The 115,343-nt window shown below is 57.5% G+C and carries 106 protein-coding genes and 1 other RNA gene (1 of these 107 cut by a window edge); 16 read left to right on the top strand and 91 right to left on the bottom strand.

What is annotated here, in order from left to right:
* The 5 genes from carB to pyrR form a co-directional block, all read right to left on the bottom strand.
* Positions 1 to 2,277, bottom strand: the 5' portion of a protein-coding gene (gene carB, locus ABD796_RS10740; protein ID WP_344907176.1) for a carbamoyl-phosphate synthase large subunit. Its footprint begins 948 nt before the window's first position; 2,277 of the gene's 3,225 nt are visible here — the first part of the coding sequence; the start codon lies at positions 2,275 to 2,277; its stop codon lies off the left edge, out of view.
* The gene (locus ABD796_RS10735) at positions 2,264 to 3,430 is read right to left on the bottom strand and encodes a carbamoyl phosphate synthase small subunit (RefSeq protein ID WP_344907173.1); all 1,167 of its coding nucleotides are present in this window, start codon (positions 3,428 to 3,430) and stop codon (positions 2,264 to 2,266) included. Before ABD796_RS10735 ends, carB begins: the two co-directional genes overlap by 14 nt.
* 118 nt (positions 3,431 to 3,548) lie before the next feature.
* Positions 3,549 to 4,835, bottom strand: coding sequence for a dihydroorotase (locus ABD796_RS10730; protein WP_344907170.1), 1,287 nt, complete (start codon positions 4,833 to 4,835; stop codon positions 3,549 to 3,551).
* Positions 4,836 to 4,859: 24 nt separating this feature from the next.
* On the bottom strand, positions 4,860 to 5,768 hold the full coding sequence (locus tag ABD796_RS10725) for an aspartate carbamoyltransferase catalytic subunit (protein ID WP_344907167.1): 909 nt from the start codon (positions 5,766 to 5,768) through the stop codon (positions 4,860 to 4,862).
* A gap of 5 nt (positions 5,769 to 5,773) precedes the next feature.
* Positions 5,774 to 6,316 carry a bifunctional pyr operon transcriptional regulator/uracil phosphoribosyltransferase PyrR gene (gene pyrR / locus ABD796_RS10720; RefSeq protein WP_344907164.1) on the bottom strand — a complete coding sequence of 181 codons (543 nt, stop codon included), beginning with the start codon at positions 6,314 to 6,316 and terminating at the stop codon, positions 5,774 to 5,776.
* Between the two features lie 414 nt (positions 6,317 to 6,730).
* Between pyrR and dapD the strand changes: the two genes are divergently transcribed.
* The 3 genes from dapD to ABD796_RS10705 all read left to right on the top strand — a co-directional run bounded on the left by dapD (position 6,731) and on the right by ABD796_RS10705 (position 9,450).
* Positions 6,731 to 7,441, top strand: coding sequence for a 2,3,4,5-tetrahydropyridine-2,6-dicarboxylate N-acetyltransferase (dapD, locus tag ABD796_RS10715; protein ID WP_344907161.1), 711 nt, complete (start codon positions 6,731 to 6,733; stop codon positions 7,439 to 7,441).
* Between the two features lie 84 nt (positions 7,442 to 7,525).
* Entirely contained in the window at positions 7,526 to 8,683 is a 1,158-nt protein-coding gene (locus ABD796_RS10710; RefSeq protein WP_344907157.1) for an N-acetyldiaminopimelate deacetylase, read from the top strand.
* Entirely contained in the window at positions 8,680 to 9,450 is a 771-nt protein-coding gene (locus ABD796_RS10705; protein ID WP_344907155.1) for a WecB/TagA/CpsF family glycosyltransferase, read from the top strand. The genes ABD796_RS10710 and ABD796_RS10705 overlap by 4 nt, the downstream gene beginning before the upstream one ends.
* Positions 9,451 to 9,546: 96 nt before the next feature.
* Here ABD796_RS10705 and ABD796_RS10700 read toward each other — a convergent pair whose 3' ends face one another.
* Both ABD796_RS10700 and ABD796_RS10695 read right to left on the bottom strand, forming a co-directional pair.
* Complete coding sequence (locus ABD796_RS10700) at positions 9,547 to 11,577, bottom strand: hypothetical protein (protein ID WP_344907151.1); 2,031 nt, start codon at positions 11,575 to 11,577, stop codon at positions 9,547 to 9,549.
* A 244-nt stretch (positions 11,578 to 11,821) separates the two neighbouring features.
* Positions 11,822 to 12,637 carry a peptidylprolyl isomerase gene (locus ABD796_RS10695; protein ID WP_344907148.1) on the bottom strand — a complete coding sequence of 272 codons (816 nt, stop codon included), beginning with the start codon at positions 12,635 to 12,637 and terminating at the stop codon, positions 11,822 to 11,824.
* 384 nt (positions 12,638 to 13,021) lie between these two features.
* On the opposite strand from ABD796_RS10695, the gene ABD796_RS10690 reads away from it, so the two are divergent.
* Positions 13,022 to 13,888: a P-loop NTPase family protein gene (locus ABD796_RS10690; protein ID WP_344907145.1), complete on the top strand. Its 867-nt coding sequence runs from the start codon at positions 13,022 to 13,024 to the stop codon at positions 13,886 to 13,888.
* Positions 13,889 to 13,989: 101 nt separating this feature from the next.
* Here ABD796_RS10690 and ABD796_RS10685 read toward each other — a convergent pair whose 3' ends face one another.
* From ABD796_RS10685 to lspA, 4 genes are all read right to left on the bottom strand, one after another.
* Positions 13,990 to 14,757: an SIMPL domain-containing protein gene (locus tag ABD796_RS10685; protein WP_344907142.1), complete on the bottom strand. Its 768-nt coding sequence runs from the start codon at positions 14,755 to 14,757 to the stop codon at positions 13,990 to 13,992.
* Between the two features lie 101 nt (positions 14,758 to 14,858).
* A complete protein-coding gene (locus ABD796_RS10680; RefSeq protein WP_344907139.1) occupies positions 14,859 to 16,016 on the bottom strand; it encodes an aminotransferase A in 1,158 nt (385 codons plus the stop codon).
* A 16-nt stretch (positions 16,017 to 16,032) separates the two neighbouring features.
* Positions 16,033 to 17,034 (bottom strand): RluA family pseudouridine synthase, encoded by a 1,002-nt coding sequence (locus ABD796_RS10675; RefSeq protein ID WP_344907136.1) that lies wholly within the window; start codon positions 17,032 to 17,034, stop codon positions 16,033 to 16,035.
* Positions 17,015 to 17,530: a signal peptidase II gene (gene lspA, locus ABD796_RS10670; protein WP_344907133.1), complete on the bottom strand. Its 516-nt coding sequence runs from the start codon at positions 17,528 to 17,530 to the stop codon at positions 17,015 to 17,017. The genes ABD796_RS10675 and lspA overlap by 20 nt, the downstream gene beginning before the upstream one ends.
* Positions 17,531 to 17,748: 218 nt before the next feature.
* Between lspA and ABD796_RS10665 the strand changes: the two genes are divergently transcribed.
* The gene (locus ABD796_RS10665; protein ID WP_344907130.1) at positions 17,749 to 18,492 is read left to right on the top strand and encodes a TraR/DksA C4-type zinc finger protein; all 744 of its coding nucleotides are present in this window, start codon (positions 17,749 to 17,751) and stop codon (positions 18,490 to 18,492) included.
* Positions 18,493 to 18,500: 8 nt separating this feature from the next.
* On the opposite strand, the gene ABD796_RS10660 is transcribed toward ABD796_RS10665, so the two are convergent.
* The 27 genes from ABD796_RS10660 to mraZ form a co-directional block, all read right to left on the bottom strand.
* On the bottom strand, positions 18,501 to 18,818 hold the full coding sequence (locus ABD796_RS10660) for a DUF5665 domain-containing protein (protein WP_344907128.1): 318 nt from the start codon (positions 18,816 to 18,818) through the stop codon (positions 18,501 to 18,503).
* A gap of 173 nt (positions 18,819 to 18,991) precedes the next feature.
* Positions 18,992 to 19,468 (bottom strand): DivIVA domain-containing protein, encoded by a 477-nt coding sequence (locus ABD796_RS10655; RefSeq protein WP_344907125.1) that lies wholly within the window; start codon positions 19,466 to 19,468, stop codon positions 18,992 to 18,994.
* Positions 19,469 to 19,561: 93 nt separating this feature from the next.
* On the bottom strand, positions 19,562 to 20,341 hold the full coding sequence (locus tag ABD796_RS10650; protein WP_344907122.1) for a YlmH family RNA-binding protein: 780 nt from the start codon (positions 20,339 to 20,341) through the stop codon (positions 19,562 to 19,564).
* Positions 20,342 to 20,348: 7 nt separating this feature from the next.
* The gene (locus ABD796_RS10645) at positions 20,349 to 20,642 is read right to left on the bottom strand and encodes a YggT family protein (protein WP_344907119.1); all 294 of its coding nucleotides are present in this window, start codon (positions 20,640 to 20,642) and stop codon (positions 20,349 to 20,351) included.
* 11 nt (positions 20,643 to 20,653) lie between these two features.
* The gene (locus tag ABD796_RS10640) at positions 20,654 to 21,094 is read right to left on the bottom strand and encodes a cell division protein SepF (RefSeq protein ID WP_344907116.1); all 441 of its coding nucleotides are present in this window, start codon (positions 21,092 to 21,094) and stop codon (positions 20,654 to 20,656) included.
* A 47-nt stretch (positions 21,095 to 21,141) separates the two neighbouring features.
* Positions 21,142 to 21,828, bottom strand: a complete 687-nt coding sequence (locus tag ABD796_RS10635; RefSeq protein WP_344907113.1) for a YggS family pyridoxal phosphate-dependent enzyme — start codon at positions 21,826 to 21,828, stop codon at positions 21,142 to 21,144.
* 66 nt (positions 21,829 to 21,894) lie between these two features.
* A complete protein-coding gene (gene pgeF / locus ABD796_RS10630) occupies positions 21,895 to 22,743 on the bottom strand; it encodes a peptidoglycan editing factor PgeF (RefSeq protein ID WP_344907110.1) in 849 nt (282 codons plus the stop codon).
* 184 nt (positions 22,744 to 22,927) lie between these two features.
* Complete coding sequence (locus tag ABD796_RS10625) at positions 22,928 to 23,236, bottom strand: YlmC/YmxH family sporulation protein (protein WP_344907107.1); 309 nt, start codon at positions 23,234 to 23,236, stop codon at positions 22,928 to 22,930.
* Between the two features lie 332 nt (positions 23,237 to 23,568).
* Positions 23,569 to 24,351, bottom strand: a complete 783-nt coding sequence (gene sigG / locus ABD796_RS10620) for an RNA polymerase sporulation sigma factor SigG (protein ID WP_344907104.1) — start codon at positions 24,349 to 24,351, stop codon at positions 23,569 to 23,571.
* A 227-nt stretch (positions 24,352 to 24,578) separates the two neighbouring features.
* On the bottom strand, positions 24,579 to 25,301 hold the full coding sequence (gene sigE, locus ABD796_RS10615) for an RNA polymerase sporulation sigma factor SigE (RefSeq protein ID WP_344907101.1): 723 nt from the start codon (positions 25,299 to 25,301) through the stop codon (positions 24,579 to 24,581).
* Between the two features lie 136 nt (positions 25,302 to 25,437).
* Positions 25,438 to 26,361, bottom strand: coding sequence for a sigma-E processing peptidase SpoIIGA (spoIIGA, locus tag ABD796_RS10610; protein WP_344907098.1), 924 nt, complete (start codon positions 26,359 to 26,361; stop codon positions 25,438 to 25,440).
* Positions 26,362 to 26,607: 246 nt separating this feature from the next.
* A complete protein-coding gene (gene ftsZ / locus ABD796_RS10605; protein WP_344907095.1) occupies positions 26,608 to 27,744 on the bottom strand; it encodes a cell division protein FtsZ in 1,137 nt (378 codons plus the stop codon).
* A gap of 46 nt (positions 27,745 to 27,790) precedes the next feature.
* A complete protein-coding gene (gene ftsA / locus ABD796_RS10600; protein ID WP_344907090.1) occupies positions 27,791 to 29,035 on the bottom strand; it encodes a cell division protein FtsA in 1,245 nt (414 codons plus the stop codon).
* A 349-nt stretch (positions 29,036 to 29,384) separates the two neighbouring features.
* Positions 29,385 to 30,200, bottom strand: coding sequence for a cell division protein FtsQ/DivIB (locus ABD796_RS10595; RefSeq protein WP_344907087.1), 816 nt, complete (start codon positions 30,198 to 30,200; stop codon positions 29,385 to 29,387).
* A gap of 98 nt (positions 30,201 to 30,298) precedes the next feature.
* Positions 30,299 to 31,576: a UDP-N-acetylglucosamine 1-carboxyvinyltransferase gene (gene murA, locus ABD796_RS10590; protein ID WP_344907084.1), complete on the bottom strand. Its 1,278-nt coding sequence runs from the start codon at positions 31,574 to 31,576 to the stop codon at positions 30,299 to 30,301.
* A 52-nt stretch (positions 31,577 to 31,628) separates the two neighbouring features.
* Positions 31,629 to 32,534 (bottom strand): UDP-N-acetylmuramate dehydrogenase, encoded by a 906-nt coding sequence (gene murB, locus ABD796_RS10585; protein WP_344907079.1) that lies wholly within the window; start codon positions 32,532 to 32,534, stop codon positions 31,629 to 31,631.
* Between the two features lie 288 nt (positions 32,535 to 32,822).
* Positions 32,823 to 33,887: an undecaprenyldiphospho-muramoylpentapeptide beta-N-acetylglucosaminyltransferase gene (locus tag ABD796_RS10580; protein WP_344907075.1), complete on the bottom strand. Its 1,065-nt coding sequence runs from the start codon at positions 33,885 to 33,887 to the stop codon at positions 32,823 to 32,825.
* A 5-nt stretch (positions 33,888 to 33,892) separates the two neighbouring features.
* Positions 33,893 to 34,990 carry a stage V sporulation protein E gene (gene spoVE, locus ABD796_RS10575; protein ID WP_344907072.1) on the bottom strand — a complete coding sequence of 366 codons (1,098 nt, stop codon included), beginning with the start codon at positions 34,988 to 34,990 and terminating at the stop codon, positions 33,893 to 33,895.
* Between the two features lie 259 nt (positions 34,991 to 35,249).
* Positions 35,250 to 36,674 (bottom strand): UDP-N-acetylmuramoyl-L-alanine--D-glutamate ligase, encoded by a 1,425-nt coding sequence (gene murD / locus ABD796_RS10570; RefSeq protein ID WP_344907069.1) that lies wholly within the window; start codon positions 36,672 to 36,674, stop codon positions 35,250 to 35,252.
* 24 nt (positions 36,675 to 36,698) lie between these two features.
* A complete protein-coding gene (gene mraY / locus ABD796_RS10565) occupies positions 36,699 to 37,655 on the bottom strand; it encodes a phospho-N-acetylmuramoyl-pentapeptide-transferase (RefSeq protein WP_344907066.1) in 957 nt (318 codons plus the stop codon).
* 96 nt (positions 37,656 to 37,751) lie between these two features.
* Positions 37,752 to 39,143 carry a UDP-N-acetylmuramoyl-tripeptide--D-alanyl-D-alanine ligase gene (locus tag ABD796_RS10560; protein ID WP_344907063.1) on the bottom strand — a complete coding sequence of 464 codons (1,392 nt, stop codon included), beginning with the start codon at positions 39,141 to 39,143 and terminating at the stop codon, positions 37,752 to 37,754.
* Positions 39,140 to 40,627, bottom strand: coding sequence for a UDP-N-acetylmuramoyl-L-alanyl-D-glutamate--2,6-diaminopimelate ligase (locus ABD796_RS10555; RefSeq protein WP_344907060.1), 1,488 nt, complete (start codon positions 40,625 to 40,627; stop codon positions 39,140 to 39,142). The genes ABD796_RS10560 and ABD796_RS10555 overlap by 4 nt, the downstream gene beginning before the upstream one ends.
* A gap of 62 nt (positions 40,628 to 40,689) precedes the next feature.
* Positions 40,690 to 42,615 carry a stage V sporulation protein D gene (locus ABD796_RS10550; protein ID WP_344907057.1) on the bottom strand — a complete coding sequence of 642 codons (1,926 nt, stop codon included), beginning with the start codon at positions 42,613 to 42,615 and terminating at the stop codon, positions 40,690 to 40,692.
* Positions 42,616 to 42,698: 83 nt separating this feature from the next.
* The gene (locus ABD796_RS10545) at positions 42,699 to 44,984 is read right to left on the bottom strand and encodes a penicillin-binding transpeptidase domain-containing protein (RefSeq protein WP_344907054.1); all 2,286 of its coding nucleotides are present in this window, start codon (positions 44,982 to 44,984) and stop codon (positions 42,699 to 42,701) included.
* Between the two features lie 44 nt (positions 44,985 to 45,028).
* Positions 45,029 to 45,430 carry a cell division protein FtsL gene (ftsL, locus tag ABD796_RS10540; protein WP_344907051.1) on the bottom strand — a complete coding sequence of 134 codons (402 nt, stop codon included), beginning with the start codon at positions 45,428 to 45,430 and terminating at the stop codon, positions 45,029 to 45,031.
* A gap of 46 nt (positions 45,431 to 45,476) precedes the next feature.
* A complete protein-coding gene (gene rsmH / locus ABD796_RS10535) occupies positions 45,477 to 46,436 on the bottom strand; it encodes a 16S rRNA (cytosine(1402)-N(4))-methyltransferase RsmH (RefSeq protein WP_344907439.1) in 960 nt (319 codons plus the stop codon).
* A gap of 57 nt (positions 46,437 to 46,493) precedes the next feature.
* Complete coding sequence (gene mraZ, locus ABD796_RS10530) at positions 46,494 to 46,931, bottom strand: division/cell wall cluster transcriptional repressor MraZ (RefSeq protein WP_344907048.1); 438 nt, start codon at positions 46,929 to 46,931, stop codon at positions 46,494 to 46,496.
* 283 nt (positions 46,932 to 47,214) lie between these two features.
* Here mraZ and ABD796_RS10525 point away from each other — a divergent pair, with 283 nt between their 5' ends.
* Both ABD796_RS10525 and ABD796_RS10520 read left to right on the top strand, forming a co-directional pair.
* Positions 47,215 to 49,146: an alpha-amylase family protein gene (locus tag ABD796_RS10525; protein ID WP_344907045.1), complete on the top strand. Its 1,932-nt coding sequence runs from the start codon at positions 47,215 to 47,217 to the stop codon at positions 49,144 to 49,146.
* A gap of 80 nt (positions 49,147 to 49,226) precedes the next feature.
* Positions 49,227 to 49,928, top strand: coding sequence for a GntR family transcriptional regulator (locus ABD796_RS10520; RefSeq protein WP_344907042.1), 702 nt, complete (start codon positions 49,227 to 49,229; stop codon positions 49,926 to 49,928).
* A 145-nt stretch (positions 49,929 to 50,073) separates the two neighbouring features.
* Here ABD796_RS10520 and ABD796_RS10515 read toward each other — a convergent pair whose 3' ends face one another.
* Entirely contained in the window at positions 50,074 to 52,020 is a 1,947-nt protein-coding gene (locus tag ABD796_RS10515) for a beta-galactosidase trimerization domain-containing protein (RefSeq protein WP_344907039.1), read from the bottom strand.
* A 226-nt stretch (positions 52,021 to 52,246) separates the two neighbouring features.
* Between ABD796_RS10515 and ABD796_RS10510 the strand changes: the two genes are divergently transcribed.
* Positions 52,247 to 52,465 carry a hypothetical protein gene (locus ABD796_RS10510; protein ID WP_344907036.1) on the top strand — a complete coding sequence of 73 codons (219 nt, stop codon included), beginning with the start codon at positions 52,247 to 52,249 and terminating at the stop codon, positions 52,463 to 52,465.
* A gap of 20 nt (positions 52,466 to 52,485) precedes the next feature.
* Complete coding sequence (locus tag ABD796_RS10505) at positions 52,486 to 52,821, top strand: hydrolase (RefSeq protein WP_344907033.1); 336 nt, start codon at positions 52,486 to 52,488, stop codon at positions 52,819 to 52,821.
* A gap of 130 nt (positions 52,822 to 52,951) precedes the next feature.
* Here ABD796_RS10505 and ABD796_RS10500 read toward each other — a convergent pair whose 3' ends face one another.
* The 5 genes from ABD796_RS10500 to ABD796_RS10480 all read right to left on the bottom strand — a co-directional run bounded on the left by ABD796_RS10500 (position 52,952) and on the right by ABD796_RS10480 (position 58,398).
* Positions 52,952 to 54,220 (bottom strand): adenosylhomocysteinase, encoded by a 1,269-nt coding sequence (locus tag ABD796_RS10500; protein ID WP_344907030.1) that lies wholly within the window; start codon positions 54,218 to 54,220, stop codon positions 52,952 to 52,954.
* Between the two features lie 29 nt (positions 54,221 to 54,249).
* Positions 54,250 to 55,881 (bottom strand): bacillithiol biosynthesis cysteine-adding enzyme BshC, encoded by a 1,632-nt coding sequence (gene bshC / locus ABD796_RS10495; RefSeq protein WP_344907027.1) that lies wholly within the window; start codon positions 55,879 to 55,881, stop codon positions 54,250 to 54,252.
* A 242-nt stretch (positions 55,882 to 56,123) separates the two neighbouring features.
* A complete protein-coding gene (locus tag ABD796_RS10490; protein ID WP_344907024.1) occupies positions 56,124 to 56,531 on the bottom strand; it encodes a DUF3397 domain-containing protein in 408 nt (135 codons plus the stop codon).
* 40 nt (positions 56,532 to 56,571) lie between these two features.
* Positions 56,572 to 57,570, bottom strand: coding sequence for a ketopantoate reductase family protein (locus ABD796_RS10485; protein ID WP_344907021.1), 999 nt, complete (start codon positions 57,568 to 57,570; stop codon positions 56,572 to 56,574).
* A gap of 174 nt (positions 57,571 to 57,744) precedes the next feature.
* Positions 57,745 to 58,398, bottom strand: a complete 654-nt coding sequence (locus tag ABD796_RS10480; protein WP_344907018.1) for an RsfA family transcriptional regulator — start codon at positions 58,396 to 58,398, stop codon at positions 57,745 to 57,747.
* A 267-nt stretch (positions 58,399 to 58,665) separates the two neighbouring features.
* On the opposite strand from ABD796_RS10480, the gene ABD796_RS10475 reads away from it, so the two are divergent.
* The gene (locus ABD796_RS10475) at positions 58,666 to 58,896 is read left to right on the top strand and encodes a DUF2626 domain-containing protein (protein ID WP_344907015.1); all 231 of its coding nucleotides are present in this window, start codon (positions 58,666 to 58,668) and stop codon (positions 58,894 to 58,896) included.
* Between the two features lie 73 nt (positions 58,897 to 58,969).
* Here the strand turns inward: ABD796_RS10475 and ABD796_RS10470 are convergent, their stop codons facing one another.
* Positions 58,970 to 60,097, bottom strand: coding sequence for a class I SAM-dependent methyltransferase (locus ABD796_RS10470; RefSeq protein ID WP_344907012.1), 1,128 nt, complete (start codon positions 60,095 to 60,097; stop codon positions 58,970 to 58,972).
* Positions 60,098 to 60,368: 271 nt separating this feature from the next.
* On the opposite strand from ABD796_RS10470, the gene ABD796_RS10465 reads away from it, so the two are divergent.
* Positions 60,369 to 61,448, top strand: coding sequence for a coiled-coil domain-containing protein (locus tag ABD796_RS10465; protein WP_344907008.1), 1,080 nt, complete (start codon positions 60,369 to 60,371; stop codon positions 61,446 to 61,448).
* Positions 61,449 to 61,465: 17 nt separating this feature from the next.
* Here the strand turns inward: ABD796_RS10465 and ABD796_RS10460 are convergent, their stop codons facing one another.
* Positions 61,466 to 62,815, bottom strand: coding sequence for an extracellular solute-binding protein (locus ABD796_RS10460; protein WP_344907005.1), 1,350 nt, complete (start codon positions 62,813 to 62,815; stop codon positions 61,466 to 61,468).
* Between the two features lie 286 nt (positions 62,816 to 63,101).
* Between ABD796_RS10460 and ABD796_RS10455 the strand changes: the two genes are divergently transcribed.
* Positions 63,102 to 63,578, top strand: coding sequence for a hypothetical protein (locus tag ABD796_RS10455; protein ID WP_344907002.1), 477 nt, complete (start codon positions 63,102 to 63,104; stop codon positions 63,576 to 63,578).
* 10 nt (positions 63,579 to 63,588) lie between these two features.
* On the opposite strand, the gene ABD796_RS10450 is transcribed toward ABD796_RS10455, so the two are convergent.
* The gene (locus ABD796_RS10450) at positions 63,589 to 64,452 is read right to left on the bottom strand and encodes an AraC family transcriptional regulator (protein ID WP_344906999.1); all 864 of its coding nucleotides are present in this window, start codon (positions 64,450 to 64,452) and stop codon (positions 63,589 to 63,591) included.
* A gap of 210 nt (positions 64,453 to 64,662) precedes the next feature.
* Between ABD796_RS10450 and melA the strand changes: the two genes are divergently transcribed.
* Positions 64,663 to 65,961 carry an alpha-glucosidase/alpha-galactosidase gene (gene melA, locus ABD796_RS10445; protein WP_344906996.1) on the top strand — a complete coding sequence of 433 codons (1,299 nt, stop codon included), beginning with the start codon at positions 64,663 to 64,665 and terminating at the stop codon, positions 65,959 to 65,961.
* A 103-nt stretch (positions 65,962 to 66,064) separates the two neighbouring features.
* On the opposite strand, the gene ABD796_RS10440 is transcribed toward melA, so the two are convergent.
* The 4 genes from ABD796_RS10440 to ABD796_RS10425 form a co-directional block, all read right to left on the bottom strand.
* A complete protein-coding gene (locus ABD796_RS10440) occupies positions 66,065 to 66,898 on the bottom strand; it encodes a carbohydrate ABC transporter permease (RefSeq protein WP_344906993.1) in 834 nt (277 codons plus the stop codon).
* A gap of 33 nt (positions 66,899 to 66,931) precedes the next feature.
* Positions 66,932 to 67,885 carry a carbohydrate ABC transporter permease gene (locus ABD796_RS10435; RefSeq protein WP_344906990.1) on the bottom strand — a complete coding sequence of 318 codons (954 nt, stop codon included), beginning with the start codon at positions 67,883 to 67,885 and terminating at the stop codon, positions 66,932 to 66,934.
* 18 nt (positions 67,886 to 67,903) lie between these two features.
* Entirely contained in the window at positions 67,904 to 69,196 is a 1,293-nt protein-coding gene (locus ABD796_RS10430; RefSeq protein WP_344906988.1) for an ABC transporter substrate-binding protein, read from the bottom strand.
* A gap of 362 nt (positions 69,197 to 69,558) precedes the next feature.
* A complete protein-coding gene (locus ABD796_RS10425; RefSeq protein ID WP_344906984.1) occupies positions 69,559 to 70,890 on the bottom strand; it encodes a PhoH family protein in 1,332 nt (443 codons plus the stop codon).
* 106 nt (positions 70,891 to 70,996) lie between these two features.
* On the opposite strand from ABD796_RS10425, the gene ABD796_RS10420 reads away from it, so the two are divergent.
* Entirely contained in the window at positions 70,997 to 71,545 is a 549-nt protein-coding gene (locus ABD796_RS10420) for a YhcN/YlaJ family sporulation lipoprotein (protein ID WP_344906981.1), read from the top strand.
* A gap of 55 nt (positions 71,546 to 71,600) precedes the next feature.
* On the opposite strand, the gene ABD796_RS10415 is transcribed toward ABD796_RS10420, so the two are convergent.
* From ABD796_RS10415 to ABD796_RS10325, 19 genes are all read right to left on the bottom strand, one after another.
* Complete coding sequence (locus tag ABD796_RS10415; RefSeq protein ID WP_344906976.1) at positions 71,601 to 72,053, bottom strand: pyridoxamine 5'-phosphate oxidase family protein; 453 nt, start codon at positions 72,051 to 72,053, stop codon at positions 71,601 to 71,603.
* Between the two features lie 106 nt (positions 72,054 to 72,159).
* A complete protein-coding gene (locus ABD796_RS10410) occupies positions 72,160 to 73,131 on the bottom strand; it encodes an LCP family glycopolymer transferase (RefSeq protein ID WP_344906973.1) in 972 nt (323 codons plus the stop codon).
* Positions 73,132 to 73,146: 15 nt separating this feature from the next.
* A complete protein-coding gene (locus ABD796_RS10405; protein WP_344906970.1) occupies positions 73,147 to 73,419 on the bottom strand; it encodes a hypothetical protein in 273 nt (90 codons plus the stop codon).
* Positions 73,416 to 73,880, bottom strand: coding sequence for a hypothetical protein (locus tag ABD796_RS10400; protein ID WP_344906967.1), 465 nt, complete (start codon positions 73,878 to 73,880; stop codon positions 73,416 to 73,418). The genes ABD796_RS10405 and ABD796_RS10400 overlap by 4 nt, the downstream gene beginning before the upstream one ends.
* A 28-nt stretch (positions 73,881 to 73,908) precedes the next feature.
* A complete protein-coding gene (locus ABD796_RS10395; RefSeq protein ID WP_344906964.1) occupies positions 73,909 to 74,253 on the bottom strand; it encodes a YlaH-like family protein in 345 nt (114 codons plus the stop codon).
* Between the two features lie 47 nt (positions 74,254 to 74,300).
* Positions 74,301 to 76,142 (bottom strand): translational GTPase TypA, encoded by a 1,842-nt coding sequence (gene typA, locus ABD796_RS10390; protein ID WP_344906961.1) that lies wholly within the window; start codon positions 76,140 to 76,142, stop codon positions 74,301 to 74,303.
* Positions 76,143 to 76,327: 185 nt separating this feature from the next.
* The gene (locus ABD796_RS10385; protein ID WP_344906958.1) at positions 76,328 to 76,810 is read right to left on the bottom strand and encodes a hypothetical protein; all 483 of its coding nucleotides are present in this window, start codon (positions 76,808 to 76,810) and stop codon (positions 76,328 to 76,330) included.
* A 151-nt stretch (positions 76,811 to 76,961) separates the two neighbouring features.
* Entirely contained in the window at positions 76,962 to 79,910 is a 2,949-nt protein-coding gene (locus tag ABD796_RS10380; protein ID WP_344906954.1) for a VWA domain-containing protein, read from the bottom strand.
* Positions 79,894 to 81,843: a VWA domain-containing protein gene (locus ABD796_RS10375; RefSeq protein ID WP_344906950.1), complete on the bottom strand. Its 1,950-nt coding sequence runs from the start codon at positions 81,841 to 81,843 to the stop codon at positions 79,894 to 79,896. Before ABD796_RS10375 ends, ABD796_RS10380 begins: the two co-directional genes overlap by 17 nt.
* Before the next feature lie 105 nt (positions 81,844 to 81,948).
* Positions 81,949 to 82,857 (bottom strand): DUF58 domain-containing protein, encoded by a 909-nt coding sequence (locus ABD796_RS10370; RefSeq protein WP_344906947.1) that lies wholly within the window; start codon positions 82,855 to 82,857, stop codon positions 81,949 to 81,951.
* Complete coding sequence (locus ABD796_RS10365; RefSeq protein WP_344906945.1) at positions 82,854 to 83,843, bottom strand: AAA family ATPase; 990 nt, start codon at positions 83,841 to 83,843, stop codon at positions 82,854 to 82,856. The genes ABD796_RS10370 and ABD796_RS10365 overlap by 4 nt, the downstream gene beginning before the upstream one ends.
* A gap of 119 nt (positions 83,844 to 83,962) precedes the next feature.
* The gene (locus ABD796_RS10360; RefSeq protein WP_344906942.1) at positions 83,963 to 85,687 is read right to left on the bottom strand and encodes a hypothetical protein; all 1,725 of its coding nucleotides are present in this window, start codon (positions 85,685 to 85,687) and stop codon (positions 83,963 to 83,965) included.
* 132 nt (positions 85,688 to 85,819) lie between these two features.
* The gene (locus ABD796_RS10355; RefSeq protein ID WP_344906939.1) at positions 85,820 to 86,680 is read right to left on the bottom strand and encodes an ABC transporter permease; all 861 of its coding nucleotides are present in this window, start codon (positions 86,678 to 86,680) and stop codon (positions 85,820 to 85,822) included.
* A complete protein-coding gene (locus tag ABD796_RS10350; protein ID WP_344906935.1) occupies positions 86,677 to 87,603 on the bottom strand; it encodes an ABC transporter ATP-binding protein in 927 nt (308 codons plus the stop codon). Before ABD796_RS10350 ends, ABD796_RS10355 begins: the two co-directional genes overlap by 4 nt.
* Complete coding sequence (locus ABD796_RS10345) at positions 87,600 to 89,996, bottom strand: DUF7408 domain-containing protein (protein WP_344906932.1); 2,397 nt, start codon at positions 89,994 to 89,996, stop codon at positions 87,600 to 87,602. The genes ABD796_RS10350 and ABD796_RS10345 overlap by 4 nt, the downstream gene beginning before the upstream one ends.
* A 181-nt stretch (positions 89,997 to 90,177) precedes the next feature.
* The gene (locus ABD796_RS10340) at positions 90,178 to 90,849 is read right to left on the bottom strand and encodes a TerC family protein (RefSeq protein WP_344906929.1); all 672 of its coding nucleotides are present in this window, start codon (positions 90,847 to 90,849) and stop codon (positions 90,178 to 90,180) included.
* 125 nt (positions 90,850 to 90,974) lie between these two features.
* Complete coding sequence (gene thiI / locus ABD796_RS10335; RefSeq protein WP_344906926.1) at positions 90,975 to 92,180, bottom strand: tRNA uracil 4-sulfurtransferase ThiI; 1,206 nt, start codon at positions 92,178 to 92,180, stop codon at positions 90,975 to 90,977.
* Positions 92,177 to 93,322 (bottom strand): cysteine desulfurase family protein, encoded by a 1,146-nt coding sequence (locus ABD796_RS10330; RefSeq protein ID WP_344906923.1) that lies wholly within the window; start codon positions 93,320 to 93,322, stop codon positions 92,177 to 92,179. The genes thiI and ABD796_RS10330 overlap by 4 nt, the downstream gene beginning before the upstream one ends.
* A gap of 206 nt (positions 93,323 to 93,528) precedes the next feature.
* Entirely contained in the window at positions 93,529 to 94,221 is a 693-nt protein-coding gene (locus ABD796_RS10325) for a lytic transglycosylase domain-containing protein (protein ID WP_344906920.1), read from the bottom strand.
* Between the two features lie 209 nt (positions 94,222 to 94,430).
* On the opposite strand from ABD796_RS10325, the gene ABD796_RS10320 reads away from it, so the two are divergent.
* On the top strand, positions 94,431 to 94,634 hold the full coding sequence (locus ABD796_RS10320; protein WP_344906917.1) for a hypothetical protein: 204 nt from the start codon (positions 94,431 to 94,433) through the stop codon (positions 94,632 to 94,634).
* Between the two features lie 72 nt (positions 94,635 to 94,706).
* Here ABD796_RS10320 and ABD796_RS10315 read toward each other — a convergent pair whose 3' ends face one another.
* The 3 genes from ABD796_RS10315 to ABD796_RS10305 all read right to left on the bottom strand — a co-directional run bounded on the left by ABD796_RS10315 (position 94,707) and on the right by ABD796_RS10305 (position 96,039).
* Positions 94,707 to 95,141, bottom strand: a complete 435-nt coding sequence (locus ABD796_RS10315; RefSeq protein WP_344906914.1) for a hypothetical protein — start codon at positions 95,139 to 95,141, stop codon at positions 94,707 to 94,709.
* A 55-nt stretch (positions 95,142 to 95,196) separates the two neighbouring features.
* Positions 95,197 to 95,412, bottom strand: coding sequence for a DUF1540 domain-containing protein (locus ABD796_RS10310; RefSeq protein ID WP_344906911.1), 216 nt, complete (start codon positions 95,410 to 95,412; stop codon positions 95,197 to 95,199).
* Between the two features lie 126 nt (positions 95,413 to 95,538).
* Positions 95,539 to 96,039 (bottom strand): YpuI family protein, encoded by a 501-nt coding sequence (locus ABD796_RS10305; RefSeq protein ID WP_344906908.1) that lies wholly within the window; start codon positions 96,037 to 96,039, stop codon positions 95,539 to 95,541.
* Between the two features lie 213 nt (positions 96,040 to 96,252).
* Here ABD796_RS10305 and ABD796_RS10300 point away from each other — a divergent pair, with 213 nt between their 5' ends.
* Positions 96,253 to 98,085, top strand: a complete 1,833-nt coding sequence (locus tag ABD796_RS10300) for a S8 family peptidase (protein ID WP_344906905.1) — start codon at positions 96,253 to 96,255, stop codon at positions 98,083 to 98,085.
* A 559-nt stretch (positions 98,086 to 98,644) separates the two neighbouring features.
* Here ABD796_RS10300 and rnpB read toward each other — a convergent pair.
* From rnpB to yqfC, 18 genes are all read right to left on the bottom strand, one after another.
* Positions 98,645 to 99,057, bottom strand: an RNA gene (gene rnpB / locus ABD796_RS10295) — RNase P RNA component class A.
* Positions 99,058 to 99,197: 140 nt separating this feature from the next.
* Entirely contained in the window at positions 99,198 to 100,313 is a 1,116-nt protein-coding gene (locus ABD796_RS10290) for a Nif3-like dinuclear metal center hexameric protein (RefSeq protein ID WP_344906902.1), read from the bottom strand.
* Positions 100,289 to 101,050 (bottom strand): tRNA (adenine(22)-N(1))-methyltransferase, encoded by a 762-nt coding sequence (locus ABD796_RS10285; protein ID WP_344906899.1) that lies wholly within the window; start codon positions 101,048 to 101,050, stop codon positions 100,289 to 100,291. Before ABD796_RS10285 ends, ABD796_RS10290 begins: the two co-directional genes overlap by 25 nt.
* Before the next feature lies 1 nt (position 101,051).
* A complete protein-coding gene (locus tag ABD796_RS10280) occupies positions 101,052 to 101,876 on the bottom strand; it encodes a hypothetical protein (protein ID WP_344906896.1) in 825 nt (274 codons plus the stop codon).
* A 103-nt stretch (positions 101,877 to 101,979) separates the two neighbouring features.
* A complete protein-coding gene (rpoD, locus tag ABD796_RS10275; RefSeq protein WP_344906893.1) occupies positions 101,980 to 103,095 on the bottom strand; it encodes an RNA polymerase sigma factor RpoD in 1,116 nt (371 codons plus the stop codon).
* A gap of 85 nt (positions 103,096 to 103,180) precedes the next feature.
* Positions 103,181 to 105,022 carry a DNA primase gene (dnaG, locus tag ABD796_RS10270; RefSeq protein WP_344906890.1) on the bottom strand — a complete coding sequence of 614 codons (1,842 nt, stop codon included), beginning with the start codon at positions 105,020 to 105,022 and terminating at the stop codon, positions 103,181 to 103,183.
* A 39-nt stretch (positions 105,023 to 105,061) separates the two neighbouring features.
* The gene (locus ABD796_RS10265; protein WP_344907436.1) at positions 105,062 to 105,523 is read right to left on the bottom strand and encodes a YaiI/YqxD family protein; all 462 of its coding nucleotides are present in this window, start codon (positions 105,521 to 105,523) and stop codon (positions 105,062 to 105,064) included.
* Between the two features lie 144 nt (positions 105,524 to 105,667).
* Complete coding sequence (locus ABD796_RS10260) at positions 105,668 to 106,492, bottom strand: pyruvate, water dikinase regulatory protein (protein WP_344906887.1); 825 nt, start codon at positions 106,490 to 106,492, stop codon at positions 105,668 to 105,670.
* 51 nt (positions 106,493 to 106,543) lie between these two features.
* Entirely contained in the window at positions 106,544 to 107,293 is a 750-nt protein-coding gene (gene recO / locus ABD796_RS10255) for a DNA repair protein RecO (RefSeq protein ID WP_344906883.1), read from the bottom strand.
* 112 nt (positions 107,294 to 107,405) lie between these two features.
* Positions 107,406 to 107,549 (bottom strand): YqzL family protein, encoded by a 144-nt coding sequence (locus tag ABD796_RS10250; RefSeq protein WP_344906880.1) that lies wholly within the window; start codon positions 107,547 to 107,549, stop codon positions 107,406 to 107,408.
* Positions 107,550 to 107,647: 98 nt separating this feature from the next.
* The gene (gene era / locus ABD796_RS10245) at positions 107,648 to 108,541 is read right to left on the bottom strand and encodes a GTPase Era (RefSeq protein WP_344906877.1); all 894 of its coding nucleotides are present in this window, start codon (positions 108,539 to 108,541) and stop codon (positions 107,648 to 107,650) included.
* Between the two features lie 52 nt (positions 108,542 to 108,593).
* Entirely contained in the window at positions 108,594 to 109,028 is a 435-nt protein-coding gene (cdd, locus tag ABD796_RS10240) for a cytidine deaminase (protein ID WP_344906873.1), read from the bottom strand.
* A gap of 62 nt (positions 109,029 to 109,090) precedes the next feature.
* Complete coding sequence (locus ABD796_RS10235; protein WP_344906870.1) at positions 109,091 to 109,792, bottom strand: diacylglycerol kinase family protein; 702 nt, start codon at positions 109,790 to 109,792, stop codon at positions 109,091 to 109,093.
* Positions 109,789 to 110,328 (bottom strand): rRNA maturation RNase YbeY, encoded by a 540-nt coding sequence (gene ybeY, locus ABD796_RS10230; protein WP_344906867.1) that lies wholly within the window; start codon positions 110,326 to 110,328, stop codon positions 109,789 to 109,791. The genes ABD796_RS10235 and ybeY overlap by 4 nt, the downstream gene beginning before the upstream one ends.
* Positions 110,329 to 110,342: 14 nt before the next feature.
* A complete protein-coding gene (locus ABD796_RS10225; protein ID WP_344906864.1) occupies positions 110,343 to 112,586 on the bottom strand; it encodes an HD family phosphohydrolase in 2,244 nt (747 codons plus the stop codon).
* Between the two features lie 36 nt (positions 112,587 to 112,622).
* Positions 112,623 to 113,591 (bottom strand): PhoH family protein, encoded by a 969-nt coding sequence (locus ABD796_RS10220; RefSeq protein ID WP_344907433.1) that lies wholly within the window; start codon positions 113,589 to 113,591, stop codon positions 112,623 to 112,625.
* A gap of 171 nt (positions 113,592 to 113,762) precedes the next feature.
* The gene (gene yqfD, locus ABD796_RS10215) at positions 113,763 to 114,947 is read right to left on the bottom strand and encodes a sporulation protein YqfD (RefSeq protein ID WP_344906862.1); all 1,185 of its coding nucleotides are present in this window, start codon (positions 114,945 to 114,947) and stop codon (positions 113,763 to 113,765) included.
* A 64-nt stretch (positions 114,948 to 115,011) separates the two neighbouring features.
* Positions 115,012 to 115,290, bottom strand: a complete 279-nt coding sequence (gene yqfC, locus ABD796_RS10210) for a sporulation protein YqfC (protein ID WP_344906859.1) — start codon at positions 115,288 to 115,290, stop codon at positions 115,012 to 115,014.
* Between the last annotated feature and the right edge of the window lie 53 nt (positions 115,291 to 115,343).

The following is a 115,343-nucleotide window of genomic DNA, read 5'->3' as shown; positions in this document are numbered from 1 at the left end:
CACTTCCTTGCCAAGCATGTAGCGGTCGATCAGCACCGGATGCTCCGGATTGATCTTCACGGCGTATTCCATGTAGCTGAGCAGCTCCGCATCGGAATAGACAATTTCCATCGCGCGGCCGCCGAGTACGTACGACGGACGGACGAGCACCGGATAGCCGAATTGCGAAGCCGTTCCGACCGCTTGGTCGACGGAGGTAACCGTGCCGCCCGGAGGCTGGGCCACGTCCAGACTGCGCAGGAGCGCTTCGAACTTCTTGCGGTCTTCCGCGGCGTCGATGCTTTCCAGACTGCTGCCGAGAATGCGTACGCCGGCTTTGGTCAACGGAGCCGCCAGATTGATCGCTGTCTGGCCGCCGAACTGCACGATGACCCCGATCGGCTTCTCGCGCTCGATGACGTTCATGACGTCCTCGAAGAACAGCGGCTCGAAGTACAGACGGTCGGACGTGCTGAAGTCGGTCGATACCGTCTCAGGGTTGTTGTTAATAATAACCGCTTCGTAGCCGGCCGCCTGAATGGCCCATACGGCATGCACGGTCGAGTAGTCGAATTCGATCCCTTGGCCGATCCGGATCGGACCGGAGCCGAGGACGACGACCTTCTCCTTGCTTGTCTCCAGCACTTCGTCTTCGGTTTCATAGGTCGAGTAGTAGTACGGCGTCGTCGCTTCGAACTCGGCTGCGCACGTGTCGACCATTTTGTATACCGGCTTGATCTTGCGTTCCAGTCGGTGAATGCGAATGTCCGCTTCCTTGATCAGCGAGTCCGCTCCGGCCAGCGTACGAATTTCGGCGATGGCGCGGTCGGTGAAGCCTTTGCGCTTCGCTTCGAGCAGCAGCTCGTCCGTCAGCTCGCCGCCCAGCTGCGATTCGAAAAGCAGCAGCCCTTCCAGCTTGCCGAGGAACCACCAGTCGATTTGGGTCAAATCCTGGATTTGCTGCAGCGTGTAGCCTCTGCGGTACGCTTCGGCGATCAGGAACAGACGCTCGTCGTCCGGCTTCCGCAGACGGTTCTCCAACGTCTCGGTGTCAAGCTCGTCCGTGCCTTTGAGGAACAGACGGTGCACGCCGATTTCCAGCGAGCGGATCGCCTTTTGGATCGATTCCTCGAACGTCCGGCCGATCGCCATGACTTCGCCTGTGGCTTTCATCTGTGTGCCGAGCTTGCGGTTGGCGCTCGTAAACTTGTCGAACGGCCAGCGCGGAATTTTCGATACGATGTAGTCCAAGGTCGGTTCGAAGCAGGCATAGGTTTGTCCGGTAACCGGATTGACCAGTTCGTCGAGCGTGTAGCCGACGGCAATCTTCGCCGCCATCTTGGCGATCGGGTAGCCCGTAGCCTTGGAAGCAAGCGCCGACGACCGGCTGACGCGCGGGTTAACCTCAATAACGTAGTATTGGAAGCTGTGCGGATCGAGCGCGAATTGCACGTTGCAGCCGCCCTCGATGTTCAGCGCGCGAATGATCTTGAGCGAAGCGGAGCGAAGCATTTGGTACTCGCGGTCGGACAGCGTCTGGCTAGGCGCCACGACGATGCTGTCGCCCGTATGGACGCCGACCGGGTCGAAGTTTTCCATGTTGCAGACGACGATACAGTTGTCGTTGGCATCGCGCATAACTTCGTATTCGACTTCCTTCATGCCGGCGATGCTGCGCTCGACGAGGCATTGCCCGATCGGGCTGTACCGGAGGCCGGACGCGACGATTTCCACCAATTCTTCCTCGGTGTTGCAAATGCCCCCGCCCGTGCCGCCCAGCGTATAGGCCGGACGCACGATGATCGGATAGCCGATCTCGTTGGCGAAATCGACGGCTTGTGGAACCGTCGTCACGATGACGCTGGCCGGCACCGGCTGATCCAGCTCGCGCATCAGATCGCGGAACAGATCACGGTCTTCGGCTTTCTCGATCGAGTTGAGCTGCGTGCCGAGCAGCTTCACATTTTCGCTCTCCAGCACGCCGGCTTTGGCCAGCGCAACCGCCATGTTCAGACCGGTCTGGCCGCCAAGCGTGGGCAGCAGGCCGTCCGGTTTTTCCTGACGGATAATTTGGGATACGAATTCCAGCGTAATCGGCTCGATGTATACTTTGTCGGCCATGTTCGTATCGGTCATGATGGTGGCCGGGTTGCTGTTGATCAGCACGACCTCCAAGCCTTCTTCCTTCAACGCCTCGCACGCTTGCGTACCGGCATAGTCGAACTCGGCGGCCTGACCGATGACGATCGGACCGGAGCCAATAACGAGTATTTTTTTCAGCGATTTATTTTTTGGCATATGCGAGTTCCCCTCTCCGTTGCGCTGCGGATGCGCCGTGCGCAGCCACGATTTCCGCCTGTCTCGGCGCGCGTGGATGCTGTTCCTTGAAGCTGTGGATCATCGTTAGAAAATCGTCGAACAGGTAGCTCGAATCGAACGGCCCCGGAGCGGCTTCCGGATGGTATTGCACCGAGAAAGCCGGGTGGGTTTTGTGCTTCAAGCCTTCGACCGTTTTGTCGTTGTTGTTAATATGGGTGACGATCAGATCGGTGCCGGCGATGGAATCTTCCTTGACCGTGTAACCGTGATTTTGCGATGTAATGTAGCAGCGGCCGGATATGAGTTCCTTGACCGGGTGGTTGCCTCCGCGGTGGCCGAATTTCAACTTCTCCGTATCGGCTCCGCAAGCGAGCGCGAACAACTGGTGGCCCAAGCAGATGCCGAAGATCGGCACTTCGCCGAGCAGCTCGGCGATCATCGCGACTGCGTGAGGAACGTCCTTCGGATCACCGGGGCCGTTCGACAGAAGCACGCCGTCCGGTTTCAGCCGGCGGATTTGGTCGGCGGTCGCATCCTGGGGCACGACGACGACGTCGCAGCCGCGCTTGGTCAAGTCGCGGATAATGCCGCTCTTGGCGCCGAAATCCACCAAGACGATGCGCTCCTTCGTGCCCGGGCAGCCGAATACGCTCTTCGTGGAGACGCGGGATACTTGATCCGTAATGAGCCGAGTCGCCTTCAATTGCTCCAGCATGTCTTCTACGGACCGGTTCGATGTGGTCAGCATGCCCTTCATGACGCCGTGATGGCGGATGATGCGGGTCAGCATCCGGGTGTCGATGCCGCTGATGCCCACGATGCCGTATTCCTTCAACAAGCTGTCAAGCGTATAATCCGTGCGCCAGTTGCTCGGCACTTCTTCATGCTCGCGCACGACGAACCCGTGAATGAATGGGCGGATCGACTCGAAGTCGTCGCGGGTAATCCCGTAGTTGCCGATAAGCGGGTACGTCATCGTGACGATTTGTCCACAGTACGAAGGGTCGGACAATACTTCCTGATAGCCGGTCATCCCGGTATTGAATACGACTTCGCCCGTCGACTCGCCTTCGCTGCCGAACGCTTTGCCCGTAAAGAGCGTGCCGTCTTCCAACAATAATCTTGCTTGCATCGTTTCATTCCTCCAGTCGAATCGCTGCCGTTCATAGCGGTCATGATGTATTCGTTGCGTTTAGTGTTTCCAAGCCGCCCCAATATTCCGCGGCATAACGGTCATCTATGTCGTTATTTTACTCGCTCCAAACGGTCTTTCCGGCAACCATCGTCAGCGTCGGCCAGCCGTACAGCTTCCAGCCGGTGAACGGAGTGTTGCGACCTTTGCTCAAAAATTGCTCCGGATCGACCACACGCTCGGTGTCCAGATCGACCAGCGTCAGGTCCGCCTCGCGGCCGACTTCCAGCACACCCCAAGGCAGTCCGAATAGTTCGGCCGGCTTGGACGTCATCCGGTCCAGCAAAAACTCCAGCGTCCAGCGCCCGGTGCGAACGAATTTCGTATAGAGCAGCGGGAACGCGGTTTCGAAGCCGACGATGCCGAACGGCGCCAGCTGCATGCCGCGCGCCTTCTCTTCCTGGCTGTGCGGCGCATGGTCGGTGACGATAATGTCGATCGTGCCGTCCTCAAGCCCTGCGATCACCGCTTCGACGTCCTTAGGCGTGCGCAGCGGCGGGTTCATTTTCCAGTCGGCGTCCATGCCGGGAATATCTTCGTCCGACAGCAGCAGATGATGCGGGCATACTTCCGAGGTCACCTTGACGCCGAACTGCTTGCCATGGCGAATGAGCCGCACCGACTGCTCCGCGCTGACGTGACAGACGTGGTAGTGGACGCCGGTCGCTTCCGCCAGCAAAATGTCCCGTCCGACATGAATCGCTTCGGACTCGTTCGGAATGCCCTTCATGCCGTTGCGGCGGGCGAATTCGCCCTCGGTTACCGCACCGCCCTCGACGAGCGTATTGTCCTCGCAGTGGGCGATGACCGGCATATCGAGCGAGGCGGCCAGCGCCATCGCGTCCTTCATCATTTGCGCGCTTTGCACGCCTACTCCGTCGTCCGTAAAGCCGACTACGCCCGCTTCCTTCAGTCCGGCGAAATCGGTCAGCTCCCGGCCGAGCTGGTTTTTGGAAATGCAGCCGTACGGCAGCACGCGGACGATTCCTTCCGTCTCGGCTTTGTCCAGTACGTAGTTGACCGTCTCGACTTTATCGATGACCGGGCGCGTATTCGGCATGCAGGCGATCGCCGTATAGCCCCCTCGCGCAGCGGAACGCGTTCCGCTGGCGATCGTTTCCTTGTATTCGAAGCCCGGCTCGCGCAGGTGGACGTGCATATCGATGAATCCCGCCGATACAAGCTTGCCCGCAGCGTCGATCGTCTCGTGCCCGTTCGTGTTCGGCGCGCCTTCCGACGCATCCCGAATCGCCGCGATTTTGCCGTCCTCGATGAACAGGTGTAAGCTTTTCAGCTCGTTGCGGCCGCGTGCCGGCACGCTTCCGTTTATAATCCAGGTTCCCATGGTTCGCCTCCTGATCCGTATTCGTTAAGCAAGAGCCCGTTCGATGACCGCCATGCGGATCGGTACGCCATGGCTCATTTGCGTGAAAATTTTCGATTTCTCGTGCTCCACCAGCTCGTCGTCGATCTCGACGCCGCGGTTGACCGGGGCCGGATGCATGATGATGGCGTGCGGCTGCATCGCCGCAGCCCGTTCCACCGTCAGGCCGTAATGCTCCCGATATTCTTCCGCCGAGCGGATAAAGCCCTTGTCGTGCCGCTCCAACTGCACGCGCAGCGCCATGACGACGTCCGCCTGCAGCGCTTCTTCCAGGCCGACGTACGGAGCGTATTCGCTCAGGTCCGGAGCCTGCATATTGTCCGGCGCGCAAAACTTCACGTTGGCGCCGAGCTTGTGCAGTCCCCACAGATTGGAGCGCGCCACCCGGCTATGCAGGATATCACCGATGATCGAAACGGTCAAGCCTTTGATCTCTCCGAACGTCTTGCGCATCGTATATAAATCGAGCAGAGCCTGCGTCGGATGCTCGTTGTTGCCGTCTCCCGCGTTGATCAGCGGCACCTTGATTTTGTCCGCCAGCTCGGCCAGCAGACCGATCGGCTTCATCCGGATGACGCCCGCGTCGATTCCCATCGACTCCAGCGTGCGTACCGTGTCATAGATCGACTCGCCCTTCTCCACGCTCGACGCCGCAGCCGAGAAGTTGAGCACTTGAGCGCCGAGCCGCTTCTCCGCCACTTCGAACGAGAACCGGGTGCGCGTGCTGTTCTCGAAAAACATGTTGGCGACGAATTTGCCCTCCAAGACCGGATTCACCTTGTTCGTTTGCCGTTCCCAGTGGGCGGCTCGGTCGAGAATGCCGACGATCTCCTCCTTGCCGAGCTGCCTGAGTCCGAGCAAATGCCTTTCGCTGGCAATATTCGTTTGCGTCATACCCGTTATCCCCTTTGCTGAATGATGACGACTTCGTCCTTGCGGTCCACTTCGTTCAATCGGACCTCGATCTGCTCCAGTTTGGAGGTCGGTACGTTCTTCCCTACGTAATCCGGGCGGATCGGCAGCTCGCGGTGCCCGCGGTCGACCAGCACGGCCAGTTGGATCATACGCGGCCTGCCGAGGTCGATCAGCGCGTCCATCGCCGCCCGCACCGTCCGTCCCGTGTACAGCACGTCGTCGCACAGGATAACCCGCTTGTCCTCGATGTCCGGCGCCTTCAGCGTCTGGGTGTCGCCCGTACCTTGCGCGCGCACCCTGTCGTCGCGGTACGACGTAATGTCGAGCTCCCCTACCGGCACCGGCACGCCTTCGATCTCGCGAATGCGCTCCGCAATCCGGTTCGCAAAGTAAATGCCGCGCGTACGTATGCCGATCATGATGCTGTCGCCAACGCCTTTATTTTTTTCCAAAATTTCGTGCGCGATGCGCGTCAAGGCGCGGCGAATAGCTGTCTCGTCCATGATGACGAGCTTCTCCGGATTCATGTCGGGAGCCCTCCTTTTGTTGCCCCAGTCTCATCGGCGAAACGCAAGTCGATGGCTGCGGTCCATGGCAGCCGCTTCTTTGGGCCCCATGGCGCAAAAAAAGCTCCTTGCCTGGAGGCAAGGAGCTGGACTTACGAATCGGAGCGCACGAAGCCAATCCGCCGGAATCGGGGCATAACCCACCCAACCCGCAGACAGCTCTCCACTGTGCATGTCCGTCACGTTACTCGCGACTTTCTTCGTCGACCACCTTGCCAGCCTCACGGGACCAGCTTAAAGGCACTATTCAGTTCCCGAGTATTATCTCACGTTCGACAAATGATGTCAATGCCGACCCGACATTGCTTGCCCCATTCTTTTATGCTATAAAAGGTTTATACGTTATTCCAGAGTTGAAAAGGAGAATGTAACCTCATGTCGGAAATGAACACAATGGAAATTATCAATTTTATTAAAAACAGCACGAAAAAAACGCCTGTTAAGGCTTATGTGAAAGGCAATCTCGAACAAGCCGTATTCGGCGAAGGCGTCCGCGCTTTCGTATCCGGAACAAGCGGCGTGCTGTTCGGCGAAGGAGCCGCCATCGCCGAGGCGCTGGAAGCAAACCAAGCGCTGATCGAAGATTTCGAGATCGAGAACGACCGCCGCAACTCGGCCATTCCGCTGCTCGACCTGAAATCGATCAACGCCCGCATCGAGCCGGGAGCGATTATTCGCGATAAAGTGAGAATCGGCGACAACGCCGTCATTATGATGAACTCGACGATCAATATCGGCGCTTCGATCGGCGCCGGCACGATGATCGACATGAACGTCGTCGTCGGGGGCCGCGCGCAGATCGGCAGCATGTGTCACATCGGCGCCGGCTCGGTCGTCGCGGGCGTCATCGAACCGCCTTCGGCGCAGCCGGTCGTGATCGAAGACGACGTGCTCGTCGGCGCCAACGCAGTTATTCTCGAAGGCGTGCGCATCGGCAAAGGCTCCGTCGTCGCCGCAGGCGCGGTCGTTACCCAGGACGTGCCGGAATATACGGTCGTGGCGGGTACGCCGGCCCGGGAGATCAAGAAGGTCGACGCCAAGACGAAGTCCAAAACGGAAATTATGCAAGAGCTGCGCCAGCTGTAAACCGATTCGACCAATCCGACGAGCCAGGGGTTTCCCCTGGCTTGACTTGGTATTAAGGCGTAGTTACGCAGGTCAGGAGGAACCATGAGTACGGAAATTCAAACGTTCGTCGAGTTTCGCCGCCAGCTCCACCTTATCCCAGAGCCCGGCTTTGCGGAATTCAAAACCCAGCGCTTTCTGCTCGACCGCCTCGCGGAGCTGCCTGCCGACCGGATCGAAATCCGGACGTGGCGCACCGGCATCCTCGTGAAGGTCAAGGGCACCGCCCCACAGCGCACCTTCGGCTACCGCGCCGATATGGACGGCCTGCCGATCGAAGAGGATACCTCCTATCCGTTCCGCTCCGTTCATCCCGGTTACATGCATGCTTGCGGCCACGATATGCATATGGCGATCGGCCTTGGCGTACTGACCCGCTTCGTGGAGCAGCCGATGGCGGACGACCTGGTCGTCATCTTCCAGCCCGCCGAGGAAGGGCCGGGCGGCGCGAAGCCGATGCTGGACAGCGCCGAGCTGCGCGACTGGCTGCCCGATCTGATCGTCGCCCTGCACGTGGCGCCGGAATATGAGGTCGGCACGATCGCCACGCGTCCGGGCATCTTGTTCGCCAATACGTCAGAGCTGTTTATCGATCTGACCGGCAAGGGCGGCCACGCTGCCTACCCGCACCGGGCCAACGATATGGTCGTCGCCGCCGCCCATTTGCTCGTGCAGCTGCAGTCGATCGTAGCCCGCAACGTCAATCCGCTCGATTCGGCGGTCGTCACCGTCGGCAAAATCGAAGGCGGCACCAAGCAAAACATTATTGCCGAGAAAGCACGGCTCGAAGGGACGATCCGGACGCTGTCCGCCGAGACGATGACGCTCGTCAAAAAGCGGATCGAAGCGCTCGTAGCCGGCGCGGAAACGGCATTCGAATGCACGGCGTCGATCGACTACGGGTCCAACTACCGGCAAGTGTACAACGACGAGACGATCACCCGCGAGTTTATGGAATGGCTGGAAGGCTCCGGTGGCGCGAAGCTGATCGAGTGTACGGAAGCGATGACCGGGGAAGATTTCGGCTATTTTCTGGAGCGTATACCGGGCTTGATGTTTTGGCTCGGCGTCGATACCCCTTACGGCCTCCACCATGCGAAGCTGGAGCCGGACGAGCGGGCTATGCCCGTGGCGATCGACACCGTTACCGGCTATATTCGCTGGAAGTCGGAGCAACCGCTCCGCGAAGGGGGCAAGCCATGAGCGAGGCAGCAGCCAAGCGTGCCGGAGCCCCCGGGAACAAAGTGAATATTATGGGCGTCCCGTTCACAAGAATGACGCTGGACGAAACGATCGGCCATCTTAGCTCCATCGCAAACGGCCCCGCGAAGCCCGTCTGCCATGTCGTGACCGCTAACCCGGAAATCGTCATGTCCGCGGGAAAAGATCCGCAGCTGATGCGCATTCTTCAAGAGGCCGGGCTTATTACGCCAGACGGGATCGGGATCGTGATGGCGGCCAAGTGGAAGGGCGATCCCGTTTCGGGCCGGGTAACCGGCTACGATATGCTGCTGCGGCTGCTCGAACTGGGGGACCGTCACCGCTGGTCGTTTTATTTCCTCGGCACCGATGAGGAAACGAGCGTCAAAGCCGTCGACACGATCGCCGCCCGCTACCCGAACGTGCGCATCGCCGGACGCCACAACGGCTATTTCGGAGCGGACCGGGAGCCTGCGGTCGTCGAGGAGATTGCCGCCGCCCAGCCCGATTTTCTGATCGTGGCGATGGGCGCCCCTCATGCCGAACGTTGGATTTACCGCAACAAGCCGAAGCTTCCGGTCAAGATCGCCATGGGCGTAGGGGGAAGTTTGGACATCCTCGCAGGCAAAGTCAAACGCGCCCCCGAGTTCTGGATCCGCTTGAACATCGAGTGGCTGTACCGGCTGCTATCGAACCCGGCCCGCTGGCGGCGGCAGCTTGTCCTGCCCGTCTTCGCCGTCAAGGCGTTCATGCGCAGGAAGGAACGATAATTGGCCACCCGCTAACCGCCGTCATCGGCAAAAACAACAAGCAGCGCTCGCGCGCGTATGGCGCGCAAGTGCTGCTTATTGCTGTTCCCCGGCGTATTACCAGGCGTCGGTCGACACTTTCATTTTGATCGTGTCGATATGGGCCGTCCCGTTCGTCACGGCCGGATTGTCGTTCGTGATGTAGGTGCGAACGACGTGTGAGGTGCTCGACGGCGACGTAAACGTCATCGTTTTCGGCGTCCAGCTCGTGTCGTTGAACGACAACGAGGCGAGGATCGTCCCGGCCGTCTCGTCCTTCACGTACACTTTGCCGCCGGCGCCGCTGCCGTCCGTTTTACCGACAAACGACATCGTATAGGAGGTCGAAGGCAGCCAGTGCGTCCACGTCTGGTTCACTTGTTGGTCGGTTCCTCCGGCCGCCTTGATCGTCAGCCCGTTTTTACCTTCGTAGGCGTTGGCGCTGTCCAAATAAGCGGTGGCCGCGGTCGAGCCGAAGCGATTCCATTGGGCAGGCTGGGTCGTATCGGTAGATGTCGTCATTTCAAAGCTTTGGTTGACAATCTTGGAGCGATCCCACTTCATAATGCGCGAAAGCGTCAGCAGGTAGGCCGTATTGTTCGGCGTAAATCCGCGGTACTGCTCGGCGGCGACCGGATACAGCGACATGCTGAACTGGGCCAGCTCCGTCCATTGCGACATATATTTGCTGAAATCGGTCGCTCCGGTGCCGTTGACGTAATGCGTCAGCGTCGGCGCGGTCGTCGAGCCGTTCCACATGACCGACATGAGCGTGTTCATAAACCGGTCCATATCCGTACCGGTGAACAGTTGTCCGTTGCGGTACATGTCCAGCACGAAGCCGAGGTCGACGTTCGCGTGCGAGGCGTCCTCCGGCGTCGAGGCGTAGTAGGCGTAATTCCACTTGTAGGCCGAGCCGCTCAGCGTCAGCGCGTTTTTGAAATATTGCCCGGTCCGCTTCGCCCGGTCCAAGTAAGTCGCATTGCCGTTCGATTCATAGAGCAAAATCAGCATATTGGCATAGGCAAGCGCTTGATTGTAAGGCAAATACGTCCAGGTCGAGCCGTGCGAGAAGGCGTCGAATTTGGCCGATTGCTTGTACATCCCGGTTGTGGAGTTGATCGACGACCACGTATTGCCGATATAGCTGCTGTTTTCCCAGCGCGGCACGATATTGTGTTCGAGGAAGTCGAGATAGCCGTTCGCTTTGCTCAAATAAGCGGTATGGAGTGCGGCATTGTCGCGAACCAGCTTGATAAACCGGGCGATCGGCGTGCCGATGACGCCGTCGTGCACCATAAACGGCAGCTTGGCGTTCACCTTGACGTTATCGTAAAAAGCCGATCCGCCCGGAACGGTATAAGTCTGGTGGCCCAGCCATACTTCCAGCACATGTCCGCTCGCCGCCGGTGTGCGGCATTCGGCCGTCTTGTATTCCCAGCTCGTATTTTCGAACGGAACCGAGCACATAACCGTATTCGTCGTTTTGTCGCGCAAGTAAGCGTGCCCTTTGGCCGCCGAACCGTTCGTCTTGCCGTAAAATTGCAGCACGTACAGCGTATCGGGCTCGTAATCGTTCAATTGCTGGTACAAGCTTTGCCATTTCGTGCCCGTCGATTCGGTCCGCACCTCGACCCCGTAGCTGCCGCCGACGTGCTCGGTCGTACGCCGCGCCGTCGAGCTGGTTGACTGGAAGCGGACCCAGTTGGCCGGAAGCGTACTGTCGGAGCTGGAGGCGGTTTCAAAATCCCAGTTGTTAACCTCCACGGGCGTATAACGGTAGCTGCTCCAACCCAGATAGCCGTCGTTGTCGTTATCGTCGGCGTTTGCGATCATCGTGTCGGTATGGAGCACGAACTTGTCCAGCCAGCTTGTGTCCTTCGTCAGCCCGTATAGATCCAGATAGCTTTCCGACACATAGCTTTCGCCCCAGGCGAGAGTCCCGCCGTCGTCGCTGGTGTAATAACTGCTGCCCAAACTGCTCTCCGCCGACAAATACGTGTCATACCAGGCGTTGGAAGAAGCTGCGGCGCCCGTCGCGGGGCCGAGTGCCAGGCAGGCGGCAAGAGCGATCGCCGCCCATTTCAATGATTTGGACGATAGCTTCATTACATACTCCTCCTTCATTTCGGTCATCGATTCCGATAGCGTCTGTCGACCCGATGGAGTATCCCGGCTGTCTTGTCCTTGCTTCTGGCGCTCATCCCCTCCTCCGCAGCTTATTGCTTCCGCCTCTACATTGTAGCAATAAAACCCAATAATATAAATACCTATTCTATACATGTATTTAATTTTCATAAAAAAAGAGCTTGTCCCCTACCCTGCAGGAAAGGAGGAAAGCTCGCAATAGCGATTATGAGGTACCTTCCGAAGACCTCTCGACAATTTTGATGCTCTCGATCTTCACTTCTTCCTTCGGCTGGCTCAAATCCCCATAATCGTTGGCCTGGACCGGCGTAGCGGCAATAGCCGTAACCACGTCCATGCCCTTTGAAACTTTGCCGAAAATCGTATAGTTCGGCGCTCTGTTCAACTGCGTGCAATCGTCGCCGGTACAGATGAAAAACTGGCTGCCATTCGTGTTCGGGCCCGCATTGGCCATCGCCACGGTTCCTACCTCGTACTTATGGCCGTTGTTCAGCTCGTCCGCGAACGTGTAGCCCGGACCGCCTCGGCCGGTGCCGGTCGGATCGCCGGTCTGAATCACGAAGCTTTGCAAAATGCGGTGGAACACGACGCCGTCGTAAAAGTTATCGTTCGCCAAAAACGCGAAGCTGTTTACCGTTTTCGGAGCGTCCTTGGCGAACAGCTCGATCGTAAAGTCACCCTTGTTCGTTTTCACTTCGGCTTCGTACGACTTGCCCGTATCGATCTTCATCGCCGGGTATTCCGGATACGACGTCTGTCCGAGCGAAATCGTCCCGGTATCGCCGTTATACTTGACGGGGACGCCGAGCGACTCGCTGACGAACCGGATCGGCACATACGTTGTCCCGTCGTAAATAAAGCTGGGCTGCTCCGGCTTTTTCTCCACGCCGTTGAATTTGAACACCAGCTCCTTGAAGTAAACCTGGATCGGAGTCGCCGTCCCCGATGCCTGGACGAACGTAATCGACAGCAGCACGCCGATCACGATGCCCATGACCATACCTTGCAGTTTGTTTTTCATTCGATCCACCTTTTCCCAGAAAGTCCGGTCTGTGCCCGGCTTTGTACGTATGAACTATTCGGCCTTGGACAAAAAAATCCTTTTTTCGACAGGCGGCTATTCCTGGGTTCGTGATAAAATGCTCATATATCCCTTTTTCTTGGAGCGTCGATAACAATGGAAACTTGCTCCTCAAGCCGGCTCATTCTGGTTGAAGGGCTTCCCTCTACGGGAAAGTCGACCACTTCCGGCATTCTCTTGGCTCAACTAGAACGGAATGGGTTGAAGGCCAAATGGATTCACGAAGTTGCCCGGCCTCATCCCGTATTGTTTTTTTATGAAGCGGGTTTAAGCGAAGCCGAATACGCGCATTTTGTTCGTCTTCATCCCCACGTGAAGGATTACTTGGAGCGCATTCGAATCAAACGCAAAACGACAGTCGGTATAGATCTTCTTGAAGTCGAATGGAATGGCTTGGAGGAGATTGGGCAGAAAGAATACGAAGAATTGAGCAAATATAATGTTTGGAACTTTTCGCTGGAGCGTTACATCGAGCTTGCCTTGGAGAAATGGCAGCATTTTGCCGACATACAGGCCCGGAGACCGGATGAAATCATTTTACTGGATAGCAGCATATTCCAGTTCCAGATTTATTCCTTTCTTCTCGCGAATGCGACCTTTACTCAAATCCGGCATTTTTTAAAAGCAGTCTTTCAACGGATAGAAGCTCTTCAGCCCACTCTTCTTTACTTGTACAGGGACAATGTGGAGGATACGATCGGTTTTTTGGAAAAGGTTCGCGGATCGGCCTTCTTGCACTCCATTTGGCTAAGAGATCGACACCGGCCCTATTATCAGACTCGTCCCGCAGGTGCCGAAGGCTATAAAGACTTTCTGCGCAGCTGGGCCATGAAATTGTTCGAATGGACCCCATTTCCGAAAAAGGCAATCGACATTACCGATGGCGACTGGAAAGGTTATACCGACGAGATGTTGACCTTTTTCAATTTGGACGATGTGGAGAGTCCCGAGGCTACGTTTCCAAACGGAACCTACCGGAACGACAAGCTCCAGCAGCAACTGCTCGTTCGGGATAACATCCTCCTTACTCCCCATGGCGCCCATAAAAAGCTTCTGCCTAAAAGCGAGCATGAGTTTTACATTAGCGATATTCCTGTAACTTTAGGATGGACGGGGGATTCGATCATAATAGGAGGCGAACCTATATGCGAAAGATGGACGACTTGGGGAACCGTTTTTGACAAAATCTAGCCACGAAGTCTCGAACAGTTGCATCGAACGACCAAAAACCTCCTGTCGCCAAAAGGCGCAGGAGGTTTTCGCTAACGAGTCGATTGCAAATCGCAATCTGTTTAGAATTGGTACTGTACCGTGACGTTCGTAGTAACCTTCAGCTCTCCGGTCGAAATACTCGTCGGCGAACCCGCGGCGTCCATCGCCATCGCTTTGGACTCCATGGCGATATTGCTGAACTGGGAAGGAATGGCTACGCCCCCGCCCTGATTGACGGCAACTATAGCTTTCACTTCCTTGCCGGCGTATTTGGCGATCGCATCGGCTTTGGCTTTTGCGTTGTTCATCGCCTTCTCAATCACTTGAAGCTCGTATTCCTGCCCTTTCTCGGTGCTGAAGCGGACCCCTTCGATCTGGTTCGCTCCGGCAGCCGAAGCCGCGTCCAGGAACGTGCCGAGGTTGGCAAGATCGCGATACGTCACCTGAAGCATCTGGGTGGCGCTGTAGCCTTTAATTTTCGGATCGCGCTCGGTGTACGTATACTCCGGCTGCACGCGGAATCCGGACGTTTGCACGTCTTTGGCGGCCAGCTTGTACGTGTCGAACAGGACGGCGCGAAGCTTCTCGTAAGCGGCGGCATTAGCGGCTTGGGCATCCTTGGCCGTATCCGCCTCGGTGCGAATGCCGAGACTCACATAAGCGACATCGGGAGCGATCGTCATCTCGCCTTGGCCGGTTACGGTGATAACATTTTGCACGGAACCGGCTTCAGCGGCCAGCACCTTTTGCGGGCCGAAGCTCGGCAAGTTTGGCGCGTACAGGGCAGTCGTCAAAGCCATGGCGGCTACGCCTGCGATCAACCATTTTTTACTGCGAACCGTTAACATATCAAGTCCCCTACTTTCCCCTAATAAGTTTTTTTCAACCTACCAAACGAGCCTGAGGGGGAAAATGTTGCAGGTCCATCGAAATATTGCCAAAAAATTTTTTAGCCGAGCTTTGCCGTAAACTGCTCCAGCTTATCCATCGCTCTCTCCAGCACGTCCATGGAATAGGCGTACGAAATCCGGATATACCCTTCCCCGTATTCGGAGAACGCGTCTCCCGGCACGACCGCGACCCCCGCTTCATCCAACAGCCTCAGCGTAAAATCGAGCGAGCCCAGCCCGAACCGGCGGATCGACGGGAATATGTAAAAGGCTCCTTCCGGCTTGTCGGCCTCGAGCCCGATCCGTTGCAGCCGCTCGTACACAAAGTCCCGTCTGGCCTTGTATTCCTGCTTCATCGGCAGCGCATCGTCAAAGCCGGCAGTCAGCGCTTCGATGGCGGCATACTGGCTGATCGAGCTGGCGCAGGTCACATTGTATTGATGCACCTTCACCATGTGACGAGTGATCTCGGCAGGAGCAAACGTAAAGCCGATCCGCCAGCCGGTCATCGAATGCGACTTGGACAGCCCGTTGATCACGATCGTCTGTTCCTTCATGCCCGGCAGAGCGGCAATGGAACGGTGGGGAGCGTCATAAATCAGCTCGCTGTAGATTTCATCGGAGATGATGAAGACCGGCTTGCCGCGCAGCAAATCGGCGACTGCCTCCAGCTCTTCCGCCGCCATAATCCGGCCTGTCGGGTTGGACGGGTAACACAAAATAACGGCGCGCGTCCGCTCGGTCAGCTTCTCGCGAATAAGCTCGGCGGTCAGCTTGAAGCCGGTTTCCCGCGTATCGACATATATCGGCACGCCGCCGCACAGGCGGATTATCGGCTCGTAGCCCGGATAGATCGGACCCGGAATCAACACCTCGCTGCCCGGCCCGATAATCGTGCGGAGCGAAATATCCAGCGCCTGGCTGGCTCCCGCCGTCACGAGAATTTCCTGCTCGGGTTCGTACAGAAGTCCGTACTTTTTCTCCACAAAATGACTCGCCGCGCGGCGCAGCTCGAGCAGGCCGGCATTCGGCGTATATACCGTTTTGTTCAGATCAAGCGCCCGTTTGCCAGCCTCGGCGATATGGGCGGGTGTCGGAAAGTCCGGCTGGCCGATCGTCAGCGCGATCGCGTCCGGGTAAGCTGCCACTTTATTCGCGATTTTGCGGATGCCCGATATTTGAATATCCTTCACCGCGGAATTCACCAGATGCTCCACGATTTCTTCTCCCCCGTTACAACGTTTTGATGACGTCCAGCAGATGTTTCATATCTTGCGGAAGCTCAGCCGCGAATTCCATATACTCGCCGCTTGTCGGATGCACGAAGCCGAGCAGCTCGGCGTGCAGCGCCTGCCCTTCGATAGGGTTGCCTTTGCTGCGCCCGTACATCGGATCGCCGACCAGCGGATGTTCGATATATTTCATATGAACGCGAATTTGATGCGTCCGGCCCGTCTCCAGCTTGAGCTGCAGCACCGTGTAGTCGGCAATGCGCTCCAGCACGATAAAATGCGTAACCGCCCGCTTGCTGTTTTTATCCGTCACCATATACTTTTTGCGGTCCGAGGAGTCGCGGCCGATCGGCGCATCGATCGTCCCTTGATCGTGCGCGACGTTGCCGTGCACGACCGCCACGTATTTGCGCGTCACGCTGTGCGCCTTCAACTGCGCGGCCAGAGACAGATGAGCCTTGTCGTTTTTGGCCGCCATCAGCAGACCGGACGTATCTTTGTCGATCCGATGGACGATGCCCGGCCGAAGCACTCCGTTAATGCCGGACAAATCCCGGCAATGATAAAGCAGCGCGTTGACGAGAGTCCCCGAATAATGCCCCGGAGCGGGATGGACGACCATTCCCCGCGGCTTGTTGACGACGACGATGTCGGCATCCTCGTACACGATCTCGAGCGGAATCGCCTCCGGAGCAATGTGAACCTCTACCGGATCGGGGATGACCAGCGTCACTTTATCGTTGGCCGCCAGCTTGTAGTTCGGTTTGACGGCGGCGCCGTTGACGGTCACGTCCCCTTGCTTGATCCAGAGCTGGATTTGCGAGCGGGAAATGTCGTCCTCGACCGATTCGGTTACATACTTGTCGATCCGTTCGCCGCTCTGTCCCGGCTCAACGATCCACTCGAACGACCCATCCTGATCCTCCGGAGCGCCAACGCTCGTATCGCCCGCAAACGGTTGCGGCGGGAACTGATTTTCTTCCTTATGCCTGATCTTGCTCATGTACTAACCCTCTTCTTTCTTTGCGCCAGGAAAGCAGCGAATCGAGAAAAATAAGCGCGACTCCGATGACGATCGCCGAGTCGGCCAGATTGAATATGGCAAAGCTGTAGTCGACATCGTGTCCGAACCAAGGAAACTGGAAACGGAAATGCATAAAATCCACCACTTCCCCAAACAGGGCGCGGTCGAGGAAATTACCGCTCGCGCCGCCAAGCAGCAAGCCAAGCGCCACCTTGAGGAGCGTCTTCGATTGTTCCTTGCGCAGTTTCATCAAATACCAGATGATGCCGATGACGACAATGGAGGTCACAATGATGAAAAACCAGCGCTGGTTCTGCAAAATGCCGAAAGCCGCGCCCCGGTTCCGATGCGAGGTCAAATAAAAAAATTCACCGATGACCGACCAGGAATCTCCTTCGTTCATGTATACGACGATCAGCCTCTTGGTAATCTGATCGAGTATAAACACGATGAGCGCCAAAACGTAATAAATCAATGGACTTCCTCCCCGCGACATATGGTTCCGACAACTCGCATTGTAGCACAGCCGTCGCCCGCCCGTCCAATGGAATGGATAAGATCGCCATCGTCTTTTGGCGGAACCGCTTCGCAAGGAAATGTTGGCTTTCATATTTCCGCAAGCGGCGGTTAACGATATACGTATTGCTATGGCAATGCATTGCAGACGTTGCCGGAAAGGGGAAACGATTTTATATGAGAGCACTAACAGAGGAGCAGCGGTCCGCACTGAAGGATGTTCTGGAACAGGAACGCCGTTCCTTGGAGCAGCGGCTGGCGGACAACGGCCACTACGGCTTGTCCGATTCGCTCGGCTCCGGGACCGGGGAGCTGTCCGCCTATGACAATCATCCGGCCGATCTCGGCTCGGAGCTGTTCGAACGCGGCAAAGATATCGCCCTTAACGAGCATGACGAGCATCATCTGATCGATATAAACGACGCCCTCGAACGGATCAGGGAAGGCACGTACGGAACGTGCGTCGTATGCAGCAGCCCGATCCCGTTCGAACGACTGGAGGCGATGCCCACAACGGAATATTGCTTCGAACACGTTCCCGACCGGGAACTGTCGTTGCGGCGTCCGGCCGAGGAACAAGTGCTGGAGCATCCGTTCGGCCGTACGAGCATGGACGAGCGTTCGGACGAGACGGAATTCGACGGCGAAGACGCCTGGCAGATCGTCGAAAGCTGGGGCAATTCGGACAGTCCGGCCATGGCGGAAAATCCGGAGGTTCACGATTACGACTCCATGTACATTGAAGCGGACGAAAACGAAGGCTTCGTGGAGTCTTACGAAAGCTTCGTCGCCACCGACTTGTACGGCCAACAGGTGACGGTCGTGCGCAACCGCCAATACCGCGAATATATCGAGCGCGGAGACGGCGAGCCGCTGCTCGAGCCGGAACCTTACCAGGATATGGAGGACGGTTTAAACTAAGTCCGTTCTTAAAAGGCCCGGCCCTCCAGCTGCACTTGGACAATCTGGATTATATCGGCGATAAAGTCGCCGATGATCGGCAAATTCAGCGCGCCGAGCAGACGAAGCACGTACAGGATGGTCGCCGCGAACACGGTGAAGCCGATCGCAATCCCGACGCCTCGCGCGACGCCCGCATACAAATTGGTGAAAATGATTTTCCGCGGCCGGTTCAGCAGCATGACGTAATCGGCAATTTGCGTCTTCTCCAGCTGATCGGCGATTTTGATCAGTCTCGTATTCAAATTGTCAAGCGAAGTCGGTTCCGGTTTGTCGGTAGCCGGCATCTCCATTCCCCCTTCGATATCGGATCGCCTTTAGTAGTTATTACCGCAACCGGTCCGCCTCATTCCCTACGGGGACGCTTCGGCGACGAATCGCCGAAACGATGAAAAGCCTCTCGCCCTTGTACGGACGAGAGGCTGCTCTCGCGGCGCCACTCTGCATGCTTATGCGCAATCTATGCGTTTTCTTCCTTCGGATCGAGCGTGTCCCACTGATCGGTGCCCAGCATTTCCATCTGCGCCTCGACAAGGGTCCGAAACCGGGTGCGGTAAATGGTCGCCTGTTTTTTCAGTTCCTCGGTTTCGAGGGAGATTTTACGCGACTTGACGAGCGATTCGTTAATAATCCGGTCGGCATTTTTCTCCGCCTCTTTAATGATCAGCTGCGCTTCCTTCTTGGCATTGCTGCGGACCTCGTCCGCTGCTTCCTGAGCGACGATGATCGTCTTGCTGAGCGTTTCCTCGATGTTGGCAAAATGATCGAGCCGCTCCTGCAGCGAGGCCACCTGGTTTTGCAAATCTTTATTTTCACGTAAGTAAATCTCGAAATCTTTAATAACTTGATCAAGAAATTCGTTAACCTCGTCCTCGTTATATCCGCGAAGACGTCGCCCGAACTCCTTGTTATGTATATCCAATGGCGTTAACGGCATTGGCGCACCTCCTGTGTATGATGACGAGCGAAAAATCGCTTTCAATCCCCGATATACAACTTTCGACGGGAATCACGAAATTCCTGCACCGCCCTACACGAATTTGCCAATTTTCAAGCGGACTCTGCCTTTCTTCGTCTCGCCCTCGACCTCAAGCAGCTTGAACCGGCCAAAGCCCTGGAAAGAAACGACATCCCCTTCTTTAAGCGGCTTGGACGGGTCTTCCTCGGGTTTCCAGTTCACCTTGCAGCGGCCCGACTTGATCGGCTGAAGCACCTTGGCCCGGCTCAAGCGATAGACATCGCTTACAATGCCGTCCAGACGCAAAGAAGCGACCGTCAGCCCCATCGTCTCCAAAGACGGGAGCGCCGCCTGCAAACGGTCTAGCGGCAGCATCTCGGTCTGTACGTGTGCCCGGTGCACCTGCTGCAAGTGCAAATGAACGTAGTCGATCATCTCGCTGGCAATCAGACAATGGCAAGCTCCGTCCCCGACATGGATGTCGCCAAGCTTGTCACGCTTGATGCCGACGCCCAGCAGCGAACCGAGAAAGTCCCCGTGGTCCAGCTGCGTGAACTTGGTGTCGTCCGAAGTAATGCAAAGCAGCCCGATACCGGGCTCCTCTTCGTCGATATCCCGATATGCGGGAGCGACGATCGCCCGCTTGCGCTCGGCTTGTTCGTATCCGCCGTCGAAGCGGACCTGAACATCGCCTTCGCGGTTGGCGAGCGACTGTACGATAAACGCCTGACGCGGGTCGAGAAAGTCGGTCAACTTGACCGCATGCTGCTCGACCGCACGCGCAATCCATTCCTGTGCCTTGTCTACAAAACGGTGCTCGTCGGGGTGAAAATGGGAGTACAAATCCGCCACGGCCCGATCACCCGAATGCGCTGAGCACGTACGCAAATACCGCCTGCAGCCCGACAATAACAAAACGAAGAGCGATCAAAGCGACGATCGGAGAAATGTCGATCATTCCGCCGATAGGCGGGATAAACCGACGGAAAAGCGAAAGGTAAGGCTCGACAAGCTTGCCCAATATTTCGCCGATAAAGCTGGCCCGGGCATTAGGCAGCCAGGAAAGCAGCACATACGCAATCACCAGATACGTATATACCGTCCCCAACTGGCCGATGTACCCGAGAATGGAATCGATCGTTGCCGGACTCAATACATTCACCTCTATCGATTATATTCATCTTGTTCGTTCAGCATTTCCGAGATGGCCCCCTGAATTTCCACCGACTCGGGCGTGCACAAAAAAATGTTCGGGCCGATCTTCGTAATGCCCCCGTTCAGGGCATATACCGTACCGCTTAAAAAGTCGACGATACGTATCGCCTGCTCGGTCCGCACGCGCTGCAAATTGACCACGACCGGCCGCCGCGAGCGGAGATGGTCGGCAATTTCCTGCGTCTCCTCATAGGAGCGCGGTTCGTTCAGAACGACCCGGACGTTGCGCTGGGAATGAATGCTGACGATGTTTCCCTTATTAGATTTACGTGCGTCCGCCGGAACGGTTTCATGATCATCCGGATCGTCCGTCGTTCTCGTGTCGCGTTCGACGACTTCTTCTTCGTCCTGCAGACCGACAAAGTTCAAAAAACGGTTCATAACTCCCATTACGATTTTCCTCCTTTGTGATCAATTTCATACGCGACCGATGTCACTTATCCTTCTTTACCCACCAGTACGGTGCCCAAACGGAGCCAGGTCGCGCCTTCCTCGATGGCAACCTCGAAGTCGTTGGACATCCCCATGGAGAGATGCTTCACTTCATATCCGAGAGTTCCGGCTGCATTCAGTCTGTCCCGCAGCTCCCGCAGCCCGCGGAATACCGGTCTCGTCGCTTCGGCCTCGGCCTCGTAAGGCGCCATCGTCATCAGTCCGGCGATGCGCAAGGACGAATAAGAAGCAATCTGTCCGGCAAAATCAAGAAGCTGTTCCGGAGCGAGCCCGTATTTGGTCTGCTCGCCGGACACGTTCACTTGCAGAAAGCATTCGGCGCGGATGCCGAGCTTTGCGGCATGCTTGTCCAGCTCCCCCGCCAGCGATAGCCGGTCCAGCGAATGTATGTAGGCAAACTTGCCGATAACGTCTTTCACTTTGTTCGTCTGCAAATGTCCGATAAAATGCCACACCGCTCCGGCGCCGATCGCATTCCATTTCGCCTCGGCATCCTGCCAGCGGTTTTCTCCGACGTGGAGCAGGCCGCACTCGACCGCTTCCTTCGCCGTATCCGTGGACACGTATTTCGTAACCGCGATCATGTTCACGTCTTCGCGTCTCCGGCCGCTGCGCAAGCACGCCTGCCCGATCCGTTCTTCGACCTGAAGGATGCGTTCCTGCATTCCCAAGCTTGTCCAACCCTTTCCTTCATCGTCCCGCGATGGTTCTTTATATCTTCGCGCACCGCCCGGGCTTTACAGCGCCAGCCCGATCCACGACGCCATGCGACCCGTCTTTCCCCGCTCCTTGCGATGAGAGTAGAACAGATCGGTGCGGCATCCGGTGCACATCTCACATATTTCGATATGCGTCGGCAATATTCCTGCTTTTATCATAATTTGTCCATTTAATTGTTGCAAGCCGAGCATCGTCTTGCCAGGCCGCCCCGGACGGCAAACCGCTTCGCGCATTGAAGCGTCGGCTCCGATGTCCGTCAAGCATTCGTCGATCCGCTCCGTCACGGTCGAATCCACCTCGTAGCAGCATGGCCCGATAGACGGCCCCACGGCGGCCAGCACGTCCGCCGGATTCGTGCCGAACGACCGCGTCATCTCTTCCACCGTACGGCGGGCAATTTGCAGCACCGTGCCTTTCCAGCCCGCATGGGCAAGACCTACGGCTTCACGCACCGGATCGAAAAAATAGAGCGGCACGCAATCGGCATAAAAGGAAGTCAGCCATATTCCCCGCTCGTTCGTAATCAGAGCGTCCGTGTCGGGAATTGCATCTTCACGGGTCAGCCTCCCTCTCCCACGGTCGCTCCGGGCGACGACGGCCACCTGGCAGCCGTGCACCTGCTCCCCGCAGGTCCACGCTTCGAAAGGAACGTTCAGAGACGCCGCCAGCCGCTTGCGGTTGTCCGCCACAACGGACGGATCGTCCTGAATGTGCAGCGCGCAATTCAGAGAATCGTACGGAGCTTGGCTCACTCCGCCCAATCGCGTCGTAAACCCGGCGCTCAGCCCCGGATGCCCGCTTTCCCAACGGGTTATATGCAAGCTGGCCGGTTCGCCCGGCCGCTGTGTCAATTGAAACGGCTCCACGCGTGTCCTCCCCTTCCCTTAGCTTTTCCAGTATACCATACCTGGGGCGCGCTGCAGCCAGGCCCGTTATGTTTCCTGGCAAAAATCGGCAGACGCTGAGCCCGGACAGCTTAGCCGCCCAGGCCGTGCCACAGCATATGTCCGAAACGGAAAGCCAAGCTTGCCGTTGCGCGGCATGCCGGCATCAGCTCCCCCGGTAGGTCGTCCGCTGCGAATAATCGAGCTCCGCCTCGGCATCCCCTTCGACGCGGTACGCCTTGACGTCCTCCAGCTTGACGAGCACGACGTCCATGCCGATCTTGACGATGTTGCGCCAAGGGATGACCACATCGGCCCCCCCGCCGAACATGCCGAAAAACTTGCTGTGGTTCGGCACGACGATGGCGTCAATGCGGCCTTGACGCAAATCGAGCTCCAGATCGCTGATTTGCCCCAGCTTTTTGCCGTCGACGATATTGATGACGTCTTTTGATTGAAAATCGGATATTTTCAAGGCGAATCACCACGAATCCCTGAAGTTTTTGCGAGCCTAATCGCTCTGCCGCACAAGGGCGCGAGTCGTTCCCTCGACCGGGACCGGTTGGCAGAGCGCTTCGGTCGTTTCGGCCGACGGACCCTTTCGGCCCGACCTTCATCCCTTGTGTACTACTTCATTATATGTGGGCATTCACCAAAATGTCCTGCCGCGGCGTCATGACAAGCTGTATTTCTTGGGATACTACTGAAAATGCCTCATCGCAAAACGTGAAAAAGCCGTTGAGCTTCATCTGAAGGTCAACGACCGTTGTCCATTCCGGGCGCGGATTTGGCGCCCCGACGGTTTCGTTATGTTTTGACGTGCTTCTGCATTTGCGATATCGCCGACTTTTCCAGACGGGACACCTGGGCTTGCGAAATGCCGATCTCGTCGGCCACTTCCATCTGCGTCTTGCCTTCGAAAAAACGCATGGACAAGATCATTTTCTCGCGGTCGTTCAGCTTCCGCATCGCCTCCCGCAAAGCGATTCCTTCGATCCATGACACGTCCTTGTTGCGGTCGTCGCTAATCTGATCCATCACGTAGATCGGATCGCCGCCGTCATGATAGATCGGCTCGAACAGCGAGACCGGGTCCTGAATCGCATCGAGGGCGAACACCACATCCTCCTTAGGAACGTTGAGCGCCTCGGATATTTCGTAAACGGTCGGCTCCCGCGAGTTGGAGTTGGTCAGCTGATCGCGCACCTGGAGCGCCTTATATGCGATATCGCGGAGCGAGCGGGATACCCGGATCGGGTTGTTGTCGCGCAAGTAGCGCCGGATTTCCCCGATAATCATCGGCACCGCGTATGTGGAAAATTTGACATTCTGGCCCAAATCGAAATTGTCGATCGCCTTCATGAGCCCGATACAGCCGACCTGAAACAAATCATCGACGAATTCGCCGCGGTTATTGAAGCGCTGAATGACGCTCAGGACCAATCGCAAATTGCCGTTAACCAATTTCTCTCTTGCTGCTCGTTCGTTTCTCGTCTGAAGCTGTACGAACAATTCCCGCATTTCCGTGTTCGTCAGAACAGGCAGTTTCGAAGTATCAACACCACAAATCTCGACTTTGTTTCGGGTCAACGTGAATACCTCCCAAGGAGAAACATTACTGTTAATTATCTCCCTGGAAGTTTTTTTTATGCGCTCCAGTACGGGAATACACGTTCCCCTGTCACCTTGGAAATCGCTTACAGCTTACTCTCCGTTCACTCTCCTTCTGTAAAAATAATCCGCAATTTCGAAGTCGGCAGCCGGCGGTTCGTCGCAGCGACAGGGGGCAAAAAAAGAGAAGCCCGCCCAGCTTCTCCTTATACCATCTTGTTGAACTCCTTGCGCAGTCTCTTGATAATCCGTTTCTCCAGCCGGGATATGTACGATTGTGAGATGCCGAGCATGTCGGCCACATCCTTCTGCGTCTTCTCTTCCCCGTCCTGCAGCCCGAAGCGGAGCTCCATAATGATTCTCTCCCGTTCGGTCAGCTTATCCAATGCTTTATGTAACAGCTTGCGGTCCACCTGCTCCTCGATGTTGCGGTAAATCGTATCGTTCTCGGTGCCGAGCACGTCGGAAAGCAGCAGCTCGTTGCCGTCCCAATCGATGTTCAGCGGCTCGTCGAACGACACTTCGGTGCGCACCTTGCTGTTGCGCCGCAAGTACATCAAAATTTCGTTCTCGATGCAGCGGGAAGCGTAAGTGGCCAGCTTGATTTTCTTCTCCGGATCGAACGTATTGACCGCCTTGATCAGGCCGATCGCGCCGATCGATACCAAATCCTCGATATTGATGCCGGTGTTCTCGAACTTCCGGGCGATATACACGACAAGCCGCAAGTTTCGCTCGATCAGCATGGCCCTTATGGCCGTATCCCCCGAAGGAAGCTTCCCGAGCAAATACTCTTCCTCTTCCCGGGTAAGGGGAGGAGGCAGCGCCTCGCTGCCGCCGATGTAATAAATCTCGTCGCTTTTCAGACCGAGCAGGAACAGAAGCCGGTAGTAGAGCAGTTGAGCCATCAGTTTCCACTTGAGTAGCATGTAGTTCCCTCCTGAGGGCTTTTCGGAGAAAAGCCGGCATTTTTCCGATCCCGACGAGCCGCGCCCGGCCTTCTCAACGATCTGTGCCCCTGATGGACCGCGATTTCGGGAAAAGGCCGGAATATTCGTAGGGCGCTTAAGCTTCCAGCTGAACCAGCGTCGGGTGAATGATCGCCTGATACGACCCGTCCGCGCACAGCTTGCCGCCATCGAGTCCGACAAGCACTTTCTCGTTTGCGATTTCCGTTTCGTTGTGTACGATCACAACCTTGTCGGGCTTTAGCGCCAACATGAATTGCGTTCCGCGGTTCACCCCCCGGTAAGGAATAAGTCGAAGCCGGTCCTGCCAGACGAACGTCTCCGTGCCGATGGCAGCCACGAGCTGATCGACCTCGCATTCCCGGATTCGCTTCAGCCACGATTCCGGCAGCACCTCGATCCATTGGGTCGCTTCCACGACCATGACCGGCGTACGCGTCAACGGGTCGTACAATTGATTGCCTGTGTCGATCAAGCCGGTGCAAACGGCTTCGAAATCGTCGATGAGGATGCGCACCTGCGCCAGGTAATGCGTCATCTCCTTCCTGCGCTTCGCGCTGACGAATACGACCTTGAACATCCAGACAAGCGGCGCGAACGTGAGCACGACGAGCAGCATACCCACGTTGACCGAGTGCGCCAGCCCTCCCGAGCTTGTCACGACAATGCCGTTCATGACTTCGCCCGGCGACTGCATGAAGTAGTGGATGCCGAACATCCCGCCCGCCACGGCGAAGCTGACCAAATAAAACGTCCCTACATTGCGCAAAAAGGACTGCAGCCCGCCGAAGCCGAAAGCGATTGCGACCATGGCCAGCGAAAACAGGCATTTCACCGCGAACGTAAACATAAATGATAAGGAAGGCGCAAGCATCATCACGACATAGGAAGCGCCGAGAGCTGCCGATGCGCCGAGCCGCCACCAGCTTGGCCGGATATGGCGGACGCGGGCGGTCACGCATAGAATGACTCCGTCGATCAAAAAATTGGCCAGGAAGATCAGATCCAGGTAGACGACCATTCCGTTCCCCCCGCCCGGTGCACGATGCGAAGACGGCGAACGCGCCGGGCTGCGGAGAGCCTGTACGCCCCTAGGACGCTGCGGCGGTTCGGACATCGTTCGAATCGTGAAATCGACTTTAGTATATAGTAAGCATATTTCAAAGTCTGTCTAAACTTGTCACCCTCAATCATCTTTTTTTAGCGAAAAAAGCACAAAAAAACAGCCCCGGGCATGCGGGACTGCGTTCGTGTACCAAGTATGCGATTAACGTCCTGTCGGATTGTTTTTGCCGCGGTTGCGCAAAAACGTCGGGATATCGAGCTGATCGCCCGAAGGCTGGCTGCCGAACGGACGGACTCCGCCTCCCGGCTTGTCCAACGGCTCCGCACCGGATTGGCCGGATAAACCGGTTCCGCCGCGCCGTTGCGGCTGCGGGATAGGCGAAGGTTTATGCTCGAAGCCGGTAGCGATAACGGTAACCATAATCTCATCGGTCAGCTTGTCGTCAATGCCCGCTCCGAAGATCATGTTGACCTCGGGGTCGGAGGCCGAAGCGACAATATCCGCAGCCTCGTTGACCTCGTACAGGCTGAGGTTGGCGCCGCCGGTAATATTCATCAGTACGCCGCGCGCCCCGTCGATCGACGTTTCCAGCAGCGGGCTCATGATGGCTTTTTTGGCCGCTTCGGCCGCACGGCTTTCGCCAGTGGCGATGCCGATGCCCATCAGCGCCGAACCGCGCTCGGTCATGATCGTCTTCACATCGGCGAAGTCGAGGTTGATCAGCCCCGGAACCGCGATCAAGTCGGAAATGCCTTTGACGCCTTGACGAAGAACGTTGTCCGCTTCGCGGAACGCTTCCAGCATAGGCGTCTTTTTATCGATAATTTCGAGCAGCCGGTCGTTCGGAATGACGATCAGCGTGTCGACTTTTTCCTTCAGCGCATTGATGCCCTGATCGGCCTGACCGGCCCGCTTGCGGCCTTCGAACGTAAACGGCCGGGTAACGACCCCGACGGTCAACGCTCCGCATTCTTTGGCGATCTCGGCAATAACAGGCGCAGCGCCCGTTCCCGTTCCGCCGCCCATGCCGGCCGTGACGAATACCATGTCCGCGCCGCGCAGCGCGTTAATAATCAAATCGCGGGATTCCTCCGCGGCTTTCTTGCCCACATCGGGGTTCGCCCCCGCTCCAAGACCGCGGGTCAGCTTCTCGCCAAGCTGCAGCTTGATTTCCGATTTGGCCGTCTGCAGCGCCTGCGCGTCTGTATTGGCCGTAATGAATTCGACGCCTTTCAGGCCGAACTCGATCATCCGGTTCACGGCATTGCTGCCGCCGCCGCCGACCCCGATCACCTTGATTTTGGCAAGCGATTCCATCTCCACATCAATCTCAAACATAAAAGTTTTATCCTCCCTCAAGTGCTCATGTTCGTTTGCCGCGAAGCTAAATGAACTCGCTTAAATAATTTTTAATCCGTTCGAACAGCCCGGGCTTGTTCTCTTTGGGCGACGACTTTTTGTTCGCGACCGGAAGTTTCTTCACGGCAGTGCTCGTTCGTGCACGCGCGAATTTGGAGACGAAATGAATAATGCCGACACCGCTCGTATAAGCGGGGTCGCGCACGCCGATGAAATCGGGTACCGCCAGCCTGACCGAATTTTCCAGCTCGGCCTGAGCGATTTCAAGAACGCCGGGCATTGATACGGCTCCGCCGGTCAGCACGTAACCGCCGGAAACCTCGTTGAATCCCAGCCGGTGCACCTCGGCGCGGATCAATTGAAATATTTCCTGAACCCTCGGTTCGATAATTTGCGCCAAATCGACTTGAGAAAATTGCTTGTCGACGTTGCTGCCGATCCGGTTCACCTTGAACACCTGATCTTCCGCCGCGTCATAGACGACGGCGCAGCCGAACTTCAGCTTGATCTTCTCGGCGATGTCCAACTGGGTCCGCAGGCCGATCGAGATGTCGTTCGTAATGAACTCTCCGCCGAGCGGCAAAGTCGAAGTGGCGCACAAGCTGCCCTCTTCAAACACGGCGATCGTAATCGCGCCCGCTCCGACGTCGACCAGCACCGTGCCGATCGTTTTCTCGTCTTTGGATAAGCAAAGCTGTCCTGCTGCCAGAGACATGAGGACGACGCCGGATACGCGCAATCCCGACTTCTCGACGCAGCGAAGCAGGTTATGTATAGATGTTTTGGCGCCGGTGATGATGGTCGCTTCCACTTCAAGCCGAACGCCGATCATGCCTCTCGGGTCCTGAATTCCCTCCAAACCGTCAACCACGTACTGTTTCGGCACTACGCCGATAATTTCCCTCTCCGGTGGAAGGGCGATCACCCTGGACGCCTGCAAAACGCGCTCGATATCCTCTTCGCCGATTTCCCGGTCCTCATTCGATACGGCCACCACGCCATGGCTGGTCTGTAAAGCGATATGATTACCGGCTATGCCGACATACACTTCCGATATTTGAATGCCCACCATTCGCTCGGCATGATCGATCGCGTTCCGAATCGACTGCACGGTCTGATCGATATCAACGATAGCTCCCTTGCGAATGCCCTCCGAGTCGGCAGAACCGACCCCGATTATATGAATGGCGCCGTTATTCAATTCGCCGATAATCGCTCGCACTTTGGACGTACCGATGTCCAGACTCACAATGATGTCATTGCTGCTCAACCCTTGGCACCTCCCAGTAATTCATATGGTTTGGTGAACTTGCACAAAACACCTCTATACCTATTCCACACGGCTAATGGTTTCCCTCTTTTTTTAACAATTTTTTATCCTTTTTACGGCTGCCAAATATGCCCACTCGCCAGGAGAAAGCGAAAAAAGTTCGCACGATCCCATAATTACAATTCTACCATTTATTAAAAGAGTTGAGTAGTGTTTTTTCATAGTCTTCAACTCCTTCGAAAGGCCGTCGTTACTAAGAAAAGGAGGCTTCATGCCCCCTCCTCGAACCGCGAAGTTTCATTAGCGGGAAAGCGCCTCGCGGACAGGCGCCTTCCATAGAGTATTCGGATCAGTTCGCTTTTTTGGAGCCTGCGGGCGCATTGCCTTTTTTGCCGTCCGCGTTCTTCGACGAATCGGCCGTTCCGTAATACTGCTCGAACGGAATATGCGTGTTTGCCTCCAGCAGCTCGAAGACTCCCGAATCGACGGACTTGTCCGACATTTGCTCGATCATTTCGCTCAAATACTGGATTTTGTCCTGCAAATACGTCACTGTCGTGTATACCTCGAATTGCGAGCGGGTGTACATCTTGATTTTGTCTTCGTATGTATACGTCGGCGAAGGCTTAATCTCCGAAATTTCCGCCAGCGTCTTGTCCGATATGAGGCGTAGCGTTTGACACAGCTTGAGCTTCCATTCGCTGCCTTCCTCCCAGCCGGACAGAATCGGCTTGTCCACCACGATGCCGTTGTCCTTGACCGGAATCGCCAAACCGTTGGCGAGCAGCATTTCCTTCTGCCCGTCCGGGCGGATCTGGAACGCCACGCGCGGGTATTCTTCCACGATGAGAGTCAGCGAGCCGGGAAATTTTTTGCGCACCGTCGCTTTCTCGATAGCCGGCAGCTTGCGCAGACGGGCTTCGACGGCAGCCGAACGGAAGCCGAAGAAGTTGTCGCCGTTCTCGATACCGGCTGCCTGTCCGATCTCTTCGGCCGACAGCGCGGAGTTGCCCTGGATGTCGATCTGCGCGACTTTGCTCAAGGAAGAACGGAAAAACAAAACGGCCAGCAGCGTTATGAACAGCAGCACCAAGAAGAAAATCAGCTTGCGGCTGCTGCGGATTCTGGGTCGCTCCTCGCGGAGCACGGGCATTCTTTCCTGCACAATGGCAACCTCCTCGCCGGGCTCGCTAATCTGTAACGCCGTTCATCCCCTTCCTGTTCAAGAAGGGGACTTGCTGGCGGTTATAGTCGCAACGTTCGTTAAGGAACTTTCAGTTGACGGGCCGGACTGTATCGCTCGATCTTGGCACCGAGCCGACGGAACATGTTCTCGATCCGGTCGTAGCCGCGGTCGATATGATGGACCTGCTCCACCACCGTCGTGCCGTTGGCGGCCAGACCGGCAATGACGAGAGCGGCTCCGGCGCGCAGGTCGGTCGCTTCGACCGTTGCCCCGTACAGCCTCGGCACCCCGCGAATAAACGCGCTGCTCTGGGCGACCCGGATGTCCGCACCCATACGCGCAAGCTCATCGACATGCTTGAACCGGCCCTCGAACACCGTTTCCTTGATCACGCTCATCCCTTCGGCCAGCGACAGAAATACCATCATCTGCGCCTGCAGGTCGGTCGGGAACGAAGGATGCGGCGACGTGATAATGCGCTCCACCGCCCTCGGGCGGGTAGAACAGCTTACGGACATTATATCATCGTCGACGGCGATTTGAACACCTGCCCGCTTCATCGCATGGATGACCGACGTCAGATGGGAGGGACAGACGTGCTCCAGCGTAATGCTGCCTCTTGTCGCGGCAGCCGCCACCATCAGCGTTCCGGTCACAATCCGGTCCGGGATGACCCGGTAGGCGCGCGGCGTAAGCCCGGCCACTCCCTCGATCGTGATCGTATCCGTTCCCGCGCCGATCAAGTTGGCGCCCATCGCGTTCAAGAAGTTTTGCAAATCCTGAATTTCCGGCTCGCGCGCCGCATTGGAAATCGTCGTAATGCCGTCGGCCAGAGCGGCCGCCATCATGATGTTTTCCGTGGCGCCGACGCTCGGATAATCGAGCCAGATGTCCGCGCCCTTCAGCCGGTCGGCGCGGCACGTAATCGTATCGCCTGCTTCTTCGATCGTCGCCCCGAGCGCCTGCAGCCCTTTCAGGTGCAGGTCGATCTTGCGTTCCCCGATCGCGCAGCCGCCCGGCTGGTACACCTGCACGTGGCCGAAGCGGGAGAGCAGCGGGCCCATGAGAAAGATCGAGGATCGCATCTGCTTCATCAGTTCTTCGGGCACGTGCGACGAATGGGCCGAAGCCGTTTCCAGCGAGACGACGTCATCCTTGAGCTCCGCCTTGCAGCCAAGCCCGCGCAAAATGTCCAGCATCACGTGAATATCGAGCAAATCCGGCACGTTCCCGATCCGGTGAACGCCCGCCGCCATCGTGCATGCCGCGAGAATCGGCAGAGCGGCGTTTTTGGCGCCATGAATCCGGACGCTGCCGGACAATGGTTTCCCGCCTTCGATAACCAGCTTCTCCAATGTAATACCCTCCCGAAAGCCTGCGTGCCGCGGGAACCGGTTGGAACCGGTTTTATCGTTCGCCTACGATCAATACTTCGGGCGTCAGCTCGATGCCGAACGCTTCCTGAACCGAATGCTGCATATGGCTCATCAGCCTCAGAACGTCTTCCGCCTTCGCCCCTCCGGTATTGATGATGAAGTTGGCGTGCTGTGTGGACACCTCCGCGCCGCCGATCCGGTACCCCTTCAAGCCGGCGTCCTCGATCAGCTTGGCCGCAAAGCGGCCCTCGGGGTTGCGGAACGTGCTGCCCGCGCAAGCGAGCTGCAGCGGCTGCGTGCGCAGCCGGCGCTCCTTGAACGCCGCCATCACCGCCGCGATTTCCTTTGGGTCACCGCGCTCCAGTTGAAGCACGGCTTCCGTCACGATACCGGGACGGGTATGCAGCACCGAATGCCGATAAGCAAACTCCATCTCTTCACGCTGCCAACGTACCGTTTCTCCGGTTTCCAGCACAATCTCGGCTTCTTTGAGAATACGTGACATATCCGAACCGTGAGCCCCCGCGTTCATGTAGACGGCTCCCCCTACGGTACCGGGGATGCCCGAGGCAAACTCCAGCCCGGTCAATCCTTGCTTGCTTGCCCGAACGGATAAGGGAATCAGCGATACCGCTCCGCCCGCCGCTACGACATCCCCGTCGTAGCGGATCGTATCGAGCCCTCTTCCGAGCTTCACGGTTACGCCGCGCACCCCTTTATCGGACACGAGCATATTCGAGCCTCGGCCGATCGTCGTAAACGGTTGACCCAAACGGTGCAAAACCCTCATCGTTTCCGCAAGCTCGCCCGTCCCGTCAGGGATGACGAGCACGTCTGCGGGTCCCCCTATTTTCCAAGTCGTGTAATTGGCGAGCGGTTCGTCAAGCAGCACCTTGCCCGCCCGGGCTGCAATCAATTCTTGTATAACCTGGTGCATAGGGGAAAACCTCCTTCACGAAAGTCGGGGACTTGACGACGACCCGAGGCGCCTGCAGACGCCGGCGGGCGTTATCAAGTCCGAACACGCCTGAGAAAAAACGGCCATTTTTTCCGCGCGGTGCTTTCCGCGGTCTCCCGGTTACTGTCACGGTTATACTGTATAGTATGTAGGCCGTCGGGATGTGTGACAAACGCCCATGGGCACGGAGAACCGCAGACGCGCGCGGATAAGCGGAAGGAACGGCCCGGAGCCGGACGACAGACGCGGCGGGCGTCGTCGGTACGGTCAGCGGGCCGTCGCTTCGATCAACCGAATGATGGATGCGATGCTGTCCTGGTTGGAATGCCGGCTCATCCGCTCCACGTAAACGTCGCGGTCTGCATACAGCTGGAAGAGCGCTTCGGCGAGCGTCTCCGCATTCATGCTCTCCTCTTCCATCACTTCGCTGTAGCCTTGCGCTCGGAACGACTCCGCGTTCAGGATCTGATCGCCGCGCGAAGCGTTGCGGGTGAGCGGAACGAGCAGCATCGGCTTCTTGAGCGACAAAAACTCGAATATCGAGGTGGAGCCGGATCGCGAGACGACGACGTCGGCCATGGCCAGCAGATCGGGCAGCTCGCCCGATACGTATTCGAACTGCCGGTAGCCGCGTACGCGCGTCAATGCCGGGTCGAGATTGCCTTTGCCGCAAAGATGCACGACTTGAAAACGCTCGAGCAGCCGCTCCAGGCCGCCGCGCACCGCTTCATTGATAACTCGCGAGCCGAGACTGCCGCCCATGACGAACAGGACCGGCTTTTGCTTGTGAAAGTTGCATATATCGCGCCCTTTGGCCGGATTGCCCCGAAGCATTTCGTCGCGGATCGGCAGTCCGGTGTATTCCGCCTTGCCGCCGCGCAAATGACGGGCCGTTTCGGGAAAAGTAACGCATACCCGCGCCGCGAACGGAACGGACAGCTTGTTGGCCAGTCCGGGCGTCATATCCGATTCGTGGATAATGACGGGAACCCGGTTCATCCAGCCGGCCACGACGACCGGAACGGACACGAAGCCGCCTTTGGAGAAGACGGCATTCGGCTTCAGCTTGCGTATGACCCGGTAGGCGTCGGCGACGCCCTTTAATACTTTGAACGGGTCTTTTATATTTTTGAGGTCGAAATAGCGCCTCAGCTTGCCGGACGATATCGGGTGGAAGCGGATGCCCGTTTCTTCGATAATCGATTTTTCGATACCGTCGGCCGAGCCGATATAATCGACGCTCCAGCCTTGCTCCTTCAGTCTGGCGATGAGCGCCAGATTCGGGGTCACGTGCCCCGCCGAGCCGCCCCCGGTGAAAACGATCGATTTCAAGTCGGTCACCTCGCATAGCGGGAAATATTCAATAGCACGCCGATAGCGGTCAGCATCAGCGTCAAGGAAGAGCCGCCCGCGCTGATCAGCGGAAGCGTAATGCCGGTAACCGGGAACATGCCGATGACGACGCCGATATTAATGACGACCTGCACGGCGATCATGCCGACAATGCCGACGGCAAGCAAGCTGCCGAACGTGTCGGGTGCCGTTATCGCCGTCCGCATCCCTCGCCAGACGAGCAGGCCGAACAGCAGCAAAATCGTGGCGCCGCCGATAAAGCCCAGTTCCTCGGCGATAATCGAAAAAATAAAGTCGGTTTGCGGTTCCGGCAAATAGCTGTACTTTTGCCGGCTCATCCCGAGCCCGAGGCCGGCCAGTCCGCCCGGACCGATCGCATACAGCGATTGAATCGATTGGTAGCCCGCTCCGAGCGGGTCTTTCCACGGATCGAGGAAGGCGGTGATCCGCTGGAGCCGGTAAGGCGCAGCAGCGATCAGGCCGACAAAGCCGGCCAAGCCGACGAGTCCCAGATAGGACAGATGAGAGATTCTCGCCCCCGCCGTATAAATGATCAGCAGCGAGGCCCCGACAAGCACGGCCCCGGTTCCCAGGTCAGGCTGCAGCATGATCATGCCGAACGCCAGCCCCATCAAGCCCAAAGGCGGCATCAGGCCGCGGGTAAACTGCGTAATTTTCGACTGCTCCTCGCTCAGCATCTTGGCCAGAAACACGATCATGCCGAGCTTCATGAATTCCGACGGCTGAATGCCGAACGAGCCGATGCCGAGCCAGCTTCTGGCCCCGCCGCGGACGACGCCGATGCCCGGAATGAGCACGATGACGAGCAGGGCGAAGCAGACGAGCAGCGCGACCTTGGCGTATTTTTTCCAAACCCAATAATCGACGTTCATCGTAACGAACATCGCCGCTACGCCCAGCACCGCAAATATAAGCTGGCGTTTCAAATAAAAAAAGTAATCGCCGTAATCGTGAAAAGCGAGAACCGCGCTGGCGCTGTATACCATCACAACGCCGATCGTCAAAATAAGCAGCGTGGATATCAACATCCACAGATCGGGGAACGAACGCATCTTCGACATCGCCGCATAACCTCCATAGACGGGAGACCGCGGAACGCATGGCGGGAGGTTGTCCTTCGTTCGATGCCTCCCGGCGGGCGCTCCGGCAACCGGAAGCGTTTATGCGGCTTCCGCGGTTTTCCCACTCTTGGGCTTGTTTGCAGCGACTGCCTCCTCTGCCGCTCCCGATGGCCGCCGCGCCGCCCTTTTGCAATCGGGCACCTGCCGGCAAACCTTCCTCGCTTCGCTTTGGCGTTCGGTCGATGTAAACAAGCCTCTGTTACAATTTATGCACCGACTCTTTAAACATGCGTCCCCGAATCTCGTACGATTCGAACATATCCCAACTGGCGCAGGCCGGCGAGAGCAGCACGACATCGCCCGCTTCGGCGAAGGCGTTGGCCGCCCGGACGGCGGCATCGAGCGTATCGGCTGCGCTGTTCCCAGTATCGACCGTTTTCACCGCGCTAATCCCCGCCTGACCCGCCAGCGCCGCGAACTGGTGCCGCGTTTCGCCGAGCGAGACGACCGCCTTGACGTTGCGCCGCAGGTAGGGCAGCAGATCGGCGAACTCCGATTTGCGGTCCTGCCCCCCCGCGATCAGCACGACCGGGCGCTCGAACGAGCGGAGCGCGGTAATCGTGGCCAACGAATTCGTCGCTTTCGAATTGTTGTAAAAAACGACCCCGTCGCGGTCCAGCACGTGCTCCAGACGATGCTCGACTCCGCGGAAATCGCGCAGCGCCCTGACGATCGCTTCGAGATCCGCTCCTGCGGACAAGGCTATCGCTACGGCGGCCAATGCGTTCGCCGCATTGTGCTTGCCCGGAATGCCAAGCTGATTCGCCTCGATGACGAACGTCTCTCGCCCGGAGCCGTCCCGGTACACAATCCGGTGCTCGTCGGTCAGCGCTTCATCCTCAGAAGCCAGCGGCGGCTCCAGCATGACTCCTGCGGGAAGCCGTTCCTTCATCGAGAACAGAACGAGGCGGGCTTTGATTCCCGGAGCGAGTGACCGGCAGAAAGCATCGTCCCAGTTCAGCACGGCGATGTCCCCGGGACCTTGATTGGCAAACAGCTTCGCCTTCGATTCCGCATAGTCTTCCATTGTGCCGTGATAATCGAGATGCGTCTCGCATATATTCAAGAGACAAGCAATCGCCGGGCGAAAGCCGGACGTTCCTTTCAATTGAAAGCTGCTCAGCTCCACAACCATCCGGTTGGCTTCCGTCGCTTCGACTGCGGCCTCGCACAGCGCGCGTCCGATATTGCCGGCAATGATCGGGTACAGCTCGGCCTCGTCCAGCATGCGTCCGACCCATGTCGTCGTCGTGGTCTTGCCGTTGCTGCCGGTAATGCCGATGATCGGCGCTTTGCAGATGTACCCGGCGACCTCGACCTCCGTCACGATTTCGATGCCTAGCCGCAGCGCGTCTTGCACCGGGGGAATCGTATACGGAATGCCGGGGTTTTTCACCACGAGCGCCACTCCCGGATGAATGAGCGTATCCGGATGGCTGCCGCAAACAACAGAAATACCCAGGGCCTCCAACTCGCCGGCCTCAGGGCATAAGGAACGTTCCTTCTTATCGTTGACGGTCACGGCCGCGCCGTGACCGTGAAACAGCTTCGCTACCGCCACCCCGCTTCTTGCCAGGCCCAGGATAACGACTTCCCGGCCCCGGTAGGTTTCTGGATGATTCATGAGCAAGCACTCCCACCTTTATGTTTACAAATTGAACAACGCCAAGCCTGCGCAGACGAGACCGGCAAACCAGAACGTAACGACGATCCGCCATTCCGACCAGCCGACGAGCTCGTAGTGATGATGGATCGGACTCATTTTGAAGACGCGTTTGCCGCGCGTCTTGAACGAGACGACCTGAATGACGACGGACAGCAATTCGATAACGAATACGGCGCCCACGATCAGAATAAGGAGCTCCGACTTGGTCAAAATCGCCGCGGCCGCGAGACCGCCGCCGATGCCGAGCGACCCGGTGTCGCCCATGAACACTTTCGCCGGATGGGCGTTGAATACGAGAAAACCGAGCACCGCGCCGACCATTGCAGCGGAGAATATCGCCGTCTCCATCTCCGAATGCACCATCGCGATAATCGTGTAGGCGCCAAAGGCGATGGCGCTCGTACCGGCGAGCAAACCGTCCAGACCGTCGGTGAAATTGACCGCGTTGGACATGCCGAGCATCATGATGACGACGAACGGCACGTACAACCACCAGCCGATTTCCAGCGAATAGTCGGTGAACGGAATCGTCAGGCCCGTCGTATGTCCGCTCCGGTAAAGCAGGAAGCAGACAATGCCGGAGACAAGCAGCTGGCCAATCAGCTTTTGCCGGGCGGTCAGACCGAGCGAGCGTTTGAACAAAATTTTAATATAATCGTCCAGAAAACCGACCAATCCGTAACCGAGCGTAGCGATCAGCAGAATGACGCTGTCGGCGGTACTGTCGGAAAACCGCAAAAAGGCGATCGACAAGGCAAGCAAAATGATCGTGCCGCCCATCGTGGGGGTACCCGCTTTTTTGAGATGCCCTTGCGGACCGTCGGTGCGGATTTGTTGGCCGAACTTGAGACGCCGCAGTATCGGGATGCAGATCGGCCCCAATATAATCGCAAGCAGGAAGGCGGCTCCCATCGTAAACCATATTTCTTTCATCATCATGACGGTGTTCGTTCCCCCTCCTTTCTACTCTGAACCGTTTGCGCCGGTTGCCGCAGCGTGACCGTTCGTCGGACTGGCGCTACGGCAAAGACGCTTCTACAGCGGCGCTTCGGCAAGCTGCCGGACGACTTCCTCAAGTTGCATGCCCCTCGAGCCTTTGACGAGCACGACATCGTCGCCGGAGGCGAAGCCGGCGATATGCCGGGCCAGATCCTCCTTGCTGTCGAACGAGCGGACGCGCCCTTCCGGGAACGAAACCCCGGCGGCGGCGGCGGTATGCTTCGACAGCGGCCCGAATGTGCAGACGTAATCGGCCCCTTCGGGCGTCAGCGTCGAGCCGACCTCGCGGTGAAACTGCTCCTCCCGCTCCCCGAGCTCCAGCATATCCCCGAGCACGACGATTTTGCGGCTGTAGCCGGTCAGCTCCTTCAGCAGCTCGAGAGAGGCAAGCGTCGAGGCCGGGCTGGCGTTGTACGCATCGTTCAGAATCGTCAGTCCGGACACGCCCTTCAGCCGTTCGATCCGCATGCCTGTCGGCTGCATCCGCTCCAGCCCGGAGGCGATATCGGCGTCGCTCAAGCCGAAATGCCTCCCGATGGCGATCGCCGCAAGGGCGTTCACCGCATTGTGGCGGCCGAGCAGCGGGATGCGGAATTCGCTGCCGGCCTCGCTGCTCACCGTAAACCGCGTCCCGTCCTGCTCCATGACGATCTCTTCGGCCCGCAGGTCGTTGTCCGCCCCCGTTCCGAAGCGGACGCGCGCGAAGGCGCGAGGCTTAACAGTCGACGGAAGAAGCGTTTCGAGCAGCGGCTCATCTCCGTTGTAGGCGAACAGACCGTTCTCGCGCAAGCCGCCTAGCAGTTCCAGCTTGGCGCGAGCGATTCCTTCTCTGGAACCGAGCCGCTCCAGATGAGCTTCGCCGATCATCGTGATGACGGCCGCTTCGGGACGGGCGATCTGCGCCAGCAGCTCGATTTCCCCGAAGCCGCGCATGCCCATCTCCAGCACGGCCAGCTCGGTGCTCTCGTCCATTTGCAAAATCATCAACGGCAATCCGATATCTCCGTTCAGGTTGCCCTCGGTCTTGTGGACCTTATATCGCACGGCCAGCACGGCCGCGATCATATCCTTCGTCGTCGTCTTACCGTTGCTGCCGGTAATGCCCACGATCCGCACCGGAAGCTGCTCGCGGTAGCGCGACGCCAACCTCTGCATGGCGGCCAGACTGTCGTCCACGACGATGACGGGAACGCCTGCCGGCGGCTCGCCGCGGTCGCTTTGCCACAATGCGGCGCTCGCTCCGCGCGCGATCGCCTCGGCCGCGTACTCGTGGCCGTCGAACCGTGCGCCGATCAGCGGCACGTACAGATTGCCCGGTCCGATCGTCCGCGTATCCTTGGATACGCCAGTGACGGGGAGCGAGTCCTCGCCTCCGTGCCTTGTTCCGTTAACCATGACGGCGATTTCGCCTAACGTGCGCTTGATCACTTCGATCTACCCCTTAGCGCTTCCTGGGCGACAAGTCGGTCGTCAAAATGAAACTGGACGCCGCCCACGATTTGGATTGGTTCATGCCCTTTTCCCGCAATTAATATTACATCGTCAGGGCTTGCCATTTCAACTGCTTTATGGATCGCCTCGCGCCTATCCGCGACGAGCTCGTAGCGGTCCGGGCCGATGCCCTGGCGGACAAGGCCCGGCTCGATTTCGGCTAGAATCGCCTCCGGCCGCTCCGACCTCGGGTTATCGGAGGTGACGATACAGTAATCGCTGTAGCGCGCCGCTATGGCTCCCATCAGCGGCCGCTTGGAGCGGTCGCGGTCGCCGCCGCAGCCGAACACCGTAATCAGCCGTCCCGCGCAAAACTCGCGGATCGTGCTGAGCGCATTTTCCAGACCGTCCGGCGTATGCGCGTAGTCGACAATGACCAAGAAGTCGTCCGCGCCTCCCACCGCTTCCATCCGTCCGGGCACGACGTTCACCCTGCCTAGACTGTCCGCGATATCCGCGAGCGGAATGCGCTCGACCCGTACCGCGGCAATCGCCGCGAGTGCGTTGTAAATATTGAATTTGCCGACCAGCTGCATGTTCACTTCGGCTTCTTCGCCGAAGGCGGAGACCGTAAACCGCGTTCCTTGCGGAGACAGCCGTATATCGGCGGCCCGCACATCGGCATCGGCCCCGAGACCGTACCGGATCACTTGCGCGCCGGTCAGCCTGGCGTAGTCTGCGGAAGCGTCATCGTCGGCATTGAGCACTGCAAAGGCGGCTTCGTCCGGGTCCTCGGCGAATTCGTTGCCGAGCCGTGAGAACAGCAGCCCTTTCGCCGCCTTGTACCGGTCCATCGTATGGTGAAAGTCGAGATGATCCTGGGTCAAGTTCGTAAAGACGGCGGTGCGGAACCGGCAGCCCTTCACCCGGCCCAGCTCCAGCGCGTGGCTGGACACTTCCATAACGGCGAATTCGGCTCCGGCGTCGCGCATGTTGCGCAGGTTCATCTGCAAATCCGCCGCTTCCTGCGTCGTACGCTCCGCTTCGAACCAACGGTCGCCGATCTTCATGCTAATCGTGCCCATTAAGCCGGTGTTGAACTGTCGGTCGCGCAAAATATGCTCGATCAGCATGCTGGTCGTCGTCTTGCCATTCGTCCCCGTAACGCCGATCAGCTTCAGCTCCCGGCTCGGGTACCGGTAGAAGGAGCAGGCGATGACGGCCATCGCATAGCGAGCATCGCGCACGAACAGCTTCGGCAGCGCAACCGGGACGTCGCGCTCCACGACCAGCGCCGCCGCTCCCGCCGCTGCGGCTTTGGCGGCGAAGTCGTGCCCGTCGCTGACGAGACCCGGGATGCATATAAACAGATCGCCCGGACGCACTTTGCGGGAGTCGGTCTGAACGCCGGCTATGACCGTATCCGCATCCTCGGCTACCCGCGATCCTATGAAAAGCGAAGCAAGCTGGTCCAGCCGCATATTACCCCTCCACACGCTCAAAATTGGTAGTACTAGTATAGACCAAACCGCCGGGCGCACAATCAGGAATCGGTATGATTTCCCATATAAATTCGGATCGTCGAGCCTTGCTCCACCCGTTCGCCGGCTTTCGGGGCCTGATTGACCACCTCGTCGCCGCTGCCGAATTTCTCCAGACGGAAGTTCATGTTCATATCTTCGAAAATATCGCTTACCGTATGGCCAATCAGATCGGGCACCTCGACCACCTTCGTCTCGCCGTAGCGGTATTCGCGGGCAAGCTGGTCCTTTCGCGGCTCGACGCCCATGTAGCGCAGCGCGTCGGTCATAATGTTTTTGACCACCGGCGCGGCGACCACTCCGCCGAACTGGATACCGGCCGGATCGTCGATCGCCACGTAGACGACGATCTTCGGATCGTCCGCCGGCGCGAAGCCGATGAAGGACACGATGTGCTCGTCGGGCGAATAGCGGCCGTTAATGACTTTTTGCGCCGTCCCGGTTTTGCCCCCGACGCGGTAGCCGTCGATGAAGGCGGGCCGGCCGGTTCCTTTGGCCACGACGCTCTCGAGCGCCTCGCGCACCTGCTTGGACGTCTGCTCCGAAATAACCTGACGGACGAGCTTCGGCTCGACATCCTTCACCTTCTGCCCCGTGTCGGGATTGTACCACGCCTTGGCGACGTGCGGCTCGAACAGCCTGCCGCCGTTGATTGCCGCGGAGACCGCCGTAATTTGCTGGATCGGCGTCACCGATACGCCTTGGCCGAACGCCGTCGTGGCCAGTTCGACCGGACCTACCCGGGACAGCTTGAACAAAATGCCGTTTTCCTCGCCGCCCAGATCGATGCCGGTTTTTTGGCCGAAGCCGAAGCGACGTATATAGTCAAACAGCGTTTCCTTGCCGAGCCGCTGGCCGAGCGCGACAAACCCGGGGTTGCACGAGTTTTCCACGACCTGGAGAAAGCTTTGACTGCCATGGCCGCCTTTCTTCCAGCAGCGAAGCCGCGCGCCTCCGACCTCGACGTAGCCGGGATCGAAAAACGTATCCCGCTGCAGATCAACCTTCTTCTCTTCCAAAGCGGCAGCGAGCGTAATGATCTTGAAGGTCGAGCCGGGCTCGTAGGTCATCCAGATCGGCAAATTGCGGTTGTACACCTCGCTCGGAAAGTCGCGGAAGTTGCCGGGGTCGTATGTCGGACGGGCGGACATCGCTAATATTTCGCCGGTTTTCGGGTCCATGGCGATGCCGATGGCGTTTTTGGCCTGATGCTGCACCATCGCCTGATCGAGCTCGCGCTCCAGATACGACTGGATGTTCTTGTCGATCGTCAGCTGGAGGTTGAGCCCGTCCTTCGGCGCCCGATACTCCTCTGACGTATTGGGAATGACCCGGCCTCCGCCGTCGCTCATATACGAAACGCTGCCGTTGATGCCGTTCAGCTCGCTGTTGTACGAAGCTTCCACGCCGGTCAGCCCTTTGTCGATGCCGGTAAAGCCGAGTATATGCGCGGCCAGCGTCCCGAACGGGTAGTACCGCTTGTTGTCCTCCGCCACCTCGATGCCGGGCAGCACCAGGTTGCGCACCTCGGCCGCTTTTTCCTCCGTGATTTTGCGGCCGCCGGGTTTAATGTACACCTTCGATTCCCTTTTCGTGATCAAAGCGTAAATCTCATCCTCGTTCATCTGCAGCACGGTAGCGAGCTGCGCGGCCGTCGCACGTGCATCCTTGATTTGTGCCGGTATAGCCATAACCGAAGGCGAGCTGATATTATAGGTGAGCCTCACTCCGCTGCGGTCCCATATTTCCCCCCGCTTCGCGGCAAACGGAATATCGCGGCGCCACAGATCCTCGGCCTTGCTCGCCAGCTCGCCGCCCATCCACAGCTGCACGTAAGCCAGCCTGAGAATAAGCGCGGCGAACAAAATTCCGCTGGCAATCAGTGCCGTCAACAACCGTCGTCTGACCGTTACGCTGGATACTTTCACTTGACTTGTCCCCTCCCCTGCTCCGAATAGCCAGAACGCTTCATCACATAGCTATTCGGACAGGACCGAGGTTAGAACAAGCTTTACGGGTTCTTCTTGGCCGGAGGATTTGCCGGCGCTTTGTTGGAGCCGCCTGTCTGCTTCGTGTTGCTTCCCGCATTGGCCGCATTCGACGTATTGGCCGCGGCATTCGCCGCCTTGGCGGCTTCCGCCTTCGCCTTCTCCAGCTCGTTCCACGGCACGAGCTGCAGCGCTACCGCGCTGCCCTCACCATTAGGCACGGCAGTTTGCGAAGCGACATATCCTTCGCCCGTCACCTGGCAGTTCACCTTCATGAACGTGCAAACCGCAAGCGCATCGCGCAGCGACTTGCCCTGCAAATTCGGCAGCTCGACGCCCTCCTTCTCCTCAGTCAACAAATAGATTCGTTCGGTCGGGCTGATTTCCGTACCGGCAACCGGAAATTGGGCGATCACCGAGCCGCCTTTGCCGAGCAGATCATACCTCAGCTTCTGGTCGCCCAGCTGCTTCTTCGCTTCAGAGACGAGCTTGCCGCTCATCTCCGGCACGGATATCTTCTTCTCCACGCCGGACAGTTCCTTCGTTACGGTTGCGGTAACGTTCATGTACCGCAAGCTTTGCGACATAATTTCCTTGAAGACGACAGGAGCTACCAATCCACCGTTATGGTAGTTTCCGTGCAAGTCCGGCTGATCGGCCAGAACAAGGACGACGATCTTCGGATCTTCGACGGGCGCGTACCCGGCGAATGTAATAACCCATTTATCATCGGAATATTTGCCGTTGATAACGATATTAGCCGTGCCCGTCTTGCCGGCGACGCGATAACCGTCGATGCCGGCGTTTTTGCCGGTGCCGTACTCCCCGACGATGACTTGCTCCAAATATTCGCTTACTTTGCGCGCCGTTTCCGGAGTCACGACCTGACTGACCATCTTCGGCTCGATCGTCTGAATCGGCTCGTTCGTCTTAGGGTCCAGCACCGCCTTGACGACGTGGGGCTGCATCATTTTGCCTCCATTGGCGACGGCCGCGTAGGCCGCGATCTGCTGGATGGCCGTTACCGAAACGCCGCCTTGTCCGTAAGTAGCCGTCGCATAGTCGACCGGGTAGGAGAAGCGGATCAAGCCCTTCGCTTCGCCCGGCAGATCGATGCCCGTCCGTTCGCCAAAGCCGAACTTGGCAATGTACGACTTCAGCCTTTCCGGCTTGAGCTTCTCGTAGCCGAGCTTGACGAACGCCACGTTACTGGAACGCTTCAGTCCTTCCAAATACGTAATCGGTCCCCAGCCGATAATGTTATGATCGCGCAAAGGGCGGTCGTATACTTGGATTTTGCCGGATTGGAACGTCTCGTTCGGATCGAATAGTCCTTCTTCCACCGTCCCGGCCAGCGTAACGATCTTGAATGTCGAGCCTGGCTCGAACTGGGAGGATATCGCCGTATTGCGGAAGCTGTCCGGCTTCGCTTCCCAATATTTTGCCGGATTGAACGTCGGCATGTTGGCGAGTCCCAGAATGTCCCCGGTCTTCGGGTCCATGGCGATCGCGGTCATGCTCTTCGGCCTGAATTCGGCATACGACCGTTCCAGCGCGGTCTCGATGTAAGACTGAATGTTGCGGTCGATCGTGAGCTGCAGATTTTTACCGTCCTCCGCCGGCTGATAGTTCGCTTTGGCGTTGGGCAGCTCGTAGCCCATCCGGTCTTTCTCGGTTATAATGTGTCCGGGCGCGCCCTTGAGCAAATCGTCGTACATCGCTTCCAGCCCCATGACGGCCTTGTCGTTTTTGTCGAAATAACCGAGCACATGCGCCGCCAGGCTGCCGCCCGGGTAGTAGCGCTTGGGAGTCTCCTCCAGGAAGACGCCGCGCGTGTACAGGTTGTTCTGGTTGCTGAGCGGACTTTCCAGCTTGAGCGCGACGGCGATTTTTTCGGCTGTTTCTACGTCGAGTTTCCAGCCTTCGCTGCGCACTTCCACCCAAGTGGTCAGATTTCCGTCCTCCTTGCGCTTCGTCGCCTGCTCCAGCAGTTCGTTTTCCGGCTTGTTTAATATAGCCGACAGTTCTTTGGTGATTTCCGCCGCATTCTTCTGCCTGGCGATAACGCTCGGGTTCAATATGACGGTATAGGACGGGCCTTCCTCGGCCAGCACTTGATTATGGCGGTCGACGATCGAGCCGCGGATCGGCTGAATGGTCTTGTTGCGCTCCCACATGACCTGCGCCTTCTTGAGCAAGCTGGCGGCGTCTACCACTTGAACCCAATATATTTTGCCGATCAGGACAATAAAAAATAGGGTGAACAATCCCCCTATCCAGACGGTGCGCAGCTTCACTTTTTGGGTCATCGCTTTAAACCTCTCTATTCGCAAACTTCGTTCAAAAAAAACAGCTATTCTTTCTTCATGGCGAGCGAATCGTCGTTGGAAACGGAGCGGATAACCTGAATCAGGTCGTCGTTCGGAACGAGTCCGAGCTGTTTGGCCTGATCGAGCAGCTTTTTAGGGTCTTGGTATTTCGTGATTTCCAGCTTGAGCTTGTTGTTCTCGATTTGCAAGGTTTTGATCTGGCTTTCTATTTTTTGCATTCTCGTATTCATTTCGTAGATTTGCGCATATCGCCAAATGATAACGCCCGCGACCAGGACGCATACGATGACGGTAAACAAATACAGCAGCTTCTCCTGGACCGGGATCGATCTCCGTTTCGCGACAACCTTCTTCTGCTCCTGTACCTTCGGTTTTTTCGGTGGCTTCTGTTCGATCGCCAGGTTTCCGTTGATGTATGCCGACACTCGATGTCATCCTCCTTCGGGCGTTTCCCCATAATTAAAATTCGTTTTATTGGTCAAGCTTCTCCGCTACGCGCAGTTTGGCCGAGCGGGCGCGCGGGTTGCGCTCCAGCTCCGCGGCGGACGGCAGCAGCGGCTTGCGGGTGACGAGCCGCAGACTGCCCTTTTTGCCGCAGACGCACATCGGGAAATCGGGCGGACACGTGCATTTTTCCAAATGACTGGCAAACTCGTGCTTACAGATGCGGTCTTCCAGCGAATGAAAGGTAATGACCGCCACACGCCCTCCTGGCGCCAGACAGCGGATCGAATCGGACAAAGCGTCCTCGAACGCGCCCAGTTCGTCGTTGACGGCGATACGCAGCGCCTGAAAGCTGCGCTTGGCCGGGTGCGGTCCCGTGCGCCTCGCGGCCGCGGGGATCGCTTCCTTGATCAGCTCGACCAGTTGGCCGGTCGTCGCGATTCTTCCTTGGGCTCGCGCGGCGACAAGCTCCGCAGCGATTTTTCGCGAAAACTTTTCTTCCCCGTACTCGAACAAAATTTTGGCGATCTCCTGCGCGCTCCATTCGTTGACGATGGTTGCCGCCGTCAGCTCGGTGTCGCGGTCCATCCGCATGTCCAGCTCGGCGTCGTGATTGTAGCTGAACCCGCGCTCGGCCTCGTCAAGCTGCGGAGACGATACGCCCAGATCGAACAAGATGCCGTTCACCTGCGGCACGCCGTCCTTCTTCGGCACGAAATCGAGCCCTGCGAGCACGCTACGCAAATAGCGGAAATTGCTCTTGACCAGCACCGCCCGCTCTCCGTACGGAGCAAGCATCGTTCTGCCGTTAGCCAGCGCGACGTCGTCCTGATCGAACGCGATCAGCCTGCCGGCGTCTCCCAGTTTGGAGGCGATCAGCGAGCTGTGCCCCGCTCCCCCCATCGTGCAATCGACATAAATTCCGTTTTCTTCGATATGTAAAGCTTCAACGGACTCTTCCTTCAATACCGTTACGTGCTCGAACAACATGCTTCCTCCTGTTGGTCCCCACCGTCCCGACGGCCTTGGCCGCGGACTTACGGACTATAAATCAAAGTTGAAGTCGACGAGCTTCTCGGCAATTTCATTAAACGACTCTTCCGACTGTTGGTAATAGGTTTCCCATATTTCCTTGCTCCAAATCTCCACGCGGTTGGATACGCCGAGAACGACGCAATCTTTGGCCAGCTTGGCGTATTCGCACAAGTTGTTCGGGATGTTGATTCGGCCCTGCTTGTCCAGCTCGCATTCGGTCGCCCCGGAGAAAAAAAACCGGGTGAACGCCCGCGCGTCGGCCTTCATGAGCGGCAAGCTTTTCAGCTTCTGCTCGAGCACGGCCCATTCTTCCTTCGGATACACGAACAAGCAGTTGTCAAGTCCGCGGGTGACGATAAACTGGGGACCGAGCGCTTCGCGAAATTTGGCAGGAACGATCATCCGGCCTTTTTCGTCGACGGAATGCTGATATTCCCCCATAAACATTCCGACGTCTCCCCTTTCGCCCCACTTTTCCCCACTTTCCACCACTCTTGAAACTTGTATTCGTCACGGCGATATAAAATCCTGCTTGTGCTCGCATCATTTTTCAAAAAGAATGCCGATTGTTCGCCGCCCGTTCACAACGCATCCGAATCTTGCGACAGCGAAAAATGGCTCGACGGCAAGCCCGGCAACGTTTTGATTGCCCAACGACCATATATTATATATAATATAAATGTATTATATATAATAATATTTTTAATGCGCGAAAGGAGCTTCTGCCCGTATGCGAACGATCAAACGAGCGGTTCATCTCGACTTTCACACGCTGCCCGACATTCCCGATTTTGGCTGCAACTTCGATGCGGTACGGTTCGCCCGTACGTTGAAGGATGCCCGCGTGGAGTACATTACCGCTTTCGCCAAATGCAACATCGGCTTCGCCTACTATCCGACCTCCGTCGGCATCATGCATCCGCATTTGAAATTCGATATGTTCGGTCAAATCGTCGAGGAATGCGCCAAGCTGGGCATCGGCGTCACCGCCTACCTCAGCGCCGGCCTCGATCACGAAGCGGCCCGCGCGCATCGCGAATGGACCGTGGTCAACAAAGACGGGCAAGTTGTGTACGGGGATCGGACGGCCAACTTTTTCCGCAACATGTGCTTTCATTCCGGCTACCGCGATTATTTGCTGGCCATGATCCGCGAAATCGCGGAACGTTATCCGGTCGAAGGCTTCTTCCTCGACAGCACGGTCGTCCGGCCCTGTTACGGGAACGAATGTCTGGAGGGTGTGCGCGCCCGCGGCCTGAACCCGCTGGACGATGCGGACGTGCAGGCGTTCGCCAGGGACACGCTGCTTGATTTTGGCCGGGAGGCCAAGCGAATCGTCGGACCGGACAAATTTCTGTATTTGAACGGACTGCCGACGTCCGATATGGAAGGGCTTCGCACACATATCGAAATCGAATGTTTGCCGAGCGGCTGGAGCTATGACTTCTTCCCCGCCCAGGTCGCTTATGCGCGCAATCTGGGGCAGCAGACCGTTTACATGACCGGACGCTTCAACGTGAACTGGGGCGATTTCGGCGGATTGAAAAGCAAGGTTTCGCTGCTCAACGATTGCTGGGACGCCATCAGCAACGGAGTGCCTACCTCCATCGGCGACCATATGCACCCGCGCGATGGCCTCGACCCGACAGTATACGGCGTCATCGGGGAAATTTACAAGGAGTTGGAGCTGTTGGAGCCGTGGACCGACGACGCACGCGCTGAGGCCGACATCGGCATTCTGACCTGGCAAGGAGGGCAAATCGGGGACGCGCATAACGGCGCGGTGCGGATGCTCGGCGAGCTGCACTATACGTACGATATCGTCGACGAACGGCACGATCTGTCGCGCTTTAAAGTGCTTCTTTTGCCGGACCGGACCCGGATCACCCCTGTTCTCGCTGCGAAGCTGTCCGCCTATTTGGCGGCCGGAGGCGGTATTATCAGCTCCGGATATTCCGGCTTGAACGAGGAGGGCACCGCTTTTGCGCTGAACGAATGGAATATGGTCTACGAGGGCGAGGACCCGTGGAACAGCTCGTATTTCCGGATGAAGGAACCGGAGGGGGCCGGCATGCCCGATATGCTGTGCGGCATGTATAAGCAAGGGATATGGCTGCAAGCGGGCGAGGGCGCTCGTGCCGTCGCGGATTATTACCAGCCCTATTTCGACCGCCGGTGGAACGGCTTTCACGGCACGTTCTACACCCCACCGGACAAATATGCCGGCAGACCAGCCGTAGCGCGATCGGGCCGGATCTTTCAATTCTGCTTCCGCGTATTCGCCGCCTACATGGACTATGCGCCGAACGTCCATAAGCAGATGGTGTCCTATTGCCTCAAGCAGCTGCTTCCCGATCCGCTGGTCCAAAGCGAAGGCATCCCGACGACGGCCCGAGTAACGGTGACCGCCAAAGCTTCCATGAGCATCGTTCATGTCAAGCTGACCCACCCGGAGCCGCGCGGAGCGTACAACGTCATCGAGGACCGGCAAACGCTGGCCGGAGCGGTCGTTCACTTGCGCGGCGGAGACGATGTCGTTGCCGTTTATACCGCTCCCGACCGGCAGCCGCTGGCCTTCACCAGGAATAACGGCAGCATTCGCATCCCCCTTCCAGTGATCGACGGATATATCATGATTGTCGTGGAACGCGGCCAAAATTGACTTCTCCGCAAAAATCAATATAATAGAACAGAATTCTATATGATCTGTTCGACAGGACGGTCAATACGACAAAGGTGAAGATGATGGCCCAAACATTCAATAAAGAGGCTGCCGACAAGCATAGTCTGAGCGTTAATATCGCCTCGTACATCAAACAAAAAATCATAAACGGCGAGTGGAGCCCGGGCGACCGGATCGTGGAAACCAAGCTGGCGCGCGAGTTGGAAATCAGCCAGACGCCGATCCGCGAAGCGGTGCGCCAGTTGGCCGGCGAAGGGGTCGTGACGATCGTTCCGAACAAGGGGCCGTTCGTCCGCACGTTCAGCGCCAAAGATATTTTCGAGATTTATTCGTACCGCGCCGTGCTCGAAGGAATGGCCATCCGGCTGGCGGTCGGCAATGCGTCGATGACCGATATCCGCCATCTGGAGCAGTTTTACGAGGAAATGAAGAAGAAGCTCCACGACGATTCGTTCGTGTCGCTGTCCGAAGATTCCGGCTACATCCACTACTATATTTTCAAGCTGGCGAAGCACGCCATCCTGCTGGAAATGTTCTCGTTCATTTCGTTCCGCATAACGCTGGTCAACCGGATCGTTGGCAGAAAATACAGCAAGGAGCGGGAAGTATCGGAGCATTGGGAGCTAATCGAGGCGTTGAAGCAAGGAGACCCGGACGAAGCGGAGAAGGTGATGCGGGCGCACATTCACCGCGCCTACCTGGAGTTCGTCGATACCGGAAAGTTTGACCCGTCGGAGCTGGCCAAGAACGAATGGCTCTGACAAGAGCAACGGCCGCTCCAAGCGGCCTGCCCCGATATCCGCATCCGTTGTTCCGCCGGCAAGAAGGCGCGACAAGCGGATGCGGATATTTGCCGTAAAAGGGGCGACGACTGCCGCCCCCGGCTTGTAGGAAACGGCTTCCGTATCAGCCTTCCACGACGACCATCGCATACCCTTCCACGTCCGGAAGCGGGATGCGGATGTAACCGTCCTCGACCGTATACGGAATCGGCTGCCGGGAAGGTGCCGCATAGACCGCCCCGACACTCTCTCCCCGCAGGCTGACCACGCCGCCGCGCAACGACGAATGCTCCTCGATCACGTTGTATTTGCCTCTCAGCTCGGGATAGGTCGCTTTGATATGAATCATCCGCATCTTATCTTTGGCGGTTACGGTCACGCGGGCGGTTGAAGGAATGCGCTCGGTTTTGACGACGGGACGGTCCAGCAGCTGCTTCAGGCATTCGCCCAGCGCATATTTATGCTCCGGCATCGCATAGTCGGCATACCCCGAGAACAGCTGGAAGCCGATTTGGAAGACGCTGCCCGAGCGTACAATCGCCCGGTATCCCGCATTCGTATCCGGCGGCGTATAGAACGTACCGTGAAAGCCGTCCCAATCCCGGTTGAAATACGGCTTGTAGTAGTCGGCAACCGGCCGTGCTCCGGGCTTCTCCTTCAAGAGGATGCCTTGATTGTAAATCGCGCACAGCCGCTCGGCCAGCTGACCCGACGCCTCGGGCATTTTGAAATACGATGCGTTCCACGGGGCCTGGCCCGCGTACTCCATATTCCACGCGTCCAGCGCAAACCCGCTCTTCTCCGGATTCAGCCCGGACGAGCCCGTGCTGACGATCCCCCCGCCTGCGGCCAGATGGTTCTCCAGCTTGAGCCGGAGCCGTTCGTTTACCGGAATGACGTCGGGAAGAATAATGACCTTGTACGCCGATAAATCCGCTCTCTCGTCCACAATATCGAACGTATACTTCAATTCGCCGAGCATCCTTGCCGCCGCATTCAAAATCGTCTGGCCTTGCGGGAACGACACGTTGTTCGCGCCCATATCGCAGCCCTCCGGCATGACGATGCCGATGTCCGTAACGGCCCGCGCGTAATCCGTCCAAGGCTCGTAGGCTTCAATGTCCGCATACACTTCGCCGATCATCCGGTACACGCTTTCCTCCAGCCCGTCGCGGGGATGCATGTGGTCGCCGACCGAGGTGGTGAGCCCTTGGCTGATCGCGTCCCAGCAGTCGTATTCCAGCGAGGCTTTGCTTTTGAGACCACCGAAATCTCCCCAGCTGGCGTGAAACCGCCCGGTCATGTACACCACCTGCTTGCCCAGATTGCGCGTATACGCCGCCTGCGCCGCGAAATAGTCATAGCTCCAAGCGCCAGGCAAACATTCGATCTCGATATGCGACCCCAAGCCTTCGCAGTTTATATGACCGAGGCCGTTCGGGAAAAAGAACATATCGTCTCGGATTACCTGCTTGACATCGTGGAAAAAGTCGATAACATGTCTCTTCATGAAAGCGGATACATGTTTATCGTTCAATGGATCGTTGCCTTCGTCCCGGATGCTCTCCATGCATTCGTTGCCATAACACGGATTGGTCAAAATACAGTCGAGGAAAATGCCGTCGACGGGGTACAGCTCGCACACTTCCTTAATCATCCCGAGCAAATAGTCGCGGTAGCCCGAGTTCAAGCACATGAGCCGGAAAAAGTTGGCGGTGCGGTCCCCGTAAAGGACCTGGCCGTCCTTGTTGACCACGGTCCATTCGCGATGTTTGCGGGCCATCTCGTGATCCAGTCCGACATTGAAATAAGCCGCCACGCCGATGCCCAGCTTATGACATTCCTCTACCATCTGACCGAGCATATCGAATTTCAGATGCGGATGCGGCAGGCCGATCTTCGTCGGATAATAGGCAAAGCCGATATTACACTTGGCGAACACGTTAATAAAATCGACCCGCGCTTCCTTCAACGTATGTGCGAAGCGCTCCGCGTCAAAGTTGCCCCCAAAATCGGGAATATCGGGGAGCGTATGAAAATCGAGATGGACAGCCCTCTTGATTAGTCTCATTGGGCACCTCTTTCAATTTATTACATATAATATAATAAAATTATATATAATTTTCAAGGCCCATCTGAATTTTTCTTGGCTTGACGATGCGCTTTGTTTCCACGTAAAACAGGGCGCCGAACGCCTTGAAGTTCCGCCTGCGGCCGCCGGCATGCCCCGGCATGCATAAATGTCCCACAGGCTTGGGGATAACAAGTTGTATACGTTAATTCAAGGAGGTTCGCGCATGGCCACCTATCTCGTCTGGCTGATCGTGATCATAACGGCCATCGGCTTCGCGCTTACACTGCTGCTGAGCCGCCGGGTGTCTAGGAACGAGCTTGACCGCGATGCGAACGCGACGGCCGCCAAGCAACAGCTTGCCGCCAACCCCGTCATTGTCGCCTATGTGCTGTTCCCTGTCGTTATCGTGATCGGGGCCGCCATACTCATTTTGAATTCTTGACAGGAGGCAACAGAGCGGACATGGAAAATGACAAAAGGACGTATTATGTTTCCGTGCAGGCCGGATCGATTATGGAAAACAAGGGCGATACTGCCTTCGAATTCGAAATTTCCGCCACCGAGGACGACGTCGCCGATTTGCAGGAGCGGTTCGACATGCTGAGCGACTTGGACAACTCGTCCGCCTTCCGGGCCATCCTTCCCGCCGTTCCGTACCACCAGGACTCGGCGCTCGACGGCTACGACTACACCCTTACCGACATTTACCGGAAGCTATACGACTTGGGGAACGAAGAGACCCGGCAGACGATTGCCGGCATGGATGCGATCGGCGAGCAGGAGCCGCCGATTACGTAGAAAAAAACCTCCGCCCGTGTTGGACAAGCCAACGGATGCGGAGGTTTTTTTGCTTTCACCAAACGTCAGACCCCTCGTAGAGGGGCCTGACGGCTATAGGCGCCTGCCGCGTTCGGGCGGCTTGCCGTTATTAGTGCTCAGTCCAGCTGTCGAGGTACGATTTCTGCTCTTCCGTCAGCGCATCGATACCCATGCCGAGCGATTCCAGCTTGAAGCGGGCTACTTCCTCGTCCAGCTCGTAAGGAACGTTGACGACTTTGCTGCCGATCGCTTCGTACTGGTCGTTCACGTATTTAAGCGACATGGCCTGCAGCGCGAACGTCATATCCATAATTTCCGCCGGATGTCCGTCGCCAGCAGCCAAATTGACCAGACGGCCTTCGGCCAAAACGTAAATTTTGCGGCCGTCCTTCAGCGCGTATTCCTCTATGTTGCGGCGAACGGTACGCTTCGACTGGGACAACGCCTCCAGCTCCTGCTTGTTCACCTCGACGTCGAAATGGCCGGCGTTGGACAAAATCGCTCCGTCCTTCATGACCGCGTAATGCTCGCCGCGAATCACATCCCGGTTGCCGGTGACGGTGACGAAGAAATCGCCGACCTTGGCCGCTTCCACCATCGGCATCACCGCAAAGCCGTCCATATACGCCTCGACCGCCTTGATGGCGTCGATTTCGGTCACGATGACGTTCGCGCCGAGCCCCTTGGCCCGCATCGCCACGCCTTTACCGCACCAGCCGTAGCCGACGACGACGACCGTCTTGCCGGCGACGACCAGGTTCGTCGTCCGGTTGATGCCGTCCCATACCGATTGCCCGGTTCCGTAGCGGTTGTCGAACAAATATTTGCAGAACGCGTCATTGACGGCCACCATCGGGAACTTCAGTTGACCTTCCTTCTCCATCGCCTTCAGACGAAGGATGCCGGTAGTCGTTTCTTCCGCCCCTCCGCGCACTTGAGGGAGCAGATCTTGACGTTCGGAGTGCAGGATCGACACGAGATCGCCGCCGTCATCGATAATGAGGTCCGGCTTCGTCTCCAACGCGTGGATAAGCAACTGCTTGTATTCCTCGGCAGGCGGATTGTATTTGGCGAATACGGTGATGCCGTCTTCGACCAAAGCGGCGCATACGTCGTCCTGGGTGGACAATGGGTTGCTGCCGGTAATCGTCACTTCCGCGCCGCCCGCTTGCACGACCTTGGCCAGATAGGCCGTCTTCGCTTCCAAGTGGAGCGAGATGGCGACCTTCAGTCCCTTGAAAGGCTGCTCCTTCTCGAAACGGTCGCGGATCCGGTTCAAGACCGGCATATGGGCGCGCACCCAGTCAATTTTCAAATGTCCGTCGTTTGCCAAAGATGGATCTGCAATAATACTGCGTTGCTTCGCGTTTGAGCTCATCTCTCAATATAGCCTCCTTAAAGGTCTGCTTAAAAATATACAATCCGGTGGCTGCCGTCGCGAACCAAAGGCGTTTCCAGCAATTCGCGAAGCCAACCGCCGCCGTATTTCACCGAATATTGAAACGCATTGTACACACGCTCTTGAGGCCGGCCGAGCGGCATGACCGTTTGACGGATCCTTTCCCATTGACGCAGCGACGATTCGTGCTGCGACCGGAACGCCTCCGCAGCCCTTCCTTCCAGAAAGTCGATCTGCTCGACAATCTTCTGCATGTTCGTCTCCCCCAGCTTGCGCAACCCGGGGTTGATACCGGAAACGGCGGCGACGACCGGATCGTACAGACGCTCGAACTCCTGCTTCGTGCGCGCGAACAGCTCCTCCACTTGAAGAGCGCCCTGCGCTTCGAGCCAGGCGTTCTGCTTGTCGTCGAGCCGGCGGATGACGTCCTCGAATTCGAGGTCGAACCGGGTCATCTGCTTCTGGATCGTTCCTTCCAGCAGCGTGAACTCATACCTGGGCACGACGATCGGCATTTGCAGCCCGAACAGCCGGAACGCATCGCGCAATAGTCCCCAGTAGGCAATTTCCGACGGACCAAGGACGACCGACAACACAGGGAACAAATAGTCCTGCATGAGCGGCCGTGTCATCACGTTGTTGCTCAGCTTCTCCGGCGAGCGCTGTGCCATCCCGACCAACTGCTCTTCGGTCAGCGAAACCGTCCCTTTCCGGTCGGCAAACCGGTCGCCCTGCCGAAGCAGAAGCAGCCGCTCCCCTTCATGGTAGACGAACAGGTGAGCTTGCTCGGGATGAAGCTCCACTTGCGCCTTGTACCCAAGCCCCTCCAGCCGCTCCTTCGACGCGAGCAGCGCATCGGAAAGCTCCCGCTGCCGGGTCGCTATCTCGCCGAACAGGCCGCCCTCCAGCTTGCGAATCGCGGCATCGTCGGAATCGACGAGAACGAGCCCGTATTCGTCGAACAGCCAGGCGATAATGCGCGCGAACTGCTCGGTCAAGGTGCGCGATTCGGCCAGTATGGTCGCCAGCCGGTCGAGCAGCCCAGGCTTGAATTCGGTATTCATGAGCGTCTGCTCCAGCTGCGCGAGCGCATCCCGCCACGCTTCCGAATCGATCGCCCATTGACTGACCGACGGTTTCTTATCGACGGGAGCGTTCAGCTTTACCTTCTGCACGGCCAATGCGTCGCTCAGCGCATACGTATGGTTCGCTTCGTCCAGGTCATGGTCCTCGCCGGCGATCCAGAATACCGGGACGACCTTGCGGCCGAGGCGCTGGGTCGCCTGTCTGGCCTCCGTAATGACCGTAACCGCCTTGTACAGCACAAGCAGCGGCCCCGTAAACAAACCGGCCTGCTGGCCGCCTATGACGACCAGCGTCTCCGGATCGCGCAGCGCTTCGATATGTTGGAGCGCCGCCTCTCCGTTGCCAATGCTTGCGTTAAAGACGCGAAGCGCGTCTGCCAACGGCCCTCGCGCGGCTTGCGGCCGCGTATCGCGATCAAGCCAGGCCGCCCGTTCGCGTTCGCCCGACTCGTTCCAAGGATTATGCTCGTAAAGCGAAGCTACCGCCGCATAATCGTATATGTAATCCCGCGTGATCGGCTGCGCGGGCTCCCAACGGAATCGTTCCACTCTCATAGGGCAACCCCTTCTCTTCGTAAGGTTATGGATTGCAGCTCGCCTGCCTCAGCATACCGATATGCACAATACGATTGTACACGGAAGGGCAAATTTCGTCAAAGAACATCCGCCTGATCTTGGGCAATTGGTTTTGCGCCGCAGCCCGATTTCCTTAACGCGCCTCCGGTGGGACGGCAAACGGCCTTTCGTCGATCCGGGCGGATGACGGAAGGCCGTTACAATCGGAGGCGATTGCCTCCTTACACCGATACAATCGATTTGATGAGACCGATAATCAGCAGCAGCACGTAAACGGCGCTCAACGTCAGGAAAGCAACCCTCCAAAGCAGCCTTATAATGCGCTTGTGATTGATCTGGCCTTTGAGCCGATATTGAAAATTGCCGAGCAGTCCATACCCGACCAGAAACAGGAGCAGGATGAAAAAGAAGCCAAAGTTGGTGCCGAACAATTGCTTGAATATCATCGAAACGGAGCCGATCAAAAGCAGCGTCGTCACATCCATCGCCAGCTTCGTCGCCCGCTTGCCGTCTCTATGCCACACATACCCGCCGATCCATAGAAGAAAAAACCATAAAAAAGGGACGGTGGCGGTAAACGCGTAAATATGAATGAAAAAGGAAATGAAAAAGGAAAAGAGCTTGTCCAACCTGCACCACCCGGGAATCAGCTTGTTCAACCAGCAGCCGCTATGGATGCTCCTCCGGCGTTCCGGACGGTTCCGCGGCCTTTACCAATCGGTAGATCGTCTCGTGAAGCGGCAGCGACAGCTGCAGCCTAGAAGCGTTTTCAAGTATAGCGCCGTTGATCCAATCGATCTCGGTCATGCGGCCTCCGCTCAAGTCCTGAAGCATCGAGGAGGAGTTGGCCGCCGTGCGGGCGCACAAGTCGAGCAGTTGCTCCCATAAATCGCCGCGCGTGGCGATCCCCGCAGCGTTCGCTACGGCGATCCCTTCGTCAAGCAGCCCGCGCATCAGCCCCCGCCGAATATTCGTCTCCGGCAGCTCGCCATTGCGAATGCGCAGCAGGGCGGTCAGCGGATTGATTACCGCGTTAAGCAGCAGCTTGTTCCAAACGACCTCTCTCATTTGGTTCGACAGGAATGTGCGGAATCCTGCTTCCTGGAGCGCATTTTCCAGCATTTTTTGGGCAAATTCCGCGTTTTGCGGCGAAAATGAGCTGTTCCCGGCATCAAGCGCCGGACCGATCCGCGTTATGCCCTCTCCCGTGTGCGCTACCCGGTTTCCCGATAGCCGCTTGGCCCCCTCCGTCGTGACCGCCAAGTAGATCGCGTCCGGCGGCATATGCGCCGCAAGACGCTCCACGTGGCCGATGCCGTTCTGGAAGCAGAGCACGCGTCCCTTCTCCCCGGCCAGCCGGCTTACCGCTTGCAGCAGCCGCTCCGTCAGATGCTTCTGCTTTACCGTAAGCAGCACCCAGTCCGCTCCGCCGCCGTCATCGCCATTCCGGTCCGGCAGCGCCTGGGCCGTCTCCAGCTCCTCGAACGACAGCGCCGGAACGTCGCATACTGTCTCCTCTCCGCTTTCCGAGAGGATAAGGCCGCCCCCGTTCAATGCATCCGCCTGTTCCGCGGAATGAGCAACCAAGGCAATGTCCGCGCCCGTGCGCGCCAGCTTCGCGGTGACGAGCAGGCCGATGGAGCCCGCGCCTACGCATACGATTTTCATCTGATGTCCCCCTCCCCGTTGTCAAGAGTCTGTTTGTCCCGTTCATCGCCCTTGCCGCTACTATATCATATTCGGGCGGACGCAAAAAACCCGCCGCTGGTTCAGCGACGAGCTTGCGTTGAAACTGCGATACGACGGGGAGGCCAGCCGGCCGGCAGAGGCCCGGCAAAACGGTCAATCGATCCGTTCCAAATTTCCGTTCGCGTCCATCTTGAAACGATGCTTCTCTTCTTCCTCTTCAGCCAAAAAGGCCAGCTTGCGGGCGCGGTCCATAATTTGGATCAACGCCTTGTAATCGTCGTTGACGACGCGGTAGTCGGTCTGTACGTGGTTGATTTGTTTGTCGAGCTGTTCCTTGTCGCGGCGCAGATCGTCCAGCTCCTCGTCTTTCTCCCGGAGCTCCTTCTCCAGCACTTTGATCTGCCGGGTCATTTCCTGATAGGTTCCTTTCCACTGCCGCAGAAAACGGATCACCGCATCGATCGACAGCGTTTCCTCGCTCACCCCGTCCTGCTTCGAGGCGGAGCCGCCGATTTCCCCGGAATCAAGCAGCGCCACGGACGAAACCGAGGTGCCGGTGACGGCGTGTTTACGGTACTGGCTTCTTTTTTGCCTTTGGGCTTTCGCGATGGAGATCGCCGCATCGTATTTTTTGCGCACGCAGCTGTTCCAGCGGAATCCGCAAGCGGCCGCCGTTCTCCCTATCTTTTCCCCTACTTCTTCAAATGCAGCAAGCTGGGTGCCGCCTTCGCGGATATGGCGAAGCGTCACCTCGGCCAAAATAAGATCGTCTTCCTCGCTCCAAGCGTCTTGTCTAACCGCAGTCATGTTCGAAAACCTCCCAACAAACTAAAATCGCCACTACTTATCTCTATGCCCAAACTAGATTTCATAGAATCTATTTGATACTACTTGGTATTACCATTTTTTTAACCAAACATACATGTTTGCCGCCAACCCCGGTTATGCTAAGGACGAACGGAAAAAGTTTGCTAATTCGTCACGAATGCACGTTTACATTTTGAAAAGCTTACGGTTATAATGGACATTAGGATTTTGTGTACACGATCGTTCCATCAGAGAGGGGGAGTAATGGTGGCTCGCATGTTTAGAGTGCTCGGTTTCTGGACGCTCGCGATCGGTCTGATGGCGCTGGCTGGCGACATGAAGGAGATGGCGCTGCTGTTCTTTTTCCAAACCGCCGCTTTCGTTGTCTTGGGTTATATGAATCTGTCCGAACGTACGTATATTATGATTTTCTGGGGATACATGGTACTCTCCTTCGTCGGATTTACGTACTGGTCATTTTTCCAAATGGAACTGTAAAGCGGATCCCATCCGAAAGAAACAGGCAAAAAGGCGATCTATCCGGAGAGTTGGCGTACATAACCGGACAAGATCACCTTTTTTTCGTTTGCACTAATACTTTGAACAGCTCGCTCATCTGATCGCTGATCAGCAGCTGCCTCACCGCGCGGTTGCGCCGGGCCTCCGCGCTAAACGGGTCCGTCCCGTCGTGGGGGACAAGCAGCTCCAAAGCCCCCTCCTCCAGCAAAAACCGCTTTTGCGTCCGCAGCGACCATTCCGCGAAACCGGCTGCCTCCCCTGCCCGGATACATGCCGTGAAGTTGACATGGGCCGTCATATCCTGCTCGCCCGGATAATCAAACGGCTCGTCCGCCGCCCGGTGGCGGCGGTAGCACATCAACGTGCCCCGCATCCGATGGGCGGCGTACAGCTCCTCGGCCACGTCTCCGTAGTCGATGGTAACGAGCGCGCCGATGCGGATCGCGTCGCCCGCCCGCCGGATCCAGTCGGACGCCGCTGGATTGACCTCGATGACTTGCCCTTCCCGTACGGCTATCCCTTCCTCTTCCATATAGACGGCAGCCGGACTGCCCGGCGCCAGCGGCAGCAGCCTCTCCTCAAAGCGCCGCTCGCCTTCGTTCCACCCGACATGCCATTCGTACAGATCGCCGTCCTTCCGTTCGACCCGGTAAACGGGAAAAGCATCCAACAGCTCGTTGGAGAAGATTATGGAGACGCTCCCGCCCCCAGCCGCCTTCTCCGCACGCGTCCACTCTTCCTCCGCCATCACGCGGACACGCGCATGGCCGACGAGCGATTGCCGCTGTAGCTCGCGATGGTAGGCGCTGATCTCGATCAGCGTGTAATCGAGACGCGCGTACAGCTCCGGATGGAGCCGGGCGATCGTATCCAGCACGAGCGCGGCCAGCCGCCCAGTTCCGCCTCCCCATTCCACGATCGCGACCCGGCTGTCGCTCTCCGCCAGCTCCTCTGCCAGACGAATGAAATACGACCCGAGAACTTCCCCCATGATCGTGCCAATGGAGACGCTCGTATAAAAATCTCCGTCCTTCCCGACCTTGACCGACTCTCGGCTGTAATAGCCGTACGTCTCGTGGTACAGGCACAGGTTCATATAATCGCGGAACGGAATCGCCGCCCGCGGACTCGCGGCAATCTTCGCGCGAAGCAGCTCCGTCATGGATTCGGATGGTTTCATGAAAGTCTCCTTCGATTGCGTGTGACAAGCGACGATCCGGACCGGCCGGTTGGAACACGGAACGAACTGCCGTTATGAGAGTCAAGCTTTCCATGAGGTAAGCATAGCAAAAGGCGCGCCCTCTTTCCACCCTCTTGTCTGCGAACAGCTTCGAAACGCGGTCGAAATCCGGCGTGCTTGCTAGGCATTTTGCCAACCGGAAGCATAAATCTTCCTTTCATTCGATACATTTAGTACGAAGAGGACAAGGGATAGGACAGGGGGACAACCGATGCCGAACCGAAAGCGGGGCCTCATCGTCGTTGCGCTCGGCTGCCTGCTGCTCCATTCCGGCGCGAGCGCGGAAAACGCCCGCGGCATTCCGGACGAAGACCGCCGGGTGCTGGAGAAAGGGCTGACGGTGTACGAGCTGGACCGGGAGATCGGTCGGCTGGCGGACGAGGATAAGCGGCTGAACGCGCAGCTGCAGGAAATGGGGCAGCGTCTGGAGCAGACGGCCCGGCTTGCCGAGGAGCAAAGAAAAAAAACCGAACGAATAATCCGTTCGTATTATACGGGGCAACGACAATCCGTCTGGCTGGCGGCGCTGAACGTCCACTCGCTGCAGGACGCGCTGTACGTGTGGGATCAGCTGCAATTGCTGCTGGAGAGCGATAACCGCACGATCGACCGCTATATGTCCGATTACCGGGCGTTGAAGAGCGCCAGAGCCAAGCTGGAGGAGGAACGCGGCAAGCTTGCGGATACGCGGAACGCCTACGTTGCCGAGAAGGAGAAACGGCAGGCCGCTCAAAAGGAAATCGACCGGCTGCTGGCATCTGCCACCGAACGCGCCCGGCTGGAGCGGGAGCTGGAGGCGACCCGCCAGCAGTGGGAGGAACGCGGCCTCCCGCTGTTCCAACAATATTTCCGGGCGCTGGCCGACGTCATGCCGAAGCTGCCGGAACTGCTCGGGCAAAACAGCAAGCTGGTGTCATTCAAGGGGCTGGCGCCCAAGGTAACGATCGGCGACGAGGAGTTGAACAAGTTTTTGCAAGCCAAGAGCCCGTCTCTGACCGGCTTCTCCTTCCTGTTCGGCCATAACGTCATTACCGCCGGCGGTCAAACGGACGGTATGTCTATCACGCTGGAGGGGCGTTACGTGGTCGTGAACAAGCCGGTGAACGCCGTTCGCTTTACGATCGACAGCTTGACGTTCAACGGCTATTCCTTGCCGGAGAGCACGGTGAGGAGCATCGAACGGCAGTTCGATCTTTCGTTCTATCCGAACAAGCTGATGCCATTCTTGTACGCGTCCGAGGTGAACGTCGACAACGGCGTCATGACGGTTCAACTAAAAATAGGGCGATGAGGGTAGACCCTCACGCCCTATTTGGCCGTCGTCGCGGATGCCGGGGAAGCCGGCGGCCGTATCGCATTCCACTCTGCCACGGTGCGGTCGGCAAACGCCTTGAACGCCGTCTCGCCTTTCCATAGCGATTCCAGCTGCCCTTGCAGCGCCGCCATCTGCTTGGCCCGCTGCGGGACGCTCGGCAGGGCGTCGTCCTGATCGATATAGGCGGCTACGCTCTTGAACGCCGGGTCACTCTTGATGCTGGACACATAGATACCCGTTTGGGCAGGAAGCCCTCCCCCGACATTCCAGAACTTCAGCGACGCCGGGGTCGACACCAGCTCGCGGATCAAATCGAACGCTTCTTTGCCCGCTTCCGACTTGGCCGAGATCGAGAAGCTTTTGCCCGACAGCCACGGTCCTTTCCACAACTCCTCGCCCTTGGGCAAAGGAAGCGCGCTCATCGCGAAAGCCGGCGCATCGTTCTGCTTCCATTCGGAAAACGTCGTAATATAGCCCGTCAGCTTGCCCTGCGCCAGCTGATCCCACGGCTTGAACGTCTCGCTTGTGCGCGGGAACGACTTGGCCAGCGTCCTGGACTCCTCCTTCGCGGGGTCGCCCGGCTGGAACAGAAACGATTCCAGCGCCCGCTGCACGCCCGGATCGGCAAGCTCGAACGGAGCCGTCTTGGATACGGTTTTACCCCCTCCGAGCATGCGGGCGGCGCTGACAAATGCCCGGCTGTCGGTTACGTTCAAGTAGATACCGTATTTCCCTTCTTCCGGTTTATGTGTCAGCTTATGTAGCGCAAGCAGCTCGTCCGATGTGTTCGGAGGCTTCTCCCCCCATTCGGAAAGCCGCTTCGCATTGTATACGACGACGTAAGCGTCCAGATTTTTCGGAATGCCCCATACATAGCCGTTCCACTTCACTTGGGCAAGCGCCTGCTCCATCTGTTCGGCCTGCAGGGAGCCCGTTAACAGCGAATCGACCGGCTGCAGGTAGCCGAGCGCTGCGAATTCGCTTACCCAGCTGTTATCCAGCAGCATCACGTCGGGAGCTTCCCCGAGCTGAGCCGCTTTTTTCAGCTTGGCGTAAGCGTTCTCTTCCGGCATATTTTCCAGAACGACTTCGACGCCCGGATGCGTCGACTCGTATTGCTCCTTCAATTGCTGCAGCAAAGCAAACGGCTTGGACTGCATCGAAACGGCCATTCTCAGCTGTTTCTCCGCTTTGCCCGCGACCGGAGCCGGTTCGTTCACTTCACCGCCCGTTCCCGAGCTTGGCTTCGTCCGGATGCCGGGACCGCTGAACAACGCGGAAGCGAGTATGACGACGAAGCAGGCGGCAGCGACCAGCAGCAGCCAGTTTTTGTGGCGCAACACTTGTTTCCCTCCTCCGCAAACGATAGTACGCAAAAGGTTGCTAGGGCGAAAGACTTATTTTTAATACTATCTCAAAAGAGCGCTTTCGTGAACCTTTTTTTGCACAGGCGAAATTAAGCGGACGTTTCCGGCCCCGGCAGACGGTCCAAGAGCATAGTCGACAGACCGGAAACGAACCGTTACAATGGAAAAAAACGTCTCCTGGTGCAAACCGTACGTGCCACAAATACGGGATAAGGTTCGGCTTGCGCTTGTCGGACGCGAATTGGAGGATTGGAGGTTGCCCATGCTTGCATACGGTATTGCCATAGAGGCCGACGAAGACGGAGAAGCGCTGCTGGCTTCTCTGGAGCGCCGCGCGCGGATAGCCGATCGGGACAAGGAACTGCTTATTGTGGACGAGGAGACGGACGCGGACGCGCTGGAGGAGGGGTTGCGGGCGAGCGGCACGGTCTATGAGCGTTTCAGACTGCTGCGTCTGCCGCAAGGGGCTGAGGCTGCGCCGCAGGCGGTTGATTACGGCTTCGTCTCGGAGAAGGGCACCTTCTATTTGTACGCCCACTTATGCGCCGTGTTCCGCTTCGACGGCGGCTTCGCCGAAGCCGAGCCCGCACAAGCCGAAGAGCAGATGCAGGAGCACCTGCTCGCCCGCCTCCCGCTTCCCGGGGGAACGCGCTATATCGCGGACCGCTCCCTGAATGAGCTGATGCAAGGCATCGCCAAAGCTTACCGGTGCAAGCTCGCGTTCGAATACGGGGAATAGCGCCTTCCGCTTAATCGCTGCAATCGTAGATCGCCCGGCCCGAGGAGTCTTGGCGATATTCCGTCGGGGAGCGGCCGAACCATTTTTTGAACTGCTTGGAGAAGTATAGCGGATCGGCAAAGCCGACCGAGGCGGCCACCTGCTCTACCGTCAACGCTTCCCTCAGCAGCAGCTTGGCCCGCTCCATGCGGATTTTGAGCAAAAAATGCATCGGCGTCATGCCGGTATGCTGCTTGAACATTTTCGACAAATGCGTCCGATTGTACCCGAGCGACCGGGACATTTCCTCGATGGATACTTGCTGCGAATATTGGACCGACAGCCAGCGCATCGTCCGCTCGACCTGCTGCTCCACCGGACTTCGCCCCGCGCCCGCTCCTTCCGCTCGCAGCTCTCCGCCGCGCTCGTATTCGGCCAGCAGCACCCTCAGCAGCCCGGAGCTGCGCAAGTCGCAGCCCGCCCTCGCTTCCCCCAGAAGCCGTTCCATCTGATGAAACAAGGTGGCGGCCCTTCGATGCTTTTGCGGCTTGGCTATCGGCCTGTGGCGGGAGATGTCGAGCACGCTGAGCAGTTCCTCGGCGCGGTCTCCGCGGAAGCCGATCCACCGGTACGTCCACGGCTCCTCGCCGTCCGCCGTATAGCGGAACAGCTCGCCCGGGAAGATGAAGAAGCTGTCCCCTGCGGCCAGCTCGTACGTTCTGCCCAGGCATTGAAACGTCCCTTTGCCGGAAACAACATGATGAACGAGAAAGTAATCGTATACCTGAGGGCCGATATTATGACCGGGCAGCGTCTGTTCCCGGCCGCCGAACAGTACGACCAGCTCCCCTTTGCCCGGATGCGGATTGACCGATACCGAGAAACGTTTCTCCATGCTACATGCCGTCCTCTCCGGGCGGAATTCGCCCGTTATTTTCTCTACATCTATTAGATACGAAGCCGTCGGACAAATCAAGAACAAACTTTGGCTCACCCTGGCAGGACGCCGCATTGTTCCATGCGGAACACGCTTTTCTCCATATTCTTTTTTCCTTCCGGACCTTATGATTCAAATAGAAACGAGACAAGGGAGGATACAAATCCAATGCCTAAACTTACCTTTATTGGCGCCGGCAGCAGCGTCTTCGCGAAAAACGTCCTCGGCGACGCTATGATGACTCCAGCTCTTCAAGACTTCGAGCTGGCGCTGTACGATATTAATCCGGAGCGTCTCCAGGATTCCGAGAACATGCTGAATAATCTGAAAGCGACTTCCGGCAGTACGTGCCGCATCGTCTCTTACTCCGACCGTCGCGAAGCGCTTCGCGGCGCCAAGTACATCGTCAACGCCATCCAAGTCGGCGGCTACGATCCTTGTACGATTACGGACTTCGAGATTCCGAAGAAGTTCGGCCTGCGCCAGACGATCGCCGACACGCTGGGCATCGGCGGCATTTTCCGCAACCTGCGGACGATTCCGGTCATGCTCGACTTCGCCCGCGACATTCAAGACGTCTGTCCCGACGCGTTGTTCATGAACTACACGAACCCGATGGCCGTGCTCACCAACGTTATGAACACGGACGGCGGCGTCAATACGGTCGGCCTGTGCCACAGCGTCCAGGCGTGCATTCCGCATCTGTTCCGCGCGCTTGACATCGACCAAGAAGGCGTGCAGGCGAAGATCGCCGGCATCAATCATATGGCATGGCTGCTGGAAGTAACGCGCGACGGCGTCGACTTGTATCCGGAAATCAAACGGCTGGCCGCCGAGAAGCAAAAGGAAAAGCACAACGATATGGTCCGCTTCGAGCTGATGCTGCGATTCGGATACTACGTAACCGAATCGTCGGAGCACAACGCCGAATACCATCCGTACTTTATCAAGCGCAACTATCCGGAGCTGATCGAGCGCTTTAACATCCCGCTCGACGAATATCCGCGTCGCTGCGTCAATCAGATCGAGAGATGGAAAACGATGCGCGAGGAGCTGGTCAACGACAAAAACCTCGTGCACAACCGCTCCAACGAATACGCTTCCCGCATAATGGAAGCGATTGAGACGAACAACCCGTTCCGCATCGGCGGCAACGTTATGAACACCGGACTCATTACGAACCTGCCCAAGGAAGCCTGCGTCGAGGTCACCTGCCTCGTCGACCGCAACGGCGTGACGCCGACGTATGTCGGCGATCTGCCGCCGCAGCTGGCCGCGCTCAACCGCACGAACATCAACACCCAGCTGTTGACGATCGAAGCCGCGCGCACGCTCAAAAAAGATCACATTTACCATGCCGCCCTGCTCGATCCGCATACGTCCGCCGAGCTTTCGATCGACGATACGATCGCGCTTTGCGACGCCATGATTGAAGCTCACGGCGACTGGCTGCCGAAGTTCCAATAAAACCTAATCTAGGCAATCGAACGACGATAACAAGGCTGCATCCGGATTTTCGCAATCCGGGTGCAGCCTTTTCCTAATTGTTACCTTTTCCGCACGCCCTCTTCTATACCTTGATGCCCGAAAACGCGATGCCCTTGATAATGAACTTTTGCATGAGCAAAAAGAACAGCAGCAGCGGCACGGTCGCCATGACGGAAGCCGCCATCAGAAGCGGCTGCTCCGATACGTAGATGCCTTGCAGCGAGTTGATCCCGACCGACAGCACTTTCATGCTGTCGCTGTTCGTGACGACCATCGGCCACATGAAATCGTTCCAGCTCGACAGGATACAGAAGAACGTCAGCGCCGCCAGTCCCGGCATCGTCAGCGGCAGCATAATCCGCCAGAAGATGGTCCAGTAGCTGCAGCCGTCGATTTTCGCCGAATCTTCGAGCTCCTTCGGCAGCGACAGGAAAAACTGGCGCAGCAAAAACGTGCCGTAAGCGGAAAAAATGCCGGGAATGATAAGCGCCTTGTAGCTGTCCACCCATCCGAACAAAACCGCTTGGTAAAAATGCGGGATCAGCAGTACCTGGGAAGGCACCATCAAGATGGCCAAAATACAGACGAAAATAATATCCCTGCCGGGAAACTTCAGCCGCGCGAAGCCGAAAGCCGCCATGGCGCATAGAAACACTTGCGGAAACGTGCGTCCGACCGTTACCAGTATCGTATTCCAGTAATAGTGGCCGAACGGAATTTGCTCGAATATTTTCAAGTACCAAGAAAACTGCGGCTCGCTCGGGAACCAAACGGGCGGGATATGGTCCGCTTCCGCGTTCGTCTTGATCGAAGTCATGATCATCCAGAAAAACGGAAACAGCATGCTTCCGGCGCCGATCAGCAAAAACAAATGTATGCACAAGCGCGACCAGAGGCCCGTATGCTTTTCACCCATCGGATGGTAGTCCTCCTTTTGTACGTTGCTCCGTCATTCGTAGTGCACCCATTTTTTTTGCAAATACAGCTGCGCCATCGTGACGATAAAGATAATAACGAACATGACCCACGCCTGCGCGGAAGCGTAGCCGATTTTGAACCATTGAAACCCGTTCTGGTAAATGGAAAACACCGCTGTGCGCGTAGCGTCCTGCAGCACGCCGCCCGAGCCTCCGCCGGCCGTAACCGGCGTTAGCATGAACACGAGATCGAACACCTGGAATGCGCCGATCATGCTGGTCACCAGCACGAAGAAGATGGCCGGCGTCAATAGCGGAGCCGTGATGTGCCAAAACCGGCGCATGCCGGTCGCTCCGTCGATAGAAGCCGCTTCGTAGTACGATTCCGGAATGCCTTGCAGGCCGGACAGCAGGATGATCATATGGTGGCCGACCGCAGTCCAGATGGCGATAATCATGACGCTCCACAGCACGACATGCTCGTCGGCCAGCCAGCGGGGGCCTTGAATGCCGATTAAGCCGAGCGCATAGTTGATCATGCCGCTCTCGTAGTTATAAAGCCATTTCCATACGACCGCGATCGCGACCGGCATCGTCACCGACGGCAGGAAAAAGATGAGCCGGTAAGCCAGATTGCCGCGCATTTTGCGGTTGAGCAGGACGGCGACGATAATCGACAAGCCGATCGAGGCAGGTACGGTTACGGCCGCATAAAAGGTACTCGTCCGGATCGATTTGAGATATACCCGATCGTGAAACAGCTTCGCAAAATTGTCGAGCCCAATCCACTTCATCGCGTCCGAGCCGTCCCAGTTGGTGAAGCTGAGCGCCAGCGAAGCAATAAGCGGAATGATGCTGAAAATAATCAGGCCGATGCTTACGGGAGCGATGAAAAAATATCCCCATACCCGTTCGTTCTGCATTAGTCTGGACCATCCGGACCCGCGCGGCGGGCTGGAGGGGATTTCGGTTCGTACCGTATTCATGGGTCTCCCTCCGCTGCTCTATTTGCCGGCCAAAATGTTGTTCGCTTCGTCCTGCGCCGCTTTCATGCCGGCTGCCGGTTTTTCCTTATCCAGCCAAATGTTCGAGATATGGGCGCCGACCGGATCTTCCCATTCCACATGATCCGCTACCGGATAAGGGGTGGACGATTTGGTCATGTCGATGAACACCTTTAAGTTGTATGGCAGCGATTTGATCCAAGTGTCCTGCGTTCCGTTGAAGGCGGGAATGACCGAGCCCGCGTCCGCTTGAATCATCGCGACGTCCTTGGAGCCCAACCATTTGACGAATTCCCAAGCTTCGTTCGGCGCTTTCGTCTTGGCGTTGATCGTCCAGCCGATACCGTGAATAATATTGCCCTCCTGCTTCTGCTTCGGCAGTACAGCAACGTCGAGCTTTTCCTTCAGCGCGTCGTAATAGCTGCGGGCGTTCCACGAGCCTCCGAAAATCATCGCCACTTTACCCGACTTGAATAGCGGTCCCGGCTTGTTGTCGATCATCGTCTTGCCGTCCGGCGACACTTTATCCTTGTACATCATGTCGTAAAGGAATTGGACCGCGCCGACCGCGCTGTCCGAACCGACATCGGTCGTCTTCTTGTCCGCACTCACCAGCTTGGCTCCGTTCTGCACCATGAACGGGTAGATCGATTCCTGCGTATTGCTCATCGCGGCGAAGCCCCACTGCACCGTTTTCCCGCCTTCCTGGATCGTCAGCTTCTTCGCCGCCTCGAGCAGATCGTTCCAGGTCCAGGAGCCGTCCGGATATTTCACGTTGGCCTTGTCGAACAATTCCTTATTGTAATACAGGCCGATCGTATCGAAGTCTTTGGGCATTCCGTATATTTTGCCGCCGATCGAATACAGATCGACAAGCGATTTCGGATAATTGTCCATGCTGAAGCCGTCTTTTTTGATCAGATCGTTGTAGGCGAGCAGGAAGCCTTTGGACTGGAATTTGGGAAAATCGGGTCCGTCCATCCACATGATATCCGGCCCGCTGTTTGCAGCCAGAACAGTTTGCAGCTTCGTATAATATTGGCTGCCGGCGTTCATCTCCGCCGTTACTTTGATGTTAGGATGACCATCGTTGAACTTCTGCGTTATTTTTTCGATGACGTCCTGCTGCTTGGAGTCAGCATACCACAACTTCAATTCGACTTTCTTGCCGCTCGTATCGGCCGGTTTGGCGGACGAGCCGTCTCCGCTTTTGGGCGAACTGGAACCGCATGCCGTCAAACCGATGGCCAGACTGGAAATCGTCAACAGGTTCAAGCTTTTTTTAACATTCAATGAGAACCCCTCCACATGTGTCAATTCAATACGCGCCTTGAAATCACTTAATGATTAAGATAATTAGAAGAAAAAAACTATAGCGCTTTCATTTCGTCCAATCCGGTTGTAACGGAAACGTTCCCTCCTTCTTGATCATTTCCGACGCCTGCACTCCAAGCCAAAAACGATTCGCCTCCGAGGTTGCGGCAATAATCACCTTAATGATTAAGTTAATATGTTTATTATATACCGGTCGGACGGAAAAGTTCAATCTTTTTCTGTGCGCGAATAATCGGCAAACCGGTTCTTTAACGTTAAAAAAACGTCTGGAGCCCGCAACTTCAGCGGAACGCCAGACGTTTTCGTTAAACGATCGAACGCTACAGCAAATCGGCGGCCAGTTGGGCCAGGTGGGAGCGTTCCCCCCGCTCCAGATTAATATGACCGGCGATCGCTTGATCTTTGAACCTTTCGACCACATACGTAAGTCCGTTGCTGTACGCATCCAGATACGGATGATCGATCTGTTCCGGATCGCCCATCAAGACGATTTTGCTGCCCTCGCCAACACGCGATACAATAGTTTTCACTTCGTGCTTCGATAAGTTCTGCGCTTCGTCGATAATGATGAACTGCCCCGGAATCGAGCGCCCACGAATATACGTCAGCGCCTCCACCTGGATGCTGCCCATGCCGGCCAATATTTTATCGATATCCCCGGACTTCTTCGTATCGAACAAAAATTCCAGATTGTCGTAGATCGGCTGCATCCACGGCCGAAGCTTCTCGTCCTTCTCTCCCGGCAAATACCCGATATCCTTGCCCATCGGCACGACCGGGCGGGCGATGAGCAGCTTCTTGTACTTGTGCTCGTCTTCGATCTTCATCAGACCGGCCGCCAGCGCCAGCAGCGTCTTGCCCGTACCGGCTTTGCCGGTTAGCGTAACGAGCGGCACATCGTCGTTCAGCAGAAGCTCGAGCGCCATGCGCTGCTGCACATTGCGCGCGCCGATTCCCCAGATCGGATCGTTGCTCAGGAACAGCGGGTCCAGCCGCTTCCCATCGGCGCTCGCTTTCAGCAAAGCCGATTTGGAGGTGCCAAGCTCATCCTTCAAAATGACGAACTCGTGCGGCTGGAATTTGTAATTCACGCTGAGGTCCGTCACCGGCAAAAACCGGGCGTTATAGAAGCTGTCGATGACGCCGGGATGCACATGCAGCGTGATGTACCCCGGATACAGCTCGTTGGACGACACGATCCGGTCGGTCAAATAATCTTCTGCGGTAATGCCCAGCACATCGGCTTTGATCCGTACCAGCGTATCCTTGCTCACCAGGACGACCGGCCGCGGATCGGCGTTCTCCTGCTCTTCCAGATGATAGTTTAAAGCGACAGCCAAAATTCGGTTGTCGTTTGTAATTTCTCCGAATAAATCGTGCAGCTTCTGAAAGCTGCGGTGATTCAGCTCGACCTTGATGCTGCCTCCCCGCTCCAGTCCGATTCCGTCATGCAGACGCCCCTTTTCCCGGAGTCCGTCCAGCAGCCGCGATACGGTGCGGGCGTTGCGCCCCAATTCGTCGGCGTTGCGCTTTTTCGAGTCGATTTCCTCCAATACCACCGCGGGAATGATCACTTCGTTGTCTTCGAAAGCGAAGACGGCGTTAGGATCCTGCAACAGGACATTCGTATCCAATACGTAAATTTTTCTCATGAGCGTCCCCTCCCGGCTTGGCATCTGGCTATAGTTGTACATATTCGATGTCGAAACGGACAAACTAACCATGACGAATACAGGAACAGATAGGAGCGAATTATAGATGCGAAAAGTCGTTGTCCTCGCGCTTGCGGTTACGATCCTAGGCGGCTGCGGCAAAGCGCCGCGCAATGAAGCATCCCCCTCTCCGGACGGGCGAAACGGTATTAAGGTACAGCAGACGGCCCCGGCCAAGCCGGAAATCAACGACAAACAACAGGTGACCGCCAGGCTGGAGGCGCTTGCCACAAGCATTCCTCAAGTCGAAAGCGCCAAATGCGTCATACTCGGCAATACGGCGATTGTCGGCATCAATGTACAGCCGCAGCTGGAACGAAGCCGCGTCGACGTGATCAAATACTCGGTCGCCGAAGCGCTGCGCAAAGATCCGTACGGCGTAAACGCCTTTGTAACGGCCGACATCGATATGGCAGGTCGGATTGCGGAAATTCGCGAGGATATCCGTCAAGGACGTCCGGTTGCCGGGCTTGCGGAGGAGCTTGCCGACATGGTCGGCCGGATCGTGCCGCAAATTCCGAAGGATATCACGCCGCAGGGCAACCCGCCGGCGCAAACCGATGACGGTCATCAAATGGGCGGCAAGGAATTGTAAGACATGCCTTCACCCGTCGCCGACCAGAGACACGAAAAGCCCGGTTCCGCTGGAACTAGGCTTTTTTCATGGCAGCAAAAACTTGTCCGTCCAGCTTATCCGCTGCACGTTTGTCGTACGTTTTCTCGTATTCGGGCTCGACGGAAATACGGGAGCCGTAAAACATCGCGTCCCGCACCGCTTCGACTGCGACGTCGAAGCAGGCCAGCTTGAAGGGCACTCCCTCGAGCGAGTCGGCAATGGCAGCAGCAGTGCCGTATACGGCATTGACTTTGCCCTCGCCAAAAAAGGTCACCGTTACTTGCGGATGGCGCTTGATGTTCTCCACGAGGCGCGAACGCCGGTCGACGGCAAAACGGATGTTGGACATGTCGTTGGCATATACCCACGAAATGGCGCTTACGTTCGGAAATCCGCTCTCCGCATCGATCGTGGCAAGCAAAACCAGCTTTTCCTTTTGCAGTTGGGACATCTGCTGTTCCGACAAAGCGGTAATCGTTTCAGCCATACATCCATCCTCCTGAAAGTGCGGCTTGCCCCCATTATATCACACGGTGCGGCCTCTCAGCCATAGCCGATAGCCGAAGCCGCGCCCGGACCGGGATGCAAGAATGTTAGCGAAGCTGTTCCTGCAGGGCGGTCTGCGCCTTCTTCAATTCGCCCGATCCGACGATAATATACGGGCTCCGCCATTCGCCTTCAAGGTGAACATAGTTTATTTTATCGCGGTCGATGCCTATATATGTCCGCATCAAGCTTTTGATTTGCGAGGAGGGGATGTCCGTGTCCACATTGTTGCCGATCGCTTCGATAACGGAGCCGAGCTTGAACACGCCGTCCACCGTTTTCAGCTTGCCGATCATTTCGCCGATGACCTGCTGCTGCCGCGCGTTGCGCTCGATATCGTTCGATTCCGCGGAATTTTGACAATTGCCCTTGCGGTAACGGACGAAGTCGAGCGTCTGGCTTCCGTTCAGCGTATGTATGCCCTTCGTCAGACGGATTGCCGTGCCGTCCTCTTTATCGGTGTAGCACATGTTCATGTCGACATCGAGCTTGAGGCCCCCAAGGTTGTCGACGACTTCTTTGAAGCCGTTGAAATCGATCTTGGCCGCGTAATCGATCGGCACGTTCAAATATTTGCCGATCAGCGCCTTCGTCTTGGCGTACGCCGTCGCTTTGTTGCTGTTATGGAAGCCGGCGTAATACGCATTCGCCTTGTTTTGCGAGTAGCCGCTCACCTTGAGCAGCGTATCGCGCGGGATCGAGACGACAGCGGCCGTCTTGCGCTGCGGATTGAGAGACACGACCATCATGACGTCGGTATTGAGGCTCGGATTTTGCGGACGCGTATCCGTGCCAAGCAGAAGCACCGTTACCGGATTGTCGCTGACCGGCTTCGAGACGGGAGCCGTATCCGGAGCGCCCGCACTTTCCAGCGCCCCGTTAATCTTGTAGAGCATATATCCGGCATAGCCGAGCGCGGCGAGCAGAATCACGATAACGATGAACAGAATCGTCTTCATGACGGCTTTACCGGAACGGGCGCTTTTGGGCGCCCGCTTCTGCGGGGCGGTTGGGGGCATCGGAAATCACCACTTTCAGTTGTATTTCGGGTTGGCGGCGATATCGCGAAGCAGCTGCTCCGCATGCTCCTTGTCAAACCTTTGCGCCTTCGTCTCTCCTTCATGCTCGTACCGGACGTGCAGCGTCGTATCGTCGGTTACGGCAATGCGGACGTCCTGCAGGTTATGATCGTCGCGCAATATTTCCGCAAAAAACGATTCCGTCTCGCGGGCGGCGTTGTCTTCCGGTCTCGCTTCGGCCACGAGACGAATTTGCAGCCAGTTGAATAGGGCCTCGTTCAGCTTCATCCGTTCGATTCCTCCTTCAGCAAAATCACCCGTAACCCGTTTGCCGCCCAACGTGCCAGCGCATCGTCCAGCAGGCAGGGCGCATCCTCAGCGCCCCCCGGCACGGACAGGCCGGACAGCGCTTGCATCCCGTTCTCTGCAAGCCATGCCGCAAGCGCTTCGGCGGAAGGCAGCTTGTCCAGGACGGCGCGGCCGCAACCGGACAGATGCAGCGGCTTCCCGTCGAAAACGACATCGCCCGGAGTAGACAGTTCGAACGGAGCGGGGTCCCTGCCGCACGCCTCCGCTTCTTCTTCTCCAGCGAGCAAATGCGCCTTGAACGGAAACAGCAGCCGGGGTCGGCTGCTTTCCAATTGATTGCGGAACTCCGCCCATGGCTCCTCCGGCGCGCACAACAAGCGCTCGCCGCCCAGCACAATCGGCTCGTTCCTCGTTATCGGGGCCAACCAGTAACGGAACATAGTCAGTCGCTCCTCTCGGACGGCCCGTTCATGCTTTCGACTTGTCGGCCGTCTCCGGCTTGCCGTTCGCTTCGGGAGCCTGTCCGGCTTCCGTCAGCCCTTTTTTGCGGTTTTCCCGGTCGATCATCCAATAGCGGACCCGCACCGTCAGCATCAGCGCCACGGCCACGCCAAGGCTGATGACGATCGGCAGCTCGAGATCGAGCTGGAACAGCATCAGGATAAAGGCGCCGACCGCAATGGTCAAATAAATGACCGCATCCTTCAGCAGCGGAAGCTTGCGCATGCGGAACACTTTATTATAAATATATACGAGAAAGACGAAAATCAGAATATACGTAATCCAAGGATGATCAAAAAGCCACTGCTGCACCCCAGAACGCCTCCCATGCCGTAATGGACCGAAAGGCCGGTCGAACGTTATGCGTTCGACTCGGCCAGTTTACGGTTTTTCTCTGCTTTTTCCCGTTCGTTTTTATTCAATATTTTTTTGCGCAGACGGATCGATTTCGGCGTCACTTCGCAATATTCGTCGTCATTCAAATATTCCAGCGCCTGCTCGAGCGAGAAGATGCGCGGCGTCTTCATCCGTACGGTCTCATCCTTGCTCGACGCGCGCATGTTGGTCAGCTGCTTCTCCTTGCATACGTTGACGGCGAGATCGGTATCGCGCGTATGCTCGCCGATGATCATCCCTTCGTATACGTCGATGCCCGGGTTGATGAACATAATGCCTCGGTCCTCGACCGACAGCATGCCGTATGTCGTGGCGACGCCGGACTCGAACGAGATCAGCACGCCCTGGTGGCGTCCGCCGACGTTCGCACCGGCATAAGGACCATATTGCTCGAACGCATGGTTCATGACGCCGTAGCCGCGGGTAAGCGTCAGGAAATGGGTGCCGTACCCGATCAGGCCGCGCGCCGGAATAAGAAACTCGAGACGGACCGTACCGGTACCGGTATTCGTCATGTTGATCATTTCCGCCTTGCGCGTGCCGAGGCTTTCCATAACCGCGCCCATGCTGTCTTCGGGCACATCGATCAGCAGCCGTTCGATCGGCTCCATCTTCACGCCGTCCATTTCTTTGACGATGACTTCCGGCTTGGATACTTGCAGCTCGAACCCTTCGCGACGCATGTTCTCGATCAGGATGCCGAGGTGCAGCTCGCCGCGTCCGGATACGATGAACGCATCCGGGCTATCGGTCTCGTCGACCCGCAGCGAAACGTCCGTCTCCAGCTCCTTGAACAGCCGCTCGCGCAGTTTGCGGGACGTGACCCATTTGCCTTCTTTGCCGGCGAACGGGCTGTTGTTGACGACGAACGTCATCTGCAACGTCGGTTCGTCGATTTTCAGAACCGGCAAAGCTTCCGGATTCGTCGGATCGGCGATCGTCTCCCCGATGTTAATATCCTTGATGCCCGACAAGGCGACGATATCGCCGGCTCCGGCCTGCTCGATCTCGATCCGCTTCAAGCCTTGGAAGCCGAACAGCTTCTCGATCCGCGCCTGCTTCACCTGGCCTTCGCGAGTCATTACGGCAACCGCCTGGCCTTGGCGGATAATGCCGCGGTTGAGCCGGCCGATGGCGATCCGTCCCAAGTATTCGTTGTAGTCCATCAGCGTTACCAGAAATTGCAGCGGCAGCTCGGTGTCTTCCGTCGGATGCGGAATGTGGCTGATAATCGTTTGGTACAGCGACTGCATGTTCTCTTCCTGCGAATCGGCGTCGAGGCTCGACGTGCCTTGCAGTGCCGAGGCGTATACGACCGGGAAATCGAGCTGCTGGTCGTTCGCGCCAAGCTCGATGAACAGATCGAGCACTTCGTCGACGACTTCCGCCGGCCTCGCGCTCGGACGGTCAATCTTGTTTAGCACGACGATCGGCGTCAAGTTTTGTTCCAGCGCCTTGCGCAGCACGAACTTCGTCTGAGGCATGCAGCCTTCGAAAGCGTCCACGACGAGAAGCACGCCGTCGACCATCTTCATGATGCGTTCCACCTCGCCGCCGAAATCGGCGTGTCCCGGCGTATCTACAATGTTTATGAAATAATCTTTATACGTAATGGCCGTATTCTTCGCCAATATCGTAATGCCCCGTTCGCGTTCCAGATCGTTGGAATCCATCGCCCGTTCTTGGATCGCCTCGTTGTCGCGATACGTGCCGGATTGCTGGAGCAGCTTGTCGACGAGTGTCGTTTTGCCATGGTCGACGTGAGCGATAATGGCGATGTTGCGGATTTTGTCTCTTGCGTGCATAAAGTTAACGTTCATCCTTTCCCGTTTGACAAAAAGTAGAATCGCCCGAAGGCGGTTTATCCGTTAATCATGAAATAAGCGTCGGACAATGGCGCCGACGCTTGACACATTAAGAATTATAGCGATTTTGGCGTGAAAATGCAAGAAAACCGTGCTTGAAGATTTGGTTAACAAGACGGACCGCCTTACCAGCGACGCCGTTTATTGTAGATCAGATAGGCGCCGACGACGATAAGCGCCAAAGCGACGAAATAAACGCCGGCGGTAAACAGCACCGTCATGCTGAAGCAGATGCCGGAGATGACGGCCAGGACGACGGCCGCAATGAGCGTGCTCCGCGGGCTTTGTTTATCGAACAAGTAATATTCGTACAGGCCGACCGCCAGCGCCAGGATGAAGCCCGGCCACAGGTAAGCCATCAGTTTCCAGCTGAAAATCGTGCACAGGAAAAACAAGATCGAATTCGTGACGAGAATGCCGCCGGGTATAAGCACGCCCGAGGGCAGGACGCGGCTGAAATAAAGTCCGTGCAGCAGCAGCCCGGGAATCAGCACGAATAGAGGCCAGAAGACGTGCCAAAAAAATCCGATGACTCCGAGCTTGCCGAGTAATAAGATGACGCCTACCGCCACAATGATCAGCCCGACGGAATAGCGATTGTTGGCCAAAACGGCTTCCCCTCCCTATAACTCTTGAAAACCGCCGCACAAGCGGCTTCCTGCAACCATTGTAACGAAATCGGACATAAAATGCTAGTATTCGCTCAAAACAACCGGTTTTCGCCAAAGCCTCCGTCACGGGAGAGGGCGAAGCGCCCACTCACCGTTCCCGGCGCTTTTTAGCGGCCAGCAGCCGGTTCAGCCGCTCTTCCGCGCCGCCTTCCTCCGCTTGCGCCGACGGCGACGTCCGCCCCCCCGGACGAGTAGCGGCAGCCTGCGCAGAAGGGGCTTCTCCGCTTGGAGATCCGGACGTCGGCAATCCTCCGGCGGATGCATTCGTCCGCCCCGCGTGCTCGGTCGGCGAGTCCCACTCCGTTCCGCGTTTCCCGCCAGACGGCGGTTGTGCGGCTTGCGTATCGCTGCGGGCTTCCGCTGGGAACCGCTCCCGCTCCGGCGCGCGCGCCGGTACGCGGGAACGGAGCCGCTCCACCGTGTCGCGTCCCGAACCGCCCGGAGATGTTCGTCCAGCGGACATTCGCAGGGCGGCAAGCAGCTTGCGCCACGGGATGTGCAGACGCCGTACGGCAATGTCGGCCAGCCACAGCAGCAGCGCCGCGATCAGCAGAGCCTGTGACAAGTCCCGGACCCGTTTCTTCGCCGTTGTCTCCCCGCCGAACGCGTCGCCGGGCTTGTCGAGCTGGAGCACCCGTCCGCCCGTCAGCTCGGCCAGCTGCTTCAGCTTGTCCGCCCCGTCGTCCGCCCCGATCCGGTATTCCGGGGAGTACGGGATAACGAAGCCGGTCGTGGCGGCGATGCCTCCGGTACCGTTGCCTGTTCCGCCTTCGCTCCCCTCTTCTGGGACGGATGAAATTTGCGTCAAATAGACTCCGGGTTTGCCGATAGCCAATTGCCCGGTATATTCGCCCGGTACGGTCGGCTCGAGCGTCACCTCGGTCTGCTTCAGCTCTTCGTCCGTGACGATTGCCTTAAGCGCGCCGCCGGCTGCGCTTATCACATCGAGCGTGACCGAGCCGCCTTCCAGCCGGCTCGTCAGCTCGATCGGCGACGCCTGGAATTGCGGGAACGTCCATTTGACAATGCGGCTGAAAACGTCCTGAAATCGGTCCCAGGCGACCCAATCGCCCGCCCATTTGCCGGTCAGGTCGCTCGTCCAGGCGACCGCTTTGCCTGCCCCGTACTGCCAGCGGGCCAGCAGCGGATCGGGCTCGGGGCTCGTCAGCGCAATCTCCGCAGTTTCCTTCGGCGTCGTGGCGATATAGGCATGAACGCGCGGAACGCCGCCGGCAAACAGCGGATTCCAGTCGGCAGCCTGGCCGATCGACGGCACAAACGGCTGATCGACGATATACGTGCGCGAGATCAGCACCGCTTCGCGGCTGAAAATGGCCGGAACCGTCGACTGGTCGTTCGTAAAGTAATAACGGCCCTTCGCCATCCGGGCCAACTGCTCCAGCAGCTGCGTGTCCGCGCCGTCGCCGATCGCTACGGAGGAGAGCGTAATGTTGTCCTTGACCATATCGCCCGCAAGCGACGCGTAGTTCGGATTCGTGGCAGACTGACCATCCGTAAGCAAAATGATGTGCTTGCGCTGGGCATCCACCTTCCGCAGCTTGGCGTAAGCCTGCTCGACCGCAGCATAAATTTCGGTTCCGCCGTCGGCTTGAATCGAATTGACTTTGTCGATCACTTGCTTCGGATCCTTCAGCAGCTGCGGCTCCACGACCCACCACGGGGACGAATCGAAGGCGACCACGCCGATCGTATCCTGTTCCCGCATAAGCTGGATCGTGCGCGTCGCGGCCTCTTGCGCCAGCTCGATCCCGCCCCCGGACATGCTTCCCGATTTGTCGAGCACCAGCATAAGCGCCAGCGACGGAATCTCCCGTTTGCCGCGCAAATCCATGTAAACCGGCAGCGCCCGTTCGATCGGCGTCTTGAAATAGCCGCCAAGCCCGAAGCTATCCTCGCCGCCGGTCATGACCAGGCCGATGCCATAATCCCGGACCGACTGCTCGATCATCGTCATCTGGCTTTCCGACATGCTGGTGGCCGGCACGTTGGCGAGCACGACCGAGTCGTAGGCCGAATAGTCCGCCAGTTCTCTGGGAAGCATCTCCGGTACGATCGCGTCGTACGGGACGAGCCCGGCATCAAGCACGGCCTTTAAGCTTTGCGCGGCCCCTTCACTGCCTTCGACCAGCAGCACCTTCGGAGGACCGGTCACCCGGCTGAACGCATACGCGGCATTGTTGGCCGATACCTCGTCTCCATCCGCGTACAGCTCGGCGCGATACCGGTGCAGCCCCTGCTCCTTGGCCAGACCGCGCAGCACGAAACGGTTTTGCCCTTTTTCCAGGGTTACCTGCTGCCCGGAAATTTCCCGGTTATCCTCGTATACCCTCAATACGGCCGGACCGGCGAACGTGCTGGATACGGCTACCTCCAACGAATACTGTTCGGCCAAATACAATTTCTCCGGCAAGCTTAACGTATCGACCGAGGCGTCCTTGCGTTCTTTCGCAGGCAGCGGAACGACATCGACCGGTATGCCCTTGTCGCGCAGCAGCTTTCCTTGACGGAGCATATCGCCGACATTTTCCCGTCCGTCGGACAGCAGCACGATGCGCGGCGACGCATCCGTCGGCAGAAGCGTCTCGGCCAGTTGAAGCGCTTCGTCCAGCCGCGTAAACTGCGTATTGATGCGGCTGCCGAACGCGAACGTGTCGACGCTGCCCGTATCCGCCGCTTTCTCGATCGCCGCATCCAGCCCGGCCGAAACGACGCCTGCCGCGTCCCGCTGCGCTTTGGCTTCCTCCGTTTGACGGATATACGCCTCCAGAACGGAACTGTCGGTCATGCTGTCCGAGCGGTCGGCGACGAATACGATCGCCTTCCGTTCGATCGTTGCATAGCTTTGCAGCCCGGCGAGCGATAAAATCAACAGCAGCACGACGAGACCGCGCAGTGCGACCGCCAGCCGCTTGCGCCAGCCGGACAGACGCCCCGCCCTTCTCCATACCCAGACCATATAAGCCGCTGCGGGCACAAGCAGCAGAAGCGCGAGCAGCGATTTAAACTGAAGACCCACGGCGGTACACCCCCCATTCACAGACGACGGCCGCCAAGGCAAGCAGCGCAGCCCAATGCCAAAGCGACAGCGGCGCTCCCCGGCGCCCGTCGTCCGCGCTGCCTGATGATGCCTGGTCCGGCGTTTCGCCCGCTACCAGGCTGCCGGATGCGGTTCGGTCGAAGCTCAGCTCCGCAGCGGCCGTTCCCCACTCGCGCGAATCGGCCATAACCCCAATCCAACGGGTTTGTACCAGCCGGCCGGACTCGTCCTTTTCCTCTAATCGGTACAACCCCGGATGCAAAGGTACGGTCTGGGCGGAGGAAAGCCTCCCTCCCGTCTTCTCGGCCTCTGCCGGCCCAGCGCCCCCGCCATCCGCGCTCACCCATGCGGCGGAAGCGGCGGCAGGAGACATCGCGATTTCCTTGCGCTCCCCGGCCACCGCCCGGCCCAGGCTTTCGCCGTGGGCTGCGGTCAGCCAGCCGACCGCATTTTGTACGAAAACGGGAAATTCCGTTCGCAGCGGCCAATCGCTTTGCTGCAGGGCGAATGCGATCAACAGTCGCGGCTGGCCGTTCTCCGTTCCGGCATAAAGCAGCGGCATATCTCCGGCGGAAACGACCGACTTGCCCCAGACAAGGCCGTCCGGCTGCCAAGCCGTCGCCACGTGCGCATCCTGAAATTTCAAATAACGGGTAACCGGATGGTCCTCGACCTTATACGGCACGGCCGGAACGGCGGCTTCCTTGCCTTCGCTGCCGGAACGGATATACAGAACCGGGCGGGAGGCCAGCATGTCCTTCCACTCCCGGGAAGCAAGGACGCTCGACGTCACCGAATCGATCGCGATCAGATCCGGGCCGCCGGCCGCCTTTTGCGAGCCTATCCACGCCTGCGCATTGTCAGGCGCCAGCTTGATCACTTCCGCGCCGGCCAGCTGCAGCGCTTTTTCCAGAAACAGGTTGCCGTCTCCGACCAGCAGCACCTTGCGCGCGCGATTGCTATCCGGGAAAGCATAAGAAACGTTGTCGATGCGGAACGAATCGCCGGAGCCGATGTCCAGCTTGTACCAGTCGGCCGGGGCTAGCCCTTCGAAATAAACCGCGGCTTGTTTGCCGGCTTCGATCTGCACCGTTTTGACTTCGGCGAGCGAGTCTCCGGCATATAGGGACGCCTCCACCTTCTTCGGCGCCGTTCCCGCGTTTTTGAGCGAAGCGACGGCAGACAGCTTGCCTTCCTTGCCGTTCGATTTGACGCCAAATTGAGAAATGCTCATATTGCTGTCGCCATTGTCCGCTTTCGCCTCCCCGATCCGATGGACGGTAACCGGGACGGCGAACGCCAGGCCGCTGACAGGCTCGGGGAACTGCCCGTCCGTGAACAGACGGATTTCCGCTTCGGGGTCGTTGCGGGTCAGCGCCGCCGCGAGCGACATCGTTTCCCGGTAGACGGTTTTGCCGTAAGCCGGCTCGATACCGGCCAACGCTTCGCGCAGCCGGTTTCTGTCCGTCTCCCGCGACAGAAGCACGTCGGCCTGCTCGCCCATGGCGAGCAGCGTAATGGCGCTATCCTTCGCCTCGCCAGACGCCCATTCGGTCACCTGCCGCTTGGCCGCGTCGAGCCGGCTTTCGCCGCCCCCTTCAGCCTCGGCGGTCATGCTGGCCGAACGGTCCAAAACGACGACTACATGCGCTTTGGCCGAACGTTGCGACCAGACCCACGGCTGCATAATGGCAAGCACCAGGAGAGCGGCCGCCAGCAGCTGGACGAGCATCAGCAACCGGTTTCGCAGCTTCTGCCACGGCCGGTTCGCTTCCATGTCTTTCAAGACGCGGTTCCACAGCATATGGCTGGAGACCGGCGTGTCGACGTATTTGCGTTTGAATAAATACAGCAGCACGATGGCCGGCAGCGATAGGCCGAACCATAAGCCCGGCAGCGAATCAAAATGCATGTCCAACACCTCCCTGCCGGCTGTCGTCCGTCTCCGGCCTTCCTTTAGAAACCGTCCGCCAAACGTTGCCGCTCGTCCCCGGACAATATCGATAGACGGTCTCCTTTATTGCAGAGCGCCGGTCTGGCGCATCGTAGTCGCGATCCACTCCAGCGCCGGCACGTTCGTGGGCGCCAGCGCATAAGCGATGCCCCGTTCGTGGCAAAAGGCGCGCAGGCCGCCGGTATATTCGTCCAGCGCTTCCTTATACGCTTTAATTACCCTGCTTGACATCGCCACTTCCTTGCCGAGGCCGGTCTCCACGTCGACCAGCCGCAAATCCCCCTCAAAATCCGGGTAAAGCTCCTCCGGCGACAGCACCTGCACGACGGCCACTTCCTGTTTGGCTGCCAGCAATCGGTTAAGCGCATCCTGAACGCCGTTCTCGTACAAAAAATCGGAGAACAGCCAGGTCATGCCGGGCTGTCTCGGCAGCGCCAAAGGCTCGGTCAACGCTTGGCGGATATCTCCCGCGGCAGCCGGCGCGGCCTCCTCCAGAAAGCGGAATAAACGCTGTGCCGAGGCTTTGCCGCGCACCGTCGGCAGCGTGCCGGCGACCCGTTCCCCGAAAACGCCCGCTGCCACGCGGTCATAACCGGCCAGCGCCATATATCCGATGCTCGCCGCCAGCTTCTTCGCATGCATCAGCTTGCTGACTCCGTCTGCCCCGTCCGGGCCGCCTCCGGTGTCCATCGAAGCCGATACGTCGACCCATATGCGGACGAGCAGCTCGCGCTCGTCGTGAAACAGCTTGACGAACGGCTTGCCGCTGCGGCCGTAAGCGTTCCAATCGATCTGCCGGATATCGTCTCCGGGGGCGTACAGCCGGTAATCGGCGAAATCAAGCGAAGCGCCGGTTTGCCGGGATTTGCGCTTGCCCTGCATCGTGCCGCTAATCCGGTTTTTGGCCATGACGGTCATCCGCTCCAACCGAAGCAGCGACTGCGAATCGAGCAGCGTCCCGGCGGCGCTCATCGACGTCCTTCCATGGCGGCCAGCACGTCCCGCAGCACCGCATCCGTCGACATGCCGAGCGCCTGGCCTTCGAAGTTGAGAAATAGTCGGTGACGCAACGCGGGAATGGCTACCTGCTCCACATCATGATAAGAAACGTTCAGCCGGCCGGCGCAAAAAGCTCTGACCTTCGCCAGCGTAACGATCGACTGGATGCCGCGCGGTCCGGAGCCGAACTGGACGTAGCGCTTGACGGACTCCGGCGCCTCCGGCTCGGACGGGTGGGTCGACATCAGCAGCCGAACGGCGAAATCAAGCACCTCTTCGGTGATCAGCATCTGCTTGACCGTATCCTGGATGCGCATGATCGTATCGCCGTCGGCCGCCTTCTCCGCCTGCGCCGTCGTCGGTGCGGTTGTGCGCAGCACGATTTCCTTCAATTCTTCTTTGGTCGGATAGGAAACGATGATTTTCACCAGAAACCGGTCGAGCTGCGCTTCCGGCAGCGGGTAGGTCCCTTCGTTCTCCAGCGGGTTTTGCGTCGCCAGCACGAAGAACGGCTTGGGCAGCACATGCGTTTCGGCGCCGACGGTTACCGTCTTTTCCTGCATCGCCTCCAACAGCGCGCTCTGCGTCTTGGGCGTAGCCCGGTTGATCTCGTCCGCCAGCACCAGATGGCCGAATAGCGGCCCTTTCTGAAATCGGTAAGACGTTTCGCCTTGTCCGCCGAATTGAATAATGTTCGTGCCGGTAATGTCGGCCGGCATCAGATCCGGTGTAAATTGGATACGAGAGAAGCTGAGGTCGACCGTATCGGCGATCGTCCGGACGAGCATCGTTTTGCCGAGCCCGGGTATTCCTTCCAGCAAAGCGTGGCCGCCGGCGAACAGACACCAGAGCAGCTGCTCGACGATCTCTTTCTGACCGACGATCACGCGGCCGATCTGTTCGCGGATCGCCGCCACTTCGGCGAGCTGGCGCTCCAACTGCTCCTTCGATTCGATCATACGTCCATGTCCCTCCCTGATAAAGCGTTGAATGGTTCTCCAAACACCCTGCACCTGCGTCTTAGTGCCGCCGTGGCACAGCTCCGCGTCCTCCGACTTCCTGCAGACGCGCATAGGATCTACCGGTTAGGCTGTATTTCCGTAAAGTAGTCGCGGACCAACTGCTGCATCGTCTGCGGCAGTTCGGAACGGCCGAGCGAGCGCGTCGCTTCGGACTCGTACTGCGCATAAACGTCCTCATAAGGCCGGGTTGCCCCGTCCAAAGCAGGAGCGGCTCCGTCCTGCATCACCTCGCCACCGCCGCCTTGAACCGGTCCTCCGTCCGCTTGCGGTTCGCCTCCGCCGGCTGACGTCCGCGGCGTATTCACCAGTCCGCGCGAGCCCGCGCCTGTGCCGGCCCCCGACCCCGAGCCGCTTCCCGAACCCGAACCGCTTCCCGAACCCGAACCGCTTCCCGAGCCCGAACCGCTTCCCGAGCCTGAACCGCTTCCCGAGCCTGAACCGCTTCCCGAGCCTGAACCGCTTCCCGAGCCTGAGCCCGAACCGGTCCCCGGACCGCTCGCTCCCCCGTTACCGGGACTCGAGCCGGCTCCGCCCGCAGGCTGACCGCCTTGGCCTTGAGCCGCTGCCGAAGCCAGTCCGGCGGCAAGTCCGTTCGTTCCCCAGGCCGGCGATACGGCCATGCCCTGGGCGCCCAGCTGCTGCGCGGCCGTCAAGCCCGCCTGTGCGATCTGCCCTCCCGCTTGCGCCGTTCGGGCGGCGAGCGACTGCTGCGTTGCGGCGGCGTTCATCGCTTGCGCGAGCGCCGCGCCAAGCGCCTGGAGCGCTTGCTCGTCAAGACCGGCAGGAGCTTGACCCGCTTCTTTCGCCAAGCCGGACAGCGCCTCTTTCAACTTGGACTCCGTCTCGGGGTCTGACGACTCCGCTGTAGCCGCCAACTGCTCAAGCGTCTTGGCCAGCTCCTGCTTCTGCTCCGGCGTCATCCGCGAAACCTGCCCGCGCAGCCCGTCAAGCGCTTCATCGAGCCCTTGCCGGTTGCCTGCGGCGAGATTTCGGCCGAGCTCGCGCAGTGCAGGATTGGCTTCCCATTGCTTGGCCCACTGCTCGGCCTGCTTTTGTTCCTTCTGCAGCTGCTCGGCCTGTTCCTTCAGCTTCTTCAGCGAACGTTCCAAGGCATCGAGCGCTTCCGGCGCCGTGCCGCTATCGCGCAGTTCTTCGCCAAGCCGGGCCAGCTCGCGATCGAGCTTCTCCAGCTGGACGGGCGGCAGCTGCTGCGACTTCAATTCCTCTCGCAGTAGCTCCGTCGCCTGCGCCTGCTCCCCGATCCACTGCTTCTCGGCTTGTCGCTTGGCGACAATGTCATCCATCGCGTTTGGCCAGAGCAGCATAGCGCCCAGCACGACGAGCAAGCCGGCGGCGGTGCCGGTAAGCCGGGGTCTTCTCGGCAAACGCAGCAGCCTGGTCGCCTCTCCCGCGAACGATTCCGCGTAACGCACCGCTTCATCTCGCTGCAGCCGGATCATAGCGTTGTCGGCATCGCGCATGGCAAGCGCCGTCCCGATCCGCTCTTCCAGACCGCCTTCGCGATCCATCTCCCGCGCCGCCTCCCGTTCGTCCGGACGCCGATATAAAGCGATGGCAGCCGCGGCCGCAACGCCTACGGCTACGAGTCCGATCGAAGCGTAACGGTAATGGGCGATCGGCATTAGCCGCGCCAGCACAGCCAGCGCGCAAGCCGCGCCGACTCCGGCCAGCAGCCCGATTCGGGTATAACCCAGCAGACGAAGCCAGACAAGCCGGAGGCGTACCTTGGCAATATGACGAAGCAACGCTTCCATAGGCATGACACGACCACTCCTTTCGCGAACGGCGCTTTACGTTTCTCCGTCGCCCCGTACCCTTCCGCTTCGTGCCTAACGGTTGTTTCATTTACCGGATTCCCCTCGGCGCATGCGCTGCACCGGGCTTGCGGGAGCTCAGCTCTCCCGCTCCAGCCTCCCCAGATGCTCCCGCTTGTTCAGCCGCGGCCGCAAAAACCGGATCGACAGCATGACCGCGACGGCGGACAAGATCAAATGAAACGGAACGAACACATGCCACAGCTGGACGCCTTCCCATCTGTTGCGAAAAAATTCTCCGGAAAAGTTAGGCTCGAAGATGCTGATCATCGCCGCCAGCGGGTTGATGCTGACAAGCATGCCGGATACCTCCCGCAGCTGCCCGTTCGATACCGTCATGATGAACACGGCGGCCAGACCGACGAATACGTACAGAAACAGTCCGACCCCGTATGTCACGATCAGCGATACGACCGTTTTCTTGAGCAAAGTCGAGAACAGCACGCCCAGCGATCCGAGCGCGACCATGACCAGCACGTAAAACCCGAACACCGCCACAAGCTGAGCCGGCGATATGCCCCCGAACAGGAAAACGATGCTATACACCGGAAGCGTGGCGAACACGATCAGAAACATAAAGCTGAGCGCGGAGAACAGCTTGCTTAATATAATCGTGGTAGAGCTTTGCTGGGTCGTCAGCAAAATATTCAACGTCTGCTTCTCCCGCTCCCCGCTTATGACGCCGGCAGTCAAGCCCGGCGCCATGAAGCAGACGAGTACAAGTTGAGCTCCGCTCAAAAAATAGAAAAGCATCCGGCTGTTGTCCGGCGTAAAGCCGCGCCCGCCGCGGTCGTGCATGATGATGTAGATGTAGCCGAATGCCAGCAAGCCGATGACGACCAGATAAGCAAGCAGCGAAAGCGGCGAGCGGATCGTGCGCATGCGCAGACGGAACTCTTTTTCGAGTACCGGGTTACTCCACTTTTGCAACCAGCTCATTTGCGCACCCCTTTCGTTATTTCCAAAAACACGTCTTCCAGATCGGTCTGCGCTTCGTTGAAAGCAAGTACCTTGTATCCTCCGGATACGAGCATCTTCAGCAGCTCCCACTGTTCTTCGTCGCGTCCGCCGAAGTGAACGTGCACGCCCAGCTCGTCATGCAGCACGAGCGAGATGAGCGGCAGCTCCTTCAGGAAAGCGACTGCCTCGGCCTCGCGCTCCATCAACCGGATATGCAGCACCCGGTTGGCTCGCATCTTGTCCTGGATGTCGTTGACTTTTCCTTGCGCCAGCAGCACGCCGTTCTCGATGACTCCGATCTCGTCGACCATCTCCGCAAGCTCGGGCAATATATGCGACGATATAATAATCGTCTTGCCCATCGTCTTGAGCTCCTTCAATATTTCCCGCATCTCGATGCGCGCCCGCGGATCGAGGCCGGAGGCCGGCTCATCCAGAATAAGCAGTTCCGGGTCATGGACGAGGCTGCGCGCCAGACATAGACGCTGCTTCATTCCGCGCGATAAGGAGTCGACATAAAAGTCCGCTTTCTCGCTCAGATTGACCAATTCCAGCAGCTGCGGAATCAGCTTCAGTCGTTCCGGCCGGGAGATGCCGTAGCTGGCTCCGTAAAAATCCAAATATTCGGTCGTCTTGAAATTATCGTACACTCCGAAGAAGTCCGGCATATAGCCGATCAGCCTGCGAACCTCCTGCGGATGCTCGGTTACCTCGTATCCGCCGACCTTGGCCGTTCCGGACGTCGGCAGCAGCAGCGTAGCCAATATCGACATCGTCGTCGACTTGCCCGCGCCGTTCGGACCGACAAAGCCGAAAACCGTCCCTTTTTCGATCGACATGTTGAGATGGTCCAGCGCCGTGAAGGAGCCGTACTTTTTGGTAAGTCCCTGAATCTCGATCATCGCTTGACAGCTCCTTCCGCGCTCAAGGTCGGATACGTGTAGCGGCCGGCGTTTTGACTATTCGTCACCTTCAGCCGAATGCCGTTTCCGCCGGATAGGGCGTCTTTCAACTGCCGGCCTTCCAGAACGGCTTCTCCGGCAGGCAAGCTTTCCCAATCCTGCTTATTGCCGTTCCACAGCTCGATCTTGAACTGATGCGCCACGGCCATGGAGAGCGTCAGCTTCTCGTACTGCCAGTTCGACCTCTCGGGGAGCAGGAATTTCAGCGTCATATCGCCGCTGCCCATATCGATGCCGCCGTTATAATACGAGCTCATATTCGCAACGTTGCTCGTCTCCACAAACGGCATAATGACGCCCGGCGGAATGAACAGCCGGTCACCTTGTAAATAATCTGGCTGAATCGGCTGGATCAACAGCTCAGTCTGCTCCGACTGAACCGGGACGCCGTCGACTTTAAACAGCTTTCCGCTCGTCTTCGCATAGCCGAGAATATACATGTCGAGCTGCTGGCTGTTCTGCCTGGAAGCCATTCTGCTTAACGAGTAGCTGTTCAGCAAAGAGCGTTCTCTCGACATTTGATCCCGATTTCCGGAATATGGGAAAATATAGCTGCCCCACTGGCTGTCCTGCATAAATACGGTGCTGCCGAGCGATATCTGGTACGCCTTCTTCTCGCCGGCCCGCAAATCGCCGATCCGAAACCACTGTCCGCCGATCAGCACACCGGCTTCGTATAGATCCTGGTTTGTCTTGTTCACCACTTCGCCCTTGGCGCCCGCTGCGTCGAAGCGAATCGTATAATCGAATTGTGCCGGCCCGGCCATCGTTTCCTTGGCCAAGAACACTTTGCGCATCGACCAGTATGGCACGTTAAGGAAATCGACGGAGGTTTTGTCCGCTTCCGAGCGGAGAATCATATCTGGCTTGCCATTCTGAATAGCCCGTCCGTTATTGTTCATCATCGGCGTGACGTTCCGTCTGCCGTCCCATTCGAGCTTGTAATTTCCGCCGCTCGGGACGAATACCGAGGAAGCCTCAAGTCTCGTTCCTCCGCCCGCGCCCGACAGCTCGTTAATCGCCAACGTCTGGGCCAGCGTGGAGCTGCGACCGGAGGCGCCAATGCCATAAATGCCGAGGCTCATCACGATCGCGATCACGGGGATGATAAACCAAGCCCACTCCCGGCGGTCCAGCCTTTTCAGCAAAGCGTACAGCGCCGGAGCGACAACGATGGCATAAGCTAGAAACAGCAGCGTCAGGATGCCGTAGGCGGGAGGAACCAGCTGCGGGAATACTTCCAGCGCGTTGCTGACCTCCCACAAGCCGTCCTGTTGGCTGTAACGCTGGTTGGCGCTTGACGCCGGCGCGATCGACCCGTACAGGATGCGTTCCCATATGGTCGGGTTGCCGCTCCACGAAGCTAGCGGCTGGCTGGCCAGATCATAGGCGACATATGTAATCGAGCCTCCTCCGCGCGGAGCGCTGACGACGAGCGGAATACCGTTCTCGGCAAACAGCGTATCCCCGGACTTGACCGTACCCTTCGACACGGTAAGCGTTCCGTTCAGCGCCAGTTCCCGGCCTGCGGCTTGAACGAATTCCGGCAAAGCCGACACGGTTGCCGTACCGCCGACCGTCACCGGCGACAGCTCGGCAAAGCCCGATGCGGTCTTCGCGTAGCCCGCCCCTCCGGCCAGAACTAGCTTGCCGCCACGTTCGACCCAATCCTGTATGCCCTTGACGTGCTCCGGCTTCAAAGCGTCGCCGGCCGTATCGTTCAGCGCGATCACGTCCAGCCCGTCCAGCATCCCCGATTCCCAGGGGAAGTCGCCCGCAGTCAGCTGCGTCGTCTGGATCTGATAGCCTTTCTGGTTAAGCAGCGACAAAAAATTAAGCGTGTCGGGATCCCTCGCCAAAATACCGACGACCAACGTTCCCGGAGGAACCGGCCGGGATTGGATCGAGACTTTCTCTTGCGAGAAAGGGAGCGGCTCTCCCTTGTCCACCGACTTGTCGTAAAACAAAACCTTGTTGTTGTTTTGGTTCAACGATTTTCCCGGAATCGTAAACCAGACGATTTTGGTGCTTTGCCGGGGCAAATCGACGTGTTTGGCAAATACGATGTTTTTGCCGTCGTCTCCGGTCATCTGGATCGTCAAATCCCCCGACACGTCGTCGCCGGGATTGGTGACCGTCATTTTGACAGGCGCCCATTTCCCTTCCTTCAACTTGCCGTCGAAGCCTTGCTCGATCATAATATCGAGCGGCAGTTTGGCTGCGTGCGCCTTGGTTTCCCCCAAGACGGCAAACGCTGCCGATAGCATGGCGATCACAAGCGCCAGTTTGATCCAACGGGCCAGCAAGGCCTGCGCCGAGTACCGAATATCCACTCCCGAACCCCTTTCCGATTCTTAACGATTCTCCCTCATTATAGACGAACTCGTCTGCAAAAGGTTACATCCGCAATCGCCCTTCCGGCATTTGCCGCACCGACGACAAAACAGCCTTCGCCGCAAAGGGCGAAGGCTGTTGAGAACCGAACGGTTGGATGGAATATGCGCGATTTCGTCTTTACGCCGGCTTGCCGGCCGCATTCGCTTTTTTCCAAATAAATCCGGCGGCAATGACCACGATCGTCGTCACGACCGGAATCGACCAGTGGGCGGTGTCGTTATGATGCAGTACGTACTGCTGCATCTTCTTATCGCTGACGAACATCTCGCCGGCGGTATAGCCGAGAATGCCAGCCCCGGCATAAACGAAAATCGGAAACTTGTTCAGCAGAGTAACGACCAGGGTGCTTCCCCATATAATGATCGGAATGCTCAAGCCGACACCGAGGATGATCACGGAAACGTCGCCTTGCGCCTTCGCCGCGATTGCCAGCACGTTGTCCAAACTCATCACCAGGTCGGCTACGATAATCGTCCAGATCGCCTTGCCAAGCGAGGACGCTTCCTTCACATGAGCATGGCTGTCGTCATCCGCCAGCAGCTTGATGGCGATCCAGAGCAGCAGCAGCGAGCCGGCGGCTTGGATATACGGGACGGACAGCAGGTAAACCGCGATTACGGTCAGAACGAGACGCAGTCCGATGGCGCCGAACGCTCCCCACCAGATTGCCTGCTTGCGCTGGTGCAGCGGCAAATTTTTACTGGCCAGGGCAATAACGACGGCGTTGTCTCCGCTCAGCACGATGTTGATCAGCATGATTTGCAAAAATAATAAAAACCAATCCAGCATGACCTTTCCTCCTGCCTGTACGTATTATATGTACGGGACGGTAGCCGCCCCGTTCAATCGGCCTGCATGGAAATTCGCCACTCTTTGCCATACGGCCCGAATCGCGCGAAGTTTCATCTATACGTTCAAAACAGGCGGTCCTCATCGGTTTTGTCGTCAGGCTTGATCAGCACCAGCTCGGTCTTTTCGACCGCTTCGCGGATCGCCTCCGGCAGCCAGTCCATCCATTGCTCCTGACGCTCCACGACCTTCAGGCTCGGATTCGTCGAAGGGGAGTCCGGCACGAACAGCGTACAGCAATCCTCGTAAGGCAGGATAGACAGGTTGAACGTGTTGATCTGCTCGGCGACCGGAATAATCTCCTGTTTATCCATCATAACAAGCGGACGGAGCACCGGCAGCGTGGCCGCGCGCCCGATCACGTTCATATTGGCGAGCGTCTGGCTCGCCACTTGTCCAAGGCTTTCGCCAGTGACAATCGCCAGGGCGTCGCGCTTGTGCGCTATCTGCTCGGTAATTCGGAACATCGCCCGCCGCATCAGCGTAATGATCAGATTGTCGCGGCACGACTCCTTCAGCCGGGTTTGAATTTCGGTGAACGGAACGAGATGGAGATGAATCGAGCCGGCATAATCGGCCAACGCCCTCGTCAGATCGACGACTTTCTGCTTAGCCCTCTCGCTCGTATACGGGTAGCTGTGAAAATGAACGGCCTCGATGCGCAAGCCCCGCTTCATCGCATACCATCCGGCTACCGGACTGTCGATTCCGCCGGAAAGCATCAGCATCGCCTTGCCGTTGCTGCCGAGCGGGAAACCTCCCGGACCCGGCCGCTTTTGCGAATAGACGAACGACTCGTGATTGCGGATTTCCACGAACAGCTCGACCTCGGGGTCGTGCACGTCCACCCGGATTTCCGGATAATGCTCCAGCACATGGCCGCCCAGCAGCCGGTGCATCTCGTACGTATCGTACGGAAACTCCTTATTGACCCGGCGAACGCTGACCTTGAACGTACCCGGTTTGGCCGGCTGCCGCTCCATCTCCTGCAGCACCGCATTCTGGAGGGCCGACAGCTCGGAGGCGGCTTTGACGGTCGGACTGAACGAGCTAAGCCCGAACACTTTGCCCAGCGCAACCGCCGCTTCCTCGTAATCCTCTCCATTCAACTGCACGTACATGCGGCCGTGCGACTCCTTCAGCAGCTCCGCGCGCGGAAGCGGCCTCAAGACCCGCTTGATTTGTTGAATCATCTGGTTTTCAAACCGGGCCCGGTTTCTTCCTTTAAGCATAATTTCGCCGAAGCGAAGCAAGATGACGTCTGTTTTCACCGGAACCTCCCCAACTTCTCCATAATCTGTCCGAGCGTCCTTCCGACAACGTCGACCGACGACGTATCGTGTTCAGGGGACAAGCTAATACGCAGCCCGCTCGCAGCCCGCTCCCCGTCCGCCCCGAGCGCAAGCAAAATGCGGCTCGGCCGGTCAATACCCGACGAGCAAGCGGACTTGGTCGAAATGTATATATGGTGCTCCTCGAGCGCATGAACGACAACCTCCGGCTTAATGCCCGGAGCCGAAAATCCGATAATATGCGGCGCCATATCCGCCTCACGGTCCGAGCCGTTGTACACGAGACCCGGTATAGCCTTAATATGGGTCAAAAGCCGTTCCCGTAACCCCGCCATTCGCTGCGCGTCGCTTTCGCGACGCTCCATCGTAAGCCGCAGCGCCTTGGCCATTCCGACCATGGCAGGGACGTTTTCCGTACCGGAGCGCGCTCCGGCCTCCTGCCCGCCGCCGATCAATAGCGGCTGCAGCGCGATGCCTTTGCGCTTGTACAGCAGGCCGGAGCCCCTTGGGCCGCGAAATTTGTGGCCCGATACCGATAACAGATCGACGCCCCATTCGCCCGGCTTTACCGGAAGCTTGCCGACGCTTTGCACGGCGTCCACGTGAAACAGCGTACGCGGAAACTCGCGCAGCCCCTCGCCAATCTCGGCGACTGGCTGGATCGCGCCGATCTCGTTGTTGACGTGCATCACGCTGACCAGTATCGTATCTTGGCGGACGGCGGCAAGCACTTCGCGAGCCGACAATTGTCCGGAGCCGTTCGGCTTCACGTACGTCACCTCATAGCCGATGCGCTCCAAATAACGAAAGCATTCGTATACGGAAGGGTGCTCCAACTCGCTCGTCACCAGGTGCTTTCCCCTTCCGGCATAATGCAGCGCAGCTCCGACGATCGCCATATTGTTGCTTTCCGTCCCCCCGGACGTGAACACGATCTCCTCGGGCAATACATGCAGCAGCCGGGCTACCGCTTCCCGCGCTTTGCCGACAAGCCTCTCGGCTTGGAGCCCGAGGCCGTGAATCGAAGACGGATTGCCGAAATGGCTTCCCATCACCTCGGCAACGGTCTGGACGACTTCTTCGTACGGGGGCGTTGTCGCCGCATGATCGAAATAGTACATGATGACAAAGCTCCTTTATTCTATAAGCTTATTCGTTCCGTACGACAAAAGAAGGACAAAGACAAAAATTCCGCCCCCTCCAAAATGAAATTGCAAAAAAGACGATCAATGCGGTGTCGCCAGCCGCATTGATCGTTCGAGGCCGTAAAGGCCGATGCCGTTTCCATTCATTTTCCTTCCCTTGGGAAAGCCAGAACAGCGAACGGTTATTCTCCGTACTGCTGCTTCCGGTCCAGCACCTTGCGCACGTAACGCTGCGTTTCCGCGGGAAGCAGGTGGAGCTTGTCTTCCAACGCGGCGTCGGTACGGATGCCGAGCCGATCCACCCGGCCCGGTCCGGCGTTGTAGGCGGCCAGCGCCACCGCTTCGTTGCCGTCGTATTTGCGGAGCAGGCCAGCCAAATACCGGGTGCCTCCCTCGATATTTTGAGCCGGATCGAACGGATTTTTCACGCCCACGCTCGCTCCCGTCTCGTCCATCAGCTGCATTAATCCTTTGGCTCCAGCCGAGGAAACCGCATACGGATTGAACGAGGACTCGGATTGAATAACTGCCTTTACCAGCTCCGGCTCTATCCCGTGCCGGGCGGACGCTTCGTTCACAAGCGGATCGTATACGTTTGGCTTCGCCGGTCCGATCGGCGGACGAGGCTGATTGCGTACCGGCCCCGTAACGGCGTATAGGGAAGCAGGCAGCGTGGAAGCGGGTAAGCCAGACGACCAGGTTACCGGCGCCGCTTCCCTTTTTCCCGCATTCATCATTTGTTCATCCAGGAACGTTTCCAGCAACGCGGAAAAATCTCCTGTATCCGAAGCGGCCGAGTTCCGCGGAGAAAGCGGGTCGTTCGCCTGAAACTGGAGCCTCAGCAATTGCGTCATCAGTCTCGGATCGATACTCATCGTGGCAGACAGCCTCATTTCGCAATGTTTCGTTTCTCTTCTTTAAACCTAATGCCTATTGTACACCGTTTTGCCCCGTACGAACAGTAGCTTTTCCATAAGTAAGCAAACCGCCACGTGATCGGAGAATCGCTTCAAAAGACGGTCATTGGAATAGCAGACGCTTTTTACGCGCATAATTATTCCATGACGAATAAAGAAGGCAAAGGGTGAGATGCATGCTTCGCTGGTTCAATCGGATTCATCTCGTATGGGCTTTCGCTCTGTTAACCGTCGCCCATTTTGTGTTGTATTACTCGTTAGGCAACGCCAATTGGCTGATGCTGGCCGTGCTGGCCGCTCTGGTGGATACGGGCGCGATTGCGGTAGTGCAGCTGGTCGGTAAGCAATTCGGCAAGGAACAGGGCAAATAGGGGCAAATACCCCTCAGGTAAACCGAAAAAAAACGCCCTCCGGCCCGCGGGCGGAAGGGCGTTTCGCTTCTTTTACGTATAATAAGGCACTAGAAAGAAATAGGCGAGCAGCGATATGGCCCCGATCGCAGCCGACCAGGCACCGACGCCGCGGCTGCCCTGTATAAAGGCGACTACGCCCATCACCAGGGCGGCCAGCCCCAGCAATACGGGATAAATAAACATCGAGGCGATCGCCAGCACCAGGCCGATCCAGCCGACGGTTTGGCCGCCTTTTGCCGCCGTAACGCCTTCCTGCTCGGTAAACTCCGCCTTGTCCCCGTCAAGCTTCTCTTCTTTCAGACGTTCAGATACCGGCGGGGCTATCAACGGAGCGGATGCCGACAGATCGGCACCGAACTCCTCATCATTACGCTCGACCGATCTTCGTCGGGGCGCCTGAAGCTGTGGCGGCAGCTGCGTCGCGTGCAGCTCTTTTTGATCTTCGTTCTCCTCGAAACGGTCCACTGGAAATCCAACCTCCCGAAATACGGAATCATTTTCCAAGATCGCAGCAGCGGTATTATGCTTTCGGCTTGAACGTGTGGCAGCACGTTGCCGACGAGGTAGACGCCCGGTCCTGGTGCTCCGAATCGAAGCCTTCTCCGGCAAACTCCTCACCATAATTCGCTTTGGCGTGACTGTCGATATCGATCATAATCGCTTCGGCGCGACAGTTGTTGTTTTCGCCCCAGAATGCGCAATTCGATACGCTGCATTTTACCAATGGCTTTGCCATCGATCATCACCCCCATATTCAAGGTTCCCGATCGCCGGCTTCCGTATCCGAGGATGTCATTGACAGTCCGGACAAACAAAAAAATGCGGGTTGGCTCTCCCGCATTTTCGTCGATTCGATATAAACTTATACCCGTTCGCCTTGCATTCTGCGCTGGGTGATGTAGTCGGTTTCGTAGTAAGTCAAATCCTCGCGCAGCTCTTCGAAAATCTTCGACAGCTCGATCGTCAAATTGCGCGCTTCGCGGCTCGGCTTTTTGCGGAAGCGTATTGCATCTTGTCCGGTGTACGCGTAACGTCCATCCTCGGAGTAGCATTCGTTTTGCGGATAAAAGAAGCTGTTCACGCAGTTGTGATAGACGTCGTACAACGTGCGCTCCGCAAAGTCTTCATTGAAATTCGGCCGGCGCAGGCTGCCGCCGAGCTTCTCGTAGGATACTTCGCAAAACACGAGCAAATGCCGCGTATCCGACAAATAACCGCGATAAAATTCGTCCATGGCCGGATCGTTTTCCGTCAGCAGCTGCGGCAGGCTGTAATGGTTAAGAAAAAGCTCCATCTTGGCGATGGCTTCCTTCAGCTTCGTCCGGGTCGTCTCGCATAAATTTTTCACTTGGCCTGTTGTCATAAGTATTGACCTCCTCATATGTCGGAACGGTTCTCGGGGAAGCCGTTTTGGTCCACTCTGTTTCTTTTATCGTATCATAAATTTGCCGTAAAAGTAAGCTTGTGCTGCATTCGAATGGCGCTTCCGTGCACATGCATAAAACCCGGACGAGTATCCCACCTTAACATCAAACCGTATGAACGATTGCGCTGTCCAATAAGGAGGATGTCCATCATGTGGAAGAAAGCCGCTGCGGTTAGCGCCGTAGCCTTGTGCGTTTTATTCTTGTTCGCGACGTTCTACCCGTCCGGCTCGCCCGACTCGGTGAAGCATTCTCCCGAGAAGGAGCTGGCGGTCAAGCAATCGATGCTGCAGCGCGACGTCGAGACAACCGAGGAGCTGTGCAGGTCGCAATGCTCCATGGACTTCAAGCAGGCGCTTCATCAATTAAACATCGGAACGCCGGGCCATGTCAAGTCCGTGCTGGATGAAATGCGAAATCAACACGATCATATGGAATACTTGCAGTGGAACGATGCGAATGCCGCGAACGGCGCGGTAACGTCCGGGCAAGTCCCCGACTCCGTGAAGGACCGAGCGGAGCAACTGCTTGAGGAAGCGAAGCAAGCCACCCAGGCGGGAAAGCCTTACCAATCGCCTAAAATCGGCGAGGGCGAGCAGCAATATATCGTAATGGGCGAGCCTTCGGATACGGCAACGGGAAAATCGGCCTTGATCGGCATTATCCACGAAGATTTGCTGCACAAGGTGGCGATCGATCAGCGCAAAAATTTGCGGCTCGTCCCTTACCCGAGCGATAAACGGTGGAAAATCGAGTCAGTCGATTCCAAAACGCTGCGCGACGTTAAAGTCGACCACCCGGAGGACAATGAAGGCACCAGCCATTATCACGTGAATCAGATCGTCGTCAAATTCCGCCAGCAGCCAAGCGAAGCCGATCTTGCGCGGATTCGTTCGGATATCGCGGCCAACCGCGTGGAGAAATCCGGCTACACCTATGTATTCGAATCGTCCCACTTGGAAGCCAAGCAGTTGATGGACTATTTCCAAAAGTGGAACGTCGAGTTCGCGGAACCTCATTTTCTTTATATGACCAATGAGGCGGTCGAACCGAACGACCGGCTTTATGCCAAATACCAGTGGAACTTACCGGCCATCGAGACGATTCCCGGGTGGGACGTATCGCGCGGCAGCGAAGATGTCATCGTGGCGGTCGTGGATACGGGCGTCGATGTAAACCACCCCGACCTCAAAGGGAGAACGATCGCAGGCGTCAACATCGTTAATAAAGACGCTCCGGCGCTTGACGACGTCGGCCACGGCACCCACGTCGCGGGCATTATCTCCGCCCTCGTGAACAACGGGGAAGGCGTCGCGGGCATATCGTGGTACAACAATATTATGCCGGTCAAGGTGCTTGACGAAACCGGCGCAGGCAGTACGTATTCCGTGGCGCAAGGCATCATTTGGGCCGCCGATCACGGGGCCAAAGTCATCAATATGAGCTTGGGCAACTATGCCGAATCCAAATTTTTGCATGAAGCGATCCGGTACGCTTACGATCGCGACATCGTGCTGATCGCGGCCAGCGGCAACGACAATACCGAACGGCCCGGCTATCCGGCCGCCTATCCTGAAGTGTTCGCCGTGGCGGCCACGGATGCGAACAAGCAGAAAGCATCGTTCTCCAACTACGGCAACTACATCGACGTAGCCGCGCCAGGCGTCAACATCGCCAGCACGTACCCGGACAATCATTATGCGGCGCTGTCCGGCACTTCGATGGCCAGTCCGCACGTGACCGCCTTGGCAGCCCTGATCCGTTCGGTCAATCCGCTGCTTACCAACGAAGAAGTGATGGACGTTATGCGCAAGACGGCGATCGATCTTGGAGCAAAGGGCAAGGACAACTATTACGGCTACGGTCAAATCGATATCGTCAAAGCTCTCTCCCAGGCCGCCCAGTCTCGCAGCTCGCTTAGCTTGTGGCCGCAATGGTTCGACCGGGAGGCAGAGCAGTTGGGGCGGAAGTACAAGGAAGAGTGAACGGGCGGTTGCCGTGGGCGAGGCGAGTGCGAGGTGAGTGCAGGGCAAGCGCGAGGCACGTGCAGGGCAAGTGCACGGTAAGTGCCAGGCAAGCGCCAGGCAAGTGCCCAGGCAAAGTCAGACCGGAACGCTCCGGAAAGCTCGTGGGCATCCGTACTCCGTCGGACCCTTTGTTTTTCTTATCTAATTTTCTCTAAGGTTGAAACAAAGGCTCCAAAGTCGCACTCCTGCTCCCCAACCTCTCCTCCTCTCCCCGGCTCTGACTTTCCCACATCCACGCCCCACTGCATAAAGAAAAAATAAAAAAAGAAAAAACCATGAGGACCATGAAAATCAAACAAACCCATGTAAATCATGAGACCATGAAAACCAAACAAAAGACGGCCATCAAGGCCGTCTTCACTTTTTTTATTGAGTTAGCCACCGCTTGCAGAGAGCAAGTACTCCGTTGACTCGGCGGCAGGTGTATTGTGGTGCTGCATATTTTTTACTACAGCTGCAGATTAATACAATTACAGATTTACTACAGCGCTACTACCATTTTACACGGTGTGGCATGTCGGAAAGCTTGCCGTAAGCCGGGTTCTGTTCTTCCGGTGGTCGTAACGGGCACCACTACCCTCCCACCATTGAAGCGACAATCATCTATCTACGTCCGACATTGCTGACGGACTTTAGCGACCAACCCGAACGCGCCTCGGGCAAAGGCTGCAGAATCGGCATAAGCCGTCTGCCACGTTCTCTTCGGTCTTGCTCCGAGTGGGGTTTACCAGGGAATACGTCACCGTACCCCCTCGTGGTCTCTTACACCACGGTTCCATCCTTGCCTGTTCGCCTCGCGGCGTCATCGGCGGTCCATTTCTGTGGCACTATCCTTCAACTTGCGCTGACTGGACGTTATCCAGCACCCTGCCCTGCGGAGCCCGGACTTTCCTCCCGTGCGTAAGCACCGGCGATTGTCTGTCAAACTTTCCGAAACTGTACTCTAGTATAACGGATACGGACCGCCGAAGCAAATCCATTTCATCCCGCGATATCCACAGAAGTCGGTCAACCTCTGCAAGCCGCGTCGGCAGTGTCGGCAAATGGATCTGCCACCGGGCCCAAACCGGTCACAGCAGCTTGAACGTCTCCGTATCGATCTTGGAGGCGACGGCCTTTGTAGCCGATTTCTGCTCGTCCAGACGGGCTTGAAGCCAGCTCGCCACGTTCGCCTTTAAAATCTTTTCCGCATTGTGACCCGGGTCGACAATGGCGATTCCGGCCGCCAACGCGTCCTGCGCCGTATGATAGTCAATATCCCCGGTGACGAGTACATCCGCTCCGGCGAACAGGGCATGGCGCACATAGCGGCTGCCCGATCCGCCGAGAACGGCTACCTTGCGAATCGGCTTGGCCGGGTCCCCGACGACGCGGACGAATGGCACGTCCAGCCCCATCTTCACCCGTTCGGCAAACGCGTCCAACCGCTCAGGCTCGTTCAGCTTCCCTACGCGGCCCAGACCGAATGTCCGGCCGTTCAAATCCATCGGATACAAATCGTAGGCCACTTCCTCGTAAGGATGGGCCTTGAGCATCGCTTGCACGACTTTGTTCTGGACGCTGGCGGGAACGACCGTCTCGATGCGGGTCTCGTCGGCTTGCGTATATTGTCCCGGCTTGCCGATAAACGGGTCGGTCCCTTCGCGCGGCATAAACGTACCCGTCCCGGCACTATTAAAGCTGCAATGGCTGTAATTGCCGATCCAGCCGGCCCCTGCGGCGAATATCGCATCCCGCACCTGCTGCTGGTGAGTTTCGGGCACGAATACGACGAGCTTTTTCAGCTTGTCCGTATGGATGTCCTCCAAATGTCCCGTCACCTGAAGCTGCAGAGCTTCGGCCATCATATCGTTGACGCCGCCGTCCGCCACGTCCAGGTTGGTATGGGCAATATAGACGGCGATGTCGTGTTTGATCAGCTTTTCGTAAAGACGGCCTGCCGGCGTATCCGTCTGCAAATGGGCAAGCGGCCGATAGATGATCGCATGATGGGCGATGATCAGCTCCGCGCCCAGCGCAATCGCCTCGTCCACCACCTCGTCCGTCACGTCCAGCGTTACGAGCACCGTCCGGATATCTTTGCGCAGCGAGCCAAGCTGCAGCCCGATTTTATCGTCCGGCATCGCGATATGCTTGGGGGCGAGCCGCTCCATCAGTTGAATTACGGTTTGGCCTTTGGCAAACATTCCAGCACCTCTTTGATCCGGTTTCGTTCCGCGGCTAGCTCCTCTAGCCGGCTCAACGCCGCGTCCGTTCCCGCCCGGACCATCCCTTCCATAATATGATCCAGCTTCTCCAGCTCCGATTCCCATTTGCGGAAAAAAGCTTCCTCCCCGCGTTCGGCCGCAATCGGTCCGAACCGGAGCAGCTCCTCGGTCTCCAGCAGCGGTCCGCCACCAATCCGTCTCGGCCTGTACAACTTTACGTTCTCTTCATGAGCGTCATCCCGACGGACCGCGCACAAAATAAAATAAAACTTGCCGTCTTCCTCCAGTACCGTCTCGTCGTCCAGCAGCCAGTCGTGCGCAGCCAGCCAGCGGCGCACCTGGTCCTCGGCAACATTCGGCTGAAGCACGAGCCGCTTTACGGAACCGAGCTTGGATTGCCCTTGCTCCAAAATGGCGGCAATCAAAGTTCCGCCCATTCCCGCCACCGTGACGACATCGACCTCATCGGGGTCGATGACGGCAAGCCCGTCTCCTTGCCGGGGATGAACGACAGCCCCCAGGCCGGATTCCTTTACCTGCCTGCGAGCAGCCTCCAACGGCCCGTCGTTGATTTCGCCGGCTACGGCGAACGAAACGCGCCCCTGCTCGGCGAGATACACCGGCAGCAGCGCGTGATCGGAACCGATATCCGCCAGCCTGGAGCCGGCCGGAACGTAATCGGCAATCGTTTGTAATCGTTTCGATAATTTCACCATATTAGAAAACCCACTCGATCCATTTTTTTCGTAACCCGAATAACAGGCCGCCGGCCAGCACCAGCTTGGCCAGAAAAGACAGCTGCAGCAATTGCCCGCTCACTCCGCCAGCGTACCAGGCGTAAACCTCCGGCGTCCACCATAAGGTGAAGCTGACCAACAGCAGAACTGCGCCGGTTGTCTTGTTCGTGCGATGGAGCAGCCAGCCGAGCCAGCCGAAGACGATGCAGACCGGCAGCCAGCTCATCTGCGCCCCCGCCCAGTCCAGCTCCACTTGTTCATGCAGCAACCAAGCGTAGACGAGAATCAATCCGATCCAGCCGCAATAATGAAACAGTCCCATTCTCGCGAATAAGCCGATCAAAATCCAGACGAAGCTGCAAAAGGCAACGTAGGCAAGCATCAAATCCGGCTCGTCCAGTCCGTAAGCCCGCAGCAAATAAAACCCCGCTCCCAGCAGCGCGATCGAGCCGGCACCAACCAAAGAGTATCCGATGATCGGCGTTTTTCGAGCGTAGTAGCAGCCTACCCCGTAGCAAGCGCCGACTATAACCAGAACTGCCAGAATTTGCATTGAAATCGGAAAAGAGTTAAAATGAATTGCGATATAGACGATAAGCGCAGCAAAGCCAAAGCCGAGCAGCCAATTAAGCCAGCCGCTGTTTTTAATTGAATTTTTGGAAACTCCCAGAACCCGGGTATCGCGCTCTTCCGGATTCAAATCATACAGGTTCAGCAAGAAATCGCAATAATGCTCGGGGAGCAGCTTGCCTCTCCGCCAATGCTCGATTTCCTGCACAATGATTTTGCGTTTTTCCTGCTCCATCCGGTTTCAAACGACCTCCAGCCGGGTATATATAGGTTCCGGGGTAAAATGGAGGAAGACCTTGCTGTAGCGGTTCGTTACAGAAGGTCCCCAGCGACAAGCTCTATTCCAGAAAATCTTTCAGCCGCTTGCTCCGGCTTGGGTGGCGCAGCTTGCGAAGCGCCTTGGCCTCAATTTGGCGGATGCGTTCCCGGGTAACCCCGAACACTTTGCCCACTTCTTCCAACGTCCGGGTACGTCCGTCATCCAGTCCGAAGCGGAGACGCAAAACGTTCTCTTCCCGTTCGGTCAACGTATCCAGCACGTCCTCCAGCTGTTCCTTGAGCAGCTCGTAAGCGGCTGCATCCGCAGGAGCGAGAGCCTCCTGGTCCTCGATAAAATCGCCGAGATGCGAGTCGTCCTCTTCCCCGATCGGCGTTTCCAATGAAACCGGCTCCTGGGCGATTTTCATGATTTCCCGCACTTTTTCCGTGCTGAGTTCCATTTCCTTGGCGATCTCTTCCGGCATCGGCTCGCGACCCAGCTCCTGAAGCAGCTGACGGGATACGCGAACGAGCTTGTTGATCGTTTCCACCATGTGGACGGGTATCCGGATCGTCCGCGCCTGATCGGCGATCGCTCGGGTAATGGCTTGTCGAATCCACCAAGTGGCGTACGTGCTGAATTTAAAGCCCTTCGACTGGTCAAACTTCTCGACCGCCTTGATCAAGCCCATGTTTCCTTCCTGAATGAGGTCGAGAAACAGCATTCCCCGTCCTACATACCGTTTGGCGATGCTGACGACGAGTCGGAGGTTCGCTTCGGCCAGACGTCTCTTCGCTTCTTCGTCGCCTTTCTCGATGCGCTTCGCCAAATCGACTTCATCGTCGGCGGAAAGCAGCGGTACGCGTCCGATTTCCTTCAAATACATCCTGACCGGATCGTTGATCTTAATGCCGGGAGGCAGCGACAAATCGTCGTCCAGATGAAATTCGTCATGCTCGTCTTCCTGACCGATCTGCATGTCGTCTTCCGTTTCGTTGTTTACGTCGATGCCGAGCTCAGAAAGGTGCTCGAAAAACTCATCCATTTGTTCGGGATCCTGATCGAACGGAGCCAGTTTCTCCATTATATCTTTATAGGTCAAAGAAGAACGCTTCTTCCCCAACTCGATCAATTGATCCTTGACCTGCTCCAGCGTGAGTTCCGTCTCCAGTTCGGTATGTTGATCGTTCGCCATATCCAAGCTCCCTCCTCCCTAAAAAATCAACGGCTCCCCACTGTCGCCGCCCTCGTCCGTCAACGCACGTTGATGATTAGGGTTATTATCTCTTCTGCAGCTTACCCGTCAAAGCCAGTATGTCCAGTTCGATTTTGGCGGCTCCCAGCACGTCGCCCGCTTTCTCCGTGGCGTCCCGTTCCTTTACCAGCCGCTCAATTTCTTCCTGCTGCCGATGCTTGTGGATTTGCCGCAAATAGTCTTCTATGACCTGATCGTTAATGCCCTGCTCGGACTCGGTCATCAGAATCGAGCTGGCCAACCGCTCCAGCGGGTCGTCCTGAATCGAAGCCAAGTACCGGCTCGCATCCGGCTCGCTTCCATGCGCGTAGAAGGCATATAAATAAGCAGCCAACGCTGCGTGAGCTTCATCGTTAAACGCGTCCCCCATCCGCTTATGGACGAGGTCCGATATGTCTCTGTCATGCATCATCATATAAAGCAAATGCCGCTCCGCTTTGTCGTAAGCCGGCTTCAGCTTCGGCAGCGGGGCAGAACCCGTCCCGCCATTCCTTACAGTATTCCACGAAAAATCGTTATTATCCCCATTGCTGCGCATTTTTTGCTGCCGTTCGCCGCGCGTTTCGTTCGTTTCCTGCTTCATCGATTCGAAGGAAGTAATGGCGCTGAATTCGGAGGCCAGCTCTTTCAAATAGTGCTCGCGACCGGTCGGAGCCTCGATGTCGGCAATCACTTCGCGGATGGCGGTACGGACGTAACGCAGCTTCGCTTCGTTGTCCTGCAGGTTGAAATTTCGCCGCAGATGCAGCAGCTTGAATTTTTCCGGCGGCACCGCTCCCTCGATAATTTCTTTACGGAAACGGTCTGCACCGAAGGACTCCACGTATTCGTCGGGATCCAGCCGATTCGGCAGCACCGCTACTTTGATGTCCAGACCCGCCTTTTCCAACAATCCCAAACTTTTGAATGCGGCCGCTTGGCCCGCATCGTCGCCGTCATAACAGATTACGACGCTTTCCGTCGAACGGCGGATCAGCAGCGCATGCTCTTCGGTGAGCGCGGTGCCCATCGTTGCCACGCCGTTATGAACGCCTGCCGACCAAGCTTTAATGACGTCGGCATAACCCTCGAACACGACGACCTGATTGGTTCGCTTGATCTCCGCCCTGGCCGCGTGATAGTTGTACAGCAGCCTGCTTTTGCGGAACAACGCCGTCTCCGGGCTGTTCAAATATTTCGGCTGCTCGGTGCCGAGCGTCCGCCCGGCAAATGCAATCACGGCGCCCCGTGCATCGCGGATCGGGAACATGATGCGGTTGCGGAACTTGTCTACGTAATCCCCTTCCGATCTCGCTGTGACAAGCGCGCCCTTCTCCATAAGAGACATCGGAAATTGCCGCTGAACAAGAAATTGTGCGAGCACGTCGCGGCGTTGCGGCGCAAATCCGATCTGGAACGCTTCGATCAACGAGTCGGTAAATCCTCTGGAGCGCAAATAATCGAGAGCAGGCTTTCCTTCCGCCGAATTTTTGAGAATATGGCTGTACAATTTGGCGGCGAATTCATGGCCCTTGACGATCTGCTCCTTCTCCTGCTGCCGCTCCGCTTGCTCCGGCGTCTGCTGCTCCCAGGTATAGGCGATATTCGCTTCTTCCGCCAGGTGTCTCACCGCTTCTCCGAACGAGTAGCCTTCGATCTCCTGAATGAAGCGAATGACATGCCCGCCTACCCCGCAGCCGAAGCATTTATAAATCTGCTTCTCCGGATTGACGTTGAAGGAGGGGGATTTCTCCGAATGGAACGGGCACAGCCCTTTCAGATTGCGGCCATGCTTGGATAAATGAACGTATTTGCCGATAACCTGGGCAATGTCGTGGTGCTTTAGAACTGCCTCGATGATGTGCTCCGGAATCGGTCCGCTACTCATCCTGATCACCCTCTATAAAAGTACAGTAATACTAATTCGCTAATTCGTCCTATTTTCCTGCAAACGCATTAAAACTTTTGTCAAAGTTTGTAGAAAGGACTGGCGATCCGCGTCTGTAAAAGGCTTCGGGCCTTTCCCGTATTTGCCGGCCCTGCGCTGCCTGGCCCGCTGGTGACGGTTTTCCAGCAAAAAATCGATCGTCTGGTCGGTGTAAATCTGACCGCGGTTGGATAAGGCAATCGCCCGCTTCCCCAAGCCGATCGTCGCCAAACCGAAATCCTGCGTAACAAGGATGTCTCCCGGAGAGAGGCGGTTTGCGATGTACAGATCGACGGATTGATCGGACCGGTCCACCTGCACGATCGTTACGCCTTCCCGCGGCTCCAGCCGATGATCGTGAGAAGCGACCATAACGACAGCTACGCCGAATTGGATGGCTGTTTCCGCTATTTCGGTTTTGACCGGACATGCGTCCGCGTCGACGATAATGTTTACCCCGATGATTACCACCAATTTCCTTTTGTTTTGTTCCGTTATATTATATACGATGAAAAAATAAAAAATCCTGCTTTCCATTTTTCACGATGCACAATGTTTGACCGTCATGAAAAAAGACGCCCTCACAAAGCGACGCCTCGACTTTACTTACCTTCGTAACATATTCAGAATAAGTCCGGCCGTTTCCTCGACGGCTTTGTTGGATACATCGATCACTTTGCAGCCGACCCGCGACATGACCTTGCGGGCATGCTCCAGCTCCTTTTGAATGCGTTCCATCTGGGCGTACAGGGCGCTGTCGGCGAGCCCCAAGCTCTTTAACCGTTCCTTGCGGATCATGTTCAGCTTGTCCGGGTCGATGACCAAACCGATCACTTTATCCGGCGATACCGTAAACAGTTGATCGGGGGGCTGCAGCTCGGGAACGAGCGGCACGTTCGCCACCTTGAGCATGCGGTGAGCCAAATACATCGAGAGCGGCGTCTTCGATGTCCGGGAGACGCCCACCAGTACGATATCGGCGAGCAGAACGCCGGTCGCGTCGCGGCCATCGTCGTATTTGACGGCGAATTCGACCGCTTCCACCTTTTTGAAATAATCTTCGTCCAGCTGATGAATGAGTCCGGGCTGATGAAGCGGCTCGCGATTGAACGCCTTCTCCAGCGTCGAGATGATCGGTCCGAGCAGATCGATCGAGATGACTTTGCGCTTGCGCGCTTGGGCGATCAAATAGTCGCGCAGCTCGGGAACGACCAGCGTAAAGAGGACGATCGCCTGCGATTTGGCCGCTTCGTTCACGATCAGTTCGACGCCCTCCCGGCCGTTGACATAAGGAGCGCGGCGAATTTCCACAATGTTCGGATGAAACTGGATGGCCGCCGCCTTCAGGACCGATTCCGCCGTATCGCCGGCCGAGTCCGACACGACGTAGACGATCGGCTTGGGAATGATTTTATCGATTCGGTTCAACATTTAATGATCACCGCCATACCAAAAATCCCGCTGTAGCAAACGGGTAGCCGTTTATAGGCCATACTTCTCCATCTGGTCGATAAAGCCGCGCGCCTTCCACTTCACGTCCACGTGTGCGTCAAGAAAACGGCGAATGCATTGGTCCAGCTGTTTCTTCGTCGCTTCCTTCACTTCGATCCGGCCGAGCCGCCGTATGTCCATATGCAAAAAAAGCCGCATCAGCTTCAGCGTACCGTCGGATAGGACTATCGCCGCCGGGTCGAGGTGGCGGCAGGCCGCGCAAACGGTTCCGCCGAGCGATACGCTTAGCGCCCAGCCGGATTCGGGCTTGGCCCCGCAAGAAACGCATTCGTTCAGCATAGGCATATATCCCGCGAGGGAGAGCATGAGCATTTCATAAATATTGACTACGATTTTCGGGTCCTTGCCCTCGTCGATCGCCGTTAAAGCCGCTTTCAACTGTTCGAACAAAGGTCCGTTCGGCTCGTTTTCTCCTACCGTCTTGTCGGTCAGCTCCATCAAATATGAAGCGTATGCCGTTTTATGTATATCTTCCTTGATGCCCGTGAACGGATTCAACAGCTCTCCGTTGTTCAACGTGCCCATGGATCCGGCCTTGAAGCAGGTAAATTCGCCGTGGGTGAACAGCTGCGCGACGGCGGCGTGACGGCTTTTCAGCTTCTTGGCGCCGCGGGCCATCATGCTTATTTTGCCCAGCTCTTTGGAGAAGACGGAGCATATTTTATCGCCCTCTCCGTAATCGAACGTACGGATGACGATGCCTTCGAACCGGATCAGCACGCCAATTCCCTTCTTCCTGTGACGAATCGGACCGGCGGCGAACCGCTTTGGCTCGATTCGCCGGCCATGTCCGCAAGAGCCCGGGGCTTCCGGATACGCAGGAGCTCTTTCTCTAGAGGGACAGCTCCATATCGTCGGGGATCAAGTCTTCCTGCTCCTCGGGCTCTACGATATCCTGATGGTCGATTTCTTTATAAAGCAAGTACGATTCCACATCGCCTGTCATCGTAAAATACTTCCACGAAAAGTCGCGCATTGCGGTTCATCCTTTCAGAGAGGAAATATTTCGATTCGATCTATTCCCTAGGATGGACGAACGCGGCTTCGGGTATCCGATGAAAAAAATGGCGGGCGTCAGTCGTGCCGGAACCCCAGGTCCTTCAGCACATGCTCGCGATTACGCCAGTCCTTCTTTACCTTAACCCACAGCTCGAGAAAAATTTTCGAGCCGAGCAGTGCCTCGATATCGCGCCTTGCCTTCTGGCCGATCTCCTTAAGCAGCGCGCCCTGCTTGCCGATAACGATGCCTTTCTGCGAATCGCGCTCCACGTAAATGACCGCCCCGATCTGAACGAGGCCGCTTTCCTCGACCTTCATACTCTCGATGGCGACGGCGATGGAGTGGGGAATTTCTTCGCGGGTCAGGTGCAAGATTTTCTCGCGGATCAGCTCGGCGCAAATGAACTGCTCGGGGTAGTCGGTGACTTGGTCCGCCGGATAATATTGCGGGCCTTCCGGCAAATAGTTGCCCACCTGCTTAAGCAGCGTGTTCACGTTATTGCCCTGCAGCGCCGAGATCGGCACGATTTCCGCGAAAGGATACAAATCTTTGTACGCCGCGATGATCGGCAGCAGCGCTTCCGGGTGCACCTGGTCGATCTTATTGAGCACGAGCAGCACCGGAGTTTTCACGTCGCGCAGCCGCTCGATAATATAGCGGTCCCCCCCGCCGATTCCCTCGGCCACGTCCACCAACAGCAAAATCGCGTCCACCTCGTGGAACGTATTTTCCGCCACCTTCATCATAAAGCTGCCGAGCTTCGACTTCGGTTTGTGGATGCCGGGCGTGTCCAGGAATACGATCTGCATATCGTTCGTCGTATAGACGCCTTGAATTTTATTGCGGGTCGTCTGCGGCTTGTCCGACATGATGGCGATTTTCTGGCCGATCACTTGGTTGAGCAGCGTAGACTTGCCGACGTTCGGTCGTCCGATTAGGGCGACAAAGCCTGAATGATGTTTGGTCAAAAGGTTATCCTCCACTGTATGGTCTTGTCTTTGTAAGAACTAAAAAGTGCGGTTACCCGCGGCCGGAACGGTCCAGATCGGCAGGCCCGAAGGAGCCGGGAAGCAGTTGGGCTACGGTTGTCTCGGCGATGTCGCCTTTCAGGTTCGCCATGTATACCGGCATATCGGGTACGCAAAGCTCGAGCAGCACTTGCCGGCATACGCCGCAAGGGGCGATAGGACCTTTCGTGTCCCCGACTACGGCAATCGCCTGGAAGCTTCCCGGCTGATGCCCGTCCGCCACCGCCCGGAACAGCGCGGTCCGTTCGGCGCAGTTCGTCGGACCATAGGCGGCATTTTCCACATTGCAGCCGTAATGGACGTTTCCTTGCCCGTCAAGCAGCGCGCTCCCGACGCGGAAGCCGGAATACGGGGCGTAGGCCCGCTCTCTTGCCGCCAGGGCGTGACGTACAAGCTCGTCTTTGTCCGTACCATGCTGCATGCTCATAGTATTCCCGACTCTCCTTCCCCGTAAATCACACTTAAAAGGTCTTCGTTGCGTTTGTCATTTTACAGCAGCCAAATCAAGTAATAGGCGAGCACCGTCATAGCCGCTCCGATGAACGCCCCGACGGCCAGCGCCGGCAAACGGCGGCCGCGCTTGTCGAACAGGACGAACGTCAGTTGGATCGACAAGCCGTAGCCCAGCAGCGCGATAAGCGCTTTGCCGCTGAGCAGTGCGATCCAGGTCGAGAGCGCGAAAGAAACGGCAGTCAGCAGGCTCGGACGCAGCAGATGGCGGCGCTCCGAGAAGCGCGTCTGGGCGACGATGACCGTCAAGGCGACGAGAGCGACCAGCGTCCAGATCAGCCCCGGCGTGAGCACGCTTTCGGTTGTGCCCGCTTGGCGGATCAGCCGCTCGATCGGTTCATAGAAGACGACCATGCCTACAATAGCGGCAAAAACCGCCGATACGAGAACGGCGGCCGCAGCTACGTCTTTGGCGATTTTCGCCAGCGGATGCCGTTCGGGCATGGCCAGATCGACCGCCTTCTCCACGGCGGTGTTGATCAGCTCGCAGACGATAACAAGGGTTACGGATAAGAGTACGAATAAAATTTCCGTTTTGGGCAGTTTCAGCCAAAGGGCCAAGATGAGTACGATAAAAGCGACCAGAAAGTGAAACTGCATGTTTTGCTGCGTCGACAAAGCGTATTTCAGCCCTTCGTACGCGTACCGGAAGCTCCGGCGGAACTTGTTGACGTCTCTCACCGCCGCAGTCCCGCCTTATCCAGCACTGCCTCCTGCTTGGCGAACATGACCCGCTCCGCTTCCTCGTCTCCATGATCGTAACCGATCAGGTGAAGGAAGCCATGGACGAACAGGAAGCCGATCTCGCGCTCGACCGAATGGCCGTATTCGGCTGCCTGCTCGATCGCCCGCTCAACGGAAATGACGATATCGCCAAGCGGCTCCGGATACTCCTCCACTTCCTCGTCCCACTCCTCGTCGGAGCCCTCGGCTTCTTCGCCGTCTTCCTCTCCGCCGTCCTCGTAAACGATCTCGGGCTCCCCTTCGCCGCTTTCCAGCATCGAAAAAGAAAGCACGTCGGTCGCTTTATCGATGTTGCGGTATTCCCGGTTCAGCTGCCGGATCGCTTCGTCGTCGACAAAGCTCAGTACGACTTCCCCATGGTCGATGTCTTCCGCTTCCGCTGCCAGCTTCAGCAGCCCGTCCAGCAGCGAAATAAGCGGTTCGCCGATCTCCAAGGCGTCTTGTTCGTCGTTCCATTCCAAACTTAGCGTCATCTATCACCGTCTCCTTACGCTTGTGTCGCTTCTTTGCCTTCGCCCTTTGCAGGCGCATCGGCGGGGTACTCGATACGGGAATGGAAAATGCCGAGCAGCGCTTCGTTCAGCGTCTTGGCGATCGTATCCAGTTCCTTCAGCGTCAGGTCGCATTCGTTAAATTGACCGTCATCGAGACGCTCCTTGATGATTTTGCGCACCATCGTATCGATCTGCTCGATGGACGGACTGCGCAGCGAGCGGACGGCCGCCTCGACTCCGTCGGCTATGCCGATAATCGCCGCTTCTTTGGATTGCGCTTTCGGTCCCGGGTAGCGGTACTCCTCTTCCGGAATCGGCTCGGCGCCTTCCTCTTGCAGCTTCTTCGCCTTGAAGTAAAAAAACTTCAGCAGCGTCGTGCCGTGGTGCTGCTCGGCAATGTCGCGGATCGGCTTCGGAATATTGTGCTCCTTGAGCATCTCCACGCCGTCCCGCGCATGCGCGATAATGATCGATTTGCTCAAATCCGGTTCGATCTGATCATGCGGGTTGCCCATGCCGATCTGATTCTCGATAAAATAACTCGGCCGCTTCGTCTTGCCGATATCGTGGTAATACGACCCGACCCGGCACAGCAAGCCGTTGGCGCCGACCGATTCGGCGGCAGCCTCCGACAAATTGCCGACCATGACGCTGTGATGGTACGTGCCCGGCGTCTCCGTCAGCAGCTTGCGCAGCAGCGGATGGTTCGGGTTGGACAGCTCCACCAGCTTGAGCGGGGATAAAATGCCGAAAGAAATTTCGAAAAAAGGCATGAGACCAATAACCAGCACCGTTGTGAGCAAACCGGACGCTACCGTAAAACCGAATGAAAGCAAAATTTCGTTGCGCGTATACACGTTGTCAAGAAAGGTAAGCGATACGATCGTCACCGCTCCGGCCAGCGACACCATAATGCCGGCCTTCAAGATCGAGGACCGCTGGTTGGCGCGCTGAATGGCGAATACGGACGTCATGCACACGACCAAGGCGAGTAGTCCGTAGCGGAAATCGAACAAAGCGTCTCCTTTGACATTATAGATGATGCTCGCAAGCACCGCGAACAGCATCGAGGAAGCGAATGCAAGCGGCATGCCCACCAATATCGCGATCAGCATCGTGCCCATCGCCACCGGGGCCAAGTAGCCGATATTCGCGTAATCCATCATTTGCCCCAAGCCGACTATCTTCATCCCCATCACGTTCAGCACGTAAATGAGCACGAGCATAAGCAGCTGCAGGTTGTGCGTACGGATCGGCTGCTCCGACTGCCTGACGAACATATACAAGCCTAGCACGAACAAGGCGCACATCAATGCCAGACCGACCTGCGGCCAGTAGTTGACTTTCTCCTTGAGCAGATCCATCGTCTTCAGCTGCTTGTACATATCTTCCGTGACGACGTCGCCCTTGTGCACGAGCACGTCGCCTTTATTGATGTACACCGGCTTCGTGCCGTCCCGCGCCGCCGCGCGCGCCTCGTCGGTCGCTTTCTGGTTGGGGAACTTGTTCGGCGTAATGACGAAACGGGCCAGCTCCTGCACAATCTCGCGCGACGTGTTCTTGGTCAGCGAGGAGCTGTTGACCAGCTCGGCCACTTTGGTGCGGGCGGGTTGAGCATTAGGCAGCTGGTCGTTCATCATCCTGCCGACAATATCCTTCGCCACCGGCTCCATCGCATCCAGATCTTCCTTGGTCAGACGCGGGAATCGGAAATATACTTCCTCCGGTATGCGGTACTGCTGATCGGCCAACGCCGTTTTGACTTCGTTAAGCAGTCCGTCGTTGCCGGGATCGCTAATGCGAATCGCGTTGTATAGCTGCTGGGCGTGGTCGCTGTATATCGTCGGGAATACGCTGCGGAACACGTTGACCTTGTCCGCCGTGCTCAGCTCGTTGTCGGCATTGATCTGTCTGAGCTTCTGGAAGATCGCATCCACCAGACTCTCGTTTTTCATCGATAAAATGGAATAGACGGGTTGTACCCGTCTTGCCGCTTCTTCCTTCGCTTTTTGCGTACCGATCGCATTCTCGATCTGCTTCGTGGCGAGTATCGTCTTGTCGCTTGCCGCTCCCGGCTGTATATCGTAAGTTTGAGGAATGACGCGATTGGCTAAAGCGGCGTAAAATACCAGTCCAAGCAAGATGAACAGCAGCAGACGGATCCCGAGGCTTGTCTTCCAGCCTCCCAGCCGGTACGTAGGTTTTCCATCGATGGAAATCCGCTGGTTTTGAACCACGATCAGTCCTCTCTTTCCTTCGGACTCAAAAGCCGGTCAGTTCTTGGTTTCATTGTCCTGCTGATAGGCCACGATAATCTTTTGAACGAGCGAATGGCGAACGACGTCCTGCTCGCCGAAGGTGATGACTCCGATTTCCGGAATCGGCTGGACGATCCGCTCCGCCTCCACCAGGCCGGACTTCGTGCCCCGCGGAAGGTCGATCTGCGTCTTGTCTCCGGTAATGACCATCTTCGAGCCGAAGCCGAGGCGGGTCAAAAACATCTTCATCTGCTCAGGGGTCGTATTCTGCGCTTCGTCGAGAATAATAAACGAATCGTCAAGCGTGCGGCCGCGCATGTAAGCAAGCGGCGCGATCTCGATCAGGCCGCGCTCCAGCGCCTTCGCCACCTGCTCGGGGCCGAGCACATCATTAAGTGCATCATACAACGGACGCAAATACGGGTCAACTTTTTCCTGCAGGTCGCCGGGCAGGAAACCGAGGCTTTCGCCCGCTTCCACGGCAGGGCGCGTGAGCACGATCCGTTTGACGCGTCCTTCCTTGAGGGCGACGACGGCCAGCACGACGGCCAAGTACGTTTTTCCGGTGCCCGCCGGTCCTATGCCGAAGACGATATCCTTCTTGCGTATGGTCGATACGTAATGGCGCTGCCCGATCGTTTTCGCCCGGATCGGCTTGCCGCGGTGAGTGGAGGCGATTTCTCCCTTGAACAGTTCGAGCAGCTGGTCCGCTTTCATGTCCTTCGCCAGCTCAATCGCGTACAGAATATCCCGTTCGGTCAGCGGATACTGGTTGCGCACCAACTGCAGCAGCACGTCGAAGAGCTGCTCGAGCCAGCCAAGCTCGGCCTGCGGGCCGCGGATAGAAAGCTCGGCTTCGCGCGAATGAATTTTTGCCTCCGTCGATTGCTCGATCAATTGAATAAATTTGTCTTGCGGTCCGAACAACGCCAATCCTTCCGCTACGTTATTCAAACTGATTCTCAACTGGTTAGCGTCGCTCAAAAAAGCCTCAGTCCCTTTGTCGTCGTAGTCGCTTGGCTGCGTCCCGCGTGCGGGATGGCGATGCCCCCGCGTAACGATACGCGGTAATGCCGCATCCAAGCCGTCTCGCGTCGCCGTGCGCCAGCGGAGTAATGTTGCCTGTCGGTCGAAGCTTCGGTCCGCTCGGCCCCGTCATGGGACGATCGGCTGTTCGACGGCAATCGGCTGTTCGATTTCAAAAAGCACTTTCATATAAACTTTACCATTGTCCGACTTTTCATGCAAAATAATCTTTTCTCCTCGCCATACGGCATCGGGTCCGGCCGCCGTGACGATCTCCGCCCGCGCCTGAGCCAAAGCCATTTTCTCCGCATCCTGCGGGTCGAGCGCCGTCTCCTCCAGACGCGATTCGAGCTGTTTCTCCGTCAGCCAGCCGAACGGCAGCGCCCATTTGCGCCAGTGGACCGTCTTCAGCTCCGGGATCGTCTCGTACTGGCTGAACGGCGTTTCGCCGAACCCGCTCACCTGCAGGCCGCGGCTGCCTAACACCAGGTAAGAGCGCGTCTTCGTTTCGCCGGTATATACTTTGTGCTTCAGCGTCAGCGGAATTTCGACGCCGGCCTCCTCCCAGACGATGCCGCGCACGGTTCCTTGAGCGACGACGGTCTGCTTGTTGGCCTCGTCGCCGATATAGCCGGATATCAAAATATCGCCTTTGTTGACGTTGGCGTTCACCTTCACGAGCGGCTTGCCTTTTTCGGCCAATATTTGCGTGACGAGCGCATTCTTGGACGCTACGAGGTGCCGCGGGCTCATCAGTTCGCGGTTGTCGGGACGCGCCGATTCGACGATTTTGATGCGGATGCGCGTACCTTGCACGTCGACGCCGACCCAGGCCGATCCCGGCAGCTTGTTCATCAGTTGACGCGACAGCGTGTCCGTATCGCTCAGCCGGAATTTCCATTGGAACCGGTAAATCCCCTGCTCCTTGGCGGCTTGTACGACCGAGCTGCGCAATATTTTGTCGTTACCTTCCACGTCGACCCGCCATACGAGCATCGACAGAATGTAGATTGCCGCGAAGAAGCAGACGATGCCCACGATAAATGTTTTGCGCCGACCGAGCTTGTCCAGCTTGAACGGAAGCCCGAAGCGCTCCTTGACGCGAAGCCGGGTGCCGGTCTCCTTCAGAAGCGGACGCAGCCGGAAAAAATCGCGAATGACGATGTGCAGCTCCACGGCCTCGTCGCCCAGCCGGCGAATATCCCATACGGCATACCGGTTCGAGATGAGCGCATTCAACAGCTTTTCCAACTTTCGGCCGCGCAGCTCGATCCGAACGAAGCCGCGCAGCATATTGAACATCGTCGATTTCACGCAAAAGCCCTCCTTTATGGCGCATGTACGTTCCGGCTGGAGAAACGTTCCCCCGGCCGAACGTTCATTCGGAATACCGGATATCCGAAATAACCCCTTCTATAAAGACCTCTTCGGGTAAGATGGCGCGTATGACGAGCTCCTTGCCGCGGATTTCCAGTTGTCCCTGGGATAATCCGAGCTTCAGCGTATCGCTCGAGAAGTGGAGGACGCCGCGATGATTTTCGATATAAAGCTGGCGGTTGCCGATCATCGTGAACCGGGGCAGGTCCAGCACGACATCCTGGGGGAGATCGAGCAGCTTGGCTGTCAATTTGCTCAAACGCCGGTTCCATTGCCGCATGTATCGCGCTCCTCCTTGCGAAATAACCGTAGCTTTAACCACCATATGCGGGA

The sequence above is a fragment of the Paenibacillus hodogayensis genome (assembly GCF_039536325.1).
In the GTDB taxonomy this organism is placed as follows: Bacteria; Bacillota; Bacilli; order Paenibacillales; family NBRC-103111; genus Paenibacillus_AB; species Paenibacillus_AB hodogayensis.
Note: the sequence above shows the minus strand (reverse complement) of the source record. Positions and strands in the feature narration are given on the sequence as shown.

Excerpts from the sequence above, each read along its gene's own strand:
- ABD796_RS10735 (WP_344907173.1), bottom strand. The coding sequence starts at position 3,430 with ATGCAAGCAAGATTATTGTTGGAAGACGGCACGCTCTTTACGGGCAAA.
- ABD796_RS10730 (WP_344907170.1), bottom strand. The coding sequence starts at position 4,835 with ATGGGAACCTGGATTATAAACGGAAGCGTGCCGGCACGCGGCCGCAAC.
- ABD796_RS10725 (WP_344907167.1), bottom strand. The coding sequence starts at position 5,768 with ATGACGCAAACGAATATTGCCAGCGAAAGGCATTTGCTCGGACTCAGG.
- pyrR (WP_344907164.1), bottom strand. The coding sequence starts at position 6,316 with ATGAATCCGGAGAAGCTCGTCATCATGGACGAGACAGCTATTCGCCGC.
- dapD (WP_344907161.1), top strand. The coding sequence starts at position 6,731 with ATGTCGGAAATGAACACAATGGAAATTATCAATTTTATTAAAAACAGC.
- ABD796_RS10710 (WP_344907157.1), top strand. The coding sequence starts at position 7,526 with ATGAGTACGGAAATTCAAACGTTCGTCGAGTTTCGCCGCCAGCTCCAC.
- ABD796_RS10705 (WP_344907155.1), top strand. The coding sequence starts at position 8,680 with ATGAGCGAGGCAGCAGCCAAGCGTGCCGGAGCCCCCGGGAACAAAGTG.
- ABD796_RS10700 (WP_344907151.1), bottom strand. The coding sequence starts at position 11,577 with ATGAAGCTATCGTCCAAATCATTGAAATGGGCGGCGATCGCTCTTGCC.
- ABD796_RS10695 (WP_344907148.1), bottom strand. The coding sequence starts at position 12,637 with ATGAAAAACAAACTGCAAGGTATGGTCATGGGCATCGTGATCGGCGTG.
- ABD796_RS10685 (WP_344907142.1), bottom strand. The coding sequence starts at position 14,757 with ATGTTAACGGTTCGCAGTAAAAAATGGTTGATCGCAGGCGTAGCCGCC.
- ABD796_RS10675 (WP_344907136.1), bottom strand. The coding sequence starts at position 17,034 with ATGAGCAAGATCAGGCATAAGGAAGAAAATCAGTTCCCGCCGCAACCG.
- ABD796_RS10665 (WP_344907130.1), top strand. The coding sequence starts at position 17,749 with ATGAGAGCACTAACAGAGGAGCAGCGGTCCGCACTGAAGGATGTTCTG.
- ABD796_RS10660 (WP_344907128.1), bottom strand. The coding sequence starts at position 18,818 with ATGCCGGCTACCGACAAACCGGAACCGACTTCGCTTGACAATTTGAAT.
- ABD796_RS10655 (WP_344907125.1), bottom strand. The coding sequence starts at position 19,468 with ATGCCGTTAACGCCATTGGATATACATAACAAGGAGTTCGGGCGACGT.
- ABD796_RS10640 (WP_344907116.1), bottom strand. The coding sequence starts at position 21,094 with ATGGGAGTTATGAACCGTTTTTTGAACTTTGTCGGTCTGCAGGACGAA.
- sigE (WP_344907101.1), bottom strand. The coding sequence starts at position 25,301 with ATGCTACTCAAGTGGAAACTGATGGCTCAACTGCTCTACTACCGGCTT.
- spoIIGA (WP_344907098.1), bottom strand. The coding sequence starts at position 26,361 with ATGGTCGTCTACCTGGATCTGATCTTCCTGGCCAATTTTTTGATCGAC.
- ftsZ (WP_344907095.1), bottom strand. The coding sequence starts at position 27,744 with ATGTTTGAGATTGATGTGGAGATGGAATCGCTTGCCAAAATCAAGGTG.
- murB (WP_344907079.1), bottom strand. The coding sequence starts at position 32,534 with ATGCACCAGGTTATACAAGAATTGATTGCAGCCCGGGCGGGCAAGGTG.
- spoVE (WP_344907072.1), bottom strand. The coding sequence starts at position 34,990 with ATGTCGAAGATGCGTTCGTTCCCCGATCTGTGGATGTTGATATCCACG.
- murD (WP_344907069.1), bottom strand. The coding sequence starts at position 36,674 with ATGAATCATCCAGAAACCTACCGGGGCCGGGAAGTCGTTATCCTGGGC.
- mraY (WP_344907066.1), bottom strand. The coding sequence starts at position 37,655 with ATGATGATGAAAGAAATATGGTTTACGATGGGAGCCGCCTTCCTGCTT.
- ABD796_RS10555 (WP_344907060.1), bottom strand. The coding sequence starts at position 40,627 with ATGCGGCTGGACCAGCTTGCTTCGCTTTTCATAGGATCGCGGGTAGCC.
- ABD796_RS10545 (WP_344907054.1), bottom strand. The coding sequence starts at position 44,984 with ATGACCCAAAAAGTGAAGCTGCGCACCGTCTGGATAGGGGGATTGTTC.
- mraZ (WP_344907048.1), bottom strand. The coding sequence starts at position 46,931 with ATGTTTATGGGGGAATATCAGCATTCCGTCGACGAAAAAGGCCGGATG.
- ABD796_RS10525 (WP_344907045.1), top strand. The coding sequence starts at position 47,215 with ATGCGAACGATCAAACGAGCGGTTCATCTCGACTTTCACACGCTGCCC.
- ABD796_RS10520 (WP_344907042.1), top strand. The coding sequence starts at position 49,227 with ATGATGGCCCAAACATTCAATAAAGAGGCTGCCGACAAGCATAGTCTG.
- ABD796_RS10515 (WP_344907039.1), bottom strand. The coding sequence starts at position 52,020 with ATGAGACTAATCAAGAGGGCTGTCCATCTCGATTTTCATACGCTCCCC.
- ABD796_RS10510 (WP_344907036.1), top strand. The coding sequence starts at position 52,247 with ATGGCCACCTATCTCGTCTGGCTGATCGTGATCATAACGGCCATCGGC.
- ABD796_RS10505 (WP_344907033.1), top strand. The coding sequence starts at position 52,486 with ATGGAAAATGACAAAAGGACGTATTATGTTTCCGTGCAGGCCGGATCG.
- ABD796_RS10500 (WP_344907030.1), bottom strand. The coding sequence starts at position 54,220 with ATGAGCTCAAACGCGAAGCAACGCAGTATTATTGCAGATCCATCTTTG.
- bshC (WP_344907027.1), bottom strand. The coding sequence starts at position 55,881 with ATGAGAGTGGAACGATTCCGTTGGGAGCCCGCGCAGCCGATCACGCGG.
- ABD796_RS10485 (WP_344907021.1), bottom strand. The coding sequence starts at position 57,570 with ATGAAAATCGTATGCGTAGGCGCGGGCTCCATCGGCCTGCTCGTCACC.
- ABD796_RS10480 (WP_344907018.1), bottom strand. The coding sequence starts at position 58,398 with ATGACTGCGGTTAGACAAGACGCTTGGAGCGAGGAAGACGATCTTATT.
- ABD796_RS10470 (WP_344907012.1), bottom strand. The coding sequence starts at position 60,097 with ATGAAACCATCCGAATCCATGACGGAGCTGCTTCGCGCGAAGATTGCC.
- ABD796_RS10465 (WP_344907008.1), top strand. The coding sequence starts at position 60,369 with ATGCCGAACCGAAAGCGGGGCCTCATCGTCGTTGCGCTCGGCTGCCTG.
- ABD796_RS10455 (WP_344907002.1), top strand. The coding sequence starts at position 63,102 with ATGCTTGCATACGGTATTGCCATAGAGGCCGACGAAGACGGAGAAGCG.
- ABD796_RS10450 (WP_344906999.1), bottom strand. The coding sequence starts at position 64,452 with ATGGAGAAACGTTTCTCGGTATCGGTCAATCCGCATCCGGGCAAAGGG.
- melA (WP_344906996.1), top strand. The coding sequence starts at position 64,663 with ATGCCTAAACTTACCTTTATTGGCGCCGGCAGCAGCGTCTTCGCGAAA.
- ABD796_RS10440 (WP_344906993.1), bottom strand. The coding sequence starts at position 66,898 with ATGGGTGAAAAGCATACGGGCCTCTGGTCGCGCTTGTGCATACATTTG.
- ABD796_RS10435 (WP_344906990.1), bottom strand. The coding sequence starts at position 67,885 with ATGAATACGGTACGAACCGAAATCCCCTCCAGCCCGCCGCGCGGGTCC.
- ABD796_RS10425 (WP_344906984.1), bottom strand. The coding sequence starts at position 70,890 with ATGAGAAAAATTTACGTATTGGATACGAATGTCCTGTTGCAGGATCCT.
- ABD796_RS10420 (WP_344906981.1), top strand. The coding sequence starts at position 70,997 with ATGCGAAAAGTCGTTGTCCTCGCGCTTGCGGTTACGATCCTAGGCGGC.
- ABD796_RS10415 (WP_344906976.1), bottom strand. The coding sequence starts at position 72,053 with ATGGCTGAAACGATTACCGCTTTGTCGGAACAGCAGATGTCCCAACTG.
- ABD796_RS10410 (WP_344906973.1), bottom strand. The coding sequence starts at position 73,131 with ATGCCCCCAACCGCCCCGCAGAAGCGGGCGCCCAAAAGCGCCCGTTCC.
- ABD796_RS10405 (WP_344906970.1), bottom strand. The coding sequence starts at position 73,419 with ATGAAGCTGAACGAGGCCCTATTCAACTGGCTGCAAATTCGTCTCGTG.
- ABD796_RS10400 (WP_344906967.1), bottom strand. The coding sequence starts at position 73,880 with ATGTTCCGTTACTGGTTGGCCCCGATAACGAGGAACGAGCCGATTGTG.
- typA (WP_344906961.1), bottom strand. The coding sequence starts at position 76,142 with ATGCACGCAAGAGACAAAATCCGCAACATCGCCATTATCGCTCACGTC.
- ABD796_RS10375 (WP_344906950.1), bottom strand. The coding sequence starts at position 81,843 with ATGCATTTTGATTCGCTGCCGGGCTTATGGTTCGGCCTATCGCTGCCG.
- ABD796_RS10370 (WP_344906947.1), bottom strand. The coding sequence starts at position 82,857 with ATGAGCGCCGCCGGGACGCTGCTCGATTCGCAGTCGCTGCTTCGGTTG.
- ABD796_RS10365 (WP_344906945.1), bottom strand. The coding sequence starts at position 83,843 with ATGATCGAATCGAAGGAGCAGTTGGAGCGCCAGCTCGCCGAAGTGGCG.
- ABD796_RS10360 (WP_344906942.1), bottom strand. The coding sequence starts at position 85,687 with ATGCCTATGGAAGCGTTGCTTCGTCATATTGCCAAGGTACGCCTCCGG.
- ABD796_RS10355 (WP_344906939.1), bottom strand. The coding sequence starts at position 86,680 with ATGAGCTGGTTGCAAAAGTGGAGTAACCCGGTACTCGAAAAAGAGTTC.
- ABD796_RS10350 (WP_344906935.1), bottom strand. The coding sequence starts at position 87,603 with ATGATCGAGATTCAGGGACTTACCAAAAAGTACGGCTCCTTCACGGCG.
- ABD796_RS10340 (WP_344906929.1), bottom strand. The coding sequence starts at position 90,849 with ATGCTGGATTGGTTTTTATTATTTTTGCAAATCATGCTGATCAACATC.
- ABD796_RS10330 (WP_344906923.1), bottom strand. The coding sequence starts at position 93,322 with ATGTACTATTTCGATCATGCGGCGACAACGCCCCCGTACGAAGAAGTC.
- ABD796_RS10325 (WP_344906920.1), bottom strand. The coding sequence starts at position 94,221 with ATGAGTATCGATCCGAGACTGATGACGCAATTGCTGAGGCTCCAGTTT.
- ABD796_RS10310 (WP_344906911.1), bottom strand. The coding sequence starts at position 95,412 with ATGGCAAAGCCATTGGTAAAATGCAGCGTATCGAATTGCGCATTCTGG.
- ABD796_RS10305 (WP_344906908.1), bottom strand. The coding sequence starts at position 96,039 with ATGACAACAGGCCAAGTGAAAAATTTATGCGAGACGACCCGGACGAAG.
- ABD796_RS10300 (WP_344906905.1), top strand. The coding sequence starts at position 96,253 with ATGTGGAAGAAAGCCGCTGCGGTTAGCGCCGTAGCCTTGTGCGTTTTA.
- ABD796_RS10290 (WP_344906902.1), bottom strand. The coding sequence starts at position 100,313 with ATGTTTGCCAAAGGCCAAACCGTAATTCAACTGATGGAGCGGCTCGCC.
- ABD796_RS10285 (WP_344906899.1), bottom strand. The coding sequence starts at position 101,050 with ATGGTGAAATTATCGAAACGATTACAAACGATTGCCGATTACGTTCCG.
- ABD796_RS10280 (WP_344906896.1), bottom strand. The coding sequence starts at position 101,876 with ATGGAGCAGGAAAAACGCAAAATCATTGTGCAGGAAATCGAGCATTGG.
- rpoD (WP_344906893.1), bottom strand. The coding sequence starts at position 103,095 with ATGGCGAACGATCAACATACCGAACTGGAGACGGAACTCACGCTGGAG.
- dnaG (WP_344906890.1), bottom strand. The coding sequence starts at position 105,022 with ATGAGTAGCGGACCGATTCCGGAGCACATCATCGAGGCAGTTCTAAAG.
- ABD796_RS10260 (WP_344906887.1), bottom strand. The coding sequence starts at position 106,492 with ATGTTGAACCGAATCGATAAAATCATTCCCAAGCCGATCGTCTACGTC.
- ABD796_RS10250 (WP_344906880.1), bottom strand. The coding sequence starts at position 107,549 with ATGCGCGACTTTTCGTGGAAGTATTTTACGATGACAGGCGATGTGGAA.
- cdd (WP_344906873.1), bottom strand. The coding sequence starts at position 109,028 with ATGAGCATGCAGCATGGTACGGACAAAGACGAGCTTGTACGTCACGCC.
- ybeY (WP_344906867.1), bottom strand. The coding sequence starts at position 110,328 with ATGACGCTAAGTTTGGAATGGAACGACGAACAAGACGCCTTGGAGATC.
- yqfC (WP_344906859.1), bottom strand. The coding sequence starts at position 115,290 with ATGCGGCAATGGAACCGGCGTTTGAGCAAATTGACAGCCAAGCTGCTC.